Genomic DNA, 114,084 nt, shown 5'->3' with positions numbered 1-114,084 from the left:
GTGTTATGACTCGAGAATGGTGGGATTGAGTTGGGTGTAGAAGGGTGGAAGGTAGGGGCATAACAAGGGGGCGGACGGAAGGAGAATGAGAGAGGAGTGAGAAGCATTTTCAGAATACGATCAGTGGGGGACTGGAGAGCGGTAGAGAGGTGGGTGAGGGAGAGGTGTGAAGCGAGGTGATAGATATAAAAGAAAGTTGAGAAGAGAGCAGAATGTGAGGGGCCAATAGAGAAAGAAGAGGGGTGGGAGAAGTAGAGAGAGGATGGTGCTCGAGAAAAGAGAGTGAGGTCTGGAGAACGAGTGAAGGGCGGAGAACAGGGTAGAGGGTGGTGATCGGGTGGAGAGGAGTGGGGCAGGAGACTGAAGATGAAGCTGAGGCATGGGGAGAGAGGAACGTACAGGTTAGGAGCCGGGCGTGACAGGGAATGTGGAGAAGGACTCGAGGATAGAGCGGACCTGGAAGAGGTGGTGACGGAACGTAGGTTGTTCTCCTCAAAGAGCGGATAGAGGCAGTGGGCGAGGACGTCGGCGGTGAGATTGGACTCGAGGGCGGTGGTGAGTGAAGAGCAGCTAGGAGGACGTCAGGGTAGATAATCGTGATGGTGGTGTACGTAGAGTGGCAGGGAAGACGTCAGGCTAGGCGATCGCGAGGCGGTGTTGTTCGCCCACCTGAGAGTGGTAAGCCGGATATGAACTGGACAGATCAACACCAGACGGAAGACGCAGAGGACGACGACCAGATCCTGAGCGAGGAATTCGACGACTGGGTTCGAGAAGGAGCAGCGCTAGGTGAGGAAGACGAATCGGAGGCAGACCAAGCTGATACCACAGTGGACGAAGCCGAGAGTTCAGCCGAGGATAGTGAGGTGAGCAGTGAGGGTGACCAGGCCAGGGTTGCATCGACGAGTTCAGGTACTGTCTCGAGGCAGGGGTCAGACAAGCCACTGATGATGGACCAGTGTCCGCGGTGTGACGGTCGCGAGCTCGCTCGAAAAAGCTCGTGTACGAGGAGTTCCACTACAGCGAGGAGGGCGAGCTCGAGGGGCACCAGAACAGAGCTCGAGCCGAGTTCGAGTACACGTGTCTGGAGTGTCAGGAACGGTTCCGCGAATTGCCGAGGGGTGCGCGATCGTACTACTCGGAAGTGGCGGTGCTGGGGCAGGATCTGCGACGAGCGATCCAAGTACAGCTGCGAGCATGGGGCAGTTCAATGAGATCCTGGATCCGGAAACCGTACAGAAGGTAGGGAGTCGGTGCGGTTTGAGTGAGTGGGAGGACGGGAGTGGTGAGATGAGGTGAGTATGGCGAGCGGGACGACGGGCGGACCGCACCGCACAGTACCGCCCTCCCACGATCACCCGCCCACCTCCAGGTTCCGGGCTGCTCGCTCTCTCTCTTCGAGCTCGCTGTGCTGCCGGGCTTTCCCCCAGTGCAGGGTGCCATAGGTTCTTCTCAAAGTTAATTTCTCTCGACACACCAGTGAATCAGCTGGTATGTAGGTGGGCAGACTGTGCGAACTTCGCTGTACTTTTCGTTGCCGGTCGCCAACAGAGCGTAATGGGTATTCAAAGCTACTTTGAATCCGATCTCCGGTTCTACTATGCGGTTGGTGGGTTCGTGATACTGGTTTTCATAAGCGGGATCGCTGTCTCGGCAATATTGGAACTCGCCGTCATTGATCAGCGGCTCATTCCGCTCATTATCGGATTCTTCTTGTTCATGTTCGTCTACTTTATCTCGGTAAGCGTTCAGGCTCTCGAACCGGATTCGTGACGCGGTCATTTTTGAATATACTGTTCGCTCCTTCACCTGTACATAACACGGAGTCTTCTTGAAGTGATTCGAACTGAAGCATCAGCTCATTATGCAAGAGTGCGCACTGAACGGTACCTCTCCTCAACAACTGTCTGTCGCCCTCCGTAAAGGAAGTAATTTTCGCACCCCGATACTTTCGCATTAAGGGGCGTCATGGGGGAAGGTGCCGGTCATACACGTTCCGTCGGTGACCAATCGCCTCGACGATGAGAACGTTATCGTCGCGATCCCATGTGATGATCGCTCGGTAGTCGCCGGCGCGAAGTTTGTAATATGGGTAGCCGGAAAGACGCTCGAGTCGGTGTTCGGTCCAGTCAGTCGCCTCATCGACTTTATTCATCACACGATCGGCGACTTGCGGGTCAAGGTTCTCAAGGTGGCCGATCGCTTGCTCAGTGTACTTGACGTCAGTCATTCAAGCCGAGGCGCTCGCGAACGTCGTCGGCTGATTGCGTTTCGCCCTGCTCTCGCTGCTCGCGGCTCTTTTCAAGTTCTTCAAGCGTCTCATCAGAGAGCCTCGTCGGTGGATCGATCCAGTCGCGGAGTGCGTCGCGGATCGCTTCCGACCGTGAGGTATACCCGCGACGCTCGTACTCCTCGTCGATCTCCTCGAGGAGCCGGTTTGGAACCCGGACGTCGATTTTGCTGGTGCCGTTGCCGTTCCCTTCACCGGCATCGTTAGTGTCAGTACTCATTACTCTGTGAGACGTGCGTCTCACAAATAAATGTTTGCTCTATACCTAACGCGTTTGGTCTGGTGATCTTGCTTTTTGAGGGCAGACCGAGTATTGTGCAGTTGAAACAGCCAGTACCTCTGGGTGACGATCGAGACAGCAGTCCGAGTGTTGGACAACTGAGATCGGCCTGGCGGGGATGCGACGTGGACGATCGATGAGTTCAATATTGGTGGTGAACGGGACACTCGAGAAGAGAGGGAGAAAGGAGTACACTTCTACCGAAAGCCCTCGGCCGCTCGGCATCCCGCGCCTCGCTGCGCGCCTCACTCCCTCGCTGTGCTCGGTCGTTGCGGTGCTTACGTCGGCGGGGGACGGCCGAGACGTCCTCGCCCTTTCGAAGCCCGCCAGGCTGTGCTAAAGGTGGGGATGCTGTAGCTGTCCCTCAACTGGTGTGAACGAGACGGCACGCCCCGCTCGCCTTCCCTCCCTCTGCATCGCTCGCGACCGACCATTCCAGGCTGCTCGCTCCCGGTGGTCGCTGTGCTGCCGGGCTCTGGTTTCGACGCCAGCGGGTAACCGCGAGGGGTTGCGCGGCGTCGCTGCTCACCCCCCACGGTTACTCCGCTGGACGCTCGCGCCGGTCGTCTCGGCGCGCGGTGCTGGCTGGTGGGGGTGAGTGTCCCGCTCTACTCGCGCCTCAGGGGACCTGAAGGCGCGAGCGAGAGCGGTTGCAGGAGATGAACATAGTTGGGACTCAGAGGTGTTGGAGTGAAGACGCGTTGGAAAGCGCCTTCGGGTTACAAGCAATGAGTTCTACGAACTTCCAAGATGAAAAAACTTTGGATGGATCGAGTGTCAACCAAGAGGCGGCTGCGGAGAAGACGGACGCAGGCGTGGCGGTGGAAGACGAGTTCGCGGAAGACATCGTGGATGAGACGCTGGAGTTCCAAGCGTCGGTCGATCAGGAGATCAACACGAAAGTCGAGACGAACCACCCAGAAACGGTGGTTGGACGCGAGGAGAACGAGTTCGGACACCTGCCACTGGCACAGGAAGAGCGGATTCGGGCTCGAGAGGAGGAACTCGAGTTGATCAGCGCAAGGGCGACGTTCGGAACGCAGGAGGGGCGAGAGAAGCGGACGAGAGAGGTCGTAGTTGAGCAGCGCCGAGAGCGGCGGGTCGAACGGGTGGACCCCCGTTCGGAGCTGGAGCAAGAGCAGTTGGCGGCGGTCAACAAACAATCGGTGCGAATCACGGAGACGGTGCGTGGGGGTCCAAGCCGGGCGGCAGTGAGCCGTGGACTGGCGGAGAAGATGACGGACGGGACGTCGATAATCGATGCAACACTCGAGGAGATGGACGAAGTGAAAGCGGAGTCGGGAACGATCGTCGACATCGCAGACGTGCCGGAGGTGGAGGCAGGCGAAGTGGACGTGGAAGGCGAGATCATCAAACTGTGGGAGCCCTCGCAGCCGTCGATCAGCCAGGTTGGACTGATCGCGGATGAGACCGAGAAGATGAAGTTCACGATCTGGGAGAACTCCTACCAGACAATAGTGAGCGAGGGAGAGACGGTGCGGATCAGGAACGCGGCGAAGAACTGGCACAACGAGCGATGCAGCCTGGCCGTGACCGGCTGGAGCCGCCTCGAGTTCCCCGAACGCGGGCAGTGGTGGACCCAGGAGTAGGCGAGACAGCTCTCTTTTTTGTGTGTTCGACCACACGCTCGCTTCGCTCGCGTCCTCCCCAGCCTCCTCCCTGCGGGGCGCACTCGCGTGCGCCTCCTCGGTCGTCCCTCGCACGTTCTGCGCGCTGAAACGCGCATTCATCGCGCGCCACCGCTGGCACGGCTCAGAGAGCAATACGGAGCTGTCCAGTCGAGCCGCACTCACAGCAGTAGAGAAGGCAGAGACGAGACCGCTCGAGTAGCTGCTCAGTTCGACGCGATTGTGGCGTTGTTCGTCCCTCGCGAGGGGGAGAGGGACCAGAGATGACTGGACAGACAGCGCGCAGGAGTCGATTGTTGAGTTTGCTCTGTCGAATAGGGGTACGGCGTCGGGGAAGACGTGCTACAGCCACGAACGAGAAGTCGAAGGACAATATCTTAGAAATCACTCTTCATTCTTACCCCTAAGCCAGATAGGTACGCTATCCGCAGTTGCTAACAGGGTGTCATAGAAAAGTTCCCATACCCCCTTTGTGACTACCTGATAAACGGTAAGTACAGGCGAAGACGTTCCCGCGACGAGCATCTGCGAACGAAGTGAGCAGTTCACCGCCGAAGCGGGCAAAGCCCGCGGAGGCGGCCTTTTTAGCGTAGATTTTTGCGCCGAGCGGTTCCGAACGGAGTGAGGAATCCCGAGGCGGAAAAAGGTACGTAGGCGAGTGTAGTGAACGGATAGTTCGAACCAGATTGGGTGAGAATAACGTCATGCGGATCGTTCTATGGCACCCTTCTACCTTCACAGTGCGAAGACATACAATTCTCCGTGGAAAGAAGTCAAATGCAGCATCGTTGAATACTCTCGTAATATGGATGACCTCACCGGCTTCCAACGAGACCTCCTGTACGTGATCGCAGGTGCCAACCGACCGTCTGGCCAAGATGTCAAAGAGGAGATAGAGGAGTACTATGAGAGTGAAATTAATCACGGCCGGCTGTACCCAAACCTCGACACGCTTGTCAACAAGGAGTTGGTCGAGAAGGGCGAACTCGATCGACGGACGAACTATTACGCGATCAGCGACGCAGGGGAGCAAGCGATGCAGGATAGACAAGAATGGGAAGATCAGTACGTCGAGTTGTAGTCCAACCCATATTCGTTCCTTCGAGAACGTTGGAAATTTCGACCGTTTTGCCAATGAGAAGGCTTATACTGGCAAAATTGAGTCTACCACTGTATGCCAAGTGGGAGAACGATGACAAATATTGTTACAGTAATCGGTCGTGGAGTGCCATCCAACTACGAAATTAGCGTCGATGGTGATATCGAACCAGTTGAGGCTGACCCGCTCGAGAAACCCACAGTGGTCTCGGAACATGCTGTCGAGGGGACGATCGAAACTGGAGTCCAACGGTTCCGGTTTTCTGGAGAACTGGCGAACGTGCATGTTCTCGATTGGAACGGAACCGCTGCATCCGAATCACCGAGCACACCGGAAGTCCACATCGATTACGGCGTCCCCAGCCGGAAGAACAACAGCTAAACTGGCAGCGCGATCTCGGTTCACTAAATCCTAAATCCTAAATCCTAAATCCTACGAGTTGTCTGAGAAAGCGCTTGCTGCTCGAGCGGTGGGCCCATCTGCACGGTCTAGTTGTTCCCGGTAGGTCCTATTGCTGTGAGCGCAACTGCTAGTCGCAGCCACGATCCAACTCGGTAGTGATTGAGTAATCGCTGGGGGTCCGGCGGCCAGAACAGTACGCTGCCTAGGGGTCGTCGGGATCACTGTATCGCTCTGGCGGGAGGATTGTCTCGAGAAATGCGTCGGCGGCGTCGAGGAGCGTCTGATTCTCTTCGATGACAGTTGGAACAACGGAATCGCGGCGTTCGGAAGTAGTCTGGAACGATAACGCCAGACGATATCCGTTCTTTCTGCTACTTATGTATCAGACAATCAAAGTACCAAACTTTGACCCTTAATGCCAACACCGCCGATGTCGTTTCTGATCTTCAGTAATTCTATGACCTTTCAATTACGTAGCTACGGTTAACGCGAATGAGTCAGCTTACTATCACCGACCGAGCCTACCAAAACTCCAATCTCTTCTCAAGCCACTACCTTGATGAACGCATAAGACACCGTCCCGAATGGGATTGCGACAGCGAAGCAGAAGAGGCTATGAGTGAGCTTCAATCACTCTATCAGTTAGAGGGAGATCTCGTTGAAGGCTACAAAGAAGACGCACTGATCGACAACTGGATCGACGAAGTACTCGACATCCTCGGCTACGGCACCCAAGTCGAAACCACGCTACCAGAAGGCCACGGCTATGTTGACATCCTTCTCTTCGAAAACGAGGAGAAAAGACGAGACGCAGCGCTGGTCAATATAGATACCGACGACACGACAGACCTCTTCAACCAAGGCATTGGAATCGTCGAGGCGAAACAATGGGATGCAGACTTCAATGTCCGTTTCAGCGAACAACGCCCTTACAGAGACGCATCCCACCAAGTCAAACACTACCTCGAGAACGTTGGGGACATCGAATGGGGTATTCTTACTAACGGTAGGAAATGGAGGCTATACGGCACTAAAGACTACGAGACCAAAACCTACTACGAAGTCGACTTACCCGAATTGCTCAGCCAAGGTGATCTGGAGCAGTTCAAATATTTCTACCTGTTTTTCCGGCCAGAAGCACTCCGTGGGGCATCAGGCTCCACTTTCTTGGAAAAGGTTTGGTCTGAGAGCGAGACAGCATCTCAGCAGCTGGGCGAAGACCTTCAAGACAACGTCTTCACCGCATTACGAGTCCTCGGACACGGCTTCATCGAGTCGAACAACCTGGACATCGACCCAGATAATACCGATGGCCTAAACGAACTGAAAGAGCAGTCACTAGTGCTGCTGTACCGCTTGATGTTCGTCCTGTACGCTGAATCTCGGAACCTGATCCATCCTGAAGGGCAGGACGCAATCAAAGAATATGAGAACAACTTCAGTCTGGACCAGCTCCGATTAGAAATCCATGATACAATCGGGGAAGTGGACCAAGGGTTCGAAAACGAGTACAGCGAGCACTCCACAACGATGTGGCGGCGACTCGAGGATCTCTTCAGACTGATCGATAAAGGTGAGGAGTCACTGGGGATACCTCCATACAACGGCGGATTGTTCGACCGAGAGAACCATACGTTCCTTGCTGAGAACTCGGTCAGCAACCGGCACTTGGCTGAGGTCATCTACAGGTTGTCGACCACCGAAAACAGTGAGGGCCGGTATGTTTTAGCGGATTACGCAGACCTAGATACTCGGCATCTCGGAAGTGTGTATGAAGGCCTGTTGGAGCACCAGTTCCGGATCGCTCCTGAAGATTACGCGGCAGTCGAGGAGGATGGTGGCCAAGTCTGGAAGCCTGCGACCGAGGTCACTGTAGCTGACGCAGTTGAAACCGTTCCTGAGGACAGCCTGTACGTTGTCAATGATGAAGGCGAGCGTAAGGCCACAGGCGCATATTACACTCCAGACTATGTGGTGACTCACATCGTTGAGGAAACTGTTGATCCCTTAGTCAATGAGGTCCGAGAGGATTTGATCGAGCAAGGCTTCGAACCAGGAACACAGGAGTACTTAGGGCCGTTTCTCCGCCATGTAACCGATCTGAAGATCTTGGATCCTGCGATGGGGAGCGGGCACTTCCTCACCAGGGCGACCGGCTACCTCACAGAACAGGTGATGAACGAGGTCCGAGAGATTGAAACCGAGATGGGTGTTGCGTTCGACGAGCAACACATCCGCCGGGAGATCGCCAAAGAATGCATCTACGGCGTGGACCTGAACGGGATGGCTGTCGAACTCGCAAAACTCTCAATGTGGCTCGATACCCTAGCAGCTGACCGCCCACTCGCCTTCCTCGACCATCACCTGAAGACTGGCAACTCGTTAATCGGCTCTGATGTCACCGAAGTACTGTCAAACGGGTCGCCCAACAATGATGACGGTCAGATCACCCTCACACAAGCTTGGGCAATAGTCCGCCAGAAAACTCTTGAGCACGTCATGGAGAGGATGCAGGAACTCCTCGAAATCGACAACGAAACCCTGGAAGACGTCAAGTCTATGGAGGAGATCTACGATCAAATCCGGGACGATCCTCTCTACCAACGGCTGTTCAAGCTGACCAACGTACACACAGCCGAACGATTCGATCTAGATGTTCCTCAAGATGCCTATGAGCAAATGGCGGCAGCGATCGATGATGATGACAAATGGAGCGAGATCCAAGAGAAAGACTGGTTCAAGTCCGCACAAGCTCTAAATTCCGATACCGTCTTCTTCCATTGGGAACTCGAATATCCAGAAGTTTTCTTCGACGAAGAAGGTGAGAAACGCGATAACGCAGGATTCGATGCCGTAATCGGAAACCCGCCATATTCGCCAATCCAGCGGCTGCCCAAGCAATTCACCGGCTATTTCAAGTCAGTCTATGATACTGCGATCGGGAACTACGATTTGTACGTGCTATTTATCGAAAAAGGGGCCGATCTACTCAACAATGAAGGGAAATTTGGATATATTATTCCCAACAAAGTATTCCAAGTCGATTACGGGGAAGCACTCCGGAATAAACTAGCCACAAACAAACAGATCTCTGGTATCGCCGATTTCGGATCTAACCAAGTGTTCGCAGGAGCTGCAACCACATACACCACACTACTCTTTTTAGAAGGCCAAGAACAAGAGGAAGCGTTCCCCCATTGGAAACTTGAAGACGATAGCGATCCCGGCACTATTCGAGAACTCGAAGACTCAGATGAATGGGACAAAAACACCTTTGAAAATGAATCGCTCTCTGGTGAGAGCTGGAACTTCCACCGCAGAGAGATACAAACCATAATCAACAAGGCAGAAAGCAAGGCCCAGCCATTAGAAGAAATCGCTGCAGCGATCGGGCGCGGAACCAGCTCCGGTGACGACAGCGTCTTCGAATTGCAAAAGGAAGACCAACACAACAGTATCACAGTTTGTACCTCAGACGCCAAATCCGAGACGTTCAACATTGAAACGGAGGTGCTGAGAAAACCCATTCATTCTACTGACTTCGGAAAATACACGTTCACCGATCCTGAGGACAAATGCTTGATCTGGCCTTATGACTCAGACTACAATCTAATACCTGAAGACGAGTTCTCTACCAACTATCCGCAGGCATGGAGCTATTTGGAAGAGAACCGAGATCTGTTGGAGGATAGAGCAGATTACTCGTACTGGTACGACTACAGTGCACCGCGGAACCTGAGTATCCATGATGAAGCAGAACTGCTAATCCCGCTTCTCGCTGATTCGCCTTCCTTCTCGAAATATCCGGAACCACAATCCGACTACATTCTCATGGCTAGCGGCGGGTTCGCCATCTCCCTTGTGGAGGATACTGACTACTCTGAGCTTTATGTCCTTTCACTTATCAACTCGAACCTGCTGTTCATGTGCCTACAATCGATCAGCAATGTCTTCCGAGGGGGCTATATCACCTGCACTAAGCAATACTTCCAGCAGCTTCCCATTCGGGAAATCCAATTTAACACTCCTGAAGCTGAACGCAAATCTCTACTTGAAAATGCGATCTCCGCCTACGAGTCTGCGTTAGAAACGGGCGATACCAGTGAAGTACTGAGCTTAGTAGAACAGCACATCAACGAGAACAGTACTGACGTCATCCATGACCTGCTCGCATATTTCGCTCAAGAAATAACTGATCTCAATTCACAGTATCAAAACTGCAATCTCTCACTCCTCGACCATCTTGGATCTTACTCAGATGGCCAAACGCTGTCAGAAGTCGGGCTCTCTCAACCGCCAGCAGGCTCGTCAGACTCTATCTTAACTGATACAGCAGAGGACCGTGAAAAGCTCAAAGTTGGAACCGTAGAAGTAGTCCGTGAGTCACCAACCTCTATCGAGATACAGCTGACCGCACGCTACAAGCCGGAAGACGAAGAAGAAGGTGACTATGAGACAGACCAGTGGGGATACACCGAAACCGATCTCAAGCCGGCTCTACAAATCACCGATCTCTCTGAGACTGAGGCAGATTTGATTGAAGAATTTGTGCCGGTAGCCATAAGCGAAGCAGGCGGGTTCGCTAACTTCCGTGAGACAGCAACTAAGACCAATTCCTTAGTGGATCGTCTGCGGAAGCTTACGCTTCCCGAAATCAGTGATATCGAGAGTGGATTAGATAGTTATCTTCAGGTAAAGGATCACGCCGATGAATTGGAGCAAAAGATCGACAGAACAAATGACCTAATCAACGAGATAGTCTATGAACTGTACAAGTTGACTGACGAAGAGATTGAGATCGTAGAAGAAACTGCCAAGCAGAAAGAGTAAATTCGACATATAGATGTTGTCAACGTCGTAGAATCTGGTTCTCTCGACATCGAAATAGAGCTTTCTCAGCTCGTAGATGACTTGGATCCCTCGATCGCCGACTACGACCCTGACAAATACCCTGGAGTCTACCTCCGATTCAGCGACGATGCACCTCTCATCACCATTTACCGTACCGGGAAATACATCGTCACAGGTGCAAAATCCCGGGAGCAAGCACACCAGTACCGAGACCGGTTTCTCAACCTTCTCACTGAGATGGGCGTAGTCTCAGACCCTTCCGACACCCCATTCACTATCCAGAACTATGTCTTCGTAGCCGACCTCGAGAAAAGCCAGAACCTGGAAGCTCTCGCAATCGGCCTCGGCCTCGAACAAACCGAATACGAACCAGAACAATTCCCCGGGCTAGTCTACCGCCCCACAGACGCAAGCTGTGTACTGCTTATCTTCGCCTCAGGTAAGACGATCATTGCCGGGGCAACCAGCGAAGAAACAGCACAAAGTGCATTCACTGATCTGCAAGAAACACTCGAGCAATACCAGCTAAACTAAATCTCAGCTGCACCTCAGAGATACTGGTCTTCCCACTTCCGGCGCTCACTGATTCTCTGATCACTCTCTATAGAACCGAAACCATCTTGGCAACATGTGCGTGAGATTACCGAATATGGACGATAACCATCTTGATTTCTTATTAGTTTTAGGCGCAGGCGCTCTTGTCGGGCTTCTCTTTGCTTATATCGCTCGAGACATTGAAACCCCTGCCCGAGCACTCATACTGCTGGCCACAGTCCAAGGATCCTTCTTAGCGATCGTCATCTCAGTGTTCCTGCTCAGCCTCCAAGTAAATGCTAATGTATTCAGCCCGCTGACCCTGGAGCAGTTTGGAAGACCGAATATATTGACCGGCCTCATACTGTTATATGTCTCATCAATTCTATTGGACCTACTTCATCTAATAACACTCTCAGACCCATTATTCCAGCATGGACTCAACCTCAATACAACACTTGGTATCCCCGTGGGAGTCGCAACTGTATGCCTGCTCTCACTAATACCTATACAACAGGTGATGGCAGATCTCGTCGCCCCAGAAACCATTCTTCGACGAACCGCTGATAATGCCGACACAGAGAGCTTGATCCAAGACCAGTCTGAACTCAATCCCTCCACAATAGAGAATATCGAACCGCCAAAACGCACACCCTTGCTTACTATCGAACAAGTACTGATCTCTTCTTCCAACCGAGATGACGAATTCACAGTACGTCAATCCATCTACTACATGAGCAACATGATCTCAGACTTCCTCCTAAACTACCCCATCACAAACTCCGAAAACGAAGACACAGAAACAGACCTCGAGATCACAGATAATAGCGATATCAACCAGCAATGCGCCTACATCTTCGAACACTGGAGAACATGCATCGAGATCGGGACCAACGGAGAAAAAGGACGGATAGAACTGCTTAACGCTACACATCTAAAGCTCACCAACCTCCTGATCAAAGAAGGATACACAGAACCAGTGAATAATCGACTCGACGAACTCGCCTCCATCCACTTACAGGCATTCGAAATCAACTATATCGAGCCTGAACTGCTCGAATCATACAGCGACTTAGTCTCAACCGCTATAGATGCCGATGAGACAAATCTGATCGAGCCAATTCTCTCCTCGAGACTGCGTATCTGCGAGGACATAACGACAACAGACCCTGTCGATCAAGACTACATCGACTACCTCTCTGGAGAACGAAGAGACGTCGTCTCAGGCGGCCTATCACATACCATAAACAATCTCAAAACAATCACAGAGCGCGAAGAAATCAGCAAGGGTCTCCGCCGCCGAACCAGCAAAAACGCGATCAACAGAATTGACACAATATTGCTGAACTTGATAAATAAACTCCAAGTCTCTGAAACAGAGAACGCTGATGCACAAGGGATAGAGCACAACATTCTTACTGAACTCCAATCGAGCCTACTCTCTGTCTTATCCTCAATATACGAGACCGATGAACTCATTGCAAAGAATTTAGCGATCGCTGCTGTCGAACTCTCCGTTCATCGGGAGCAAAACCCCGACCGATTCCGACACCATCTCGAAGACGAAGTATCTGAAGACCATCTATCAAGCCTTCTTAGCACCATCAAGGGCACAGACTCGCCAGAATCATTACGCCAGATGTGCCCTGCCGACCGTGAAGTCGAACTTTTCATCCAAGAACTGGGAGAACAAACTAGCTAGGACACCATTCAGACCGCTGTTCTTTCAGCTACTTTGTAAAACGTTTTCTCATTCGCATGGTAATAGTCCTCCTCATCATCCAGGATCTTCAATGAAACCAGCTCATCCATTTTGTCACGGAGCACCCAATCATGCAGCCCCGACTGATAGCCGTAGAGATCGACAATATTCGACCGGATCGAATCGAGATCCAAATGAAGGTCCGGATCATTCCTTTCGATCGCATCGAAATAGTACCCGTTCGCAAATTTAGGCAAATGACGCAGGATATTCAAGCCCAATTGTTCACTCAACTGCTTGTATCCGCGTTCAACAACCTCTCCAAGTATTTTCTCGTTGAACTTCTTAGTGGAGATGTCATCAAGATCATATTTGTTGAGAGGATCCTCAGCATACAGCTTTTTCCCATCAAACCTGATGAACCCCAGAGTTTCTAAGGTCTGTACGTACTGCAGAGTCTTCCCATCATCTTTGTCCTGAGCATCCCTAACATCCTCAAAAGACGCCGGATGATACAGCCTTGTCCACCGAAGAATCTGTTTAATAGGATTAAGCTGATTCTCTACAGCCGGTGTCTGAGCAATCTTATCGTAAGTCGCCCGCGCCATAGCATCACCCAGATCCTCACGCAGCTTCCGCTTCTCCCTAGTAAGCCCTTCAGACACTTCTTCTCGAGATTTGATTTGGATCTTGTACCTCGAGTCCACCTGCTCGCCAGTCAGCTCTGCAATACCATCGATGTCAATGAATTTTATAACCGGTTCTTCCCCTGGTCTACAGTCGGTTACATCCTTGGGGAAGGAATTCCCGATTTTGATAGACAGATTCCCTTCCTCAGTTTCGTAGTAGTCGGATATGTATGTCCCTGAGCCATATATTTGCTTCAGCTTTCGTTCAATGAGATTTTCCAAGGGGTACTCCTCACTACGAGGAATGTGAACGACCTCTGGTTCCAGTCTTGATTGGCTCATGTGCTGAATTGAGATATCCGCTGTTGATCTGTTCCCTCTACCCATAGCGTACTCGTTACTTCGTACTTACCAAGCCAGACCTCCTCAAAATCATTTTTATCGATCTGGGTTGGCTCCATATTCCCTTGGCCCTTGTTCCGAAACCGGTATGGGTCGTAAAGCAGTACTTCGGTGTGGTTCACGTTCATCACAAGAACGTATAGCTCTTTGCCGCTATTTCGAGAATCGGTTTGCGCAGAATATCCTTGACAGTATTGAAAATAGGCGGGAGAAACTTGCACCGCCGGCAACGAGCGGTTGTCATCTTCTGCGACCGCCTTCAACTCATCTATCATGAGACTGTCTTCATAACAGGCCTTGAACGGGTAATCGCTTAGCTCAGCTGTTAACCGAGACGCAATATCAAGCGAATAGTTCCCTGTGTTACAGGTATCACAGATCTTTTTTGCCCGTCTCTCACTTAAGGTAAGATCATCAGGTACACCATCTCGATCAGCGAATTCATGAAGCATATTCTGAAGAACATTTGGAAGGTCTGCTGTCAGCTCATCTTGAGCTCCAAACTGGCCGATTTGAACTTCCGCAGTTCTTAGATCCTGTGAAGTGATTGTCATTGATGACTACCGAAAGGGGATGCGTGGACTGATTTCATTAGTTTCCTGCCACTCTCTGGTTATAAAGTTGCTCTTTTGATACTCTTTTTCACAACCGTTACCGCAGAGATTCTGTAAGCTGGCGTGATCGCTTCGGCGTCACGTATCAAGTGGCTGTCTACCCGAACGCAAATCCGGACTGGGGATCGATCGAAGCCGAAGTCTCAACACTCGAGATCGCAGAAACCGTCTGCAGTGGCCTCGAGGAGCAATACGATCTGTTGACGGAAGACGAGCGAGAGAACGGCGAGGTCGACCTCTCGTCGCGGGGACCAAAGCTGATCGTCTGAGCCAACAGCCTCGCAACGAACGTACAGCCGGTGGCGTTGTTCGCTCCTCACGAGGAGTAGAGGGATCAAAGACGATGCAAACTGCCAGCCAGATCACGAATCCACTCGCCGTTGAGTTCACTACCGAGTCCGATTCGACCGTCGAGCATTCCCGCTTTGACGTATTCGACGCGTCTGAGCACACTAACACGAGCTGTGACTACTGCGGAAAGTTCGGGCTTGTTCCGACCCAGAGCTGTGAAACTGCCCGTGATCTTGGCGTTCAACTCATCTGCTCCGACTGCGAGAGCGCGTGACTCGACACGATCGACCAGTCTACCGGTAGTTACACCTAGCCTATGTCAATATCACCATCAGCACATCCGATCGAGCGACTTGAACCGACCCAGCGGACGCTCCGACGCGCCCAGTACGAAGCCTTCGAGTTCGAACTTGTCGCACAGGGCGTCCTCGTTCGCAACGCCAGCCACGCAAATCCCGGGGACCATGAGTATCTGGTCACGATCGAGGACGGCTTGCCGCACAGCTGTCCGTGTCCAGCAGACGAACACTACCAAGGTGCATGCAAACATCGGGTTGCGGTCGCGATCCGAACGTCCGTTCTCGAGACTGCACGCAACGTACAGCGGATTCGCGAACTGAATACCTGCAAGTGTAGGTCAAAAAAGCTCTGTGGAAACCTCCTGTAGATGATAAGCTTGACTGTCTCAATAAGCAATTTACTGAGTGTTCCCAAGCTATAGGAGGGAGGAATTTACCCTGTTTTCACGAACTTCGCGTTACCATTCTGTTTGACAGTAATTCGATACCCGTGATAACTGAACTTGACTTCCATTTGGGCCTCTGGTGACGGTGGATTAGAAAAGAGTTCATTGAGCATTCCGTCTATACAGTCGTAAATCGTGGGTAGTTCGGTAGCATCTGCACCTTCAAAATCCATGATCTCCTCAACAACCTGCACTGATGGGTTATCGCCATCAGGGTCTAGATCCCGATGGACGACCTCCCTTTCAGTTCGATCTGACATTACGCTACTGTCTATTGTGAACGGCCGGTATAGCTGTTTATATAAGAAACTACAGGTGTTCCCTCGAAATAAGGAGGTTCGAATTGCTTTGCTGGTTGTTTGAAGGTCTAAACGGTCAGTAAGCACCTGTAGTGATCGGGCGTTTCACTGTGATAGGCGTCCGAGAAAAAATGACTTCCACAGAGCTAGCCAGAATGAATTTGTTGGCTCCGTAAGTTACCGCACGAACGTACCGCACGTGGTGTTGTTGCACCCTCGAGAGGAATGGAGGGTATCACAGATGTCACGAGTAGACGATACGGCAGCACAGCCAACGGAAACACCCGATAACGAGCAGTCAACCGACTACACGACGCCGCTTCCACGGCGGTTCCTCGCGACTGCCAGTGGGCCGGTCACTCGGATCACTGACCATAGTGACGAGACAACCGAGCGTGTTCGCGCCGACATCTCAATCGAGTACTCGATCGAAACGCTCGAGGAGTTCGCCACGTTCTGGGGCTTCCACGATTACCGCAGCTGGAAGCGAGCGGCTCTCGAGGCTCTCCTCGAGAGACAGGAACCCGACGCTGTGACGTACGCCGTCGACGAGGACGACCTCGAAGAGTGGGACGTCACGGTCGACGGACGTGTTGAGGCATTTGCGGGACTCGTCGAGACGATGGCCGACTACACAGGACGAGATCCTTCTTGTCGAGATGCAATCCCTCATCAGATTGCAGCTCGGATCAACGGTCTCACTGATGGTCGCCAGACGACTGACGACGTTCTCACGGAGTTTGCTGACGAGCTGCATCGGGCAGAGCTGTGGGGGCTTGGGGCGCACCTTGCGCTCCTGAACGTCAGACACGCCCACCACGAGCCGATTGAACAGCAGGCCGCAACGCTTGCTCGCACTCTCAGTGACGACGAGGTGAGCCGATGAGCGAACAGTCGATCAAACTTGGTGACGTCTGTTTGGATCTCGCACAGGGGCGGCCAGTCCACGTGATCGCAGATACTGGCCAGACCGTAGCCGAGTGGTCCGAGGCAAACAACTACAATCTACTCGATAATTACGGGAACTCACGATTCGACACAACCAACGACGATCGCGTGTTTGATGTCGTCTACTGTTCGAGCCTGAAGTCCAGGCCTTCGAAAACCTACGCATATCCCGAGTCACGGCTTGGTCGTATCGAGAGCGAGGTAGCCGATGCTGGCCGCCAGGTCGCTGATCGGGTGGTCGTCACCGTCCTTGAGAAACTGTTCGAACGAGCAGCCACGGACGACGATGGAGCCGTGGCCGTCCTCGAGAGCTATGCCACCGACGTCGGATATGCGGACGAGGCCGCTGAAGCGCGTGAACTGGCTGAGGTCGATCGGATCATCAGAGGTGAGGCGTGATGGTGGCCGATCTGCTGACGTACGTCGACGAGAGTGACGCACCCGAGGACACGCTCACCGAGTCGCAAGTGTGGGCGCTTCGCCAGGGCGTGCAGGCGGCGATCGATCGCGGTGACGGGAGTCTCTCACTTCCGTCGAGAGCACTCTCGGCTGACCGATGGCATCATTGGGGCATCGGCATCTCTGTCTGGGTCCACGACAGCGGTGTCCTCGTCCTCCAGAAGGACGGGAACACGATCGTGACCGATATCTCGATGCTCGAGCACGTTTCGCTGGTACTGGCTGGCGCCCACGCCAGGATCGGACGCGTGACGCGGATCGGTCCAGAGAGAGGTGACGGGTGATGGCGATCGTCGATACTGAAGATCGGTATGCTGGTGCGTTCGACACGGTGGAGTGTCCTGTCTGTGGCTCCGATGAATGGACACACCTTGTCTATCAGGGCGTTTTCTGTGTGACCTGCAACACTCGGTGTACGCTGCGTGAAGCGTCTGGCGACCAGGGCTTCATCGCCGAGTTCGACAGCCAGTACACGTGGTCCGTCGAAGAGGCTGAGCCGATTCCTGAGACTGATGAGTACGGCGCGCTCGCGTCGGGCAAGTGGCTTGGGACCGAGTCTCGTGGCTACGATCGCTACTGGTTTTCGGCGTATGCAGACCACGTTGACGGGCATGAGAACGAGTGGGAGCCAGCGTGGGATCGAGAGACAGTGACCGCAGAAGCTGACTAGCGCTCAATTAGACACGAAGACACCTAGCGACAGCACTGGACGTCCTCCTTGCCGTTCGGTGGTGTTGTTCTCCCCTCGAGAGGGGTGGAGGGTTTGACAGATGAGCCGATTCAGAGAGCTGAAACAGATTGTACAACGATCCGAATACTATGAAACCGATACGGGCCGAAAACTGCGCCTGCGTGCGGAAGCCGAGGTGATTGCTCGTACAGAGTGGTTGGTTCCTGACGGCGGGACCGTAACCGCCGAGGCTACTCGGAGTGAGTCCGAGAAACCGACGTACACGCAGCATGTCGAACCGCCGGAACAGGGCGGGAAGGAGTACGTCCGATGTACGTATTGCGAACGCGAACTGCTGGTCGAACTCGGTGGACAGGACAACCTGTCGCATGCGCCCGGCTGCCCAGAGCGTGAGTCGCGATGAGCGAGTCCACCGACAGCTGGTCTGACGAACGAGTGCAGGCCGAACTCGAAGCAGTACTGGCCGATCTGCAAACGCTCGAGGAGCACCTGGCCGAGCCGTTGACTCTCTCAGGTGCGATCACTGAGATCGAGACGACGATCACCATGTACAAGCAGACGGACATGGGGCCTGATGATGCCTGAGTGTTCGAACTGCGGCGCGCACGTCACAGAACAATACAAGCGGGTATTTGCGGACAACACCGGAACGCTCCACGCCTGTCCGAACTGCCGATCCCAGCGCGAGCGATATCATGGAGCAGGGGCCGGGCTAGCGGAGGAGGTGAGTCATGGTAACTGAGCAAGTCGAATACGAGTAGCCCTCAACGGTCACTGCTGCACCACCAAGGAGTTCACAGATACCCACTGTTGTACGTGCAGGGCATGTCTTAGCGAAAAACTGCTCGTAAGTGTCATTGACGTCTTCATACGCGTCCATATCTGCAAGATACAACGTTAATTGAAGAACATGAGATGGGTCTTTGCCATATCGGTTCAGTTCCGCTTTGAGTTTTGGAGACAGATTTCTAATTGCTGCGATGGTGGTTCGCTACGAGCGACTTCGCCATCCTGTTCTGGGAGCAAGCCCTCAATAAAGACAAGATCAGAACTCCCGGTTTTCTTCCCGAACGCACCAACGAACTCTGATCCGTCCCGTTGCTTCCGACTGGTTTCACTGACACGAACAGGACTGGACTCGACTCTCTGCTTGTTTTCCATAGCAGAGTTTAGATATCTCTCAACTAAAAGCGTTGGGGTATTTCTAATTATGCGGTCTGATATCCGTATTACAGGGTATTAGGCTCGTCACCATGGATTTCTACCGGAAGCATTAATTGAATCGTCACTCAATCAATTAGTGATGGCACAAGCGACGGAGCGACTCCAACGATATCTCGAAGACGAACTCGGAGAGTGTCGCAGCGAAGATGTCGAAGAACGGCTCAACGAACTCAGCACGCTCGAGGAAGCGATTGGAGCGGAACAAGTCAACGCCGAACTCGACGTTCTTTCTGCGCTGGCCAACGAGACGCGCTATACGCTCGTTCGCGTTCTTGTCGCCGCAGAAGCGGAACTCTGCGTCTGCGAACTGAACGCTGTCGTTGATGTGACCGAGAGTGGCCTCAGTCATGCGCTCTCAGCACTCGTCGAGGCGGGACTCGTCTCGAGCCGGAAAGACGGACGCTGGAAGAAGTACCGAGCGACCAACCGCGCTGTTGCCCTCGTAACAGTCCTCGAAGGGAGCGTGAGCGATGAGTAACGCGACCCACGAACACGGCCCGAACTGCGGCTGTAAGAGCTGTGGCGATCCACGGTCGATGGATTTCCTCGATAAGTATCTCACCGTCTGGATCTTCGGTGCGATGGCAATCGGTGTCGGCCTCGGCTATGCTGCTCCGTCAGTGACTGGGCCAATTCAGGACCTCCATCTCGTCGAGATTGGTCTCATCTTGATGATGTACCCCCCGTTAGCGAAGGCGGACTACTCACGGCTTCCAACTGTATTTAGTAACTGGCGGGTTCTCGGGTTGAGCCTCATTCAGAACTGGCTGATTGGCCCGACGCTAATGTTCGGGCTTGCAGTCGTCTTCTTCAGCGGACTCGTGCCCGGTCTACCGGCTCGTCCCGAGTACTTCCTTGGACTGATATTCATCGGAATGGCCCGGTGTATCGCGATGGTGCTGGTCTGGAACGAACTTGCGGAAGGATCGACTGAGTATGTAACCGGCTTAGTCGCGTTCAATAGTCTCTTCCAGATCATCACCTACGGAGTGTACGTCTGGTTCTTTGCCCTCTTCCTTCCACCGCTATTGGGCATGGAGACGCTTGTTGACGGGATTACGACCTTCGATATCACGCCGATGCAAGTGTTCGCAGCGATTGTAATTTTCCTTGGTATCCCCTTTGCGGGCGGGTTCCTTACTCGGTATGTCGGAACACGAACAAAGGGCGAGGACTGGTATGACGACGAATTTATCCCGAAAATAGACCCATTAACGCTGATCGCACTGCTGTTCACCATCATTGTAATGTTTGCCACGCAGGGCGAGAACATTGTCGCGGCCCCCGCAGACGTTCTGTTGATTGCCGTCCCACTGACGATTTACTTCGTCGTGATGTTCCTCGTGAGCTTCGGCATGGGTCGCGGTATTGGTGCAGACTACTCGACGACGACAGCAATCGGATTCACAGCGGCTTCGAATAATTTTGAGTTGGCGATTGCCGTCTCGGTCGCCGTCTTCGGTGTCGGATCTGGCGTTGCCTTTGCGACCGTCGTTGGCCCGCTCATCGAAGTACCCGTCTTACTCGCACTCGTCCATGTGGCACTGTACTTCCAGCGTGCATTCGATTGGGATGGCTTTGAGACGGGACAGATAGTCGATCCGACCGAAACAGCCGTCTCAGAAGACGACTAATCAACAACCATGAGTCAGAACATTACACGTATCGCGTTCGTCTGTGTGCAGAACGCTGGCCGCTCGCAGATGGCGTTTGCTTTCGCTGAGCGCGAGCGGAACGTCCGGAAGTTAGCCGATTCTATCGAGATCAGGACTGGTGGCACGCAGCCAGCCAATTCCGTTCACGAGGAAGTGGTCGAGGTTATGCAAGAGAAAGATATCGACCTCCGTAATCGAACACCTCGAGAGATTATACATTATGATCTCCAAGACTGTGAATACGTAATTACAATGGGGTGTTCCGCAGAAGGAGTCTGTCCAGCCACATGGAGCGGTGAAAACCGTGACTGGGGACTTGCTGATCCCCACGGAAAGGATCTTGAGACGGTACGGGAGATCCGCGATGAAATTGAGATTAGGGTTAATTCATTGTTCAACGAAATAACTGGTAAACAACAGACCAATAACTAAGTCAGCTGTACTTACCGCAGAGGGCGCCAAACCCATCATATTCTAAGTATTCCAACAGAGTCTCTCGATTGTACCACTTGGGTTCTCTGTAGCCCTCTGCGCTTTCGACGCGATCGATTGTGGTGTTGCTCACCCCCTCAGAGGGGTGGAAGGAGCGTGTACAAGCGATACACGCTCTCCAAGACTGATCATCATGCCACTCCTAGACGTATACGAACACACGTTCGACGAAGACGTCCCCCTCTCTCGAGAGCCGCCCGTCGGAGACGGGGACAGCGAGGAACAGATACTGCCCTACGACGGACTCAGCGCAGACAGCAACACCGAGGAGGATTGATCCTCACCGTGACGATCGAGATCCAGAACACGATGGCGTGGGTGGCGGCGAGCGTGGGGTCGAAGATGGTTGGGGTACACGGCGAGTGACTATGACTTTGAGCGATATATTTTGCCCAGAGGAAGAAATATGTGTGTTAATCCCGTTGGTAGGAGTATGACAGACGATGTCCGTCACGACGGCCCACCTCCGTTCGATAGACCGTTCGAAGGCGAGGACACGAAGCAGCGCGTGTACGGTGCGGTGTTACACGCTCGAGAGCCGATGACGGCCGCCGAGATCGCCGAGCGAGCAGACTGTTCTGGGGAGTCGGCACGGACACACCTGTCCTTCTACGCCGACCTCGGCATCGTCATTCGGCATGAGGGCCGGCCGGTCAGGTACGAGCGCAACGATGACTATTTCGAGTGGCGGCGGGTCAACAAGCTGGCGCGGGAGAACACTGTCGACGAGTTGCAGGCCCACGTGTCGGAATTGACCGACCGGATCGAGGAATACCGCGGGGAATATGGGGTCGACTCGCCCGCCGAGGTCGATGTCCTTGAGTTCGACGCGGAGCGGATTGATGACGTGTACGTGGAACTCAGTAATTGGGCCACCCTTATCGAGGAGCGTCGCCTACACGAACGCGCCAGAACAAAGGCCGCCGGCTCGACGGCCCCGTCGCACAGCTGAGATGGTGCCGACGGATGATGGTTCGAGTCCCGCACCGATAGACCGGTCGGTGTTGGAACGAATGCGTTCCCGATTCGTTGGGCGTCGCATGTTCGAATCGGCGGAGATCGTCAAGGAGGGGAAGTTGCACCTCCGCGTCGAGCTGTCAGGCGACTACTATCCGAACGAGGCGTCTGCTCGCTTTGAGATTCGCTGGTATCGCAACGACGACTTCAACTTCCACTACCAGGAGCAGCGGCGGGACAGCGACTGGAAGTGTCGATGGGATCGGCACCCAAACGCACACAACTCACGGGATCACTTCCATCCACCACCGGCCGCTAGCCGCATCGATGCGGAGAACGCTCAGTGGCCGGACGACCACCGCGACGTGAGCCGCCTCGTCCTTGATCACATCGAGGAACGCATCGAGATGCTGTGGGAGCAGCAGTAGGCGGAGGCATTGCCAAACGTGTTAAGGAGATCCGTTCGAGAAGTGCGACTGTTACTTTTGTCCGGAGGAGACGCTGAGATTCGACTGACCCGGTTTTCGGAGTGAACGGACACTTCGAAAGAGCGCTATTCGACCCTCAAAGAGGGATATAGGAACTGTTGAGATGGAGACGAGTGGACTAGCGACTCATGCTCTACGGTGGGAAACAAAACATACGGAAAGCGCGGGTGAGGGTGCCTCTGACAGGTAACAGCCGAACGGACGACAACCGCCCGGCCTCCCCACATATAAACCAACTAATACGTATAGATAATTCTTTTGATCTATAGACAAAATGTTGTTTCACTTTCACTCCACTACTCGGAGATTCACGAGGGAAGGGATAAGAGCGAAAATTGACGACACACGAAGAGTTCCACAACACCATGAACTACGATGCTGACGACCGCTGGGAGTTCGCTCCCGAAGACGAAGGAAGTATTGCCCCCGATGTGACTGACTCGAGAGCCGTCGACGACGGCAGCTACGAACGCATCAACAACTCCCTCAAAATCAATCACGTGGAGTATCCAGACGCTCCTGAATCAGCATCCTACGAGGACGGCTCCACCGCTGAGAATCAGTGCGAGTGTGGCACAGATATCGCACACAACCGGACGAAGTGCGACTTCTGTCTCACGAACAGCCTCGACTACGGTGATCTGACGGTCCAACCTGACACCAAGCGCGAGCTCACTGGGCTGATTCACGTCCTCGTCGACGCGAAAACTGATCACAATGCCATTAGCAAAGCCAAAGTCATCTTCAGAGGATTGACTAGCAATCCCTTCACTACCTCTATCGACGGTATCGACGAGTGCGAAGTGATTGCTGACCTCAAGGGCGAGCTCGTGACGCGATTCTCTCGTGAATGGGGTCAATTGCCTGGTGCCGCTGACCTCGACACGACTGAAGGACAGCGCCAGCTCGATCTCATCCGCCAGAACGCCGGCCACGACTACACTATAGCTGCTGAGGAGAGTACCGCCAACACCGAGGGAAACCGACCGACGCTCGAGCCAGTGCTGTTCGACGCTGAAGGCGAGCCAATCACTGACATCGAGGAGGTCGGACAGCTAATTGCCGGCGGCACGCTCGAGCGAACCAGTTCCAACTGGGATACTGACGAATATCCGCGACGTGAGGAGCCAACACGCACCTGGATCGTTCCCGCGATCGCCCTCGAACACGTCTCCCCACCGGATCGCTCCGAGAACCCTCCTCGTGAGGGGCGAACCCGTCGCAATCTAGAGTGTCAGTCTTGCGGTGAGGCGACGCACCACACGTTCGGTGGCTTCGATGAAGTGCCAGTTCCAGAGATTCCCGGCTCACCGATCTGGGAGTGTACTCAGTGTCAGTTACCCCGGCACGGCCCGAGTCCTGACAGTCCGAGAGCAAACACGCACTACCGCTAAATATAGCGTTGCGTCAATCGTAGACTGATGAGTTCGTTGTCTCGCACCCAGACGTCCAAGAACAAATAGTTCTCCTACCACATGCGAGATACACGGCACGTATCGGTTATCGACTATGATCGAATTATACCTCGAAAGTTGCAATCATCGGAGCATGGTCACTACAACCGAAGCCGTCTTGGTCGTAATAACAATCTTTTGGGTTCAGTTCAGCAGAAGCAATCATATGGTCGAACCGCTTCCCTTGGATATCCTCAGGTGTGACCGCTAACGGATCATCAGTTTGGGTGGCGTGGCTCACATCAAGAATGTCAAGTTTGCCATAACCATGCTGCTCCCGAAATACATCGATCATCCCCTTCTCTTCCAGCCCAGTGAGAATATTCAACTCCGCTTTCTGCCATCGACGAGCAATTTTCCCGTCTTCATGGTGTCGCCATGGGATAGTTGTTCCATCTGCCAATTCCCTATCTGGGGCGTTGAAATCGCCAGTAAGGAGGCATAGTGACTTGCTACCCTTGGCGATCCGATTATAGGTGTTTTCGAGAATCTTAATTTTCTCCTCGCCGTGCATACTCCCAGGGACAGCACGAACATTCCAGAGTTCAAGGGTAGTATCATTGAACTCTACCGTAGCATTGAGGATTTTCTCAGGCACGTTCGTATCCCAATCTTTCAGGTCTGCCCCTTCCCAGGGGCCGTACCGAATACTCGGTTGTAAGCGGGTGAGGTTGCTCCCGACAAAGTCGTCATGAACAGCAGTGAGATTTCCATTCACGTGGTTATAATCCTGGTGCGGAGGGATCTCGCTCTCACCTAGTTCTTCAGCCCAATCAAGCGTGTGCACAACCTCTGTATACCCAATGTCGTTCAATTTATCAATCCACACATCACGTCGATGACGGCTGACCTCGTTGAGCGCAATGATGTCTGGATAATCAACACTCTCCTCAAGGTATTGAAGTTGGTTTTCTATTCGTTCAATCGGGGTATAAGGGGGAAAAGCTCCCTGCACGTTCCACGAAAGGATGTCCATCCTATCATCGAAGGTGGAGTCGCTTACATATCAATATAGGGGCAAGATCCTTCCAATGTTCGGCGCTAACCAGTATACTGAATCCAACCTCTATATCTCGCACGCCGTTTCTATCAGATAATGACCCTCTCTCCAGTCTTGGAGAATACTGAATCCATCAATCGACGGTTAAAGCACTACTAGGAACGTGAACGGCGAGACCCTCTCGCTGCTTCAATGTGGTTGTCAGACCAGAGGCACCGTCTTGTGGCGTTGTTTCTCTCCTCGAAGGGTGAGAGAATTCTACGATGTCAGAACATAATCGCACTAACGAGCCGCTGACGCCCCAGCAGCGCCTCGAGTCATCGAATCCCCGGATCATTGATGCGGGAATCGCGACGATCACCGACATGGAGACACTTCAGGCGTGTGTCGCCTACGAAAACCAGCACCAACAACGCCTTCCGATCCTCAAACAGCTAGGCCACGAGCTGAAGAACTTCGTGAGGAGTCGTGACTGGTCCACCGATTACGACGCCTGCGAAGATCTGAGAGTGTTGTTTGTACCCTCGAGAGGGGTGGATGTTTTTCCAGATAACAGATCGACCCGAGATTACGATCCAACAACAGACAGGTTCACCGCTGACGGTGGACTCGAACCGACCGAAGAAAGTGTTGCGACCTCGCTCGAGGATTTCGGCGCTGACGTCAGCCATCGCAAGGTCGAAACACGACTCGATCGCCCCGTGCCAGCGAGTTCGGCATCGACGACCGCGTCGACGAACTCGAGGCAACACTCGGGGAGAAAGACGACCGTATCAACGAACTTGAGGCGACTAATGAAGCGCTTCGAGAGCAACTCAGTGACTATCAAGAGGTACTCGAGCGTCGTGATCAATATTCGAACCCGAGATAGATGAGACGGGTGCTGATGACGGTGACTCGATCTGGGGTCGTGCACGGCGGTTCGTCGGAAATGGCAACTGAGACCTATTCCAAAGTTATTCGCCGAGCTTTTCGACTGAGGTGACGGCTGAGATTCGGTCACCTGGTCTATTCTCTGGATTGGCGATAACTGGATCGACCGGCGGGATCGGTGTTTCCTATGAAGCAGTAGTCGGTAGACTGGCAGTAATCTTGGCGCTCCTGATCAGTAGTTGGTGGTTCCGGTTAGCGTCTCCCTCTGAAGGCCGTGAATCTCATCGGGTGGGACCCGGTTGTTCTCTGTATCGGCGGAGCGTTGGATTTCTTAGGGAAGGTATGGCTATGTCTATTCTTTAGATGAAAGTCCTCAAGATGCGAACTGATGCGTTCGTGCGCCATCCATTTTCAGTTTCACCGTGGTTGGATCGCCTATTTGTGAATACGGATACTCTCCTACTTGTAGAGGGAGTAACCACATCATCCCCTGTCGCAGTCACACGCTCCCTCTATATTACCTTCACAAATTCATGTCCACGACGAACCCACCGGATCTCGGTGCGTGTCCGTTCTGCCAGGCCGAGATCACGACGCTCAATGTGATCCTCGAGTATGAGACCGAGACGGGACCGGCCGTATACGCCGAGTGTCCTGAGTGCCGCGACGTCGTGAACCCACAGTAACCACCGCCCATGCTATGTGACAGAGTAGGCCGGTTGTTTGGCCTAGTGAACGAAAAGGACGTCGTGTACGAGTGTCGGCGCTGTGGCACCACTGTCGACAAAGATACCGATACCTGTCCTGAATGCCGGACAGAAACGATCGTACAACATCGGATATCCTGACCTATGGACAAGGAGTACAACCAGATCCTGGAACTCGTGGCGGAGAGTCCGGGGACCACCCTCAAGGAAATTACCGATCTGGCAACCGATCACGGTGTCATTGATACGGACATCCCGGATATCCTTTCAGAGGCGCTAAGAAACGATGATCTTCTCGAGTTTGATGACCGGTACTGGGTGATGCGGAAGGGAAAGTACGGGTTCCACCAATACGATCATCCGGAAACCTGATTGCAAGTGGATTCGGAACGAGTACCGGGATTGGAAGCCACGCCTCTGGGAGGTGCATCTGGTCTGCTACAAGCATCTCATCTCCAGCGTATAACGTGATGGACCAGCTATTTTGCAGGAAGGTACTGGTCGTATTGTGGTTCGAACAGTTGGCCGCGCTGCTTCAGGTCTTGAATCGCTAATTCGACCTCATGCCGGTACAGGTTGTAATCTTCCATGATGGACTCGATCAATGTTTCTCGTCGAACCGGATCGGCCTCATCCTCGTCACCGGTCCCGGCATGTTCATGGATGAAGTCGTAGACCGCTGTTTCTTCGTCGCTCAGATGGAGACGCGGGTTGTCTCCGTCGTACACTGTCTGGGTATCCGGGTCCTCCCGAACTTCCTCGAGTTGTTCGGTGGGGAGGTCCCAGTTATGGACAAACGGGTAGTCCCCGATCGATCCCAGGTCGTTGTACAGCCAGCTTACCAAGTCGCTATAGCAGAACCGGCACAGCACGTAGAAATCAGTCAGCCCGGGTTCCGAGGTGTCGCCGGAGAAGTATGTGTCAGTGTCGATCTTCGCGAAGTCATAGTTTTCGTCGACATCACGGCCACACCGCTGACAGGTGTGATCCGGCTTCTTGTGCGAGGGCAGGTCGCCGAACGGGATGAAGTACGCGGTGGCGTTCCCAATCTGTGTCGCGGCGATGCGGTCATCCTTGAGCAGTGTGTCAACGTGGTTGTTGATGGTGCGGACGGAGAGGCCGAGTTCGTCGGCGAGCTTTTGTGCGGACAGTGCAGGTTCGTCAGTATTCCGGAGCGTGGTCACGATCCGCTCCTTGGTGTCCCGTTCGGACATACCTGAGGCGACGGCTGCTGGCCTCATAATGTTTACGTACTGTGAGGTGAATTCAGAGTCTATGAATGTATATCGGAGGTTCGGTGGGTGGATCACTGGGTATGAACGTTCATAGTCTGAGAAGGTAGCTGGCAGGAGCAGCCGTGAGCGATGTTATGTCTCTGAAGTGGAACCAGTGTTCTCGGACAAAAATGAACCTAGTCGTCGCGCTATCAGTGGTCGCACCGGGTGCAGCGGAACAGCCGTGTCTCCGGTTCGTCCGCCGAACGGATCTTCGCCGTGTCCGTGGTGGGCTGCTGTCACCGTAGTCATCCAAACGTTCGGGTAGTGGATTGAGGAAGAGGGAGAAAAACGGTTTCACCGTCTTGACTGGTCAGAAGAGTTTCCAATCAAGAACTCGCGGTACTGTCGTACAGTTTCCTATCCTGCCTGTTTCAAAGCTGGGAAAGAATAGTGTTTACTCGGAGAAGAGGCCCTCCACGTACTGTTCCTCCCAGTCACGTCGGGCTTCGGTCTCCCGTGTTCCTCGCCGCGTGGTTGAGTACACGTTCGTCCGCCGATCCGCCTCCCCCTTCTCGACCAATCCTTTGTCGACGAGGGTGTCGAGGTTCGGGTAGAGCCGGCCGTGATGGATATCCTTCTCGTAGTACTCCTCGAGTTCATCCTTGATCGCTAGGCCGTGTGGTTCGTCCAGTCCCGAAGTAACGTACAACAGGTCGCGCTGGAAGCCGGTGAGATCGTACATATCAGCCCCCATGGCTATCAACGGCTTAAAAATAGTGGTACCATGGGCTATGAACCCTTCAACCCCTCCACTATATGGTCACCTACTTTTCCCTCATCTTTCCTCAACTCATGTGTATCTATGTGAGCCAACGTAAGAGTTATTGGACAGGGGGAAGTTGGATAGCACAGAGGTCGCAATGACGCAACCATCGGACACTCCAGACGATATCGATCCTGAACAGCTCAAGGAATACGTGAAGAGCCTCCCAGAAGACGAACGGGAGGAACTCCTAAAAGAAGTCCAGACAGAGGACGTCTACCCCGTCCTCAACTGGGCACCGAACCCTGCCGCCGTGAAAGCCACGCTCAACTTCATCTCGGACAATGGCACGGTCACCTATGAGGAACTGCGTCAGCACCTCGTGAATCTGGACTACGCCGATACCGATGAGGGGAAGTACAACTTCGGGATCGTCTCGGTAGAGGAGGACGACCCCGTCTTCAACACGACCGGTGGCCAGGAGGCTGATACCGAGATTTCGCTGACACCGATCGGAGAGGAGATCGCCAGCGTGTTCGACGACCACAAGGAGATTCGTCCCGTTGAACGGGCATTATTGTGTGGCCTCCAGCCCTACGGTAGTGGCTTCGCGTATCTTTCGCTGCTGGATGAGCACCGTGAGGACGGCATCCTCCGTCAGAATCTGGAAGATGCGATGATCGACCGGTTCGGTGGATCTGGGAAGTACTTTACTGGGTACTTCACGTCGTGGTATGCGAAACTCGGGTTGCTCGAGAAAGAGCAGGTAGGTCGGAAAAAGAAGTTCCATCCGGCCTTCCCCGAGGCCTGGTGAGAACCTTCTCACCGGATATCCCCTTAATCAATCCTAATTCTTGCTTTCGTGTCTAATTCAGGTACTTGGCGATCTTTAGTTCGGCATCTTTAATGACCTCCTCCAGACTCCGGAACAGGGCGTGCTGCTTCTCCTTCCGCTTCTGGATCACAGGATTGCACGTCGACAGAATCCGTTTCCCGAATATGTACACGAGTCACGACTCATCGTGTGTATATCTCGAGTCAACCTGTTGTTTGAGCCGCTGTTTGTCTCTGAATAGCCGACACGTTACGCCGATTTTGGACCGAAATGGGCCGTTCAATGAGCCGAAAAACAAGGAATTCGGGGGTCGTGTGTACGAGTATGCAGGATCGACGGCGACTATGCATATCGACGAGACGCGATCGAACGTCCAGCTCACTTCTACGACTGCAATAAGACAAAAGCGGCGGTGAGTGTCTGTGACGACGTTTTAAAGTTTGTTCAGGCGTCTCGCCAATTCCTTGAGCGCGACGACCTCACACTCAAGCAGCACCAGGAAATCGCCGAGATGCTGTCGACGCGACCGGTAACCTTCGAGGTCAGTACCGCGATTATCGCCGAGACGGAGTGAGAGTTTCAGCAGGACCGTTGTAGGGTTGAAGCTTCCTAAATATGTGGCACTGATATCACGGACCCTTCTACTGGACTCTAGAATCAACTAGTGGTGTTTATCGCCCCAGTAGCGGTGAAGGGGCTGATCAGTTGTCCTCTTCGGAGTTATCGATGGCAACGAGAGACATCTACACGACGACGTTTGACGACGGCGTTCAGACGGCTACAACTACCTGTCCAGACTGTGGCGGCAGCGTTCGAACGACTGACCGCGAGACGATCTGTGAGGACTGTGGACGTATCCTCAAGGACACCAAACTAGACCGAGGACCAGACTGGGGTCGACATGACGAGCAGGGATCCAAGAGACGGACCGGTGCCCCGCTGACACCGACACGCCACGATCGAGGCCTCTCCACTGAGATCGGGTACAAGCAAGACGGACATGGAAACGCCCTCTCGAACACGAAGCGCCGACAATTGAACCGGCTCCGTCGCGAACAGTCCCGTGCCCAGTGGCAGTCGAAAGCTGAACGGAACCTCGCCTATGGACTCGGGGAAATCCGGCGGGTTGTTGCGAGTCTCGGCCTTCCACAGAGTATCCGGGATCAGGCGTGTTCGCTGTTCCGAACTGCACAGTCCGAACAGCTCTGTCGCGGACGATCGCTCGAGGCGGTGGCTGCAGCCAGTGTCTACGCAACAACCCGGTGTAACGGACTCGGGCGATCACGAGCAGAAATCGCAGCCTGTGCACGCTGTAATCAGCAGAGACTCACCAACGCCTACACCGTGATGAACGTCGAACTCGAATTACCAACACAGCCGATTGCAGCAACAGATCGGATTCCGAGGCTTGCGACAGAACTCGAGGTTCCGGACCACGTGCGTCGACGAGCGCTCGAACTCGCACAGAAGGCACGCGAACGCGGAATGACGATCGGCCGCCGGCCGAGTGGCGTCGCAGCAGGTTGTCTCTATCTCGCTGCCCAGCGAGTCGGATTCTGTCTCTCGCAACAACGGATCGCCGATATCGCAGGAACATCACCGAACACGCTCCGCAATCGGCGAGACGAGTTACTCGAGATTGAAGCCGAAACCTGATCGTCGCAACCCGGATGAGACACTTGTAACGGAGCCGCTCGAGCGTTCCCTCGAGTGTGTTTTTCTTCCCCCAAAGGGGTGAGGGGCGTTCCAGAACGGAGCGTCCGTCGTCGAGAACGATGACTACGAGCGACTGTTCGCAGGTGTCCTTCGATGATTCGGACACCAGACGTGACGAGATGCATAACACGATGGAAACTTGGGTCGAAGACCTCGTTGACGAGGTTGATGACGCGGTCTCGAGTGAGCAGTTCCAGGAGTGGCTCGACGTGCAGAGTCACTTCCATGACTACTCCTACCGAAACACACTGCTAATCACTCGCCAGTGTCCGAACGCGACTCGCGTCGCTGGCTATCGAACGTGGCAAAACGAGTTCGATCGGCACGTGACGGAAGGCGAGAGCGCGATCTGGATCTGGGCACCGATCATCGCAAAGCAGTGCCCCGAGTGTGAGAACTCACCGTCATACCACGATCGAAGCGACTGCGAATACGACGAGACGTCACCAGAAGAGTGGTCGAAAGGACTTGTCGGCTTTCGGCCAGCGCCAGTCTTTGATATTTCCCAGACTGAGGGAGAGCCACTGCCCGAACTCGAGACGGAGGCGACCGGGGAGGCCGACGAACTGGTGCCAGCGCTCCTCGAGGGAGCTTCGATGCTTGAAGTGGAATCCAAGGTCGTTTCTCCAGCGGAATGGACTCATGGAGATGCCAGAGGCGTGTGTCAGTACCGCTCTCCTTCAGAGCGACCACTAATCGAGGTCCGCGATCGTGAGAACAGCGCCGACCTTGCCGTAACGACTGTCCACGAGTACGCCCACGCACTCTTGCACGGTGACGTCGACGACGAGACCGAACGCTCGAAACGCGAACTCGAGGCCGAAGCAGTCGCCTACATCGTCGGACGGTATTTCGGGCTGGACACGAGCGGGTCGGCGTTCTACCTTGCTGCATGGGAGGGCGAAGAGTCGGAGGCTATCCTCGATCGACTTGAGCGTATCAGTTCGACCGCTGCGGAGATTATTGATGTCGTCGACGAGGTGATCACAGATGAGTAATCGGCACCTCCTCTTCGAAATCGTCGACGCGCTCGAAACGGAGGGACTCGATCGTGACGAGTACCAACTGCAACGGGTGATCGACATCGAAGCACTCGAGCAACTCGTGGACTCGGTGAACAATGACCTCGAAGTAAGATTCTCGGTTGGTGAGTTTCGTGTCCTCGTTACGCAGTCCGATGTACGGATCCTCACAAATCCGTAGATTGGCTCTGGTGGAATCCCTAACCTATGGTAGTTTCTACACTACCAATCGCTCAGTAGAGGTCAAGGACTTACTGCAGAAGCTATTCCTATCAGTCCACTCTCATAATTGCTAACCGAAACTGCTCGAACGACCGAATTAGCTCAACAAACTCGCCAGGATCAACCGGTTTTTCGAGGACTGCATCTTCGTCCGTATCATGATCGAGATCCCGGGATTCAATCAAGCTCTCATCCATCCCGGTTAAGACAATCACTGGTACGTCATCCAGTTCTGGGTGGTGTTTGATCTCGTGTAGAACGTCCTCTCCGTCCACTTTCGGTAGGTTCAGATCAAGCAGTATAATGTCCGGCTGAGGAGCGTCTTCGTACTCGCCACGTTGATCGATAAAGTCCAGTGCTGCTCGGCCATCAGTGACGGTGGTGAGCGTATTTCCGATGTTGCCGTCTGAGAAGGCCTCTTCGATGAGACGGATATCGCCAGGGTTGTCTTCTACCAGCAGTATCACCGCCCCTGATGAGCCACTCCCCATAGTATGATGATCCGAGTGAATCGGTATAAGAATTCGGTGAGGTGCCTATTAAGCGGAATTTCAAGCTCCGGTATCAGCTATTGCTGAAGACTCTTGATCAGTAAGCACGTTTGGTGTACAGTAGATTTACATGAATGGTTCTTTAAAGAAGAGGATTTCAACAGAGCCGATAGCCTCTCACTTGGTGTGCACTCTCCTCCAGAGTTTTAACCGTGTGAGGGCCGTATTTTTGTCTACATTGAAACTCGCACAGACACTCCAAGATAGACCTGTGGATTCGAATTTGGTGAGAGGCGTATGACAGACATGAGGTATGATTCGTGCAGTACGCGGTTAGAATTCTACAGAGGGGTGAGATACTGTCCGGCTTGCCAAAGCAAAGCGTAGGTGAAACAGAAGATTGACTCACAACGGGGACTATAGAGAGAACTGGCACCTACGGTGTGACTTCTATTCTCGGAAACAGTTCCCAATGATTCTTTTCACACATCGTTGAGGTGAATAGGGGCCGTGAATGTTTCGTGTCGTTCCTAACTCAACAATCCACTTCCTCTACAGTTTTGGAAGATGAACTATTTTGGGAGATGGTCAAGCTGATTCTGCATCATATCTACTCTATAGTCATTCAGTCATATGTATGAAAATCAACTTCTTGCTCGAGAAGTTCGTCGGGAATCCCAGGAACTTCATCGGAACGGACTGGACCCTGTTCCTCGATGACGTCGAGATCGCGGGGGAATTCACGTAACGCGAAATGCAATGAAATACCAGCCTTTGCTCCTTCGCCCAATGCAATCGGGAGTTGATTGTGCCCAGGTGTCAGGTCTCCCACTGCATAGACGCGATCGACTGTTGTCTGCCCGTGATCATCGACGACGACCGTCCCATCATCGTTGACATCACAGCCGAGATTACGGGCCAGACCGTTGTTGTACTCGGCACCGTACATGGCGAAGCCACCCTTGTACTCGCGAATCATGCCGTCTTCGAACTCGAAGGCTGCTAACCAGCCATCTTTGTCGTTTTGAACGCCAGTGATGTCCTCGTGAATGATATCGATCGGATGGTTCGAGAGCATCGTTGCCGTCTCGTCGCTCCATTCAGGGCTATCATTGCGAGTGAGTAGATCAACATCGTCGGTGAAGTTCAGCATGATCGCAGCTACGTGTGCAGCGCTCTCCCCGTATCCCATGACGTAGACGGGTTCATCGACGAACATGTAAGCATCACAGTGCAAGCAGTAGTGGAGCCCGCGACCGGTCCGCGGTAGTGGCGGTTCCGGGCGGATATCGTTGAATCCCGTCGCGAGAACAACGTACTCTGCGCGATAGTCAGCATTATTCCCGCAGAGACGGATCGAACCATCCTCAGTACTGTCGCAGGAGACGAGTAGATCATTGTGGATATCGCACCCGTACTCCCGAAGTTGGTCTCTACCAACCGAGAGAAATTCGTTCCCGGATGTCTCCTCCGTGATACCCAGTAAATTGTGGACCTCTTGCATCATCGCTGCGCGTCCACCGCCTCGATCGACGACGGCCGTTCGATGACCGAGTCGCGTTGTATACAGCGCTGCGGTCATTCCAGCCGGACCGCCTCCGACGACGAGAACTTCGTAATCGTGAACAGTTGAATCAGTAGCCATCGTCTCTTCGTCCGATATCGACACATAAAATGGTGGTTCGAAATCGGCGTGATATTGTGGATACAGTGACAAAGCCAGCGAGTGAGCTCTAGTTCTTGAATTCTATAGACTTACTGAGCAGCCGTTCCTAATCTAATAATTCATAGAATGCATGTTTCCAGCTACAGAGGAATCTCAAATGCGGCCTCTTCCGTTCGCTCGAGCGTCTCGAGGTGCGCTTCGGCATCGAGTGCTGCCATGCTGCCGGTTCCGGCAGCGGTGACCGCCTGTTGATAGTGCGGATCAGCGACGTCACCGGCGGCGAAGACGCCCTCGACCGCCGTCTCGGTCGTCGCGCGGCCGGCGTCGTCCGTACGGGTGCGGAGATAGCCGCTCTTGTCGCGGTCGACGGCGGTCCCCTCGAGGAATTCGGTGTTCGGTGTGTGGCCGATGGCGTAGAACACGCCGCCGACATCGACGGTCTCTCGGTCGACGTCGACGCCGGTTGCGGCCTTCTCCGCGGGATAGCCGTCGGGATGCGAGACGAGCGTCGCGCTGGTGACGCCCTCCTCCTGCGAGCCGTGTATCGCCTCGAGTTCCGTGTTCCAGCGGAACTCGATGGTCTCGTTGTCGCGGGCGCGGTCGGCCATGATCTCGGAGGCGCGCAGTTCCTCGCGACGGTGAACGATCGTCACATTATCGGCGAACTTCGCGAGGAAGAGCGCTTCTTCCATCGCCGAATCACCGCCGCCGATCACGAGGACGTCGTCACCGCGGTGGAACGCGCCGTCGCAGGTCGCACACGTGGAGAGCCCATAGCCCATCAGTTCGTCTTCGTTCTCGGCGCCGACCCAGCGAGCGCTCGCGCCGCTCGCGACGATCAGCGCACGCGTTTGCAACGTGTCGCCGTTCGAGAGTTCGAGTTCGAACGGCCGCTCTGCGAGCATCGCGTTTTCGACAGTGCCGTGGGTGAACTCAGCGCCGAAGCGCTCGGCCTGGTCCTTCCCGTTTTGGATCAGTTCCATCCCGCCGACGCCCTCAGGGAAGCCGAGGTAGTTCTCGACGTCGGTCGTCAGCGTCAGTTGGCCGCCCGGTTCGGGTCCTTCGAGCACCAACGGCTCGAGGTCGGCCCGCGCGGCGTAGACGGCCGCGGAGAGGCCGGCGACGCCGGAACCGACGATCACTACGTTGCGAACATCCGTGGTCGTGTCTGTTTCCTCGTTCATTCGGTGTATCTCCCGATCAGGCTACGGAGTCGGTCTTCCGGCAGCGCGCCGGACTGCTGTTCGACCTGCTCGCCGTCAGCGAAGAGGGCTAGCGTTGGCACACCCCGAACGCCGAACGAGCCCGCGAGTTGCTGGTGTTCGTCGACATCGACCTTGGCGATCACGGCCTCGGTCGTGTCCGCGAGCTGCTCGAGGACGGGATTGAGCATCTGACAGGGGCCACACCAGTCGGCGTAGAAGTCCACGAGAACGACGTCGTGCGCCGTCGTGACGTCCTCGAGGTGGCTTCTCCCGTCGATGTAGATCGGTTCGTCGAGCGATTCTCCGGAGGCACCGCGTGCATCAGTTGCCATCACCACTACGTATGGACTGATAGCATTTAAAGGTTTTGTGAGAATTGCACAATATAGGGGCCATAGTAAAGGCTGTCTTCATTCTCCACACTACGACGAACGAACCGATCCGTGGACCGCGCTAAGTAGAGGTTCGGTGAGGATGATTGAGGAGACGTGACAACGCTTTCGTCGGTCGAACCGTCCCGATCGGTTTTGCACAGTAACCTAACAACCGCTCATTCGACAGAGTCGGCCGACCGATCTGAAATACCCGCGTCAAAGCGGGTGAAATACCCAACTCGCGTTCCGACGCGCGCGTCGAACGTCAGTCCCCGCTGTTCGACACGGCGTCGCAGCCCTTCGAATCCGACGAAGTGCGGGTCGGGGAGAGACTCACCGATGACGAGTCGACCGTCGGGTTTCAAAACCCGCTCGAGTTCGTCGAGGGCTCGCTCTTGGTCAGGAATTTCCCCGAGGACTAAGACCAGATACGCAGCGTCGAACGTGTCGTCCGGATACGGAAGCGATCGTGCGTCGCCGCGGATCGGTTCGACGTTCGGGTTCCCTTCCTGTCGCATTCGCGTTCGGACGTGTTCGACCATCTCCGATTGGACGTCCACGGCGTGCAGTGTCCCCGACGGTTCGATTGCCCGTGCGACCATCCCGGTATAGTAGCCGGTTCCCGGTCCGACCTCGAGAAGACGTTCACTGGGCTGGGGCTTGAGTACGTCGCGCAGCCGGGAGCGAGTAATGACCGGACGCGGGAAGTTGATCGCGTGGCGCTGGGCGTACGGGCACGGTGACGGGTTCGATCGCCACCGGAGGGCGTATCCGAGTCCGGCGAGCACCGTGAGTCCGAGTAGAGCGGCGATCGCTCGTACGGTACGACGCGAAACCATAGTAAACCCTTCATCGTGGACTGACTACAGTCTTCCCCGACCCGAGCACGCGCCGTGGGCTTGCCGTTGCTACCCCAACTACAATCATTCTCGAAGTCGATCGTACAGTATGTCCTACACGATTCGCACGCAAGTCGACGGCGACTTCGACGACATCGTCGAGAAAACGATCGACGCCCTTGAGGACGAGGGGTTCGGCGTGCTCTGCGATATCGACGTCCGGGAAACGCTGAAAAAGAAACTCGACGAGGACTTCCGACAGTATAGAATTCTGGGTGCGTGCAATCCGCAGTTGGCCCACCAGGGACTCGAGCACGATCTCGAACTCGGGACATTGCTCCCGTGCAACGTCGTCGTCTACGACGATGACGACGGCGTCGTCGTTAGCGCGGTCGACCCGCAGCGTCTGATCGGTGTCGCTGACGACGACGAACTCGACCCGATCGGTGACGATGCTTACGAACGCTTCGAACGTGTTCTCGAGTCGTTATAGTTCGGGTCCGGTGCAGCCATTCATGATCGCTCCTGTCGTCCCAAGCGAAGGGCGAATTTCGCAAAGAGAACAGGGCAGGAGGTGACTGGAAGGATTCCAATGTAGAAGACGTGCCACGGAACCGATGATCGACCGTACAGAACCGATTCGAGTCTGACTGCGCGAACTAGGCCGCGCAGTTATTTGGCCCTAACTCGAGTTCCGTCGCCTCGGACTCGTCCTCGGGTGGCTCCGAACCCGTGTTGATCTCGATCACGCGCTCGTAGTTCGGCGGCTTGTCGGGCGCGTTGTCGACCAATCGGTCCACGAACTCGTCCTCGTCCAGTCCCAGCAGGTCGAGGTCGTCGCGGAGGTCACCCAGTCGAGCGACGATCAGTTCGCCGGGCGAGCCGACCTCGTATCGGTTGTCCTCCGTGACCGACACGTGGCCCGGAAGGATCCGCGTCTCCTCCGGTAACTCGAGGATGGTGTCGTGAATCGATTCGTATAGCAGTTCGGCGCCGCGTGCCGCATCCTCGTCACCGAATTGAAGCTCTGTCCGGCCGACGGACTCGACGAACAGCGTGTCGCCGGTCAGCAACGCCTCGCCGTCGACCAGGTAGTTGACCATCTCGGACGTGTGCCCCGGCGTGTGCAGCGCTTCGATCTCGATCTCGCCGAGTTCGATCGTCTCGCCGTCGGCGAGGGGTTCGTAGTCGTACTCGACGCCCCGCTCGCTCGCGTGTTCGCCGAGGTGGTACGGTACGTCGAGTTCGTCCGCGAGCTTCGGTCCACCCGAGATGTGGTCGGCGTGAACGTGGGTATCGAGGACGCGCTCGATCGTGAGCCCGGCCTCCTCGGCGACGATTTTGAACTGGTCCGTCTGACGGGTCGCATCGACGACGACCGCCGACTCGGCGTCCCTCGAGCCGACGATATAGCCGAGACAGCCCTTCGCCCGTCGCTGTAGCTGCAGGACGACGAGGTCGTCGTTTTCGGTCTCGACGGGAACGACCTCGTAGACTTTGCTCCAATCCTCCATACCGCCCTTCACGACGGACACGTCGTCGTAGCCGTGTTGCTCGAGTTCGAAGCTGAACGGCGTCGACGTAAGCCCCTTTCCACAGATCGCGACTACTGTCTCTCCGTCTTTGGCCTCCTCAACGCGCTCGAGTTCTTCGTCCCCGATCTCGTTGTCTGGACCGAACGGGATGTTCTCGGCGCCGTGAATACGCCAGCCCTCGTAACTATCTTCAGGGCGCGTATCGACGAGCGTGAACGACTCGTTTGAGTCAATCATATCCGCGAGCCGTTCAGGGGAAATTTGGTTCACCATTGGAATCACCTTACAATACTATCTGGTGCGAGGCCGCCGATAGTTCTCATCCCTGCATAGGCATCCTCGGCTACCGGTACGGATTTCGCCCGCTCTCGGGGAAGCGGGTCCCGGTTGGGATTAACCGCGTCTCGCAGTACTCATCTCCGCCCGCGTAATCAACCCCCGGTTGGACGTACGGGTACGGTCCGTCAGCGGGCGTATTCTGGACCCATCCGCCGTTGTCGGGCGTCTGGACGAGCGTCGTCTCCTCGTAATCGATCGGCGAGTAGTCCTCGAGGTAGTCGACGACGACGTCGACCGGAACGACGCCGTCTTCAATGTCGATGTCTTGGAACGGGAAGCCGCAGTTTCCGAGATCACGTTCGGGATCACCGGGACGGGTAAACGTCGCGATCGAGTAGCGCGCTTCGGGATCGACCGGTTCCCCGTCGACGACGAGATCGACGAGTCTGCGTTCGCGTTTCGCGGTCGGATCGATGATCACCTCCACGTTCGAAGAGTAGTTCCGGACACGACCGTCCTCTTGCTCGTAAACGTACGGTGTGAAGTTGTCAGTAAGGAACGCTTCCATGTGGTTCAGCAGCTGCTGACCGTACGCTTCGCCACGGGCCACCGGTGCGGTCATCGGAAACGCTTGATATAGGTGCTCGAGCGTTATCTCGCCGGCGGGAACTGCCGGACCGTAACGGAAGCCGTGGGTGACCGCTAATTCGGTGCCGAAGTACGTTCGTAGTGCGTCGGCGAACAGCGCGTTCCAGTCGCTCTCGAGGAACGATTGTCGATCGAGCGACGCCTCCGTCCTCCCGACGACTGTGTCCAGCGGCCGCTCGAGGGTTCCGTCTCCTCGCTCGTAGGAAGTTTCGTCGTCGAAGAACGGCGATCGAATATCCGCAACCGTCCGTTCGGCCACCGGTGCCGGGTCGGATGTGTAGTCGTGGTCTTCGGCGAGACAATAGAGGATGTGGCGAAATGCGACGCCGTCGTCATCGATGTGGAGGTCCACGCGTCCAAGTCCGTCGCCCGTTCCTGATTCGACGACGAGCGTCTCCGTCTTCTCGATCAGGATCGGATCGTGAGTGTACTCGTGAGTATGCGCACTGAACAGAACATCGATACTCTCGATGTCCTTCGCCGCTTGGACGGCCCACGGCAGTCCGATCTCGGTGACCGCGAGGACGACATCGGCACCCTCGTTGCGCACGGAGTCTGCGGCTTCCTCGAGCAACGCTGGGTGTTTTCCGAACCGATACTTTCCCTCATGGAACGCCGGCGCCATACGGTCGACGTAGACGTTCGTCATCCCGACGATTCCGATGTCGACGCCGTTCGCGCGTTCAATCGTGTAGGGTTCGAACAGCAACCCGTCCGCATCTGGCCCGTAGAGGTTGTTCGCCAACACCTGCGCCTCGAGTTCGTCCATCAGGTCCCGCAGGTTCCCGTCCTCGGCGGCCTCGTTCCCGAAGTCCCAGTTCCCCGGAACGTACACGTCCGGATCGACGTGCTCGGTTATCGGTTCTAGCATCGCCCTGCCCTTCGTGTACGTCGTCACCGCGGTGCCATGGAACGTGTCGCCGCTCATCAGCGTAAGCGTCTCATCGGTAGCCGAGCGGATCTCTTTGAGTTTGCCGGCTAACAGCGGGATCCCGCCGCCGCGCCGGAGGATCCGGTCGTTGCCACCGAAGTCGAAATCGGGGCTCGATTCGGGATTATCGTAGTAGACGTGATATTCGGGAACGAGCTGGCCGTGCAGGTCGCTGACGTGGAGACAGACTACGTCCGGTACTTGTCCCTGATCGCGGTCAGCCGCGTCCGATCCGTCGAGCCGTTTCCACTCCTTCATGTATTCCGTGTCGAGATCCATGCGATGCTCTTTCACCTCCTACGAGAGCATGTACTCAAGCCGTTACCCTGCATTGTGCTCCCGCGATTCCCACTCTTGCTCCAGTCCGTCGAGCAGTCGATCGATGTCGTTTGCAGTATTGACTGCGTGGACGGACGCTCGAACGGCGGTCGGAGATGGCAGTGCTCGAACGACGATCCCGTCGGCAGCCAGCCGTTCGACCGTCGTCGCCGGATCGTCAACATCGATGGTCACGAGCCCCGACTCCGGCACTGAGGGGCTGAGAAGACGGTCAACGGGGACACCGTCTACTAGTCGACCGGCGAGACGGCGGACGCGGTCTTCGATCTGGTCGATCCCGACTTCATCGATCACGTTGATTGCTTCCCGGAGCGCGACGTGGGGTGCCGGGTTCGCTGACCCAACTTCGAACCGACGTGCGCCGGCTGCGTACTTGTAGGGATCGTCGGATGGCGTCTCGACGCTTCGATAGCCGACCGTTCGCGGCTCGAAACCCTCAGCGACGTCACGGTCGACGTAGAGGAAGCCGCCGCCCCACAGCCCGAGCAGCCACTTATGGCCGGCAGCAGCGACCGCATCAGCACCCCACTCCGCGACGTTCATTGGTAGTTGTCCGGGGACCTGTACGGCGTCGACGAGCGCAAGCGCACCAGCGTCGTGGGCGATATCAACCAGTTTCCCTACCGGAAGCTGCGTCCCGTGGGTCCACGTGACCGCGCTGAAGCAGGCGACTCTGGCATCCGTGACGGCCTCGGCGAAACGCTCGAGATCGATGCGGCCGTCCTCGGTCTCGACGATTCGAACCTCGACGCCTTCCCGCTCGAGGCGTTGCCACGGGAGGATTCCGGCGGGATGCTCGAGGTCCGTCCGCACGACGACGTCGCCGGGCTGCCAGTCGATCGCGTTGGCGACGGCGTTGATCCCAGCCGTCGTACTCTCGGTGAGCGCGATCTCGTCCGGGTTGGCGCCGACAAACGACCCGACCCGCTCTCGAGTCCGGTCAAACGCTCGGAACGCCGTCTCGTAGGGGTGGTCGCCAACCGGTGACTCGTACTCGTGCTCGCGGACGAACTCGTCGGCGGCATCGACGACATATTTCGGACTTGGACCGTGAGCGCCGAAGTTGAGATAGGTTCCCTCCTGTAAGGCAGGGATATCCGCCCTGAACTCGGTCGGCGTCATCGTCGGACTCGATTGCATACGGTATCTTACGAACGCAGTAGATAATATTCTTGGGTTCACTATGAAATACTGGGAGTAGTCACCGTGAACGAGCAATTCACCGACGAGTAACGGGGGTTGCAAGAAACCGGTCCCCAGCCCCATCTCGAACACTTCGTTCATCCGGAGAACCGTTCCTGGCGATTCGGCAACAACTATCGTGACCACTGAACGTTATTGCACACCTGATCGGAGGCGACAGTATTATATTATATTGGGACTATAGTACAATACATGTCTGAACCAGGAGGCGACGACACTGGGGAACAATTGGGAATCGTACTCGAAACCAGCGACCCCGAACGCGCGTGGAACGCCTTTCGTCTTGGAATCACCGCACTAGAGAACGGAAACGACGTGTCAGTGTTCCTGCTCGGCGACGGTGTCGAAGCCGAGGAGATCACGGACGATCAGTTCGACGTACGGAATCGAATGGAGGAGTTTGACGAGGCCGGCGGGGAGTTGCTGGCCTGTGGTACCTGTCTGGACATCCGAAACAGCGATGGGAGCGAGGTCTGCCCAATCTCGACGATGAACGATCTCCTTGAGGTCGTGACGACTGCCGATCGAGTGCTGACGATCGGATAGTGATCGGTTCCGGATACCCTGCACAGCGGAGCGCTCGAGCGTCGGAGTGCTATCCGGATGGATCCATCCTGTCGACTGCAGACGCCCATACTTCGGGCAGGCGCGCGTACACCATCGCGTTCCCGATGAGCGCGTCGACGGTCGTGTACTCGTCGACCGCGTGGACGGTATCCGTCGCGAGCGCGAACTCTACCGTCGGAACGCCGGCGTTTCGAAGTGTCTTCGCGTCGCCGCCGCCGGTCGCGACGAGGAGGTCGTCGTAGGGCTGTTCGTCCGTCTCGTCGCAGGTCTCGACCGTCACCGTCTGCGCGTCGAGATCGATACCGACGACCTCTGCGCTCGTTCGCAGGTCGACATCCCGTCCCTCCCGGAACTCCTCGGGCGTCACGGTAACGAGGTCGTCCAGGTCGTCCACCGCGCCCTTCACGTAGTAGGGCATCCCGCAGGCGGCGTAGGAGACCCACTCCCCTTTCTCGAAGACGATCACCTCCCGCTCGGGATCCTCGCGTTTCGCCTTGCTCGCGGCGCTCATTCCCGCGGCGTCACCGCCGATAACGACGAATGTCTCAGTCATACGTGAGGAATAGGACGGTAGCGCCTAAGGTATTTCTGTATATACCCAATACTATACAAACTAATACAGATATTGCTTCGATAGCATCTCTCGTCACGAGTCTCTGTTCGACGAGTTCGGTACGGTCTCCAATGTCACGATCAGTGTGGAAGCGTCCACCGCTTGCGTCGATGGATTACTCGAGGTCAGCGTTTCGCTCCACACTCGGGGACCGCTGCGCTTCCCGGTCCGCGTCACGGGCCGAACACGAACAGTTCGAGCGCACTCGGATCAGTAGCGCGATGACGCCGAGCACTGCGAAGATCACCGCTCCCTGTACGACTCCAGCGATCATTCCGACTGACGTCCCGCCGGCGATGGCGGCGGTCCCCGGTCCGATACAACAGAGGCTCGCGAGCCCTGCCAGCCCGAGCAGCGATTGACTGGAAACGTCCGAACTCATACGTGAATTTGAGGACAGAAGGGAATATGTGTTCGGTCGATTTTCCGAGTCAGCGATTGCGGTCTCAAACTGACCGCCCGCCCGATATCCCTCTGCTACGTGCCCACTCGCTTGTCGAACGATGCAGGAGGCTCCTACACGCGATTCGTCCGCCCGGTTTTCGCTGGAGCAGCGCACGATGGTGTACTCCTACGAATCGGTGGTTGTCCCGAGCGATCGATGGTGGAATCCAGAACTGATTTTTGTGGTAGTCCCAATACTATACATGAATGACGCTGCCAATCGACCCTAGTCAAATCGATCCGGACGACATCGGTGCGAAACAGACGACCCTCGAGATGGACCACGAAGACGCCGTCGAACACGTCCGCGAGGTGTTCACCGACGCGGGGTTCGGCATTCCCGTCGAATTCTCGCCGTCGGAACTGCTCAACGAGAAGGTCGATGCCGACCGCGACCCCTACTACGTCCTCGGCGCGTGTAATCCGTCGGTCGCCGACCGGGCACTCGAGGCCAGCGACGGCGAACTCGGCGCGCTCTTCCCGTGTAACGTTGTCGTCTGGGAGGAAGAATCCGGTCGACAGCGCGTCTACCACGTCTCGATCATGCGGATCGCGCGGCTCGTCGGAATAGCACCGGACGACGACGAGATGGAAGATATCGTCGCGGAGACTGGCGAACTGGTCGATACCGCGTTCGAAAACCTGTAACCATGGGATACCACACGTTCGACGCCGAGCGAGCGGACAAGTTAGAGGTTGCCGGACGGCGCTATCGGTTCGTCTCGGCCGAGGAACTGCTGTGGGCGCTCTCGCTCTCGCCAGACGACACCGTCGCCGACCTCGGTAGCGGAACCGGTTTCTTCACCGACGACGTCGCGCCGAACGCGAGGACGGTCTACGCGGTGGATGTCCAAGAGGAGATGCACGAGTACTACCGGGAGAAGGGCGTCCCGGAGAACGTCAATCTCGTGACCAGCGACGTGAGCGACCTGCCGTTCGACGACGGCGGCGTCGACGCCGCGTTCTCAACGATGACCTACCACGAGTTCGCAAGCGACGCGGCGCTGGCCGAGATTCGCCGGGTCCTCGCTGCCGACGGCCGACTCGTTGTTGTCGACTGGGCGGCCACCGGAACCGGCGAGAACGGTCCGCCGGTCGACGAGCGCTACAGCGCCGACGAGGCAGCGACCGCCCTCCGCGACCACAGGTTCGACGTCGAGCACGAGGCCGTCCGACCGGAGACCTTCCTACTGATCGCGACGCTCGAGTGAGATCGGAAGCGGCGTTCTGACCGGAATAAGGGCGGTTATTCTTACGCGTCCCCGATCCGCTCGATCGCCTCGTCGAAGCGCTCGATTGGCTGTGCGCCGACGAGCGTCCCGACGGATTCGGAGTCCGGATCGAAGACGGAGAATGTCGGCGTCCCCCCAACGCCAAACGAGCGTGCTTGCTCGCTATCCGCGTTGATCTCGTCTTCGAGCGCCGATCGTCGATCGTCGAGACACGACTCGAGCGAGTCGGCGTCGACGCCGTCGACCGAGCGCGTGTACTCGAGGAGATTCTCGGCTGTGGCCCAGCCGGAGTTCTTCTCTCCCTGTTCCTCGAAGATCGCCGCATGCCAGTCCCAGTACGTCGATGGGTCGGCGTCGCGAACCTGGTCCCATACGCACTTGCCGCCGATCGCGGCCGTCATCGAGTCAGCACCGAAGTACGGCAGCGAGATGAATATGATTCGGACCGTACCCTGTTCGACGTACTTTCGAACGAGGTCGGGGAGCGTCTCCCGTTCGAACTGTTCGCAGAACGGACACTGGAAGTCCGTCCAGTAGTAGATATCGAGCGGTGCATCGGACGCACCCATAATCGGCTTCCCCTGCAATTCGACGCCGAGGTTCGATGTCTCGTCGCTCGAGTGAAACGACGGGGAGAGGTCGTGAGCGGTGCCGTCAGATCGCGTGAGATAGTAAGCGCCACCGACGCCGAGCGTTCCAACGAGACCTGTAACGAGAGCGCGACGAGACGGCTGATCGAGCGACATCGATTGTTCGCGCTCACATTTACGCGACCGGTCCTAAACGGATCCGCTGATTTGCTGACCCAGCAAATCGGAGTCGGTGATTTCAGTCATCTCTGCATCGGTGTGGATAGATGTTCACGCGCGATTCGATCAGCAGGTACCTGACGAACCTCGCTGCAGCGGTCTCGTACCCGTTCGAGACGTGGCGAGGGACGATCGGACTGGTACTCGTGACGGTCGCCACCTACGTCCTCCTGATCCTGAGTACGATGCCGGAGTTCTCGCTCCAGATGCTCGGCGACGGACTCCACTGGTTCGAATACGTCCTCGTCTCGCTCACGGAGACGATTTACCGAACCGACGGCTGGTTGGGGCTCGCGGTCATCGTCCTCTACGCCCTGCTCTCGGGCGTCGCGGTCGTCAACGCCGTTGCGCAACTGCAGATCGTCGGTCTCTCGAGTCTCACCGACCTCTCCGGCGTCGTCCCGGGGCTCCTCGCATCGGGGTGTGCGAGCTGCGGTGCCGGCCTCCTCGGCTTTCTTGGGTTCGCCGGGGGACTGGCAGTACTCCCGTACGACGGCGCGTTGCTTCGCATCGGCGGGCTCGCCCTCTTGGTGTTCTTCCTCGGACGAGCGGGCCATCCGGAACACTGTGTGATCACGACGGAGGCGACGAAATGACGGCACACGACTTCGCCCGATCGATTCGATCGGATCGGCGAGCGATGCTGTGGGGAACGGCCACCGGAATTGGCGTGGTCGTGCTATTCGGGCTCGTCACCGGTCTCATCCCGAACCCCCTGTACGTTCGGATGGTCCCCCGGACGCCCACCGACTACCTGTTTCTGATGCTGACCGCGCTGCTGGCGGCCGTCTACACCGCACAGCGACTGGCGACCAAGGTGTCCGATCCCGACCTCGAGGGCGACGACGAGAGCGAGGCCGACGGCGCGAGCAGCGAGGATCGCTGGGCGCTCGGCGGTCTCGTCGGCGGATTCCTGGCGGTCGGTTGTCCGATCTGTAACGTTGCCCTGCTCGCCCTGTTCAGTTCGTCCGCGCTCATGACGTACTTCGATCCGTTACGACCGGCCCTCGGCGCGCTCTCCGTGGCGATTCTGGCGGGACTTATCTACGTTCGCCACAGGCGGTCGTGTCCGACCTGCACACCGTGATGCGTTCGACCATGAATCACCACCGCATTGTTGAATTATTGAAATAATGATATACACGCCCTCCCGAAACTGGCGCCCGCTCCTCGAGACGCTCGATATCGATCCCAAATGGACGGACGTTCCCATCATCGTCTTCACAGAGTTAGACGGGGAATGTATCGCACAGTCATACGCGCTCCGCGCAAACGCATATATTCGGAAGCCGGATGACCGAGACGGGTTCGTCGACGTCGTCCACACGCTCGAGGCGTTCTGGTTCGACGTCGTCTGGTTACCGCCAGGAGACGAAGCGGATGACGACCGACAGTAGTCACGAGTGCTACCCGAAAGTCAGGGATAAGACGGTGACGGTGATTTGCTGAGTCGGGGAATCGTGGCCTATTTGGTACTGAACGACGGGGTCTATCGTGTGCAACACGGAGGCTCTTCGGACTCGGCGGAAATCTTTCAGATCCTCGCGGACGAGTATGCACGGAAGATACTCCTCGCCGCGGATCACGGGCCGAAGACCGCGAAAACGCTCAGTGAGGAATGCGACGCCTCGCTCACGACGATCTATCGGCGAGTATCGACGCTGCAGGACCACGACCTTATCGAGGAACGGAACACCGTCGATTCGGACGGCTCCCATCGAAGCAAGTTCCAAACGTCGCTCGAGGAGCTCCACGTCGATATCACCGACGGGCAGCTCTCGCTGACGCTGGAGACCCGCGACGAACTCGCTGACAACTTCACGTCCCTCTGGAGCGATCTCCGGGGTGACGACTGATGGAAGCGTCGTTCGTGATCGCCAAACTGTTCACGTTCGTGTTGAGTCTCGGCGTCGCGTATCTGGCGTATCACGGCTATCGGCGCAGCGGTCAGACGCCAATGCTGTACGTCTCCGGCGGGTTCGTCTTCATCGGCGCCGGCGCGATCTGCGAGGGACTCATCTACCACGTGTTCGGGACGACGATCGCGTCCGCCGCCCTCGTGCAGGCGGCCATCGTCTCGAGCGGGATGGTGCTCGTTCTCATTTCGTTGACGAAGTGATATCTCGAACTCCCGAGCGGCATTCGCGCTCCTCGTTCACCCTCGCCGCTGCCCTTTTTTCTGACTCGGGGAATCGCCGCGCAGGATTTCCGATTCCCACCGAAACGTCGAGGTATGAACCGGCGTCTCTGGCTCCGATCGATCGCCGCCTCGAGTGTCGCTACCACTGCAGGCTGTCTGGATTCCTTCTCGAGTGGCGAGGGACAGGCAGACGACAGCGACGGTAGTGAACGGAAGCGTGCCGACGGAGCGGTTCTCGGCCCACCGGATCAAGATCTGAGCGAGTCGTCGCATCCGAGCTACGGCGACGACGTTCCGTCGGTCGAACTCCCCAACCCGCTGACCGGTGAAACCGTCTCGACGGACCAGTTCGAGAGCGACCGGGCCGTTTTGATGACCTTCTTTTATACGTCGTGTCCCGATGGGATGTGTCCGGCATTGATACTCCGACTCCGCCGTGCACAGGAAGCCGCTGCTGCCAACGGGTACGGTGACGATGTCCAACTGCTCGCGATGACGTTCGACCCGGAACGGGACACGGAAGACGCGCTTCGAACGTTCGCCGGTCAGCAGGGAGTCGATCTCGAGGCCAGGAACTGGGACTTCCTCAGACCGGAGCGGTACGAAACGGCGAAGAAAATCTTGACCGATCAGATCGGGTTGCCGCTCAAGAAGATCGACGCCGAGAAGTACGATTCGCTCGAGTATCAGTTTCCCCACTATAATTTGATCCTGCTCGCGAACGAACGGGGGATCGTCGAGCGAGCGTATCCCCGGGGGGCAACGGTCGAGATCTCACGGGTAGTCGACGATCTCGAAACGGTGGTGTCAGCGTAAGATGCGCAGGCGAGATATCCTCGCCGGAGTCAGCAGTCTGGGTACGATCGGTGGCGCAGGAGCGCTGGCGATACGCGGTCCACCGTCGTTCGGAGATGGAACAGACGAAACCCAGAGCGAGAATTCGGATGGAACAGGATCTCCGGACACCGAACCGCTCACGATCGAGACGATCGATGCCCCGGGAAGCGAAGCCGGCGAGGTCCGTGTTCCGGCGTCCGACCGACCCACGTTCATCGATTTCTTCGGCACGTGGTGTCCGCCGTGTATCGAGCAGATGCCTGCACTTGCGGCGGCGAACGATCGCATCGGTGACGACGTGCTATTCATCTCGATCACGAGCGAAGCGATCGGGCGATCAGTGACGAAAGCAGAACTAGTCGACTGGTGGGAGAAACACGACGGGAACTGGTCTCTCGGCCTCGATCCGACTGCGGAACTGACTGCACGGTATCTCGCGAGCGGCTATCCCTCTGCGGTTGCGATCGATACGTCCGGTCGCGTCCAGTGGTCGGACACCAGAGTCAAAACGGCGGACGAACTCGTGGCGGGGATCGAACAGGCGCTCAAGACGAGGACGGACGCGTGATCGACGCACCGTTCCTGTCGACGGTCGTCTTCGCACTCACTGCCGGCGTCGCGACCTTCTTTAGCCCCTGTGCGTATCCGCTGTTGCCCGGGTACGTCGGGTTATACGTCAGCCGGACGGACGGCGACGCATCACTCGGTGGGGCGACGACCCGCGGTATCGCCGCAGGCGTTGGCGTTCTGGGAACGCTCGCAGCCCTCATCGGGGTGACGTTCGTAATCGGTCAGCAGACGCTATCGAACCTCACGATCTTCGAGTCGCTCGTCGGCGGACTACTGGTGATCTTCGGCGCGCTCGTTCTCGCCGGTCGCGCCCCCTCGCTGTCGATTCCGCTTCCGAAGCGGCGCTCGAGTATCTTCGGATTCGGACTCTTCGGTTCGGGGTACGCGCTCGCTGGGGCCGGTTGCGTCGCGCCCGTCTTCCTCGCGGTCGTCGCCCGCTCGCTATCGCTGCCGACCGAGGCGGCGGCGCTCGTCCTGATGACCTACATCGGTAGCGTCGTCGCCCTGATGATCGCGGTGACGGTCGCGACCGGAATGGGGCTGGTTGCGAGTGCAGGTCGGTTCGCGGCCTACTCGGGACCCCTCAAGTGGCTCGCCGGAGGCCTGATGATCGTGGCTGGAGCCGGACAGCTTTATCTGGCGCTCGTTGTCTATTAGCACGATTTCATCATTTAGAACAACTCGTGTAACTCACGGTCAGTACAGTCTGCTAAGATGGCGATCCCGTTGAATGGAGACTGCGTATTTTTACAGTTCTCTGTAGGACACCATCTTATGGTAGCGACCAATCAAATCCTGTCCGTTTTCATCATCTTTGCCCTCGCACTACTGGTGGTTCGGATCGGAGCGATTGCGCTTCGAATGACTGGTCTCTCACCGGACGTGGCCACATTTCAGTCAGCATCGGCATTTTCGGGAGCGGGGTACACGACCGAAGAAGCAGAGTTTACGGTCTCAGAGCCGAGCAGACGAACTATTGTCATCTGGCTCATCCGAATCGGAAGTATCGGGGTTGTGAGTGCGCTTGCGTCGGTCCTTCTATCGTTCATCAACGCTGAGGGCGAGGACTTTCTTACCCTCATCTACGTTATCAGTGGGATTGTCGGGATTATTCTTCTCGCTCATAGCCAGCTATTAAATCGAGCAGTAACGCCAGTTATCGAATGGACACTTGACCAGACGACGGATCTTGCTATCCAAGATTACACGAAGGTACTTGGTCTTCAGAGTGAATATCGCATTGCTGAAGTTGAGGTCAACGATGATGAATGGTTGGCAAATGATACGGCCAGAGGATTGAATCTCTCTGACGAAGGCGTGATCCTGCTTGGGGTTGAGCGAAATGGTGACTATATCGGTGCCCCCGGTCCTGATACAGAGATCCAACCGGGAGATACCGTTGTCCTCTATGGGAAAGAAGATCGATTACAGGAACTTGCAGACCGAGATGGAGGGGATGTTAAAGCACACAAGGAGGCACGTGACGAACATGAGAACATCCTTGCTGAACAAGAACAAATCATCGATCAGTAAGCACACGTAGTTACCGTTCTGTACAGATGGTTACGAAAATGATCTCAAAGTACGAGGTTAAATTCACGTTCGCAATAACTCAGAACTTTCTGTGTTGGTAGTAAGCGCAAATACGATGAGCAATCATCCAGACACCACGCGTGATCAGACCCAGAATACGGTGACTCAACGCGCGCTAATCGCGGCAGGAGTATTCGGATTTGGATTCAGCGGGTTAATTGACGTACTCGTTTTGCACCATATCCTCCAGTGGCATCACTTGGTTTCTGGAATCTATCCAATGTACACGCTGGACGGCCTTGAGACAAACATCCTTGCAGATGGGCTGTTCTCACTTGCGATGTTAATTATTATGGGAGTCGGGGCCGGCCTTGTGTGGCAGTCTGAGCGACGAACTGTTGTTCCGTTGGCCGTCCAACCGCTGGCTGGTGCTGCTCTCATCGGTCTCGGCGTGTTTGATGTCTATGACGCCTTCATTGACCACGCTCTGTTAGGCCTTCATCAGCCAGTCGGTCCTGGCGGGAAATCCTTGTCTTGGGGTGGTCAGTATAACCCTCATTGGATAGTGGTCAGCCTCCTCTTCATCACTGCGGGGTACTACGTCTATAGAACGGGGATACAGAATCGTAGTGGCGAGCGGGAAGAAGCCACATAATTTGTCTGCAATTTCATACTCATGTTTGTTCTACGTATCCTCTCAATGCTTGGGCTTCTGTTATACGGAAGTCCGTTACATGGTCCTCCGCAAGCGCCACCGCCGCCAGTCCCCCATTGGGTCGTACTGCTCGTTGTTGTTCCTATCCTTTGGCTTGTCATCGGTGGTACAGTACTAATGATCGATTGGCTGTTACGACAGTTCTGAAAAGTAGGGACGTGAACAGGACTCATTGAAATGTTACTGTTCCGGTCACGTCGAAGCACAGCAATATGTTCGTATACGTAATTGCTGTTCGTAGAGGGCAAGGACATACCGGTGTGAGTAGCTATTTCTCAAATTAGGGATTTAAGTTATGTTCACTACTTAACCGCTTCTCCTCCTACTTGTAATTCGCAACTGGTGCAATATTGTTGTTCATTATTTTGGACACCTACGTGTATGGGAATTGAGCCTATTAATAGGAAACTACTACCAGTAGCCGCGATGAACGCTTGTTGCCCCGAATGCGACAGTGGACTGGGTGAACTGGTCGAAAAGTACGCTGTGGAAGAGGTTGCAAAAGCGAGTTTCCAGTGCCGAAGCTGCGAACACGAATGGTCGGTTATATTGTAGCTCCTTCTCAAACCCATTTTGTTTTTATTCCTCGTGCATGATTTCGGCGACCGCATCAATATCGAGGTTTTGGAGAGGCATGTCTCTGCCAATTGTGTATTCTGATATTTGCCCACAGTCGTAGCACTCAAGGACGAAATCTGTCTTATGAGCCATCATCCGTGCGTTTTCCTGTCTTTCACAGCTAGGGCATGAAAGCCAATCCCGAAACGTGTATCCCATATCTCTCTCAAACGTGTCTATCTATCATGGTTTTAGGGGGTGCATTCGATATACACACGTACTTACCGGATCAAGTGCTCCAGTTTCAGGTGCCGTATTGCACACTAAACCCGTATTCCAACGACTGTTAGAAGAACAGCGCCGGCACGGAGTTCCGGAAGATGTTGAGCGAGATAACGAACAGGAGTCCGACGACGAACCAGTTGAACGCGCGCTCGTCGAACTCGAGGCGTCGGAGATACGTCCCCACCAGCAGGCCGACGATCGTGACGACGGCGATCACCGACCCGAGCCAGAGCCGGTAGGTCGTCAGGAGATCGGTGAACAGCGCCATCTGTATGATACGAACCGTAAATATCGTTCCGAGAACCATTGCCAACCCGCCGATGTATCGCTCGGCATCCCGCTCGAAGGTATGGAAGTACGCCGGGAGCAGCGGCCCGAGATTCGCGAGAGCGAGCAGGAAGCCTTGGGAAAACCCAGCCATACCGAGGGCGACTGGGTGGTGTGCTTCCTCGACCGTGACGAAGTTCTGTACGACCTGAAAGACAACGTAACTGAGGAGGACGAGTCCGATAACGAAGGGGACGAGCGGTCCGGCGCTGTACGTTGCCAACGCTGCGACGCCGATAATAGTCCCAATAACGGCGAGCAATAGGAGCGACCACTCCTCGCGAACGAACGACCGCCCCGTTCCGGTTTCCGCGATCTGGAACATATTGAGCATCCACGGGGGAATCGCCAAGACGACGACGGCGACGGTCGGATCGATCACCGTCGCGAATATCGGTGTCATGATGAGCGAGTAGCCAAAGCCGGTCATTCCCTTGACGATGCCAGCGACAATCGCGACCATGCTCAGTACGGCGAGCAATCCGACTGAAAGTTCGGACTGAACGCCCCGTCCGGCGTTCTCGAAACCCGGGAAGAAGACGATCGAGGCGACGAGAACGGTCAGCGTCGCGCCGACCATCGTCACCTCGCGGTACTGAAACTCGAAGAGATTGGTGAAGAACTGTTCGACATCGACTGTATTTTCGGGAGCACTCATACTAGTTCGAAGGCGCATCTCGACCCTCGAGATCACCGTTTCGATGACATCGGTCGGCCATCCGTATTCCACTGTGCTATTCGGCGAGATTTATCGAAGCTCAAGTTACCGGTAATCTGGCAAATCGTCAGATTAGTCCTTCTCGAACTTGTCTCCAGGGATAACTCAAGAAATAGCTCTGTCGTCTATAGGGGCAATATTAGCCATCAATTTTCCGATCGTCGGTACGCAGTCATCACCATCTTCATCTGTGGATCGATCGACCGATTGCACAATAGTATTGTGCCCATTATGCAAAACACTGATACCCATTCGGACCCTAGCAGTCGTGATGAGCAAACCCACACCCTCAGAGCTGACCGGTGACGGCCGCGCGACCCACAAACCCGTCCAGTTACACGATATGGCGGACTACGACGACTTACTCACGGCACACGACCTCGTCTTGCTCGAGTTCGTCACGTCCGGCTGTGGAATCTGCGCGTCGATGGAGCCGGTGCTCACTGGAGTCGCGCGCAGCGCACCTGGCGTCGTGGCGACGGTGAACGCCGGTCTCGTTCCGGATCTCGCCACCGAGTTCGGCGTCCAGAGCGTCCCGACGCTCGTCGTCCTGCGCGACGGCGACGAAGTCGCCCGCCTCGACGACGGGTTCCAGAGCACTGAAACGCTCGTGGACGTCCTGGAGACACACGCGGCGCGCTAACGTCGCCGACGACTGTCCCAAGGACGGTCTCGCTGCTACTGCTGTATCGGGTCCAGCGCGTCTTCCGAACGGAGTGATAGGGCCGACCGCCGATCAGTTTTCGTCACGTCCTTTTCGACCACGAGGTCCTCGAGGACGAGCACGTCAAGTCCCATTCCGTAAAAGTCCTTGATCGCCTGTGTCGGCGTCTGGACGATCGGTTCGGCGTGATCGTTGAACGAGGTGTTGAGGACGACCGGCACGCCGGTGATGTCGGCGAACTCGGAGATGAGCCGGTGATAGCTCGGGTGATGGTCCTCGCGAACGGTCTGAGGGCGCGTCGAGTCGTCGGCCGGATGCAAAACGGCCTCAAGTTCGTCGGTTCTCTCAGGACGGATGTCGTAGGCATCGATCATGAACGGCGCCGAACCGCCGTCGATGAGGTACTCCTCGACGGCCGACTCGAGCAGCGAGGGAGCGAACGGGCGCCACTCCTCGCAATGTTTGACAAACCGATTCACTCGATCACGGGACTCGGCGGTGCGCGGATCGGCGAGGATGCTCCTGGCACCGAGTGCCCGCGGCCCCATCTCCATCCGGCCTTGGAACCAGCCAACGAGGTCGCCGTCGGCAAGCCGTTCGGCGACGTACCGCTCGAGGTCGTCCGGTTCCCCGTACTCAGTTTGTTCGTCTTGAGGGTCGAACGAATCTCCTCGGTTTCGTATTGGGGACCGAGGTAGACATCGGTCTGGCGGTCGACGGCCGACGGTGGCTGTCCCGTCCATCCCGCACCGAGCGCGAGCCCCGCATCGTTGGCGACCGGCTGGACGAAGACGTCGTCGACGTATGGTGACTCACGAACGCGCTTGTTCAGCTTGCAGTTCAGCGCGACACCACCGGCGAGTGCGACGTTCGCCGTGCCCAACTGATCGACGGCTGTCTCCGCGATGTCGACGACTGTCTCCTCGAGCAGATTCTGAGCAGTGTACGCGAGGTCTTTCTCCCACTGGTCGAACTCGCCGGGCGTTTCGTTTCGAGGACGGCCAAACGCGTCCTCGAGGGTTTCGATGCCGTGGCCGGTTCCCCAGCGCTTCGTCAGTTCGGTGACGTCGTAATCGGCGCCTGTGTCGATCAGCCCGCGTAGGACGCCTTCGATCTCTGGATTGTCCTCGCCATAGGGTGCCAGCCCCATCACTTTCCCCTCGCCGTTGAACATCCGGTAGCCGAGGAACTCCGTGACGACCGCGAAGAAGAGCCCGAGACTGTTCGGGTGTTCGTAAGTGTACGCGCGTGTCAGGCCGTCCTCGTCGCCGCGCCAGACGACCGTCGAGTCGTACTCACCTTTCGCGTCGACCGTGAGGACAATCCCCTCGTCGAACCCGACGGATGGAACGCGCTCGCAGCGTGGCAGCGGTGATGCGGAATCGTCTCGATCGGCGGCACCGGCGAACCGATCGACTCGAGGCGGTTCTCGATCTGTCGGGTCGGAACGAACCGGCTCCGAACCTGCGTGACGAGCGTCTGTTCGAGTGCGGAGAATTTTCGTCCGATTCCGGGCGCTCGGATCGCGTCGGAAACGTAGTGTGAAGCGATCTCGCCCCGGAGCTGCGGCTCGTACGGGAGGAGGATCCGATTCAGGTCCGGAAGGGACAGGTTTCGATGGTCGAGACACGCCCGGATCGCGTGTTTGGGAAACGTATCCGTCGCGTGTTTGTCCCGCGTGTATCGCTCTTCCTCGACGCCGAAGACGGGCGTCCCATCATCGAAGAGAACGGCGCTCGGGTCGTGCTGGCCGTAAAGCCCGGTCGCCGGTTTGAACGCGAGTTGGTAGTCAGTCATGGCTCGTGAAAGTTGCGTACTGTAATCCAACCCTGGAGACGGCAAAACGACGCTGACGATTTGCTAACCTAGCAAATCGTCGACGACGTAGTCGTATTCGTCGTCACTCTGGTACTGGTCCACTCTCTCATGGATCTCGACGCGGTCGGGCACTCTGCTCGAGACCCCGCCCAGCACGATGCCCGCGAGGCTCTCGACGATGTCTCTTCTTCCGATTCCTACTGCATCGGAATCGACCGGTCCTGCATATACGGACCATTCATAGGCAGAGCTATGGGAAATCACACTGGACCGTCCAGACCGAGTGTCTCGCGCCGCGAGCTCTGCATCGCAGCCGGGGCCGCGGGTATCTCGGCTCTCGCAGGCTGTTCGACGGGGAATACGAATTCATCCCGAGCGGGGAACGCGACGACGATAACGGACCACTCGTCGCCGGACCTCGAGAAGTGGGTCGACGAGGTCCCCCGGCCGAGCGTCGCGGAACCGTCCGGAACGAAGGATGGACGCCCTCGCTACGAGATAGCAATGGGCGAGGTCGAACAGAAGCTACACCGCGATCTCCCGGCGACGACCGTCTGGGGCTACGACGGGCAGTTCCCAGGCCCAACGATCGAAGCCGAGCAGGGCGAACCGATCTACGTCCGCTGGACGAACGACCTTCCGGACGAGCATCTCCTGCCCGAAGACACGACGATTCATAGCGACCTCATTCCGTACGATACGCCGGGCGTACGGACCGTAACGCATCTTCACGGCGGAAACGTCGAGTCCGAGAGCGACGGTCATGCACAGGCGTGGTTCACTCGAGACTTTCAGGAGACGGGCCCCGAGTTCGAGAAGAAAGACTACTACTATGTAAACGACCAGCCGCCGGCGACGCTGTGGTATCACGACCACTCGCTCGGCATTACGCGATTAAACGTCTACGCCGGGCTCGCGGGGTTCTATCTCTTGCGGAGTGACCACGAACGGAGCCTCGGTCTGCCCGAGGGCGAGTACGAGATCCCGCTCGTCCTGCAGGATCGGAGTTTCGAGAGGGATGGATCGTTGTTCTATCCAACGGCCATCTCGGACGAGAAAGGCGGCAGCGACGAGTCACACCCCGATCCGAGTATCGTTCCGCAGTTCTATGGCGACACGTCGGTCGTCAACGGGAAGGCCTGGCCTCGGCTCTCCGTCGAACCCAGATCGTATCGGTTCCGGCTCCTCAATGGGTCGAATAGCCGATATTATTCCCTCCAATTCCGCCGGTACGACGAATCGCCGGGCGAGACTGATGGAGACGGACCGTCGTTCGTCCAGGTCGGGAACGACGGCGGCCTCCTCTCGACGCCGGTCGAGATCGGCGATCGCCTCGAGCTCGGCGCTGGCCAGCGCGCCGACGTCGTCGTCGACTTCTCCGAATCCGCCGGCGAGACGCTGCTGCTCCACAACGACGCGCCCGCTCAGTATCGCGGCAAGACGGGTTTGGGGGACGACGACATCGTTCCGCTCCCCGAGATCATGCTCGTGGACGTGAACGAGGCCGGAGATTCACAGGATGCTACTGAGCTCCCCGACGAACTCACTCGTGTTCCGGACATTTCCATCGATTCGGTCGACAACGAGCGATACCTCACGCTCAACGGCGGCGCGACCGACGACTACAGCCGACAGCTCTACTTGCTCGGAACTGCTGAAGAGCCGGACGGTCTCAAAATCGACGCCCCCGTGACCGAGGAACCTGCGCTCGGTGACACCGAGATTTGGAGTTTCGCTAACCGAAGTGGGATGTCCCATCCGATGCATCTCCACCTCGTGCACTTCCAGATGGTAGGACGACAGTCGATCGGAGACTACGATCCAGACGAGGACGAGCTCGACCTCGAGGCGCTCGAAGCACCCAAGCCGTACGAACGAGGGTGGAATGACGTGATCACCGTCGATCCCGGTGAAATAGTCCACGTAATCGTCCACTTCGGGGGGCACGACGGACTATTCAACGATCAGACGGGCACGTACATGTGGCACTGTCACATGCTCGAACACGAGGACCATGACATGATGCGGCCGTTCACCGTCTTACCGAACGATGGTAGGGGCGCCGATAGCGACGACGTCGACGATTCTACTACCCAGCGCTGAAGCGGTGGGCTCGTCGGGGGACTCCCGTCAGCGAAACGACCTAAAAGCGGTTCGAGGAGAGTGAAAGTACGGACGAGAGCGAAGAGAGTAGCGGCCGGAAGACGATTAGCTCTGTGCGGGCATCTCGATGTCGGCCTCTGCGTGTTCGTACTTGTCCTCGAACTCTTGGATGAGCTGCCCCATCTTCGCGTACCAGTCATTGAGCTTTCGCTGCATGTCGTTCGCGATCTGGGTCGGATCCGTCGGGTAGTAGACGTGGTAGTAGCCGCCCTGCTCGTAGTTGATCTGCTCCTTCTGGATGAATCCGCTCTGGAGCAGGCGCTGGATCGATCGGTACGCGGTCGAGCGCTCGCGGTCGACCCGCTCGGCGACCTCGTCGATCGTCAGCGCTTCCTCGCTCTCGACCATCACGCGGAAACAGTCCTTATCGAGTTGCTTGAGTCCGTGAATGCACTCCAAGAGCCCTTCGCACTCCATGTCCTGCTGCAGTTGTTCCGCCATCGAATTAGCCATTGTACTACTAGCCGATAGGGACCGCGTCGGTATAAGGGTTGTGTGAATATTGTGCAATCTCGATGAGCCGATACCAAACGGGATGAGTGGCGTCTACAGCGTCAGTCTGCGGACGTCGCGGACGCGTTCGACTGGGCACGCATCGTCGTGATCGTGCTGTAGATCACGGCCCCGCTGACCATGAACGCCGAGAGCAGGATCAGCACGAAGCTGGCCGTATTCAGCACGTCCATCCCGAGGTAGTCGCCCGCCTGACGGAACGCGACGGCGATCGAACCACCGACCAGCATCAGCCCGAAGTAGATCTTGATGTCATCTTCGTCGACGATGCCGGTCGCGGCCGAGCCGATCCGGGCGCCGAGCGCGCTCCCCGCAAGTAGCGGTGCGACGATCGAAAGGTCGACGCCACCGTTGAGTCCGTAGGTGAACGCGCCGAAGCCGCCCGAGAAGACGATCTCGAAGAGGTCGGTCCCGACCGCGACGGGAACCGGGACGCCGATCAGGTAGACCATCGCGGGCATCTTGATGAAACCGCCACCGACACCCAGGAAACCCGACAGCAGACCCGTGGCGAACGCGACGACCAGAATCAACCAGAGCGAGACCTGGATCCCGCCGGCAACTGTCATCATCGGCGGGATACGGTAAGACTGAATCCGCTTCGCGAGGGGTGGAATCGCGTCCGGATCGATCTCCCCGTCGGACTCGTGGTGGCTGCCACTCGAATCGTCTCCGCCGTCGTTTACGAGCGCATTTCGGGTGACGAACAGCCCGACCGCACCCAACAGGACGACGTACGTGATGCCGATGGCACCGCTGGCGAGTCCCAATTCCTCGAGATAGTACACTATCCGACTCCCCACCTCGATACCGCTCGTCGTCCCGACGATCATCAGTCCGCCAAGTTTGTAGTCGACCTGGCCGAGGTCGCGGTGTTTCAGCGTCGCAATCATGGCCGTCCCGAAGACGAAGGCCATGCCGCTCCCGACGGCGACTCTGGCGGGATACCCCATCACGAGTAACGCCGGTGTGACGAGGAACGAACCGCCCATGCCAAAGAAGCCGAATAGGACGCCGACCATGAAGCCGAAGCTTACGAACAGTGCGAGCGTCATCAGGGCGATTCCGAATAGCTCCATCTATGCGCGTGTGATTTTCTCGACGATCGGCGCTGCGACTCGCTCGAGCGCGCCGTACCCGACGTAGAGAACGAACGCCTCGAGGAGGACGGCGCCAACGAGGACGCCTGACTGTACTGCTGACGAATACGCTGCGAGGTCGATCATCGATACCGACCTCCGTCGCCCGATTGTGTGCGGAGCATAGGTTTCTACTCGGTATCGTCTATCCGGAGGACGGATATAACATTTTTGGGAATTCCGCACAATATTACTGCAGTCTATCTCACGGCTATCCAACGAGAATATTCCAGTAAGTTATACGGAGCCGAGGAACGAACCGACGGAGACTCCTTCCGCTGGCGCGCGGTCGGAACGCGGTGTCAGCGGATTCGTGACGAGACGGAGTCGGCGTCGCGATACCTACGGATCGGTTACGACTGATAATTCGGAGTAGGTATTGGTTTGCACAAACAATATTATGCGTCCGAAGCCTACGACCGGTATGATAGCGATCTGTGCGACCGATCTCTCGGCCGCCAGCGAGGCGACGATCGAGAGCGAGACCTGTCTCGAGTGTCTCGGCCGAATCGGTGTCGAGGAGATCCACCTCGTGACCGTGATCCCGTCGAACGTCCACGCGGGGATGCCCGGTATCGACTTCGCAGCGCGACGCGAGCAAGCGCTCGATCGCTATCGCAGCGTTATCGAAGACGCGGACTTCGACGTCGAGGCACACGTCGTTCGCGGGACGCCTCATCGACGCATCAACGGGATCGCAGAGGCGGTCGGCGCTAGCCTTACAGTCATCGGCTCGCGCGGAAAGAGTCCGCTTGAGAACCGCGTTATCGGATCGACTGCACGCAATCTCGCGCGGACGACGATCGTCCCACTGCTGGTCAACCGGATCGAACGCGGGGCGGACGAGCCAGCCGTCGTTCGCGAACACCTGTTTCGGCGGATGCTGTTCGCGACGGACTTCTCGGAGAACGCCGAGCGGGCGTTCGAGGCGTTCTCGTACCTCCGTCACGCGACGCAGGAGGCGACGCTAGTCCACGTTGAAACGCCGAAGGATCCGGCGCTTCCAGAGGGCGCCGACCCCGAAGCGCGACTGGCGGAGTTGGCGACCAAACTCGAGGACTGGGAGATCGAGACGCGAACGGCGGTCCATCAAGGTGATCCGGCGGACGAGATTCTCGCTGCGGAAGTCGAATACGAACCGACGACGATTCTCGTCGGCTCGCGCGGTCACAGCAGGCTCCGCAGACTCTTGCTCGGGAGCGTCTCCGAAGATATCGTCGCACGGGCGGACGGCAACGTTATGCTCGTACCGCCGGATCGAACGGCGTAACACGAGGGCGAACCGTCGGCTCACTCGAGCGTGAACCGGTTCACCGATCGTGAGAGATGGAGTCGACGCGTTCGTCGGCAAACCAGTGTGCGATCGCGCTCTCCGCGCGATGCAGGACATCGCTACAGGTCGACTTGGTCACACCGAGCGCCGACGCGATGTCCGTCAGCGTCGCCTCGCGGGGAACGTCGTAGTACCCCGCCTCGAGAGCGGTGCGGAAGACCTCGAGCTGCCGATCCGTCAACAGATTCTCTGCGTCGCTCGCGGCGACGGCGTGTACGTACTCGATGTGGTATTCGATGCCACGCTCATCGAACGCGTCGCCGAGCATCGATAACCGGTCCGCACTCGTCGTCAGTTCCCAAGTCACCACGCCGTCTTCGACCGCAAACGGCGTCTCCATTGGAACGCCGGCCTGCTGCATGGGAACGAGCAGTGACGGATTCGATGTCTCGACCTGCAGGAGTGCGGTCTCGTCGTGCTTCCAGAGCAACTCGAGGTCCCGGATATCGCTCCGCTCGTCGATCGCGGCGAGTATCGGGACCGGATTCGACGCCGCCAGTTCGATGACACCGATCGCGACGTCCGATCCCGGCAACACTGAACTGACTCGAAACGTAGTGTCGGGATAGGCCGTCGAAATCTCGTGGATCCAGAGGGATTCGGGGAGTTGGACGGTGAGTTTCGCCCGTGGCATCAGTATTGATGATTGGCAGTCGAACACCGTAGCATACGCTTCGAACATGTTCGAAGCACCCAGCAATATTCGCGACAACGGATACACAGCGGCCGATCAAACGAACGTGTATGGCTAATACGGATCCGTGCGACCCACGTCCAAGCGACTCCGAATACCGATCCACCCGGCGGATGGCTGATGGACCGACGCTCACTCTGACGCCGTTTCACGTTGCTGGCATCGCATTCCTGTTTGTCGGTTTCGCGCTCGCTCTCTATCAGGGCCTTCAAGCATTCGAACTCGTTCCGCAGGTATCGTGGATCACGTGGACGCACATCCACTTCGTTACGATCGGCGCGTTCACGCAGTTGCTCTTCGGCACGCTGCCACAGCTGACGGCGCGGAAACTCGAGCAACCGGGACCGTCAGCAACGGCTATCAAAGCCGTTTTTCTCGGATTGAACGGCGCCGTACTACTCGCCTGGTACGGTCGTGCCTTTGGCGAGCCACTGTGGTTCGACATCGGCCTCGGGACGATCTGGCTGCTTACGGGCTGGCTGTTCGCCGTCGTTCTCCTGATGGTACGCAGAAGCGACGGCGGGCGAGCGCGCGACCCGACCATTGGCTTTTACCTCCTCTCACCGTTCGTCTACCAGATCGGGCTCACGTTCGCGTTCGGACTGTACAGCCACGGCTGGGACGTCCCCGGCGGCTGGTACGGACTCCGGGAGGCACACGTCCACGCCAACGCGTGGGGGTTTCTGGGCCTCGCGGCGATCGGCACGCTGTACGATCTCTTTCCGCGGCTCGTGGACGCGGAGCTATACAGCGACCGCCTGAAACGATACTCGTTCCCGCTGTTTGCACTCGGTATCGTCCCGCTCGTCGTCGGACCGGTGCTCGGCATGGGGAAGACGGTGACCGCGATCGGACTAGTACTGTACGCCGCCGGCTACGTTCTCTATATTTACACGCTCGCTCAAACCTACCGGGCCGGCACGCCGAGCGGGACAGCGCTCTCGGTGCTCGTCGCCCAGCTGTGGATCCTCGGCCCGGCGAGCTTCGCCCCGTTCATCCTGTTCGGCATCCCGCTGGGAATCCCCGAACCGTGGATCGAGACCGGTGCGCTACACTTCTTCTTCCTCGGGTGGGCGCTTCCGGTCGCGCTCGCGGGCTCGCTGCTCGTCGCCCGCTCGCTCGAGTGGGATCCCGAAACTGTCTGTGGTGACGACCGCGAGGACCGCGTCGATGGACTCGTTCCCACCGATCGTCTGCCGATGGTCGTTGGACGAGGTTCCGTTCTTGCATGGAATCTCGCAGTACTCGCTGTCGGGATCGGCTTCTTCTATCAGGACCAGCCGTGGTCGGCGCTACTGCACGGCTCAGGATTCGCCGTCCTCCTCGGTTTCTGGGGCTACTATCTATTCAAAATCATCGAGCAACGGTGGGCAGTACGGTCACGCGCGTCGCCGGCCTGAGTGCGATTCCGAACTCGGTCGATCCAAGTGCTGTGTGCACAACCATCGTCCGGTTTCTCTCGTGACGGACAGCGTGCAACGCTATTCCCCGTGAACGATTTCGCCTCGTCTCTTCACTAGCCGGGCACACTTTCTATATCCCGGCCCGACTACGCTACGATAGGTCTCCTCTCGAGTCGGACACGAAGGACGCGTGAATCTATTCACATCAACACGGGTCAGAAATGAACGTCGTTTATCTCGCGCTCGGTGTCGGCCTTCTCGCTACCACTGTCATCGATATCGTCTGGACGACGCTCTGGGTCGAAGGGGGGGCCGGCCCGCTCACGTCTCGACTGATGGTGTGGACGTGGCGCACGCTACGACGAATAGGCGGTCAGAATCCCAGACTGCTCAGCCTGTCCGGACCGTTACTCTTTGTGCTGACTCTCACGATATGGATCGTGCTGCTCTGGGGTGGTTGGACGCTCGTCTTCGCCAGTGCCGAGAACGTCCTCATTGATACGCTCAACCGAGAGTCCGTCTCGTGGTCCGACCGATTCTATTTCACCGGCTATACGATATTCACGTTAGGTATCGGAGATTTCGTTCCCAGAACAGGACGCTGGCAGGTCGTCACGATACTCGCGACTGGGAACGGATTGCTCTTCGTCACCCTGATCGTCACCTACGCGCTTTCTGTCCTCGAGGCGGTCACCCAGAAACGCGCGTTCGCCAGCACTGTGAGCGCGTTCGGGACCCACAGTGAGGAGCTCGTTCGAACGAGTTGGACCGGCGAAGAGTTTCGAGGACTTGAGGTCCCGCTGAATACCGTCGCGACGCAGCTCGCGACCCTCACCGAGAATCACAAGGCCTACCCGATCCTTCACTACTTTCACAGCGCCCGGCCGGATCGATCGCCGATCGTCGAAATCGTAGTCCTCGATGAGGCGTTGACGCTGCTCCGATTCGGCGTTCCGAAACGACAGCGGCCGAACGAGATTACCGTCCGAAACGCCCGCATAAGTGTTGAACACTACCTCGAGACGCTCCGCGAGAGGTTCGTCGAACCCGCAGACGACCTACCTCCTGCGCCCGATCTTCGCACCCTCCGCGAGGCAGGTATTCCTACCGTGTCGGACGACGAGTTCGAGACTGCCCTCGATGAACTCGAAGCGCGACGGCGACTGCTGTACGGACTCGTCGACTCCGACGCTCGAGAGTGGCCGTCCCGGAGGACTGACAGAGCCTCTTGACGCGGACGGACGGATCGTTCCCGGTACTCGGTATTCACCATATCGTTCAATACTCTGGCGATCGAAGGACAACGTATGGCAACCGACGACTCACTGATTCGAACGCTGTTGATCGTTATCGCCGCGATCCTGCTCCTGCCGGTACTCATGATGGCGCTCGCGATGCCCATGATGGGCGTCTGGGGCGGCGGCCACATGTGGAACGGCGGAATGTGGGACGGAACTGGCGCCACGTGGATGTGGCTCCTCATGTCGGTTATTCCGTTGTTGGTGCTTCTCGGTCTCGGATATCTCCTGTACAGCGCGGTTCGGCACTCAGGCGGACAACGGGCGGATCCTGCACTCGAGGAACTGAGAACCGCCTACGCCCGCGGCGACCTCACAGACGAGGAGTTCGAGGAGCGCCGTGAACGCTTGCGACAGGAGAAGTAGTACGCGGGTGGATGCATTCCGAGCGGGACGCCGCCACTTCTGTCCGGCAGTGCCCTCTCTCGATGGATCGAAGCACGTTCGCCCAGTCGGTCCCGGACGTGCTTTTCGCTGATCTCGCAACGGGGTACACGGCCGCAGACGGCGGATTCGAGGACCGTCCTTTCGAGTTCGTCGGAATGGTACCGACTGGAGCGATGAGCGCGACCGCGACTAACATGGCACGGTTCGTCCGGGTACACCTTCACGGCGGAGCCGTCGATACTGATCGGATCCTCGAGTCGGAAACGGTCGCGGAGATGCACCGTCGGCAGTTCACCAACGACAAACGGAATGGGAGGAGGTGCGAGACGCGGCGAAGCGGTCTTGGGTCACCGCAGCAGCCACGAGAGCGGTCGATACGGTACTGCACTACCCGATCAAACGGGCGGTGTCAACGCCGTGGTATGGTTCATTACTGGACTCGAGGACGCTCTGTTCCCGGTCTGCTCAGCCCGAACGATGTGAGGGTCGGCCGGCGATCCGCGACGAGACTAGTGCGAGTCCAAACCGGCCATATGATATTGTAGTTAGCTCACAAAACCGTTATTGCTGTGGAAACCGTACCGTCGATCGATGAGCGACTCCGCAAACGACGAACGCCAACGGATCCGCGACCAGAAGAAGCGAGAGCTGCAGGAACGTCTCGAGAACGGTGGGAGCCTCGACGCGGCCGACGGGGGGAGCACCGCACCCGACGAGCCAATCGCGATCACAGGCCAGGGTCACCTCGATGAGGTCGTCGCGGAGCACGACGTCGTCCTCGTGGACTGTTACGCCGACTGGTGTGGCCCCTGTCAGATGATGGAGCCGACGATCGAGGCCCTCGCGGCGGAGACCGACGCCGCGGTCGCGAAGGTCGACGTCGACGCTCACCAGCAGATCGCCCAGCAACTGGGCGCTCGCGGCGTCCCGACGCTCGTCCTCTACGCCGACGGCCAGCCGGTCGAGCGGATGGTCGGCGTCCAGGACCGCGGAACGCTGGAGGGGCTAATCGAGCAACATGCGTAGTGACGCACCTGCCGAGGCCACGGCAGTCGATAGTGATTATCTGAACAGCGCCCTGGTCCGACCTAAATACGGGGACTGGCGACACGACCACGACACACTGACCTTCAACCATGACCACCGATTGGCGGCGAGCGATCGAGACGCAACGGGAAGAGAAAGACCGGTACTTCGGCGGCGACCCGCACTCGCCGATTCCGTCGGACGAGCGCGAGTCGTTCGACGGCCTCGAGTATTACCCGATCGACGAGGCATACCGGTTCGAACTGCCGCTGCACGAGTACAACGACCCTGAACCGGTCACCGTCGGGACGAGTACCGACGGCGAGCGGAAGTACCTTCGGTGGGGCGAGTTCCGATTCACCGTCGACGGCGAAGACATCACACTGCAGGCCTACAAGGCGGATCCGGACGACGATCGGCTTTGGGTCCCGTTCCGAGACGTGACCAGCGGCGACGAGACCTACGGCGCCGGTCGGTACCTCGACCTCGAAGGCGACGGCCATCGAACGGACGACGGTAACTGGATCCTCGACTTTAACGAGGCGTACAATCCGACGTGCGCGTACTCGGATCGGTACGAGTGCCCGCTCCCGCCGACGGAAAACTGGCTCGAGATCTCGATCGAGGCCGGCGAACAGGCGTACCACTGACGATGGTTCCGGACTAATTCGGCGCCCTCAACGGAATTTAGCCGTTTTCGAACGACGTAGACGCTAGCGAACCACCGTGACCGTCGTCGATCGTGAGAATACCACCAGTTATATTGTCTGCTGAAACTATTACTCACAAGAGTACCCAATGACGACCACCGAAGACCGAATCCGAACGACGCACATCGGGAGCCTCCCACGCCCGCCGGCGCTTCTCGACCTCCTCGAGGCGCGTCAGAACGACGAACCGGTCGACGAGGACGACTGGAACGAAACTGTCGCGGAGGCCACGCGGGCCGTCGTCGAGCGACAGGCCGAGGTCGGGCTCGACGTCATCAATAACGGCGAACAGTCGCGGGTCTCGTTCAACTGGTACGTTGCGGACCGTCTGAGCGGGATTGACGGGAAGCGCGAACAGGAGCTCTGGGCGGATCTTCAGGAGTTCCCCGAGTACGCCGAGGAGACGTTCAAGACGGACGTCATCGATCTCTCGATGCAGCCCGTCATCGACGGTCCCATCGAGTACACCGGCCACGGGGAAGCCGAGGACGAACTCGAGGAGTTCCGAGACGCGCTCGCGGCCGTCGACGCCGACTTCGAGGGGACGTTCGTGACCTCGGCGTCGCCGAGCATCGTCGCAACCACGCACGTCAACGAGTACTACGATACCTACGAGGAGTTCCTCTTCGCCGTCGCGGACGCGATGCAAGCGGAGTACGAACTGATCGCCGAGACCGGAATGACCCTCCAGATCGACGCACCCGAACTCCTCACCATTGGCCAGACGGCGGCCTACGCGGACGAACCGCTCGAGGAGATCAGAGCAGCCACGCGTCTCCACGTCGAGGCGCTCAACGAAGCCCTCGAGAACATCCCCGCTGAGCAGGTCCGCCTCCACACCTGCTGGGGGAGCTACGAGGGCCCCCACCACCTCGACGCGGACCTCGTTGACCTCCTGCCGGAGATCTACGAGGCCGATATCACTGGACTGAGCGTCGAACAGGCCAACCCCCGCCACCAGCACGAGTACCGCGCGTTCGCCGAACAGCCGCTTCCCGACGGCTGGACGCTGATGCCCGGCGTCGTCGACGTCAAGACGAACATCATCGACCACCCGGAGACGATCGCGGACCGCCTCGAGCGCGTCGCGGACGCGGTCGACGAGTCGACGCCGATCGTCGCCGCGCCCGACTGCGGCTTCGGCACGCAGGCCGGCCTCGGCATGGTCGACCCCGAGATCGCGTGGGCAAAACTCGAGGCGCTCGTCGAGGGCGCCGAGATCGCGACCGAGCGCATCTACTGACCGACCACCGGCGATGACCGTCGCAGCGCGGGACTCGCGAGACCGTTACGGACAGTCGCGCTCGCCGAACGAGCAAGCGAACGATCCCTGGTCGGCGACCCGCGTCTCGCCTGACTGGAGTGCGACAAGCATCGCTCGTCCACCGTAGCCGTGGATCTCGTCGTAACCGTGGACAATGACACACGAGACGTCGTCAGGCACTTTAACGCACTCGGAACGAGTGAACGGCTGTTCGGAGTGGGGGGTGTCAGGTCGCGCCAACCGAGGAGCGTCCCGTTGAGGCGCTCGACCTGCCACCAGTTCGTGTAGCCGTCCTCGCCGTCGGTCACGTCTCCGCCGTCGTTCTTGTCGGTCCTGTTGACGTCGCTCGAGTCAATGTCCCAACCGAGGTCGCTACAGCCGGCCAGCGCGGCGATCGCGAGCGTTCCCGCCGTACGCTCGAGTAGTCGCCGTCGGGACAGATCGGGTCCGGTCATCTGCCACAACTATATCGTCTCGTCGGGATCGTGTTCCTCCACCATGCGCGCTGCTTCGTCGGCATACCGGTCGCGAACGTCTGGATCCTCGACGGTCGCGAGGTCATCGGGAGAGACGTCCTTCGCGGCAGTGACCGTGTCCAGGTCGACCGCCTGTACTGCGAGTTCCTTTCGGAAGGTTCGAGTTCCGTCAGGAGTCGCATAGGTGAGGATGATGAGGTCTCGATTGTCGTAATCGCGCTCGACCAGCCACACGCGAACGTCGGCCGACTCCGATGGCATGAGAACCCGAACGGGAAGCGTAAGGGTAGTCGTTGGGGTTGAGAGTTTAGTGGCTTGAGAACCTCATCGGTATCCACGCCTTCGGCTCGAGAATGTCACCACCGACGCTCGTCTACGACGACGATTGCGGGGTCTGTACTCGTGCAGCGCGGTTCGTGGACCGCCGCGCGGCGATTGACATCGTCGGCTTTTCGGAACTCACAGACGGCCTGCAAGCGCGCTTGCCGCTCGACTACGAGGCGTGTGCGCATCTGGTTACCGACGAGACGACCTACTCCTGTGGGGCAGCGATGGAACGCGCCTACGAACGGACCGGCCTTCTGCCATCGCAGTTTTTTCCGCTGTTTCGTCGTATTCCTGGATATGCACCCGTCCGCGAGTTCGTCTATCGCGTCGTCGCGTCGAACCGGCCGTCGATCGGCCGATTGCTACCGTAGCTTCTCGAAAGCGTATAGGCAACCCGCTATTCCGACCGAGATTCGATCGAAAACGGACGGTGATCGAAGAAGGGCCGAACGCGTCCTGCAGCTTCAGAGGTCCAGAAGAAGCATCGACCCGTAGCCGAGACCGAACGCGAGTATGAACGATCCGACCCAGGCGGCAACGGTGAGTCCCAGCTTTCGCGGACTGACGCCGGCTCCGCCGGCGACCGCGGCCCCGCTGCCGACGATCGCACTCACGATGATCTCGTTGAACGAGACCGGGACTCCCAGCAGAACCGCGCTCTGTGCGATGAGAAACGAAGGGACGAGCGTCGCGATCGAGCGACGCGGCCCCAGCGACGCGTACTCCTGGGAGATCGACTTGATCATTCGCGGGGCGCCCGTCCACGAGCCGACGAGGATTCCGACGCCGCCGCCGAGCAGGACTGCGATCGGCGACACCGTCGGCAACTCCTCGAGCAGCGGGAACAGCGGTCCGACGGCGAGTCCCACTTGACTCGCGCCCGCCGAGAACGCCACGAGCGCACCCAGCGAGAGCAGGAACCGGCGCAGACCGCCGGCCTCGTCGCGACCGACGTCCCAGCGGACGACGGCCGCAGCGACAGCTCCGAAACCTAGCGAGACTACGACCGTGGCGGCGGTACCGTCGAACGGAATCGCGGTGGCGCCGCCGGCGGCGAGCGTCCCGCCGACCGACGCGAGGAACGCGAACTCGAGGTTCGCGACCACGAGGCCAACGACGCCAGCGAGAATCGGAACGCTCGTCGCCTCGGGAACGTCCGGTCGCGGAAGAACACTCGCGATACCGTAGGCGATTCCCCCGCCCACGAACGGTGTAAGGACCCAGACCGCGCCGATTTCGGCGTACTTCCCCCAGGCCGGATTGCCGCCGAGCGCGAGGCCGACGCCGATGACCGATCCGGTCACGGTAAACGCGGTCGCGATCGGATATCCGGTGTAGATGCCGATCGCCATCAGTCCGGCGCCAATCAGCAGGACGACGATGACGCCGCTGACCGGGAGGCTGATCCCGTCGACGAGGCCGCTGCCGACGGCTTCGGAGACGTTTCCGCCCTGCGTCACCGCGCCAGCGAAGCCGAGAATGCCGACGAGAAACGCCGCGCGCATCGTCGGAATCGCGTTCGCGCCGACGGCCGGGGCGAACGGGGTCGCGCCGCTCGAGCCGGCGCCGATGACCCACGCCATGAAGAGGCTCGCGACCGCGGCCGCTGCGAACAGGAGTATCGTTGTGGGTTCCATTAGTGTACGAAAATCCTCCGTTTCAGTTCTCGAGGTGCGAAATTCGAACGGTGTTAGTCAGCACTCGCTGGACCGGAGTCGGCCGCGGCGCGCTTGCTGCGCCAGACCCCCTGCAAGTAGGCGCCGGCGAACATGCCGACGAGCGCCCACAGGATGGCGACGTTTCCGATCCCGAGGCTGGCGTAGGCCGCGCCGGGGCAGATCCCCGAGAGCCCCCAGCCGACACCGAAGATCCCGCCGCCGATCAGGACGTTTCGATCGAACGATTTCAGCCGTCGACGGTACACGTCGCCCGTCAGCGGTGCGCTGTCGCGAATCCGGGGCATGATCGCGAAGGCGATCCCGGAGACGATCGCGGCGCCAAACATGACGAACGGCAGGCCGAGGTCGTCGAACTGGAGGAAGTCCAGCACGACTTCCGGCCGGGCCATGTGGCTGTACGCCAGTCCGAAGCCGAAGATCAGACCGCCGACGAGGATCAGCGGCATGAACAGCGGATGGCGATTTCTGCTCATGTTACGGACTCACCCCCATTGCCTGGACGATCTGGGCGGTCACGATCGCGACCGTCAGGAACGTGATCACGCCGACGATCGACGTTTTCGAGGCCGAGCCGACGCCGCAGACGCCGTGGCCCGACGTGCAACCCTTCCCGACGCGCGTCCCGATCCCGACGAGGACGCCACCGAGCAGCAACCGCCAGGGCTGGACGTCGGTTGTCCACGTCCCGCCCTGCCAGAAGACGGCGTAGACCGCCGCTCCCAGAATGATTCCGAGCGTGAAGACGACGCGCCAGTCCCGGGAGCCGCGGTACTGCTTGAACCGTGACTGATCCGAAACGTACGACAGCGTCGACTCGAGGAACGTACTCGCGCCCGCGGCGATCCCCGTCCCGAGATAGATGACGACCGCGCCGAGGCCGACGAGCAGTCCACCGATAGCGTACCGGGAGATGCCGTTGGGAAACGGCTCGGCGGGCACTACCTGACCCGGGGCGGCAAGTTCGGCGAACAGTGCGATCTCGATCACGGTGATCAGTCACCCGCCAGCGACTCTTGGCTGGCCGCGCAGTTGTTCGGGCCGAGCTCGAGTTCGAACGCTTCCTTGTCGTTGGCCTCCTGCTGTCCGAGGTTCGTGAGGATGATATCCTCGTAGTTGGCCGGACGGGGCGGCATATCCGAGAGGATCAGCTCGACGAACTCGTCTTCGTCCATCGTTAGAGCGTCCATCTCTTCTTCGAGTTGGCCGATCGGTGCCGTATAGGTGCCATCGTCGGCGGGATCGGCGGAGTCACTGAAGTGAGCCCCGCCGACGAGCGTGTCGTTAGGCAGGGTCAGCACGCGCTCCTGCAGCGACTCGTAGAGCTGGCGTGCGGCGTCTTCTGCGCCCTCGTCGCCCTCCTCTAAGTCAGGGCGGGCAACACTCTCGACGAACAGGCCGTCGCCAGTCGCAAGCAGCGAGTCGTCGATCAGGTACGAGGTCATCCCGGAGGTATGTCCGGGCGTGTAGACGGTTTCGATCGTGGCAGCACCGACTTCGAACTCGTCGCCGTCTGCTGCGAGAGTCATCTCGTCGGCGTAGGTGATACCGCGGTCGACCGCCGCCTTGGGGATGACGCCCTCGACGCCCTCATCGGCGAGGTCGCGGATGCCTGAGATGTGATCCGCGTGGATGTGCGTATCGATTGCGTACTTCAGGTCGGCGTCCAGTTCGTCCGCATCTTGGAGATATCGGTCGGTGAATGCACGCAGTGGGTCAATCAAGGCCGCCTCGTCGCCGTCAACGATGAGGTAGCCGAGACAGCCGCTCGAGGGACGCTGGTACTGGTAGAGCGTCCCCGCGCCGTCGTAGCGCTCGACCTCGACGCGCTCGTAGATGCGCGCCCAGCCGTTCATCCCGTCCTCAAGGTGGTCGACGTCGTAGCCGCGCTCTCTCAACTGTGCGGCGACGTACTCGCTCGAGCCACCCTTCGCACAGAGAACCGTGATTTCGCGGTCATCGGGAATCTGTGCAAGGACATCGTCGTCAATTTCGTCGTCCAGGAACTCGAAGTACGGGATGTTGATCGATTCAACGGTCTCTCCGTCGATCTTCCACTCGTTGTACTCCGATTCCATGCGGGTATCGAGGAGCGTGACGTCCTCGCCCGCGTCGATTTGCCCCTTCAATTCGTCTGGACTGACCGATTCGATCTCGACGTCCGGCATTGGAAGATCCATATCGTCCATGTTGTACAGTTCCCAGTATCGGCTACTGGCACTTAAGGGTTTGTGTAGTATTTCCTATTATCTACAATACAAGCTAGCCCAATACAGCCTCTAGATTTCTATATGCGCGTATGCAAGGTACTAACTAGTTATTTTGCCCTCCTCAGGATTGGGGGTGTTCGTGTATTGTGCAATAACCGGAGGCCTTATATGGGAGCATCCAATATTGTATGATAGCTCCAATACGGGGCCAGAACGAAACTATGAGTTCGGAATACCAGACCACGGAGACGCTAGACGTGAAAGGACAGTCGTGCCCGATGCCCATCGTGAAGACCAAGCAATCGATCGACGATCTCGAGGCCGGCGACGTCCTCGAGGTCGTCGCGACTGACTCGGGCAGCATGAGCGACATTCAGGGGTGGGCCGACGGCACCGACGGCGTCGAACTCCTCGAGCAGGTCGAGGAGGACGATTTGTACACTCACTACGTGAAGAAAACGGAATAATGAGCACGGATAACCCAACGACGGCAGTCGACGACGCCGATTCGGACGTCGACGCCGCCGAGTTACAGGCGCTGCGCGAGCGCGTCGAGGAATTGGAAGAATCGATGGCAGCGGTGGACACTGGCGACGATCAGAAGAAGATGACCATCGTCGCGACACAGGGGAGCTTCGACATGGCGTATCCACCGTTAATCCTCGCGAGCACTGCGGCCGCCTTCGGCTGGGAGGTTGTCGTCTTCCACACGTTTTGGGGGCTCGATATCCTCCACGAGGAGAAGTCGAAGGACCTCAAGTTGAGCGCCGTCGGCAACCCGAATATGCCGGTCCCGAACGCCGTCGCTGCTCTGCCAGGCATGGACAAGATGGCCACGAAGATGATGCAGAAGAAGATTGACGACAACGGGACTGCCACCATCGAGGAACTGATCGACCTCTCGCTCGAGAGCGGCGTCGATCTGCAGGCGTGTCAGATGACGATCGAACTGATGGACTATGATGAGGACGACTTCTACGACGGCGTCACCACTGGCGTCGGTGCGGCCACCGCGCTGCAACACATGGCTGAATCCGACATTCAGCTCCTCGTCTAATCCATGACTGCCACCGAGTCAACGCGCTCAAAGCCGAGCCTACGCGTCCTTGAAGCGATTGCCGACGCGGAAGATGTCTCCCCGATTACCCTCGAGCCACCGCTCAACGACGTTGTGGATCCTGCTGCGCTGGACCGATTGTTTGAACCGACCGCTGCTGACGACTCGGTCCGAAGCGGACACGTTTCGTTCCGGTACCGAGGGTATGACGTAACAATCTCTTCGGATGGGACCATCAAACTGTCGTAAGAAGAGTTTGGGATTCGCTTCCACGACCCTCGGCTATTGTCATTTTCATGCACTACTACTACCTTCGGTTGAATCACGCGACGCAGAGGGTCTGGAATCGATTAGTTACTGAGCGACTCGTACTCCTACTTGCTGTCAGTTTCTCTTCTGTCTAAGGGGAAACAAAGCCACGCATCAAAATCATCCTTCGAGGTTGTGTAGTTCCGAATGTTATTACTGGGTACAGGTATGTGCGGGTCGTTCACAACGTTCTCATCGTTCTCATTCGGACTGAGTCTCGACTCGGTCGTCACAGTGGCTGGCAACAGTCGACGACTAGCAGGCAGCAATCCGGGAGTTGAACGGCGCGATGGAGAGCGGTCACCTATACCGGGTGAGGTCCAAGGTGAGAACGAATGAGTAACGATACAATCGAACTCGAACTACTCGGCAACGCCACGGTGGTCCAAACCGACGGCGAGCCTCCGATGGCCGCCCCTCAGACCGTGACATTCTCGGCTCCATCGAAGAGCGATCATGTAGCCGTACTTCGGGCCGACCCCGATGTGTCGTTCATCCACGTGTTCCCGCAAGACGACGACCCCAAGGAGATTGACAGTGGCCTCGTTACCACGACCACTGTCGACGGCAAGTCTCGCAGCGAGTGCTGGGTATCCGCGTCGGCGCTCGAAAATGCCGACCGGCTTTCGATCGATACCCAAAGCGGCCAGGATCTCGAGGCCGTGTCGATCGACGTAGAATACCGTGGGTGGAAAGCACGACTCCAGAAACGTGTTCGCGAGTGGAAACAGAACCGGCGGGCGAATAAGGCGCTTGCTCGCCGGTAGTTCGTAGTCTCTCCTACACCGTATCCCGCTGCGAAAGTGCATCCTCAATCACAAGCCCGTGACTCGCGGCGATCTCGCCGGCCATCACCACGCTCGAGCCGCCCGTTCGGGTTGGACGTTCATTCGATCTGCGTGGTATTCGACGAGCGCCTCGATTAGGAGCAAGTCTTCTTGTGAGGTTCGCATGTGGAGGTTGGGCTCGGCTTTGGACTTAAATCCATTCGGTAGGATTAAAGCCTCCTCGAAAAATCGATTTCTTGCCCGCAAAGACCGGTACCGAACGTAGGCAGTGAGGTCGGGCACGCAACGGGCAGAGGTATCTATGTCAGGCCCCGCTGGAATCGCCGTGGCGATCGTCCTCGTCGGAATAGCACAGCTAATCGTTAGCCTCGCTAGTCTCTGGTATCGGATACGAAAGCGCTAGAAGCAGCACTAACGCCCGTATCGAACGTAGGCGCTCGAAACTGAAGCAAGGAGCGTATTTATTCTTCCGGCTATCGCGCCTCGAGCCGTGGGATATGATCGGACTCAGCGTGGCCGGCTATCCCGACTAGACGCACTGTCAGGGGTGTGGCGCGGTCGCTCCTAGCGAGACGTTCCTACACGTCGGCCTTGAGCGCCGAGGCGTGACGCGAACAGTCGGCGAGAAAATCTTTCACCCTGATAAAATATGCGAGTAGGTACTGGTGTACTAAAGCCGACGAAGTCAGTTTTCCGGCATGGTCACGCGAAGTTCACCGTCAACCTCATAGAAATAACCTCGTTCGAGCAACCGAGTAAGTGCATGGGTCGCGTCCTCGGGTTCGAGGGCCAATTCATCGGTACTACAGAGGACCTCGAGCGCTTGCTCTCGAGAGATCAACTGGACGTTTTCATGCTCAGCCGAGTTGTAACTGTGAGTACAAAGGATATCGTACGCATCCACTATCCACTCTGGAAGCGGTGGCCGTGGATCAGAGAGATCGTTCATCGCGACTTCGTGCTTCCAATCTTTGCTATCGTCCTGCTTAAGAATATCCCTCAGTAGGGGACAGGATCGATTCCGTGAGATACTGAACGATCACGGGATGCTACTTCGAACAAACGGGAACTGAGATCCCCATATAGATGATCTCTCCACCACCGAGTACCTGAAAGCTGTTTTTTCGCGCCTGACGGGTGAGGCGCAACAATGTGTGTCTCAAGAGTTCCTATGAGTACAGATCAACCGATCCATCGCGAGCAGCATCACGACTATAGAGAGAGACCAGTGACCGAGAGCAGAGGTATTTCGGCTACATCGCTCGACTGAACGGACATGAACTGATCGCGATTGATGAGTGGCTACCAGGTAAGGAACCAACACCATACGAGATTAACCTTACTGACGGCTTCGAATACCGGACACGAGAATGGCGCTGTCGAAACTGTGGTCAGGAGCGAAATCGCCGTAATGCGTTCAACGATCAGTGCGAGACACCAACACCACCGACTCCACTCGAGGCCGGTGGCTTCTCAATCGACGAGCCGCGAACCCGCCGCGCGCTGAGCAAGAATATGGACGTCCGCTTCGCCTCGGTGGGTTCCCTCTACGAGGTTATTAGTGAGAGCGAAAACATCTACAACGTCGACATCGAGGGAGAGATGTGTAGCTGTCCGGATTTCGAGTAACGTCAGCCAGACGACGGCTGTAAGCATCTTCGGCATGTCGACCTCGAGATCCGCACGGGGCTGATTCCTACCCCGGACAGCACATTCGATCACTAACTGTGAGTGACCGAGACGTCTCTTGAGACAGTTTATCGCCCCCAGAAGGGGTGCGGGGCTCGAACGGAGTCCACCGCAGCAATCCATGAATAGAACTGATGGAGTAACAGCGTCACCAGCCAGTGGGACGACTCGTTTTCTGAATCGAGGTATCGCCAGATGACCGACTCTAGCGAGTGTCAACTGCCAACCTGTACGAGACTTGCCCGCGATCAACCAGGGTACGCTGGCCGATTCTGTTCGGACAGCTGTGAGGTCCGATACGATCACCTACAGGCGGACGCTCGAGACGCGGCTCAGGAGGCTGCACTCTGATGCTCGAGCAGATCGACCACCGAGGCAAGCGTTTCACGATCGATGACGACGACGTCGTCGATGACGTGGGAATCGACCGCTGTCGTCGGGTAGACGCTCTCGAACGGCAGGCCCAGCAAGAGCTCCGCGAACTCGAGCGTGCGAAAGTGGTCGCTGGGCCAACCGGTGCGAATCCCGACGTCGAAGTAATTGATCTTTGACGCTAAACGGGCCCGATCCACAGGATGTCCTGAGTTCGATCGAGCTCTCGGTGTCGACGATCCGGTTCCCGACTCGGCGTACGGTGATCAAGGGTATCACCCAGAACGTGGCGCCGTGGATGGTGGGCAGATTCCTGTCGACGAACTACACGAGATACTCCTCGAGGTTGAACAGACGCTGAGAAAGATAGAACATCGGTCGCGGAGATGTCAACAGCTCCACGAGCTACAAACAGTTCTCAAGAGTCTCCGTTGGGAGGAGGTGTAAAGGAAAATTCAGCTACTATTCAGATAGACCAGCGGTCAAGAGAAGGTTAAAATTAACTTTAACATTAAGCCAATGGGATGAGCGCCAAAAACCGGATTTTAGAAAGGGTGATAACGCTGGCCTAATTAGATACGTTAGACTGTTTAATAATCGCTGGAAGGCCCGCTAGACAAACGAATTAGCAAAAGTAGTATCATCACAAAGTCGAAAATAGAGAATAATGGCCGAAGACACAATCGACAACTCGCTTCTATCTAACCTCCATCGCCACAATCCATGGTGGAGAAACGGAGTGAGCGCACTTGATGAATTAGACATCCCAGCGCAAAAGAAAAGTGATTTTTATCGGTTCGCATCACCCTACAAATCCGAGCCGGAACCCGACAAATACGACGTGTATGCGTTAGTTGGGCAAAGAGGAGTCGGAAAAACCGTACTCATTAATCAGTTTATCCGTCAGCGAATCAAAGCAGACGAGATACCTCCTCAAAACGTACTCTACATTCCGTTCGACGAAAACCCGCTATATCAGCTCCAGTCAAATGATCAGCTGCGACGTGCGGTCAATTATTACGAGGGACGCATCCTGAGCCAAGTGTTTGAGAACGAAGCACCACAGTACATCATCTTAGACGACGTACATCGGATTGAACATCCGAATAAGTCTCTGGAAGGATGGGGTAAGGAAGTTAAGTCACTACTCGAGGGAGCGGAAGACCGACATGTGATTCTCACTGCAAGTGCAGAACTCCAAATCGAACGGGAACTCAAACGAGTTGGATTCGATGCAGATCGATATTCGGTCTGGCCGATTTTTCCTGAAAAATTCCGTGACCATATTCAGAGTGTTTTCCCAGAACTCGAAGAAGATGAGAGACGACTAAGCCCCTCACCAATTCGTCAAGGTGAGACAGGTTTACCAAACGCCTGTCGCACGAACGACCCAACGCAATTTTTCGAGACATTACGCGAACTCTATGACTCTGTAGAGATCGATGCGAGTCGCATTCGTTCACAGGTGGTGCACTACCTCGCACTCGGTGGGGTCCTCAGCTACGAAGCAGAAGGGATCGATTCTGCATCTAACCTCTCAGAAGATGCGTACAAACACCGTCGCGAAGACGTACGGCTCTCTCTCTACCAAGAGATACCGGGCCTAGATGCAGTAAAGAATATTGCAGACTTGGAGCGGCTGTGTGCACTCGTTGCAGCAGATCTGGAAACACCGTTCAGATACAACCGTCTTTCTGAACTCTTCGACGTCGATCGGCGAACACTTCGAGAGAGCTACTTCGAAGCTCTCAGTAAGCTGTTCCTCCTCACACCATCGCCAGAATACGATAACAGTCGACCACGTTCCATTCGACTCTACCTACGTGATACAGCACTCGTCAATGCCTATACAGGCCACACGCCCAGTGAGGTCCTCAATGACTATCAGCTCGAATCGAAGCTGGCGCATGTGGCAGCCTTCGACCACTCGATGCGTCTCAGTTTCAATATGAACTTTTCCGCAGGGTATGAATTCAATGACTATGATCCACCAGCTGAACCGACAGTCGAGTACTGGCCCGGAACGGAAGGCGAGGTCGATTTCGTGTTCGAATGTGCTGGTGTTCCTGTTCCGATCGGACTCGGCTACAGGGCAGGTTCGATGGAGCCAACAACGAATGCAGTCGCGGAGTTCATCGAGACCTACGAAGCTCCGCTTGGGGTTGTTGTTGCGGGAGACACAGCGACCTTGCCAGAACCAGTCGAAGTTCTTGAAGAGACTCCGATCGTACGTATTCCATACTGGTTCTACCTCATGCTCACATAGCGACACAAAGATTGGATAGTGAAAAGAATACGTGCAGACTATCTGAATCCCAGACGCTGCAAGAACCCGCGTTTGGGTTTGATACCAGTCCACTCAAAGAACCGCTCAGGTTGACTAAACTCGATCCGTGCTCGTTGCTTTTCTGCCCGAATCGTCGCGGGCACGAGCTTCTGGTACTTCCAGACGTCTTGTGACTCGAGTTCAGCGGAGAAGTCGGCCCGGATGACCCCGTTCCGCGTTTCAAGGGTGAACAGGCCGCTCTCGTGTGCGTGTCGCCACACTCGCCGGCCATGGTCATAGATGTCCTCGGCAGGGCCTTCAGACGGGAAGTAGTTTGGTTCGTCACGCTCGGCAAATTCGTAGAGCTGTTTGAAGACATCTCGAGCGACAGCTAACTTGTCCGACCGGTCCGGAAGCGAAAGGTCTTGCTCGAACATGAAGTGCGAGAACCAGGAGAAGAGTCGGTTCGGTTCGTTTGCAATTCGGGCGGCTTTCTCGCGCTGGTCACCAGTGACATCGAACATGACGTCGAAGTCGAGGACCTTCATTCGGGTGCGGAACTCCGATTTGGGCTTCGTGTGGTTACTGGTGAAAATGAATGTGGGGAACGAAACTGAGCCATCCCATCCCCCTTCCCAGTAGGTCTTGACGATGTCTCGCTCGACATTGCCCTTATCGACGTCGTCGACGACGAACGGGAAGACGGTATTCGACCCTCGACACCGGTTGATTGCGTCCTTCGTGAACTGTGTTCCTTCCACAGGTTCTGCCACATACCCATTCGAGATGAGTCGAATCGCAAACCGGATGAACATCCCCTTTCCGGAGTCGTTTCCACCGTGAATGTAGAGGAATGGGAGATCCTTGTCGAGCTCAGCGCCGGGAGTACCAGCGTAGTGGCTAGCGAAGTAATCCGCGAACGGGGCCCAAAAAAAGTAGATCAGTGCCTCATAGAAATGGGCCATCGTGGCCTCGGAGTACTTCGTGTCCCCAAAGCGCTGAATCGTCTCGATGTAAGATTCAATATGCGCTAGTGCGTCGTCGACCTCCGAGGCGTGGTCGGGCGAAGCAGTGAGTTCTAGGGTGGTGTTGTCCACCTGCATTCTAACCGACTGCTCTTTCTCATTGAGCCACATTATCGGAAAGTCGTCATTGAACGACCGCATATAGCGAGCGAAGCCAGCTGGTGATCCACGAAGTTCGGTCGGTTTCACGGCAACGTTGTGACGTGTAAGCGTAGATTTGGCGCTTTTGACCGGGTCTTCGAGACCCTGTGGCGAGAGTCGAATCTGTTGGCTCGGTCCAACATCGGTGGGGTCGACATCTCCGGAACCGTCCGTTGCGAGCGCAATAACTTCGTCTGCCTCATCCGGGTCGGAAGCCACGTTGACCCGTCGAATCCGCTCGTCGTTTTCGTCGAGAAGATCGACGATACGGCGGTGAAGATCTCCAGTGGGGTTGTTCGACGGCATCGTTCCATCGACCCAGAGGTGCAGTTCCTCTGTTTGCTCCTCTGGTGTCTCGGCAGCATCGAGTCGCTCTGTGAGATCCTTCATGAACACCTCGCATTGCTTTCGATGTGCCTCATAGAACTTCTCGAACCAGGTGTCGATAAGTGAAGTCCCATCCGTTGTAAAGGCAACCAGCATGTTCGTCTGGTTTCCCTCCCACGCTTGTTTCGAGAGGTTGGGTGACCCGAGTATGAGTGTACGAGTACCATCGCGATTCTCGATCAGGTACAGCTTCGAGTGAAGCGTCACCTGCTTATCGAGAGTAAACAGCTGAAGCTGCTCATTCTGGAGCAGATGGTTTAGTTGCGCTGCCAAGTCGACGTCTCCCTGCAGATCTTTTCGATACTCACTCTGGCGGTAATCACCGATAACCACTTCGAGGAAGTCGATGTCGAGCTTTTCGTGATTGAATACTTCGTGAATTATCTGTGGCGACTGCGAGTAGGTGACAGTGCGAATCGCCCGTGCTTCACCGAAGTACTTCACGAACGACCGCCACGACCGGACCATCGCGAACTCCATCTCGATTTCGACCGTGTCGTCGCCGTCACTGCGTGGGACTGTGATAGGGGTGCTGAAGTTCATGGATTTGTGGGTTTGAACGGACTCAGTGGTGAGATCACCGCTCACCATCGGCCGAGGGGTGGCTACAGGTACGGAACCCCCTCGATCAGTTCACCGTGGAGTAGATAGCCTTCTCGAGCGTGCTCAGCGCAGCGGTCTGCATAGTAGGTCGTAATTGGAAGCCGAACACTCCGCGAGACACTTCCGACGTGGGCTTCACTCAGCCAGTACACCTGCTTCAGGAGCGTCAGCATCGGCGTGTCGCCCGCACGTCGAACGACGCGTAGCGTTTTCGGGGTACCGAGGTTATCCGAATCATCGAATTCGGGTTTCCCGGTGGTCGCGATGAACCCGTGGGTATCATCTTGGGAGATGAACAGCCTGCCCTTTTCATCGATTTTGAACGAGTTATCCTCGTACTGGGCGATGCGTGGAGCACCGCTCTTCCGGATGTCGAGGATGTCGATTGAGACGCCCGAGTCTGCAAATGGAGCCTGAATCTCATCTGCATCCTCGAATAGCCGACCGTCGCGATGGATGACGATATGCTCGGGTGACCGCCCTTCGCGTCGAACGAATTCCTGGAAGACGTCTTTGATGACGTCGATGATGGATTGTTCGTCGAACGTCTCTCCCGATTGCAGTGTCTGGGTCTTCGAGGCGAAGACCGTACCGTCAGCGTAGACCACGTTTGCACTGGCCCCGAGATGTTGCCCCGTCTCCGGATCGCGAGTGACGTCGAGGCCGATGAAACAGTCCGCTTCGCCGGGCATCTCGTCGACGCGCCATGGAACACCACCAGCACCTGCAATGAGCCCCATTGCAGTGTTGTTCATCACCCATCTCGTGCCGAGGTTTTCGGTCACGATCATCTGAGACGGAATCTTTTGCTTTCCGAGCCCTTTCTTGAATTCAGGGTACGGATCGGTGATATCCCCAGCAGTGATTCGGTCGTCGTCCCGTGGTGGGACGACAGCAAGGACAGCGTCTACCGACTCCAGTTCGTTGATGACAGCAAGGTAGCTGAGTTCACCACCGAGTTCGTAGGGAACATGACGCGCTGCCGTTGGCTCACACTGGCATTGTGAAAGCTTGTTCTCGAAGTTCGAGATGAACTGCTTACTCTCCTGTTCGCTCTCCGTGGGGTAGACGTACGCGATATCGAAGCTCGTGGGTTGCTGGTAAACCCCTGAGCGAATCCCACTCGACGGAGTGGTAGCCGTTCGTCCGTCCTTGAATCGGAGATTCTTCTCGCGATCGACGGCTGTCGACATATAGGAGAGACTCGGACCGAGAGGCTCTGGAGCAACCGTCGCATCGATGTCGGGAAGGCTGCCGAGATGATCGACGAACTCGATAGCGTGGCGGAACCGCTTGTCTGGGAGCATCTTTGCCTCGCGGTCCCACCGTCGATGGAAGGCTGGGTCCAGTTCCTTGACCACTTCCTTGCGCGGCGCGACTCGGAGCAGATCTGGCACGTGGATTCGAGCAGGTTCGTCTTCTTGATACTGGATATCGACGAGCCGTGGATTTTTCTCGCGGAGCGCCTCAAGGACACCTTCGGGAACGCGATCCTTCTGAGCATACCAGTCTGCAAGTGAGAGGCCGCCGAGTTCGTCGAGAGCATCGGTGAAGTGGTGATCGGTGAATCCCACTACTCGTCCGGTCCCACTGATGTTGTACCGCTCGGGGTCGTGCTCGACGATAGTTCCGACCAACTCGGCAGTCTTGTCCTCGTAGACGTCAGCAGTGACCTGACTCCGTGTGTGGTAGCGCACTTCGATGCCTACGAATGCATCACCCGATGGCATGACATCAACCCGTGCGGCGAATTCGTAACACGCCTCGAAGAGCCCATCTCCGGCAGTGATCGACGGTGTTCGCGCACGAATCCGGTTGATCTGGTACGGGTCGTACGTCGAGTCGTCGATTGCAGCTTTGACGAGTGACTTGAGGAGCCGCTCGATCCGATGACGGTCTCGAGCATCAGTCGCATTCAACTCTCGCTCTGTGGGCTCGCTCAGTGAAAAGGGATCCGCGAGTTTATCTGGGAGTTTTCGGGTCGATACTATTCGCATTGAACCAGCATACGCTACACCCGCGCCAGTGATCCGTCGGAGTCGACCAGCGCACCGGTAGGTGACTGTATCAGGGGCATCCTCGAAGGCCTCAGCCGCTTCAATCGAGTACTCGTAGACCGAGAGGGTATCGAAGGATCGACTGATCGGGAAGAGCGAAAGGTATGCCTGGTCAGGCGACATGTTTCCGAGGATGGTATCAACACGGCCTACATCGTCGGTACTGGTCTCGTCTTCCTCTGATGCCTCCAGGGGTGTTGCACGCATTTTCGACGAGCCATTCAGACTCTGTTTCCCGTTGAAGACATTTCCGCGTGCGTTCTCGAGTCGGTACCATTGGCCGATCGTCCAGTCATAATCCGAGAGCGCGTTATTCTTCCAGATCGCCAACGAGAACCGGTTCCCGTCACGGTCAGCGACAAGAAAACGGGTCGCCATCTTCGGACTGGGCTTGTCGAGTTCCTTGAGGATCTGAACCTCGATTGTTATCGGCTGCTTGTGAGCGATGTCGTCCTGAGTCTTCATCCTCAAACAGAGGTACGCATCACATAACTTAATTCTAGGGGAAAGCTGAAACGCGATGTTGCTTTTGATTCTAGAAACCCAATTGGGGGTCGATTTTTGAATTGGCACATCAGAAGAAGTACTACAGCCATTTAATGATAATATTAATCTTAAGAGTGTCAGAACCGGTATCGAGCCACTATTCGGGTCACAGAATTGTAAGGGGAGAATTGAATTCGCTATACGGGCTCTTCAGGAGGGTTAAATAGACGGTCGAGTTCGAAAAGGGGCTCAATGTCCCCTGTAGCATAATGCGAAATCAATCGTTCGAGGTCATCTATCGAGCAGGGGCCAGTATCACCGTTATCAAGTCCATCGACATACAGCTCTCCCAGAACCTGCCCGATGTGCTTGCCCTGTACATGTGCGGAGTCAATCGCATCGTATCCCTGCAGAGACGTCTCCAGATTATAATCGGAGTAGTAGGTAGATGTCGTCTCAACGCCCTCCCAGTCACAGAGCGTCTCGAACTTCGGGAAGTCCTTCCATTCCGGAAGTCGATTACCGTGGCGTTCAGTCGCTGGATGTCTCAGATCCTCGTGACCAACGAGCAGCGGTTCAACGTCGACACCCACGAGTGCACCCCAGTTGCGAAGGTGGATGGCGTCAAACCCATCTCCGTTATAGGTGAGCGTACGACTTGCATCCCGAGCACGACACCAGGAGACGGCGTCTTCTAACAGAGAGGCGGTAGAGTCATCGTCCCATCCCCCACGACGAAAGAGCACCGTCGTCTCAATTGGGCCCTCAGGTTCAGATTGATAGCCAAGCGCAATTGCAACCAGTTCGAAGTAAGCGGTGTCATCGAAATCATCCCAGCCAGGATCGTTAAAGGGGCTAGCAGTTTCGACGTCAATCGCGAGCGTTCCGTGACTCATATCCGCTGACTGCTCAATACGTGGATATAAATCACTGGTAGACTCATCCATGGTTCGGGGAAAATCCGGCAAATACGCAGTTGTTTCTACCAGATGTTTTGATTCTGGGTTACTCCTTGTGTACAGCCACCTGTCCGACCTCGCCGAGAAGGTCGGTAAGCGCGTTCTCGAATTCCCTAGTTTGATCCGGGAATGGAGTCCGAGTGTGCGCCAGCTCATGAAGCAGCACCCCCAGGAAAGTGCTTGCGTCAGTCAGGACATCTCGATGGACGATAATACGTTGGTCACGACCCTGATGGAGTCCCTGCGTTGAATCGTCGTCAGTCGCTCTGAACTGTTGTGCAATGCGGAACTCATAGTCAGCAGGGTGGCTTACAATTTCAAAGAGGTCGTGACGGAGGTCCCAGATTTGTCGTTCAGGTTCCCTGAGGTCGGTCTCCGTAACCCACGTGAACTCGAAGCTGTCCTCATACTCGTTCTGATACACGGAGACGTCGCGAATCGTGTTCCCATCGATATCATCTGTCGAGTTCAATTCGTCACGGATCCGGTCAGGAACCGTCACGACATCGTATCCGTCGTCTCGGGCATGGTCAAGCAGGTCTCTGTTGCGTCGTTGTTCGTCGACGGTCGAGACCACGACCTTCCGGCGGGCGTTGAGGATCTGGACTGCGTGAAGCTGAATTGGCTTCCAACCGAGTTCGTCGTGGGTACTCCCCTCAGTAAACCGCTGGAGATCGTCGACAAGACGTTCGGCGACAGTTTCAGACTCGCATGCCCGAAGGATTCGTTTCACTCGGGCAGTATAGGCCGTTCGCCCAACGTTCGAACGCTCCCGATTGAGCGCATCTCGGATTTGCTTCGTCGTGTTGGTGATGTCGTACGAGAAGAGGAAGTTCTCCTCTTCAGCGACTTTTAATCCGGTGACGTAGACCGCGGCGGATTCGCCGTCGGCGACCCGATAGACGTTCCCAAAGCGAGTCGCTTCCAGTTGTTCGACATCGCTGTACCGGATGAAGTTCCCTTTCGCTTCCTCGATCGCGTCTTTGCTTATTCCGTCGAGAATGACGTCGGTCCCCTCGAGAGACTGCTTTGGCGGTTGCACGTCGACGTGAAGGGTAGAGATGTCTTCGAATCCATGCTTTGGTGCTTCCTCGGTTCGGAACGTGTTGTGCTTCGAGTGAATAACCACGTTGATACCGTGCCGATGGAAGGTCGCGAGCGCATCCTTCAGCCCAACGCCGAACTTCCCAATGACCGTATCTGGGCGTTCGAGTTTCTCCTCGTTTTCTGCCTGCGTGAAGTGATCATATCGGAGTCCTCGGCCGAAATCTCGAATGTGCCACCGACCCTTATCATCCAGGTAGATATCAGGCTCTTGCGTGTCGGTGAGTGCGTGTTCGTCGAGGGCGTTAGCAATGAGTTCTCGAGCCCCGTCAGCAGGCCCCCAAGCCTCAAGAACGTCCTCCATATTTAGGTCGAACTTTCCAGTTTTCGTATTCATGTCTTCCAGAATTGACTTCTATACGATAAATGTGCCGTCTATCGAGAGCCTGTTGGTTACTTTCTCGTCAGGGATCAAAGCCCAAGAACCGCTGTAAAATGAGTGCTAGCCTAATTAAGTCCACGTCGCAGAATGGGCACCTAGTAGTTACAGAGGACAGCTACGTCTCTGGAAGAGGGTCAGGGTTGTTCTGTTTCTCTATGTCTGTCCCAAGGCTCCAGGTATCTTCCCCACTAGGGCCGATACGGGGATACGAACTATATTCACCCGGTAGTTCGCGATGGTTGGCGGTTTGCAGTATGTCGATTGTGGCGAGAAGGTCAAGCCATTGCGGTTTGGTGAGTTCCACATCAACCCCTTCGGCATTACCTTCTCCGAGACGCATTTTTGCGAACACATTGTCTTCGTTCGAGGAAGTAATCTGCAGTATTAATGGTTCTTCTTCGCCAGAGCTGCCGGATATCCGGTGAGGCTCGTTCTCGGCATGATCGAACGGGTATGTCTCCAGATCGAGGACTTTTCCCTGACCAGGGACCTCACCACCAGAAATTGTCTCAAGCGATACCAGCACAGCCTCCAGTTGTTTGACCTCGTCGCCAGCTAACCAGATGTAACCTCCCTCCCACGACCCGCGTCCAAAATGAAGCTTGAGAGCAAAGTCTCCATCCGCTTCGAAATCGGTGATAGTGAGGCGAACATAGCCTTGTTTCATCTCTGATGGGTTTTCGAACGGGTCCTCGCTATCATGGTAGGGATCAGCAGACCGTCCTTTGAGGAGATACGATCGAGCTTTTTTCCCTTGTTCAAACTCAGACTCTGGCGACCGGAGTGAGTTTGAAAAGGTTGCAGAGATCCAGCCATTTGTATCCGCTAATTCTGAATTGTCGGTCAGGAGATCCTGTGCATACTCGGCTGCATCTGAGTTCTTCAAGCGTTCTGCTTCTTCTTCAGTAACAAAGGGAGAGATGACATCCTGTCCTCGTTCAAGTGTGATGTCCCCGTAGCCGATTTTTCTGGGCCTGTATCTATCCATGTATCCATCGTGCTGAGGGATCATATTCGTCGCTCGCCGAGCGAGGCTGACCGTCCCGTCCTCATCGACGGCCAGGATCCCTACTTCATCCAGTTCCTCATGCAGAGATAGAACGTTTAGACTCTCCTCTTCGAGGGATTGAGGAACTGCAAGATAGAGCCGAGATAGGGTCTTTGTCTGGAGAAATTCAGAGAGCTGCCGAATCATTCGGTCCCCGCCAAAGGATGATTCACCCTTTGCTTCAACGCCAATGACCTCGTTGAGATCCGGGGCCTCGACAGCATCTGTCGGGTCTGGACTTTCTGGGAATGCGAGGAGATCTATCGGGCGGAACGCCTGATCCGACTCCCGTACATTAGGGAGATACGCCTCGGGAAGACCCCCATACTCTCGCCAGATACAATGACGGACCCACGGTTCTTCACGTCGCGCGAACACGGGGTCGGTCTCGCGAGAGAGGAACTCAGCATCGCGCAAGATATGAGGTTCGTAGGCTTGGTCTGGGTCGATATTTTTCTCAATATCGTAGAGGACGCCTCCCCTGAGATTGAGCGGGACATGGATAATTCCCATCTCCGTGGGGCAGCGAGCGCGTTGAAGCTCGGTCATAGCCTGTGTCAACGGAATCGGGGATTTTGAGTCCGCCACTGGCCCATCAAGTTTAGAGGAGATGTACTTCCGAATAGTAGCGGCCGCCGAAGTGCGACGATTCAGAAATTCCTCCGGGAGCGCCTGTTCAATCGCATGATCGACGGTTTCCCGTTTATACTCCCCAGCAGTGATACCAGCACACAGCTTCTGACTGGTCTGGTTTAAAATGCCGATGTCTGGTTTGTTCGACCCATTGAGAACATTCTGGAGACCATCAACGGCATGGGATGCGAAGAAAATCCGATCTAGAGCACCGCTCTCCATGTATCGATGGCTCTGATCATAGAGAGTAGATCCAAAACCGACTCCAGATTTGCTTTTCAACTCAATCCCCCATACCTCGTTGTCCGGCGTCTTGGCAATCAGATCGATGCGTCCCGTTCCAAGATTCACCTCTCCTTCAACATCCATCCCTTTCTGAGTCTCTAACCAGTACCAGAGCCGTTCCTTCAGCAGAGCTTCGATAAATGCGGCCATTGAATTGTCACTATAAAATGGTAAGTCATCTATAAAAGATTATCTCTTTGAATCTCATGGTAGGATTCAGATGAGAGACGATAAGGTGCGTATCGAGATATGTGAAGCCCAAGACCACATCTATGACAAGACTAGGGCATGGGCAACATTTGATCCTGAATCCTATCAATCCTTTTTCCCGGATAGGTGTCGAGATTTTTACGGCGTTCCATCAGACAATGGACAGTACATTGCATGCTGGGCAGAGAACGAACGGGAATATTCCAGGGGTTACGAACCAGCCGGAATCTGTCTTGTCAGCACCCACAAGGTCGTTCAAGTAATCGAAGTTTCTGGCATCTCGGAAGCGGTTCCTGGGAATGATGGAACGATAGCAGCGCTAGGCGATCGAGGCAATACGTTCTATTTGTTCGATTCTAACGGCACGCAGCTTTTGAAAGAGTCCTTTGAGAGTAACACTGCAGCGTTAGCGATCTCACCCGATGGTCAGTACGCTGCTGTGGCTACCGCGTTCCCAGACAACGCAGTTCACATCTACGAAACTCGAAACGGTCGATATCTTGGACGTACCGAAAACGTGTCTACCAGCGTTCTCGGCCATCTTCAGTTCACATCCCGTGGTGACAGGAGAATCGTTGAGACATACAATATCGGTCCAGATTCGACATTAGATGTTGACCCAAAGCGGAAGGAAGTATTGGATGAGATTCCCGTAGAGGCACAGTTAGATGTAATGCAGTTGGAAGGAATTGTAATCGTTCCTGACTCGTCTATTGGGGAGTGGCACTTCATCCCCAACGAAATACTGGAAGAAGTAGATGGGGCACTCCGGATTCCAGGCGTGGAACTTGTGATGAGTTGCGGCGAAAAAGTTGAACCGCTTACTGCAGATTTGATTATCGACAACCCCCAGAACGCGGTGAAAGGGAGGTATGAGTTCTGTGAAAAGTGCAAATCTTCATCGGCCGCGTATCCTGATACGAAGGTAGAGCGGACACGTTGACGCAAGGGAGTGAAGTCAGCCGACAGAAGTGAAGACGCGCTTTCTCCTACCCTACAATCACCCGATCGAGGAACACCCTACTCGCCTCGTGGAACCTAACAACTCCGTCTCGCCCCGGACAGTGGATGGGTAACAAGCAGAGACACCTAGAGCGCCATCCAACTGGTGACAGATACGGTCTCGGCACAACCGTCAGCCGATAAACTCGCACCACGAACGCGGCGAGCATGCGACGAAAAGATGGATGTCTCGCTAGCGAAGAAGGGCGGCGTGTACGAGGTTCATACCGAATCAAGGAATTTCTACGATGTCGCCGCTGAGACGAGTACCTGTCTCGACTGGCAGCGGTACGACCCGAAGAGGGCTGTAAGGATATGCGTCGCGTCGATATCGAAATTGAGGCAGGGCACGTCCCAAGACCAGACGAACATCGTCCTCTCACGGAATCGAAACAGCAGCCAAATTCGCTACTGTAGGCTGTCAGTAGCGGTTGAACTTAACCAGAATCATAATATTAAGATTAAGTGATAAACTGGGGCCTCGGAAAGCTAGCTAACGGAATCCTCGTCCACGGTGAATTCTGCAGTGATTAGTACCGACTCGAGGTGTTCGATTTCATCAGCACACTCCAACTCGCCGATCCATCGATCGGGGAGTGCATCTGCTCCGAAGCGAGCTCCCGCGATAGCTCCCGTAACTGCACCGACGGTGTCGGTGTCTTCTCCCATATTTACAGCAGAGACGATGGCTTCCTCCGCCGTGTCCGCAGTAAGTCCGTGATACAGCGACGTTTGCAACGTATCGATTACGTAGCCGCTTGCACGGAGCGTATCGGGATTAGTATCGTCCGGAATCGATCGTAATGCTGTGAGGAGTTCCTCGGGAGCATCGGCTTCGACATGAACGAGAGCGTCTTTGAGATGCGTTGGTCGCTGGGCTACTAATTCTGCCAAAATGAGATTGAGCACGATGCAACCATACGTGCAGCGCGAATCCGCGTGATCGCTGAAGACGTCGCACTCACACGTGCGAGGTCGCTCCACTCATCTCGAAAGGCGGCTGAATATGGTGCACAGCGCATGATACTCCCAATTCCGGCATTGCTCCCTTCAGCGCGGGATTCCCACACCTGCTGGCCAGCATCACGCCAGGATACACCGTGTTTGATTTTTTGGAGGGCATCGCTGGTCATCAGGCCAATATCGAACGGACCACCGTCATACCAGGCGACAAAGCGCTTAGCGATATCGTCCGGCCTGAACGCGTGATGCTCGGAAAGGCTTCGGGCAATACAAAGCGCCATTTCGGTATCGTCAGTAATGGTCCCTGCAGGCTGATTGTGCGTCCCGTGGCCCAGCATCTCTGTAACCGTCCCATGCGTCTGCGAGATCTGGTGTGAGGAACGGAATTCACTTCTTGGCCTAATGCCGGCCGTTTGGCTTATTGTCCAATACCTGATGTATGTATTTACCGCGTGACTGTCCTGGGGTAGTAAACTCTTCCCAAACATGTCGTGGGCAATTTCCATACCACCACTCAGTTCCGTCCGTAAATCGAACGTAAATACGCTGTACATCTTCGTCGTACGCTTCAGCGACGATTCGTGAGGAGTGATGAACCGGGTCCCAGTCAAGCACGATAATATCTTATTGATAGATATCCCGCCAAGATGTCAAAACGTCTTCGACATCAGGAGCTTCGGGATTTGAACGCCATGGTTCTAGTGAGGGGTCCTCTGCTTCAGGCCAGGGGTTCGGTTTATCGAGGAAAGCCCGTACCGGCAATTCTACGGCTTCACCGCTAATGATTGCTTCATGCGTACGTAGCGATGGAAGAACGTCAGCGATGCCAGTGACAGTGTCGGGAAGCGCTGCCTTGATTGTTCCTTGATCTTCGGAGTTGGTGAGTCGAAGAGAAATAAGGGTTCCACACTGGGCCAATGCCGTCGCAGGAAGCTCTTTCGGGCGTTGAGTCACTGCCAGGAGTCCCACTCCGTACTTACGTCCTTCCCGTGCTATACGATTCGCTGCATCCCGCGTGAGACCATCCGCACTGTCGCTGAGGTATCGGTGGGCCTCCTCTAGAACTACCAGAACGGGAGATGGGCGCCCAATCCCCCTCCCATCGGCATCACTTCGCAATGCCAGTTCAAAAAGTAGGTCTAAAACAACTCCAATGGCAATGTCGGCGGTCTGATTTGGGACACCACTAAAGTCGAGTACCGATATCGGTTTTTCGCCTCCAAGCCATCCTTTTGTGACTTCAACAAGTGGGTCCTCACCCGTCGGGTCTCCGAGTGGCCGCTGGAAGAACCGGAGTTGCGGGTCGAGTAATCCCAGTCGGAGATGTTCTGGGCTATTTCCGTAGTGGTTGTACTTCGGTCCTTTGTTTGGTGGCTGACCAGCTGGCCCGTATGGTTCGTACTGTGCTGGTTCAAGGTCGCCAGCGTCACCAGGGTCGGTCTGACATGCTGTTTCGGGGTCATCTGTTACTTGGCGAGTCTCTCGATTTTCCGCATCGATCTTGTGCCAAATTGAGCGTATGTCGAACGGAATCGGTGTCTCCGAACTCACGGCAGTTGGATCGATGTCCAACCACTCCGCTTCCTTAGCAAAATCACCACGTGCTTCGGTTATGAGTTCCTCAAAACGGTTTTGAAATGTCTTATTCGGTTGACCGCCCACGAATATTTCCAAAATTTCCTCTGCAGGGAGTGCCCAATACGGAACTCGCAATTGGGCGTCTCCATCTGCAAAAACGCTGAGAACTGATGCGATATCCTCTAACGCCGTCGCGTACTCTCCGTGTGGGTCTATGACGATAATGTTGCTAGCATTCCATCCTTCTTTTACGAAATTCTGCAGAAGAGAGGAAACGGCACTCGTCTTTCCCGAACCAGTGGACCCTACGATTGCTGCGTGTTGGACTACCAATTGCTCGGCGTTCAGGGTCACTGGGATGTCCTCGTCGACAGAGAGACAACCTGCTCGGAACCGTTCGCCGTCAGAGAGCGGAAAAATCGACTTTAAATCTGACGACGTCGTGAAGTGAACAGGATCGTTCAATCCAGGATACGACCCGACGCCACGTTGAAATTGTTCTGTTCCACGGTCGATCTGTCCAATCAATTCAACTCGTAGTCCGCGCTCGTCGTCAATTTGTGCGGCCGTCATTTCAGAATCAGTAACCGATTCTGTGATGCTGACTTTGTTGACTGTCGCTACAAGATCCACCAACCCTTGCGGAATTCTGACTAACGACCCGACCTGCCCAATCGAGTGGAGATTCCCACGGTAGATGGGAGATGTCCCCGCCATCTCTTGGTCGAGGCCAACAGTGATAGAAGCACCGTTGACATCACGGACCCGACCAATCTGGGTGGGACTATCGTTAAACATTGCTCTCCCCGAAACGACTAATCTCGTCTTCCTCTATGGACTCATCAAAACTACCCTCTTCGTCAGTTTCACTGAGCATTTCTGCCAGTTGCTCTTCCATCGTTTCCGATCTACGCTGCGTCTCGACAGACAAATTTCGAGCGAGATATTTCGAGAGATTTCGGAAGTCCCGCAGGGCCATCTTTCCATCTTTCCAGACCAAGTCTCCGTTTTCCGTTTCGTCTCTCGGAGTCTCCCACTCACCACGGTTGCCTCCGATAATAGCCTCGTGGGGGCCTATAGCCTGAATATTCGGTATCTTTTCGGCTCGCTCGGCAAGTTTCTCGGGTATCTCGGAATAGCAAAACGCGATAAACTCTGATCGTTTGCACCGAGTCGCGGCCTCAAAGATTATTTCGTTCAGGTGCTGGTCTCCGAATCCATATCCCGAAATGATGAGGATGGTCTCGTCTTCGTGTAGTGCCCGTCGGAACCGATCTTGGAGCGCCAAGAAGGGAACTCTCCTTGACTCTTCGTACTTCCTGTCGGACGGATATATTGCGGCCGCACTTTCCTCTGCTTCTTGGCCGACCCGGACGATGTCACCGTCTTTCCGGACCCAGTTAATCGAGCCATGCACTTTCCACAGTCGCACGAATGACGACGGTATTTCATCGCCATTGGCACCTTTCGTCCGTTCGACGAGCTCCGTCTGGAACCGTGCGTTCAGGTTGCCGACGAACCCGTCGAAGTACCGCGCACCGACTTTCTCAAATGCAGTCTCTAACAATAGGTCGTAATTTACTGTGAACACTTCTACAGGGCGATGGTAGTCTCCACGCGCTGCCCACGTGGCGAAATATAGCATCGGGTCGATGTCAGCCTGTTCAATATCCAATGCCTGCACAATTTCTCGACAAATTGCTTCGTCAAGAGCCGCCGCGTCTTCTGCCGTCAGATCATCGAGAGACTGCCCCTCGTTGACTAAGGCTGAAATAGACCTAATTCTACTTAATGCATCCTCTAGTTCGTTTTCAGCTAACTGATTCTCAAATGCCACTGCGTGTTTCGTACTCAACTCTGAGAGAACCTCCCTTTGAAGGGCCGATACGTCCGACAGTCCACACGCAGAGGCAGCACCAGCACCGAGGAAGGTACAGACGTGACGCTCCCGCGTCGCTAACTTCGAACTGAGTGAATTTGCATACTCTATCGGGTTATGTGTAGTCACGAGCAACTCCTCCTTTGCAGTTTAGAGCGAGTTCTGTCGGTTAGTGTTGCTTCGGAATTGCTGGACAATTCAATGTCTTTAATCTTGTTCATCTTCATTCCTGCTTTCGAACCCTATTATAATCCATAAGGGTGACATTGGATCCAATGGTATTGTAAATATCGGAATTAATTACTTACTCTCGCTTTGTCGAATACGGCTACATTTGGCTGGTGTCGCGACTCAAATGAGATTCTAACATAGAGACTCCATGAGAGGCATTTAATAGCTGATTGAAATATATTGCTGCTAAACGGTGATCTTTCATTTGAACAGTTACCAATTCCCCTGTATCGTTTGTAAATCACACTAAGCTGCCAACTTCTGAGAAGGATCCACAGTTTCGGAGTTTTTGGTTGTGTTGTGTGCCTTATTTTCACTGCTGATGAGACCGGCTAGGTTCTCTTCCGGTGATGTGAGAGGAAATCAGAATCGCTAGGCATCTCCCGTTTCATAACTATTCCCGGAGAACAGAAGGCACGCTTCAAAACCATCCTCCGAAGTTGTGGCCTTCAGGCCTAGGGCTTCGTATAGCCACATACAATTTATAAATTAGAATGTCGCCGTTACATCCCTCCTATCCTTCGATATAGGAAGAATTCGAGAATCCAAATCTACTGTGTATTATCCCAGTTGTACACAGTAGATTTACGTGGGTCGCCGCCGTCGGTCAAGCACGAACCATGGAACCGGACGAGGGAGACGCTACACCCGGGGGAACGCCGGTCGAGGCGGCCATCCAGCAGTACCTCGACAGTGTTGAGGCTGGCAACTCCCGGAAGAACTTCCAGTCGACCCTCGTGACGTGGCAGTCTTGGCTACACGAGGAGCGGGGAGTGACGAGCCTCGAAGAGCTGGACGTCCTCGACTGTCGACGGTACGCTCGCCACCTCAAGCGACGTGTCCGTACCGGGGACCTGAAAGCAAGCACCGTGACGACCTACTACGCGTACGTCCGTGCGTTCCTCTCCTTCTGTGTTGCCGACGAACTCCTGGACTCGAATCCAGCGAAGGCCAAGCGCGCGACTGACGAACTCCCAGAAGACCTCGGTGATGCCGATCGCCAGTTCTGGCGACAAGAAGAACGGCGTGCGATCCTGCGCTATGTCGACGAGCGAGTCCAGCGTGCCCTCGATGACGAGGCAGACATCGCTCGGGATCGTGCCTACCGTGACCGGGCAATCATCTATCTCTTGTCTCTCTCGGGTGTCCGTGGGGCAGAGGTATTCGCCGAGCCTTCCGACGAGAAACGCACCGGAATCACCTGGAGGGACGTCCAGCTCGACGCTGGTGCCGTCCGCGTCCTCGGGAAGTCACGCGAGTACGAGTATGCCCAGCTTCCTGAGAGGGCTGCGACGGCGCTCAAACGGTACAAGAACGTCCTCGATCCACCGACCGACGAGTGGCCGGTCTTTCCCAGTGCACACGCTCCCTCGAAATATCGCGCCGTACGCGAGCAGCTGTCGCAGCGGGATGTTCCAGACGACGAAATCGAGACCATCCTCGAGAGCGACAACATCGATACGATACTCCGAGAACACGATGTCGTCCCCCCAGCAATTTCGACGAACGGAGCACGCAACCTGATGAAGCGGCTCTGTAAGGATGCCGACATCGCTGTCGACGGTGACTATCTGAAACCCCACGGTGCTCGTCGAGGACTGGGCCACGAACTCTACGCTAACGGTCATGCTGAATTAGCGCAGTCAGCGCTCCGTCACGCCAGCATCGAGACGACCCACGAATCCTACTCCGATATCCAAGCTGCAGAGACTGCGCAGCAGGTCGATGATCTACTGAGCGAATGATTTAACCAACAGGAAGTTTCTGGAGTAGTTTGTTGGTTAAGAACCAGCACTACCGGAAGGCCAGTTAATCGTAATATTAAGATTAAATCTGCTCAGAAATCGACGTGTCGAGAGATTACGTTCCGACACTCACGGTGGGGAAGGAACTCAGAGGCACGTTCTGGCGTTCCATTCTCGTGTTGACTCGCATGCTCCTTGATAAGTGACTGAAGCATTGTGAGCGGAACAGCTCCATCTCGAGACTCTATGTCTCGTTTGATGCCAGCACAGATTTCTGTCGTTCGATGGTCATCGGGCCCCATCCACTGGTAGACGTACTCTTGGGAATCAGCTTGGGACGAATAGCTTTGTACCCGTCTCAGGTTCGACATCGCGGTACTTTCCGTTCCTATAATCGTGAATGCTCGATCTTCATCTAATTCCGTGCGTTCAATTACCTCGTCGGCGATTCCTCGCATACTGTAATTGCCCTCAGTTAGTTTTCTGCATAGAATCTCTGCGATTTGCTGGGCCTGAGACTTCGGTATTCCTTCATAATACTGGTGTATCGCCTCAGAACGAGCGTTAACGTCGTTCCAATCGTACTGTGGAATCGTCTCTGACGGTTCTTCCTCGGACATACGGGTGTTCCCAAACAGCCGGTCAATAAGTCCCATAGTAGGATTGATATTTGTTACTACAAAATAATTCACACGATTGGAGGGGTGTTACACTCGCTTTCTCATAGAGCCAATTCAGACATCAACCCTAATTCTTAATCTTAAGAATAAGATTATACCATATCAACCGAGGTTCAGCGCCAAGATGAATAGGAGAAGTTCGGTCGGAGAGAAAATGCTTTCCGAAAATTCGTTGGATATGGGTGCCAGTAGTCCGACCAATAGTCGATCGAATTGGCCTGTCCTATCTCGGTCACCCGTTATCGAGCGTTAGGTGTCTCGGACTCGGGCTCATCAAACTCGAGGGCGTCAGTGACGCCCTGAGGGAGATCTGGTCGCGGAGCGCCTTCGTGACGCATCACCCGCTCAGACTTTTTCGTCTCCTCATAGACTGCGCGTGCTATCGGGACGCCCCGGAGGAAGTTGTGTTCGTAGAGAATCTCGACACCGCGTTCAGTTGGTCCCCAGAATTTTGAGGGGAGATTCCGCGTCGACGCATTCGGTTCATGAACGTAGACGTCAAGGATATCCGCCTTTCGAAGCCGCTCAAGTTGATCGAGGATAGCAGCCTCGTTCTTCGGGATCATGTAGTCAAGTTCGGCCAGCGACACGAGGTGAGCTGGATGGCCGAGGATTAACTGGATGATGAGGTGCCGAGTCTCCTGCGAGAGCAGCTCACGTATTCGTCGCTGCTCTGCAAATGGATCCTCGAATCCCTCCGGAGCCGTATCGCTCATATCTCAACCTAGCCTTCTCGACTGCATAATGGTTTGGGTCAACTAGGTCAATAAAGTCGTTGTTTGACTGAGTCAATTAGAAACGCCTATGACCCAACCAATTGTGTCTAACGGTATGAGTAGTCCGTCCGTTCCGCCGAACGCAGGCAAAATTATGGCGGCCGTGCAGCGGGCGTTACGCGGCCTTGACGTCGGGTCCACCGAAGCGACCCAAATTCTGTCATGGGCAAACAGTGAGACGCCGGCAATCTACGACCGCGACCAGACTGCCTATCTCGTCCTTGGAAGCTATCGTGATTCGTATCTCCGACGCGTACGGGCGGTCAGCGATCGATTGAACCGCCGCTATGGAACGTACGCATTTCTCATCGGCGACCTCACCGACATCGACATCCCACGTCTCCCCGAATTTCGCGTGAAATTCCATATCACAGCAACACTTAGTGACTACGTCGCTGCCGTCTTCGAACAGGATGCAGGTGGCGAAGTCAACGAACTCGGCAAACTTGGTGAAACCGAGTACTTCGAGAAGGCGTACGCCTTCCCCCGCGCGTACCACTGGGAAATGGAGGGAAATTTCGCAACTGAACGCGACGTTCTCGCTGCTGGGGCACAGATTATGGCTGCTACGGACGTCGACGAGGAGACGAAAGCTGCAGAACTCGAGGCGCTCGTCGACCGGGCAGAACACGCTGGTATCGACATCACGGTCGACGACGTGATTAGCAAGCTCGAGGATCAGCAGATCGACGTTCCCTCGTACAGCTGGGTTCACTTGAACGACTTTCGCCTCTTCGAACTCCACGGGCGGTGTTATCCCTGGACAACTGTGGATGAACTACTCGGAGCAACGGACGAGCTTCCAGGATCTCCCAGACCGAGCTGGGAACAACAGTAGAAGAATAACCTTATCCTTAAGATTAAGTTCCATCTATGGACGCACTTCCTCCAATATCTCGAATGCATTCGAGAGGAAGCCTCGCCAGCCATTCTTCTCAATGTACTCGAAATCCGGGGAAAGGATAGCGAGCTTTGTGAGTTCCTCTTCCCATCCAGCCTGAGGGTGAGTGTAGACGATCCAAGGGGCAAAGCTCGGTTTGGGGAAAATCTCGTACTCACCACCACGCCCACCCCTAATTTTCAGGGTTGTTTCGCCAACGCTCGTTCCAAAGCCAGTGATAGCGTATGAAGTCGAGTCGTAGTTTCAGTCCACCGTCTCCCAGATTACTCGATAGTCGTCTAACAGTGCTTGATCGACGCTTTCCAGCGAAGCAATTGCTTCAGTAAGAGCCTCGAATACGGACTTCTCTCCATGTCGGGTCGACCAATTGAGGACGAACCACTCTGAGCAGACATCCAGAGATATTACGTTCCAGATACAATAAACAAATCGCTATCAAATACTCCAAGCTATAGGAGACGCATTAATCCTAAGTTTAATTCTAATATTAAGATTGGTTCGGTTGGACATCGGCAACAACAGCAATCGACAGGCAGGAGAGTAGAAGAGTTTGCGAGAGTTTAGCGAATTTGGCTGCAGGACAGGCTGCGATGGGGACACCATTTGCAGTGATCACCTGCAGTATAGTTATCAAAGGTCGAGTCTTCAGCCTCTTGTAACCGTGTGAGGAGGTCTTCCCGACACTGATCTAACTCATCTCTCGAAAACGAACGAGTACTCATGTCGGGGCCAACTGAACCGACATAGACATAGCCGGCTTCATCGATTCGTTCGTCGAAGAGCTGTTGACATGCGAGCAGGTAGATCGGTAACTGGAGGTTGTCATCGAGTGAGCGCTTCACCGTGGTCGCCTTGTAATCGAGGACGACGAGATTACCAGCCGAGTTGCGACAGACAACGTCAATTTTCCCCGTAATCGTATGACCATCAATGTCGAGCGTGAACGACCGTTCTGCATCGAGGATCTCCCACGAACTCGCCTCAGTGCTGAAGTACCGATCGACGCAATCCTTGGCCTGATCAACGATATCAGCCGAGTAACTCTCCTGGCGGCCGAGTTCCTCACAGACATTGTTCCACTCCTCGGGTGACATTAGGCTCCGTTTCGCAGCTATCTCAGCAGTATCGTGGAAGAGGATACCCATGTCCCGAATCGACACGGTGTCGGAACCGGTGGCACCTCGCTGGGGGTCCTCGAACGCACGAACAAGATAATCGAGATAGTGTCGCCGGGAACACTGGCTGTACTTCTCGAGCGAAGTATAGCTGTGCCGGTGACTCAACGCGGGGCCACCATCCGTCGACAGTGCTTCAACGGCAAATCCAGCCGTTGCAGGTGAGACAGAGTCGAGGTCCCCGTTCAGCAAACCACGAGCAAGTTCAAGGACGCGATCCCGCGCCGCTGACTGGGATAAGGGTTCGCCGTTCACAGAGATAGTCGGATCCAGGCCGCCATCGGTCGGAGCAACCTCATCCGTCCAATCTGTAGCCTCCGGTGGAAGTCCAGTGGTGACCTCTTGCCAGATAGGGAAGGACGCACCGGTGGCTCGCCAAGGGATTTGCTCGGGGAGCCAGGAGTCGATGAACGATAGCGAGAGATCACCGTCATCAACTCCGCCGTCGTCGGCGTGCCGACCAACGAGTACGAGTTGCTCTTCCGCACGCGTCATGGCGACGTGGAAAATGCGGCGCGCTTCATACTCGTCGCGCTTTTCGAAGTCCTGGTCGAGAGGGGTAGCAGCCGTCTCTTCGAGCGTGTGACCGAGTGTATCGTACGAGCGCGTGCCTGGTTCCCACTGGTCAGCAGAAAGGTTCGGAAGAAAGACGACCGGGAATTCTAGTCCCTTGCTCTTGTGTACGGTCATGATATTGACCGCGTCATTCACCGCTTCAGCTTGGTCTTGCACGCCAGCGATACTATCGTCGAGTGACTCCATGAGGGAGAGCAGATCGAGGAACGACTCGTCTAATGCTGGCTGGAGCGCTCCCTCTCCGAAGGAGTCGATAAGTGACTCCAGTGTTCGTAGGTCTCGTCGTTCTTGTGGCGACAGGTACCAGTCGATATTTGTTTGTTCTTTCAACTCGCGGAACAGACGAGCTACAGAGTAGATCTCTCGCTTGGCACGCAGCGCCTGGAAATCTTCGCGGGCTCGTTGAACACGTTCCGGTTCACGAAACTGGTCGAGCGGAAGCGACTGCAATGCCTCCGATAACGAATCAGAGGCAGTGTTGAGTGATATGAGATCAGCGTCGTGAAGGCGATAGCGCATCGTCAACACACGATTCAGACTGACCTCGTCCGCTGGATTTGCGAGTGCTTTGAGATACGCGAGGACGGTCTCAACACCAACCGAATCAGCTGCGAGTCCACCAGCGAGTTGATACGGGATGCCGCGCTCTTCAAGCGCCCGTACAATCGGCTTTGCATGACGATTTTTCCGTACGAGAAGTGCGATGTCGCCTGCGTCGTACGTTTCATCGACGTCATCGAGTGACCCTGTAAGGAGGTGGCCGATTGCAGTCGCAATCTGTTCAGCTTGCTCTTCATCGTCCTCAGCTGCCGTTATCGTCGCAATGCCATCGCTCGCATCCGCAGCGTCACCGACCGCGGTGAGTTCCTTCTCGCTCCCCCGGGCCTCTAGCTGTGCGATGACGTTGTTCGCGACATCCAGAATCGGTTGCTTGGAGCGGAAGTTCTCCTCAAGTGTTTCTGAAACCAGTGTCTCGTATCTTTCCTCGAGTCGGCGCCCGATATTCTCAACTGCCGCCCCACGCCATTCGTAAACCGCCTGGTCATCATCACCGACCACGAACAGTTGGTCATCGTCGGCGAGCTGGTCGACGAGCTCGAATTGGACAGCATCCGTATCCTGGAATTCGTCACAGAACACGTAATCATACTGTCCCGCAATCTCGGCACGGATGTCTGGGTCCTCAAGGAGCTCGAGTGTCGCACCGATCAAGTCGGCAAAGTCGACCAACGATGCCTCGTGTAGGCGTTGCTCGTACGCCGTATAGCCGGCTACCAGATCGGCTGCTTCTTGGCATTCCTCGACGAACGACCGAAGTTTCCCGGTGAGCGTGACGGAGATCGAATCGGGGATACCGCTCGGTGGACTGGAATACGTCCCGAACAGATAGGCCGGTAAACGGAACGCGGGCTTGTGCTCACCATCGATGATCGACGCCTCCTCCGTTTCTAATAGCTCAGCGAGTGAAGTACAGGTTTCCTCCATGCCGCGCAGATATGTCGCGACCGACCGTTCAACCCCAGCCTGACCGAGCGCGGATCGTTCGTTTGCTATCGATTGCTGAAGGTCAGCGATTCCGTCACGCATCTCCTCGAGGCGGTCTGCAGACGGAGCCCGCCAGCTGACCCGCACCGTCTCGTTCGCCCGGTCGACAATTCGGTCGACGAGTGCCTCTAGTTCTAGGAGGCGGTCAGCGTCACCAAGGAATGTCTCGATGGTACTCGGGGAGATCCCTTTGCTCTTCATCGTGGAGATGAATTTGAGCAGGCTGCCTGCCGCCCCATCGGCATGCGAATCGGGGCCATAGACTTCAGGACTGGTGAATCGATAGGTGATTTCATCAAGCGCTTCGTGAATGAGGGCGGTTCGATCAGCGTTATTCACGACATCGAATTGCGGATCGATTTCAGCGTGATACGCATACTCTCGAAGGATATCGTGGCAGATGGAGTGATAGGTATACGCGTTTACGTCGTATCCCGGTGCGCCAAGCTTCTCGTTCAGCTTCTCTCGCATCGAGTCTGCAGCCTTGTTCGTGAACGTCAATGCGAGGATTCGATCCGGTGAGACATCGTGTTCGTCGATCAGGTGCTCGACCTTTCGAACCATCGTGAACGTCTTACCGGTCCCGGCTCCGGCCAACACTCGCATCGGATACTCACCAGACTCGATGATGCGCTGTTGGGGAATCCGCGGTGACGGCTCTTCGACGGGTTCGTCTTCGGAGGGTGGTGACATCAGAACTGCACCTCCTCTGCGAGTGCATCGGTACACATAGATCGATAATCACATCGGTCACAGGCGTTCTCGCGGATGGCGTCCCACTGAATGGGTTCGAAGTTGTTCTCACGTATCCCGTCGTGTGCCCGCTGAATCAGCCCCCAGATCGTTTCTTCTTCGCTATAGTAGGTTTCCTCGACATCGCGACCATAGCCCGAGACACGGGGTCGGACGCCGGCAGTACTCTTTTCGAGATCCGTGTTTGCGAGTAGCCCATAGTACGTGAAGACGACCTCCATCCCCGGCTCGTAGACGGATGTATTCTGAATCCCCTCGATGTAGGTCGCCACCTGAATTGCGCTCTTAACGATACGAGGGTGATAGTCCTCGCCGGCAAGGTGCTCGCGGAGCTTCTCCTTTGCGCGGTCGCTCGTCGAGAGCTCATACCTGACGGATGGCTTGTAGTCGATAATCTGGAGGCCGTCGTCCGTACGGACGACATTATCAGCGTATCCGTGGAGGAAAATACCATCTCGTTCACATTCGAGTTCGACTTCCGTGAGAATGGATCCACGAACGTGATCAAGTCCTGGACCGGTCGAGAAGTAGGCCTCAATCGCTGCACGGGCGAGTTGTTTATCATACTCGTAGTGAGCAGCAGTGGCGTACTCAGTGCGACTCATGCGAGAGTCCCACTCGTCGGCGAAGGCATCGAGCGCGAGAGTACGAATCTCTTCATCCGACTCTCCAGTTACGGTCTCACAGACATACTCAATGGTGCCGTGCAGCGCCAGCCCACGGTCTAAATATCGGCGCGTTTGATTGGGATTTTCGACAGAGAGGTTGTGCTTGTATTCGTACTGACGCGAACACCGAGTGTACGTTCCCAGTCGGGAAGGAGACAACGGTCGCGATGAGTCGGAATCAGTCACGGCGAACCCTCCCTTCAGCGAAGTCGACATGTGCTTCGAATGCGGCTTCAAGTCCGGGGTCATCTGTCTCATCCAACAGCTGCTGGATCGCGCCGAACTGCGTCTCAATCGCGTTCAGGTCGACGTCGCCGCCAGTGACGGGTGCGGTCCGTACGTCCTGAAGAGCACGATCTACGCTGGAGAGTACTCTCGTTGCAGCACGACCCTGGCTATGGACGTCCTCGTGGGTGATTGAGTCGAATTCAAACTGGTCCCGGAGCTGTTGCAAGAAGCGGGACGGCTGTTTGTACTTTCCTGGATCTGCTGCGTTCTCTGTATAGGTACAGAAATACAGTTGATCCGTCGCCGCATTGGCGCCAACCGCGAGGAGCCGTCGGCTCAGTTCAGTGTAGTACGCCGAGAATGGGTGGTTGATGTCGTCATCTGCAGTCGGGAAGGTTTCACGGACTTCGTCTCGAGTCGGACTCGTAACAGCAGGGTATTCGGGGAGTGATTTGAGTTGTGCAATCGGAAAGAGCGATGAAAAGCGTGGGACTGCAGGGTACTCTTCCTCAACGACGTTCAGGACGAACACCGCCTTCCAGGAAGCGTTTTTGACCACACGAGCAGAGTCGACAAGGACCCCGCCCTCCTTCACGTCGACCTCGCTGTAGAAGTCAGGAGCAGAGTATCGGAATGCTCGCTCCAGTGCCTGACAGAACGCGTCCCACGAGGAGTCCAGTAGCGGACAATCCTCAACGAACCTCGCGAGGTCGAGAATACGCCCGATGTGCTGGAACTGGATACGAGCCTCCAGACGTGATTCGTTCGCAGCTACCCGTTGCTTGAGATCCGTGTCAAGAACCCAGGTCGTCAATGCGTTCGAAACTGGTTCAGTCGCCAGCTCGTCATCGTCGAGAATCGTTGTGAAGTCCGGAACTCTCGCTTCAAGCAGAGTTCGGGATTGGTCATCTCCACCCGACTCAAGAGATCGAGCAACATGATACAGCTCCCGAGCGGCAGGGTCATCAGAAAGCGCACTCGTGGTGATGGACGCCGTCGGAATGCCTGCTTGCTGTAAGATACGAACGGTCTCTTGGATAGGTGAACTCGAATCTTTGAGGACGACCGCGAATTCATCGTACGACCACCCCTCTGTCGTTCGACGGCGTTCGATTTCTTCTGCGACGGTCTGCACCTGATCGGCGAACGTTTCCTCGGTTATCTCGAATAGACCGTCCGTAGCTGCCAGTTGTGGCGCTTCGCCTGTCGTGAGATACGCTGCTACCTGAGCAGGTCCTGATATGGGGCGCGATGAATCGTGATCGATGGTTTCCATGCGAAGATGGTCGGTGATGTCTCCGGGTTCGTTCCGGACCCGCTGAATACTCCCATGTCGTTCTCCGACACACACCAAATCAGTGTCCGTCGACGCGGCTGCCAAGAATCGGCGTTCCAGGGCAGAAAACTCCTCAACCTCTACTGTCAGAATCACATCGAACTGATCGAGAATCGGCGGACGTGCGGTCTCCGCCTCCAGGTACTCTAAAGCTCGTGGGATAATGCTCGCACGTTCAGCATATCCGTTCGTCGCAAGAACCTCCTGCAGGTGAGCCGTGAAGTCAAATAATTCAGTGAGCGAAGAATCGTTCGGGTCCACGTTCTGATTTTGCCACGCTGCTGCGAGCGTGAAGCGTCCGACGTCGTCTTCGAAGGCATCGAAGGCCGACGCTTGTTGCAGAAACGAATCGGCCCATTCGTACTCGGAGAGCACCGACGCAAGAACAGCAGCACGCTCATGCTGCGAGACGAGCGTCGGGTTCTGTGGGCTTGCTTCGAGGATTGTTCGAGCAAATCGCGTGAGCGACATCACTTCTGGTCGTTCAACGGTATCGACGTGAGTTGCCAGAATATCGGTAAACGTCTCGATGCCGGTCGGGAACCGCTTCAACACGAGGATATCGCCGACATCGTGTTCACTCAGACACTCGACGAAGATAGGCGCGACTCGCTCCTCGATCGGGGGGCCGGTTGGAGAGAACAGATGAAGCTCACCAGGAAGCTCCGACATTGTGTGACCAATTGCAGACATAGTACTGTCGTCTGCACCCCCATTTGATAAATCTTCAGTACGTGACTATGCGATGACGGAGATATAACGCGAAAAACCATGTTCAGCCGATTACTGCGTACACTCGGAAGCAAAGTGGATGATAGCCCAAAGGAGGATTCAGCAACGGCTTCCCCGGACGATTCGTTCAATCACTACACAGACACAGTCGATACAATCAAACAGCTAAAGCGAGAGCAGCGCCACGACGAAGCCGAATCGTTGCTCCTCTGGTGTATTGAGCAAACTGAACAGGAGGATGCTGGTAATCCAGCGCCGTGGTACTACAAACATCTCGCAATCGTCTATCGTAAGGAGAACCGATACGAGGATGAGGTTCAGGTCATCAAGCGCTACCTCAATAACGCTTCCTCACCCCGGGAAGATCTTCAGAAGCGATTGCATCGTGCAAAGGAACTCGCAGAGAACAAAGAATCTGGATAACTACGACCAGGTCGGCTCCAGCAGTTCGCAGGGGTCGTCCGGCTTCGAGTAGGGACCATTGAACTGCCCATCGTCAAGACTCCAGTACTGGACGCTATCTATGTGCGTATCAACTCGTTCAAGAAGTTCCGGGTGGCATGTCAGCAAGAACACTTGGTTCGTATCCGCGAGTTCAGAGATCGTCTGTAGCGTTCGAACGTGATGGCTGGGGTCGAAGTTTGTCAGCGAATCATCGAGTAACACAGGGAGTGACGACTCATGGCGACGAATTCGTGCAAGGCGAATCGCGAGGAAGAGCTGCTCAGCGGTGGCTCGTGATAGTTCCGCAGTTTGTTGTGTCTGTCCATCAGCGAGCACCGATTGGAAGTCGAGATTGTCGAATTCCTTGGTGGAGTCAACTTTGGTGTAGGCGTTGTCGGTAATCCGCGCGAAAATCTCGCTGGCTTCGTCGAGGAGTGGCCCAGTCGTTCGGTCAATGAATCGTTCGTGGAGTTCGTTCAGCAGGTACTCCGCGATGCGGTGCATCGCATACTCTTCGGCAAGCGGTTCGAGCCGACGTCGTCCCGCCTCGATCGTCGCATGTGCCTCGCGGACATCATCATCGGATGCTAGCTCTTCGAGTTCCTTCGTAAGCTCAACTCGCTCTTCAACGCATCCCGATCGCTCTGTTTCAAGATTCTCGATTGTTTCGTCGATCGTATCGAGTCGTTCTTCGATTGCCTCTCTATCAGTGTACGCCTCAATGATACGCTCGAACGCAGCGATCGCCCAGTCGTCATCGTCATGCTCCGAGTCGCGGTACGGTTCAAACGCCGGTTCGATAGCTGAGGCCGTCAGTCGCCGCTGGAGTCGGACGCGAATTCCGTCACGCTGTTCCCGCGCTTCCACGAGCTCAGTGACGTTCTTACCGCGTTCGAGGAACTGGTCGACAGTACGAACGAGGGTTGCTGAATCAGCATTAGTAAGATCTGGTGCATCGTTCCACTCGGCAAGGAGATCACGGAGGTCATCTTTGCGACTGGTGACAGTCTGCTGGGCTGTAGTGACCGTTTGTGCAAGGTCGAGATCCTCTTCAATACTTTCGATAGTCGTGAATAATTTCTCTGCGTCTTCGAGCGGGTCACTATCGTCAGTATCGAGAACACCGAGTTCGGATACGGTCTCGGCGGCTGCTGCGAGGTCTGAACGGAGAGTTTCCTCTTTCGTGTCGAGAGCTTCAACGTCGCCTTCCAACGTTGTGAGATCGTTCCGGAGCGATGAGAGGTCTTCATAGAACTCTCGCACGGCAGCCGGACTCGTATCGTCTGAGAGTCCAAGCTTCTCTCGAAGCGAGTCCAATTGCTCGGTCGCGGTCGAATACTCCGTTTCGAGATCCGTTTTCCGGGAACGCAGTCCTTCAATATCGGCAGTCAGGCTGCGTTTGTCTGCCCGAAGGGTCTCGACAGATACGCCATCGACTTCAAGGGACTCGAATTTAAGCCGTGATGCAGCATACGCGCCGACGATCAGTATTATCACGAGTGTGATGACGACACCAAGAACCGCACCACCAACAACTCTTAGCGCACTTCCCACGATCAGCGCGAGTACCGTCCCACCTGCAGCGACAGGAAGCTGGTCACGAAGTGTAAGAGATGCCTCAGATGACGAGTCGGTTGCAGTGTCGATTTCGTGTTCCAGCTGCTCGTGACGAGCCGTCTTTTCGGTCAGGTTTCGCTCGACCTCGTTCAATTCGGATCGGACATCCTCACAGGTCCGCGTAATCGACCGAACCTCGTCTCGAGAGAACAGGTCGGTTTCAACATCACGGACCCGGTCAAGCAAGGAGTCGTCATCCCACCCGGGTTGCAAATCCGCTGCCCGGGAGCGAAGTTTTCGACGCTCTTTCGCAAGCTCTGACCGTTGCTCCTGAAGTGAATTTACCCGCTCACGCCAGCCAGCGATTTCCCTATTATATGTCTGTATCGTAGACGTAGCATCCAGTAATTGGTCGCGATATGCTTCGGGATCCTCTACAGTAACCTGTTGAGCGAACTCCTCTTCTGCAGTCGTCAGTTCCTCCTGCACTTCCTCAAGTTGACTTTGTAGTTGCCGACCACGGTCAAGTTGCTCTGTCGGGAACGCATCGACCTGGTCAAGGTCGGCACCATCAAGTTCAAGATTCAGCTCCTGGAGTGTCTCGAACTCCCCGTATTCCGTGAGAACCGTGTTAAGACGAGTTTGTTCCGTTGTTAGATCAGCAATCTCCTCATCGAGTTCCGCTACGCGGGAATTGACATCGTCTCGAGCAGCCTCTTTCCGATCGTGCTCGTCGACCTGAGCGACGGCGGCATCTCGCGCATCGACCCCCGACTGAATCTCGCTAATCGGCTCTTTAAGCTCATAGACCGAGCGTCCGTGTTTACCTCCGATCGATTTCGCCCGATCACTGAATGCGGCTTGAATCTGGGGAATTTTGAGAACGTCGCCATATGCCGCACCGAGTAAGATTGCAGACAGGCTAACGTCGTCGTCGAGACTCGTTGGCATACGCCGGAGTTCGTCGAGGCTAATGGTGAAGAGCTGCTGGTACTGTGCGGGCCCTAGATTGCCGAATACATCAGAGAGTGCTCGATCGGGGGCACCATTGATAGGCACTAGTGCGGGATCACCATAGCCAGTGAGTGCTAGCTCGTATTCAGCGCCATCAACGACGACATCGGCCGTGAGGTCATACTGGTCCGTTGCTGGCGGGAGACCATTGCCGCGAGGAATCCCATAGCCAAGATGGCGAACCGCTTCCATAAACGTCGTTTTCCCAGCCCGTTGTGGACCAGCGATGACGGTCAATCCGCTATCGACATTTTGGAGTCGAGCTCGCCTGAAGCATCCAAAATCATCCAGATCGAGGTTCTTAATTTGCATTGTCCCTCCGCGTCGCAAGTTCGTCGATTGACCGAGTGACGGCACGGTCAATCAAATCGTCTAGCCGTTTCTCGTCCAAACCAATCCGATCCTCGGAAATGTCTTCGTGTTCTTCGTCCGCACGCCACTCCCAGACATCACCTGTTTTCGCTCGCAGTTCAGCTCGTGTCGCGTCGTCTTCTCGAATCTCGTTGGAAAGCTCAACCAGTTCGCTGATAATCTCGTCCGATTCTACCAACGTCTCGAGGTCTGGAAGTGGTGGTGCAGAGTAATCACGGACGGACTCGGTCCACACAAAGGGTGAGGCACTACTGCTGCGGTCCCGCAATCGGTTGGCGAGCACATCCGTTGCTTCCTCGTCGAGCGCTTCAAACAGCTCTCCACGGCCACTCAGCGTCCATCGGCACACAAACCCCTCTGGCATCCAGTCTGTCTCAGCCACCGGCATCGAAAGGGTGTCAGTGAGAGAGTCTTGGTCCGCTGCCCGGAGATCCAGCATACGCTCCTCGAGGTACCCTTCTGCATCTGCGAGGTTACGAAGGGGAGTATCATCGTCTGTACTCGCGGTACTGAGATCGACCACGATTTCTTGCCAGACAATCGGGCTCGTCGGAACAAACTCGATGTCAGGATCGCTGCCTGCATCCACGTCGACGAGCAAACAACCACCGATGGCAGTTTCGCCAATATTTCGTCCTTGTGGTATACCAGCGTACGCTGCTGGCGCTCCGTCGACCAGCTGTGGCGTATGGATGTGCCCGAGCGCCCAGTAGTCGATCTCCTTCTGTGCTAAGTCGCTCGGCCCACAGGGGGCGTACCGCCGACCATCCGGATTTAGGCCCGTATGGAGCAGGCCGATATTCGGGATTGCTGTATCTGGCGGTGTGTAGTGGTAATACAGGGAGTTGCTTTCCCACTGGCTTCCATACGATTGCCCCATGATGCGGGCCTCCGGTTCATCGTCATTCGGGTACAGAACCGTTTCAACGTCGTCTGCACCGAACACATGGACATTATTGGGTAAGGGGAGTTTCTCTGCCCCTGCTCCCAATGGATCATGATTCCCATGGATGACATAACATGGTATTTCAGCGTCTTCGAGCCGCTCGAACTGATCGACGAGAAATTCATTCGCGTAGACGGAGCGCGCTTGTTGATCGTAGAGGTCGCCAGCGACGACGACGAAGTCGACGTCCTTGTCGAGTGCGACTTGGATAACTCGACAGAGAGCTTCGTGTGTCGCTCGCTGCAGGCGCTCAGCCAATGATTCAGATGCCGCTTCCACAGCGCGGAGAGGACTTCCGAGATGGAAATCTGCAGTGTGGAGGAACGTGACTCCCATTCAGTGGACTGTTATATGAATCGTATATCAAGTTTCCTGTTTAATACAAATGCTATGAATAGCTCTCCAATTTAACCAACAGGACTAATGTCTTCTGCCCCCAATTGTTGGTTAAGTCGTCACATGTCGTACTCAGAACCAACGATCCCACCCGAGGTTCCCGGAGAGTTAGCGGCCTTACTCGATGAGTGTAATGCGGAAACACTCCGGTCTATTGCCAAGTATGCAGATGCACTCGCAGAGTATCAAGAGCGAGAAGAGCGGATCAACGAGACTGAAGATGAAGAGACTGCTCAAGAACACCCTGAGGATATGCCCGAAGATGTCCCCACCAAAGCGACACTGACAGAGAAGGAAATCAACGGGAATCGATATTACTACTGGCAGTGGAGAGAAGGTGATAAAATCAAATCCCAATACAAGGGCCCGGTGAATCCGAGCGAGTGAGGGTTAACCAACATTTGGTTGATTGCCAGCGTGATTGTTGGTTAATTCTGTGGACTTGTTGTTGCAGGTACCGATATCAAGATCGTGCTGTACGGTAGATATCTTCCCCGTATTCGGGAGAATCAGATCTCAATAGATACTCAATTCAGAGCGTGGCCGAAGTAGCCGAGGTTAATCTTAATATTAATGTTCAAATTAGATTTAAGTCGATTGAGTATGTGCATCCACTATGAGCGACCAATTCACCGAAGCCCTCGATCAAACAGAGGAGGCACAGGAAACCTATGCGAATCAACTCGGGATCAAACCAGAGAAGATTCCGTTTACGGCTGAAACACTTCCTGACGCGGGTATTGCGGTACGCACGAATCAAGATCTGCTCAATGAAGTTGCGAGCCACATCCTGAATCGAGCAGGCCACATCTCGATCATCGATGAACGGGGAGCTGGGAAATCTCACTTCCGTGATCTCGTGTACGATGCTCTTTCAGAGGGCCCTCGGAGCGAGGAGTTCCGAGTCGCTCGAATACGCGAAGTCGAGTCCATCACAACCCGTCGTTTCTATACGCGTCTTCTTGACGAACTTAGTGAGTACGATGACCTTGAGATTCCAGAGTCGTACCCTCATGCCACAGACGAAGTTCGTCAGCTTGTCGAAGAGGTTGCCGAACAACTCGAATCTCTCAATATCGCGTGTATCATCCAAGTTGACCAACTCGAGGATGCCGCTCGGAATACACGAACTTTCGAGCAGCTACTAGCCGCGTTGCAGAGCGTCGGTGACCTCGGAGAAAGTGAACCTGTATTCATTCTCTTCCTATTCGGAACTGAACGTGCTGGTGATCGAATCGACGAACTGCGTGAGACGCTCAGTTCGCGACTCGTCGCAAAGGATCGAACGTTGGAACGGTTCGGATTCGCAGAAACCGAGGAACTCATCGCCAGGTGGCTTGCCTGGGCCCGTGAAGAAGAGTACGATTCTGGATATCCGTCAGACCCCTACACGGCGAATGCTATCGAGACTATCGTCGAGGTCAGTGATGGGACCCCGCGTGATACTCGACAGAAGTGCTATCATGCCTTCCGAGCTGGCGCACAGCAGTTCGCTGCCGAACGAGACGTCGAAATCACGAACGAGACGTTAGACACATATCTTTAATATTAAGCTTAAGAATAAGGGTGTATGAGCAACGACAATCCATTCGGCGAAGCGATGGATGAGGCATCAGAGGAAAAAGACCGAGAGGACCAGCAACCTGCATCAGACTTCGATACCGAACCCTACTACGACGCGCTCAACACTGGCGTAAAGGACCACACGATAGGCGTCTCCGTAAGCGAAGAGATGCATCAGTTCTGGCGTGAACTCCAGGATACGGACGACGTCGACGTCGACCCTGCCCAGTCCATTCGGAATCATCTCGAAAATCTCGCGCATCGACATCCCGACGTGTTCGAACGAGCAATGCGGAAGCTCGAAATAGATCGTGAGATGTGACCATCAAGTTAACCAACATAGAATTGACAGCTAACCCGGTGTTGGTTAACTAACTCACGTAATCGACTATAGCTCTTAGATTGGAGGATACGGCTACACTATACCAGTTTCTTCGCAGTCGCGATATCAATCAGATCCTCAACGACATCGTCAATTCGGCCATCCTCACCGAGGATGTCAAGGGTAGCTTCGAGATCTGTTTTCAGTTCGAATCGATAGTGAGACCCACCCTGAATTCCTGTATTCCGGGTTTCTGCTAGAAGGAATCCCTGCATCCCGAGACTTTGGAGATGATCACGGACGCGACGCTCAACGAGTTGATTCCCATTTAGTCGGTCGACGATTGATTTGTACTTCTGGAATACTTGGCGTGTCCGGGCCGGCGTCTCTTCGTCGATCTCGAGGGCAACTACGGAAAGAAGTGCGAACTGATCCTGTGTCGTCAAGCTACGCATCCCTTCTTCAATTCGTTTCCGTTCGAGGATATCGCGAGCTTCGCGTACGTGTTGTTCAAGTACGCCCTCGTCATCGTGATTGAGCGCTAGTTCGCCCGCTTTATACAAGAGACGAATAGCCTGCCGAGCGCTGCCTTCGTCCTGGGCAGCAAACGCTGAACACAATGGAATGACCTCGCCATCGAGAACACCATCAACGAATGCGCGTTCTGCACGTCGTTCCAGAATTGTCGTCAACTGATTAGCGTTGTATGGAGCGAACTCGATTTCCGAATCGTAGAGGGAATCTTTGACCTTGGGCGAAAGATTATCACGGAATTGGAGATTGTTGCTGATCCCGATTACACTCACCCATTGGTCCTCGATATGGCCGTTTTTCCGGGCTCTCGGGAGTTCATACAGGAGTTCGTCGTTACTTCCGATTGCATCGATCTCGTCAATGACGATGATGACGGTGTCTTTGAGATTACTGATTTCTTGATAGAGGAGATCGAACATCGATTGCTGGTCGATACCACTCGGCTTCTTCGTCCCACCACGGATCTCCTTGATGAGATGCGCACAGAGTTGATAGCTTGTTGTTTGATTGTTCGCGCTCGTCTTGATGACACTTAGATTGAGTTCATTACTACTGTCAGCGTATTCTTGAAGCAATTCGATTTCGTGGTCGATGGCAACGGTTTTTCCTTGGCCGGTTTTCCCGTAGAGAAATAGATTGTGGGCGTTGACTCCCCTTGTTGCGGGGGCGAGAGCGTTCCTGATCTCCTCGAGCTCAGGTTCCCGCTCGGGGAGCTGTTCAGGTTGCCAATCTTCTTTTAAGACGCTTTCATCGGCGAAGATCTCAACCGACGTGCCGTAGGGATTGTCGTCAAGTGTCCCATAGGGATTCTCTGAGTTCGCTTCATCACCGGCCATGTTATGCGGCACCAATAATGCGGAAGTATATAAAACCCCCTTGTCCGGAGCGTCCAGTGTGTCTGCATAGCCAGATTAGTTTATACCCCCGCCCCCCACCGTGTCCGCATAACCACGGACCAAGAAACCACTCTCACACAAAGTCCCGGTGAAAGAACTAGGATAGGCAAAGAACTAAATGGTACGAAAGCTAGTCGGTCCGTAGTAGTCAATTTCCAGTAGATGAATGAGTCTTATCTAGCAAGAATCAACGCAAGTCGGAACGTCTGACGTTCTTGCGTCCAAATTATGCGGACGTGGTGGGGTGTGACGGGACGTCGTCTCAAACATCTCCGAACAATTTATGCGGACATGGTGGGGGGCGGGGGTTCTCTTCTTTCGATATCTCCAGTTCTTTTTCAGAAGATTATGCGGACAAAGGGGGGTGTCCCTCTCTATCATTATGGCGGCACTAGTCTTCCAACTTTTTGCGTACTGTTGTACAACCAGTACGCAAACGAGGAATCATGACTCCCAATAAGACACCTCGAGCAACGCGTCGTGATTGAACGACTGGCCGTGACGAAAGCCCAAATCGAGGGGTTAGACCTCCAGCAAAAGCCAATCGAAGAAAGCGAGGCAAGAGGGACCGGCGGCGTGGCGTACAACCGCTGTATCACCGAGTAGGAACAGGAACACGGGTTGGCGCGACCGAATTGAATGCTCTCAGCAACATCTCGACGAGTTCCGTCGTATCGTTTGGTCAGCCCTTGAGCGCTACACCGACCTAGATCTCGAGCACAAAAACGACCGTCGCGGCGTCGAGTGGGAAGACAACGTCGAGTCCCGCACCAAATCGAGGGCCTTGAGGACTGGCTCCGGGATTTCAACGGGGCGTATGCGGAGGTCGCCGACGTCTTCGAGGACCTCCGCTAGAAGATGGACAGGGATTCGGCGATCGGGGCGTGGGAATCGATGGTCCAAGAGTTGCTTGCGAAGGTCGATATCTCCGTCGCGACGGTCCCGAAGAGCGAGGCCGCGTTGCCTGACGGTCCGATCTATGACTCAAGTCGGTCCTACGCG

The 114,084-nt window shown here is 56.0% G+C and carries 113 protein-coding genes and 6 pseudogenes; 68 read left to right on the top strand and 51 right to left on the bottom strand.

Features of this window, described 5'->3' with window-relative positions; genetic code table 11:
* Positions 1-1,557 precede the first annotated feature (1,557 nt).
* Complete coding sequence (locus tag C481_RS20095) at positions 1,558-1,773, top strand: hypothetical protein (RefSeq protein WP_049904801.1); 216 nt, start codon at positions 1,558-1,560, stop codon at positions 1,771-1,773.
* A gap of 193 nt (positions 1,774-1,966) precedes the next feature.
* Here the strand turns inward: C481_RS20095 and C481_RS20090 are convergent, their stop codons facing one another.
* Complete coding sequence (locus C481_RS20090; protein ID WP_006111185.1) at positions 1,967-2,230, bottom strand: type II toxin-antitoxin system RelE family toxin; 264 nt, start codon at positions 2,228-2,230, stop codon at positions 1,967-1,969.
* Positions 2,223-2,510: a ribbon-helix-helix domain-containing protein gene (locus tag C481_RS20085; RefSeq protein ID WP_006111184.1), complete on the bottom strand. Its 288-nt coding sequence runs from the start codon at positions 2,508-2,510 to the stop codon at positions 2,223-2,225. The genes C481_RS20090 and C481_RS20085 overlap by 8 nt, the downstream gene beginning before the upstream one ends.
* A 788-nt stretch (positions 2,511-3,298) precedes the next feature.
* On the opposite strand from C481_RS20085, the gene C481_RS20075 reads away from it, so the two are divergent.
* The 6 genes from C481_RS20075 to C481_RS20050 all read left to right on the top strand — a co-directional run bounded on the left by C481_RS20075 (position 3,299) and on the right by C481_RS20050 (position 12,807).
* Positions 3,299-4,180, top strand: a complete 882-nt coding sequence (locus C481_RS20075; protein WP_049904811.1) for a DNA-binding protein — start codon at positions 3,299-3,301, stop codon at positions 4,178-4,180.
* 844 nt (positions 4,181-5,024) lie between these two features.
* Positions 5,025-5,300, top strand: a complete 276-nt coding sequence (locus C481_RS20070) for a PadR family transcriptional regulator (RefSeq protein ID WP_006111181.1) — start codon at positions 5,025-5,027, stop codon at positions 5,298-5,300.
* A gap of 93 nt (positions 5,301-5,393) precedes the next feature.
* Entirely contained in the window at positions 5,394-5,699 is a 306-nt protein-coding gene (locus C481_RS20065) for a hypothetical protein (protein WP_049904800.1), read from the top strand.
* A gap of 513 nt (positions 5,700-6,212) precedes the next feature.
* A complete protein-coding gene (locus C481_RS20060; protein WP_006111179.1) occupies positions 6,213-10,550 on the top strand; it encodes an Eco57I restriction-modification methylase domain-containing protein in 4,338 nt (1,445 codons plus the stop codon).
* Positions 10,551-11,105, top strand: a complete 555-nt coding sequence (locus C481_RS20055) for a TATA-box-binding protein (protein ID WP_338043634.1) — start codon at positions 10,551-10,553, stop codon at positions 11,103-11,105.
* A 115-nt stretch (positions 11,106-11,220) separates the two neighbouring features.
* Complete coding sequence (locus tag C481_RS20050; RefSeq protein WP_006111176.1) at positions 11,221-12,807, top strand: hypothetical protein; 1,587 nt, start codon at positions 11,221-11,223, stop codon at positions 12,805-12,807.
* A gap of 8 nt (positions 12,808-12,815) precedes the next feature.
* On the opposite strand, the gene C481_RS20045 is transcribed toward C481_RS20050, so the two are convergent.
* Positions 12,816-13,823, bottom strand: coding sequence for a hypothetical protein (locus C481_RS20045; protein ID WP_152422221.1), 1,008 nt, complete (start codon positions 13,821-13,823; stop codon positions 12,816-12,818).
* Entirely contained in the window at positions 13,775-14,392 is a 618-nt protein-coding gene (locus C481_RS20040; protein ID WP_006111172.1) for a hypothetical protein, read from the bottom strand. Before C481_RS20040 ends, C481_RS20045 begins: the two co-directional genes overlap by 49 nt.
* 149 nt (positions 14,393-14,541) lie before the next feature.
* Here C481_RS20040 and C481_RS20035 point away from each other — a divergent pair, with 149 nt between their 5' ends.
* Together C481_RS20035 and C481_RS20025 are read left to right on the top strand one after the other, a co-directional pair.
* Positions 14,542-14,721, top strand: coding sequence for a hypothetical protein (locus tag C481_RS20035; protein ID WP_006111170.1), 180 nt, complete (start codon positions 14,542-14,544; stop codon positions 14,719-14,721).
* Between the two features lie 338 nt (positions 14,722-15,059).
* Positions 15,060-15,410: an SWIM zinc finger family protein gene (locus C481_RS20025; protein WP_006111168.1), complete on the top strand. Its 351-nt coding sequence runs from the start codon at positions 15,060-15,062 to the stop codon at positions 15,408-15,410.
* Between the two features lie 65 nt (positions 15,411-15,475).
* Here the strand turns inward: C481_RS20025 and C481_RS20020 are convergent, their stop codons facing one another.
* The gene (locus tag C481_RS20020; RefSeq protein WP_006111167.1) at positions 15,476-15,748 is read right to left on the bottom strand and encodes a HalOD1 output domain-containing protein; all 273 of its coding nucleotides are present in this window, start codon (positions 15,746-15,748) and stop codon (positions 15,476-15,478) included.
* A gap of 280 nt (positions 15,749-16,028) precedes the next feature.
* On the opposite strand from C481_RS20020, the gene C481_RS20015 reads away from it, so the two are divergent.
* The 6 genes from C481_RS20015 (at position 16,029) to C481_RS23350 (ending at position 18,627) form a co-directional block, all read left to right on the top strand.
* Complete coding sequence (locus tag C481_RS20015) at positions 16,029-16,673, top strand: hypothetical protein (protein ID WP_006111165.1); 645 nt, start codon at positions 16,029-16,031, stop codon at positions 16,671-16,673.
* Positions 16,670-17,134: a hypothetical protein gene (locus tag C481_RS20010; RefSeq protein ID WP_006111164.1), complete on the top strand. Its 465-nt coding sequence runs from the start codon at positions 16,670-16,672 to the stop codon at positions 17,132-17,134. The genes C481_RS20015 and C481_RS20010 overlap by 4 nt, the downstream gene beginning before the upstream one ends.
* Positions 17,134-17,478, top strand: a complete 345-nt coding sequence (locus tag C481_RS20005) for a hypothetical protein (protein ID WP_006111163.1) — start codon at positions 17,134-17,136, stop codon at positions 17,476-17,478. The genes C481_RS20010 and C481_RS20005 overlap by 1 nt, the downstream gene beginning before the upstream one ends.
* Complete coding sequence (locus C481_RS20000) at positions 17,478-17,864, top strand: DUF7567 family protein (protein WP_006111162.1); 387 nt, start codon at positions 17,478-17,480, stop codon at positions 17,862-17,864. The genes C481_RS20005 and C481_RS20000 overlap by 1 nt, the downstream gene beginning before the upstream one ends.
* A gap of 420 nt (positions 17,865-18,284) precedes the next feature.
* The gene (locus C481_RS19990) at positions 18,285-18,470 is read left to right on the top strand and encodes a hypothetical protein (protein ID WP_006111160.1); all 186 of its coding nucleotides are present in this window, start codon (positions 18,285-18,287) and stop codon (positions 18,468-18,470) included.
* Positions 18,460-18,627: a DUF7563 family protein gene (locus C481_RS23350; RefSeq protein ID WP_449406464.1), complete on the top strand. Its 168-nt coding sequence runs from the start codon at positions 18,460-18,462 to the stop codon at positions 18,625-18,627. Before C481_RS19990 ends, C481_RS23350 begins: the two co-directional genes overlap by 11 nt.
* Here the strand turns inward: C481_RS23350 and C481_RS22820 are convergent.
* Entirely contained in the window at positions 18,598-18,780 is a 183-nt protein-coding gene (locus C481_RS22820) for a RidA family protein (protein WP_241434721.1), read from the bottom strand. The genes C481_RS23350 and C481_RS22820 overlap by 30 nt on opposite strands.
* A 408-nt stretch (positions 18,781-19,188) precedes the next feature.
* Between C481_RS22820 and C481_RS19985 the strand changes: the two genes are divergently transcribed.
* The 7 genes from C481_RS19985 to C481_RS19960 all read left to right on the top strand — a co-directional run bounded on the left by C481_RS19985 (position 19,189) and on the right by C481_RS19960 (position 24,095).
* Positions 19,189-19,587 (top strand): ArsR/SmtB family transcription factor, encoded by a 399-nt coding sequence (locus C481_RS19985; protein ID WP_006111158.1) that lies wholly within the window; start codon positions 19,189-19,191, stop codon positions 19,585-19,587.
* Positions 19,580-20,743: an ACR3 family arsenite efflux transporter gene (arsB, locus tag C481_RS19980; protein ID WP_049904796.1), complete on the top strand. Its 1,164-nt coding sequence runs from the start codon at positions 19,580-19,582 to the stop codon at positions 20,741-20,743. Before C481_RS19985 ends, arsB begins: the two co-directional genes overlap by 8 nt.
* A 9-nt stretch (positions 20,744-20,752) precedes the next feature.
* A complete protein-coding gene (locus tag C481_RS19975) occupies positions 20,753-21,196 on the top strand; it encodes an arsenate reductase/protein-tyrosine-phosphatase family protein (protein WP_006111156.1) in 444 nt (147 codons plus the stop codon).
* A 193-nt stretch (positions 21,197-21,389) separates the two neighbouring features.
* Complete coding sequence (locus C481_RS22365; RefSeq protein WP_006111155.1) at positions 21,390-21,533, top strand: hypothetical protein; 144 nt, start codon at positions 21,390-21,392, stop codon at positions 21,531-21,533.
* A 156-nt stretch (positions 21,534-21,689) separates the two neighbouring features.
* Positions 21,690-22,208 (top strand): DUF7342 family protein, encoded by a 519-nt coding sequence (locus C481_RS19970; protein WP_006111154.1) that lies wholly within the window; start codon positions 21,690-21,692, stop codon positions 22,206-22,208.
* A gap of 88 nt (positions 22,209-22,296) precedes the next feature.
* Entirely contained in the window at positions 22,297-22,641 is a 345-nt protein-coding gene (locus C481_RS19965; protein WP_006111153.1) for a hypothetical protein, read from the top strand.
* 425 nt (positions 22,642-23,066) lie between these two features.
* Entirely contained in the window at positions 23,067-24,095 is a 1,029-nt protein-coding gene (locus tag C481_RS19960) for a hypothetical protein (protein ID WP_049904794.1), read from the top strand.
* Between the two features lie 124 nt (positions 24,096-24,219).
* On the opposite strand, the gene C481_RS19955 is transcribed toward C481_RS19960, so the two are convergent.
* Entirely contained in the window at positions 24,220-25,131 is a 912-nt protein-coding gene (locus tag C481_RS19955; protein ID WP_006111151.1) for an endonuclease/exonuclease/phosphatase family protein, read from the bottom strand.
* 287 nt (positions 25,132-25,418) lie between these two features.
* On the opposite strand from C481_RS19955, the pseudogene C481_RS23235 reads away from it, so the two are divergent.
* The 3 genes and pseudogenes from C481_RS23235 (at position 25,419) to C481_RS19945 (ending at position 27,107) form a co-directional block, all read left to right on the top strand.
* A pseudogene (locus C481_RS23235) lies at positions 25,419-25,627 on the top strand (hypothetical protein).
* Between the two features lie 934 nt (positions 25,628-26,561).
* On the top strand, positions 26,562-26,714 hold the full coding sequence (locus tag C481_RS23345; protein WP_006111149.1) for a DUF7837 family putative zinc-binding protein: 153 nt from the start codon (positions 26,562-26,564) through the stop codon (positions 26,712-26,714).
* 165 nt (positions 26,715-26,879) lie between these two features.
* Complete coding sequence (locus C481_RS19945; protein ID WP_006111148.1) at positions 26,880-27,107, top strand: hypothetical protein; 228 nt, start codon at positions 26,880-26,882, stop codon at positions 27,105-27,107.
* Between the two features lie 107 nt (positions 27,108-27,214).
* On the opposite strand, the gene C481_RS19940 is transcribed toward C481_RS19945, so the two are convergent.
* From C481_RS19940 to C481_RS19935, 3 genes and pseudogenes are all read right to left on the bottom strand, one after another.
* Positions 27,215-28,045: a helix-turn-helix domain-containing protein gene (locus C481_RS19940; protein ID WP_152422220.1), complete on the bottom strand. Its 831-nt coding sequence runs from the start codon at positions 28,043-28,045 to the stop codon at positions 27,215-27,217.
* Between the two features lie 116 nt (positions 28,046-28,161).
* Positions 28,162-28,224: pseudogene (locus C481_RS23230) on the bottom strand (transcription factor S); the annotation flags it as partial.
* 182 nt (positions 28,225-28,406) lie between these two features.
* The gene (locus C481_RS19935) at positions 28,407-28,694 is read right to left on the bottom strand and encodes a PadR family transcriptional regulator (RefSeq protein WP_006111146.1); all 288 of its coding nucleotides are present in this window, start codon (positions 28,692-28,694) and stop codon (positions 28,407-28,409) included.
* Between the two features lie 178 nt (positions 28,695-28,872).
* On the opposite strand from C481_RS19935, the gene C481_RS19930 reads away from it, so the two are divergent.
* The 5 genes from C481_RS19930 (at position 28,873) to C481_RS19910 (ending at position 32,469) form a co-directional block, all read left to right on the top strand.
* The gene (locus C481_RS19930; protein ID WP_006111145.1) at positions 28,873-29,529 is read left to right on the top strand and encodes a hypothetical protein; all 657 of its coding nucleotides are present in this window, start codon (positions 28,873-28,875) and stop codon (positions 29,527-29,529) included.
* 322 nt (positions 29,530-29,851) lie between these two features.
* Positions 29,852-30,124: a DUF7692 domain-containing protein gene (locus tag C481_RS19925; protein ID WP_049904793.1), complete on the top strand. Its 273-nt coding sequence runs from the start codon at positions 29,852-29,854 to the stop codon at positions 30,122-30,124.
* 152 nt (positions 30,125-30,276) lie between these two features.
* A complete protein-coding gene (locus tag C481_RS19920) occupies positions 30,277-31,206 on the top strand; it encodes a transcription initiation factor IIB (protein WP_006111143.1) in 930 nt (309 codons plus the stop codon).
* A gap of 119 nt (positions 31,207-31,325) precedes the next feature.
* The gene (locus C481_RS19915) at positions 31,326-32,264 is read left to right on the top strand and encodes an ArdC-like ssDNA-binding domain-containing protein (protein ID WP_006111142.1); all 939 of its coding nucleotides are present in this window, start codon (positions 31,326-31,328) and stop codon (positions 32,262-32,264) included.
* A complete protein-coding gene (locus C481_RS19910; RefSeq protein ID WP_006111141.1) occupies positions 32,257-32,469 on the top strand; it encodes a HalOD1 output domain-containing protein in 213 nt (70 codons plus the stop codon). The genes C481_RS19915 and C481_RS19910 overlap by 8 nt, the downstream gene beginning before the upstream one ends.
* Before the next feature lie 91 nt (positions 32,470-32,560).
* Here the strand turns inward: C481_RS19910 and C481_RS19905 are convergent, their stop codons facing one another.
* The 5 genes from C481_RS19905 to C481_RS19885 all read right to left on the bottom strand — a co-directional run bounded on the left by C481_RS19905 (position 32,561) and on the right by C481_RS19885 (position 37,085).
* Positions 32,561-33,001, bottom strand: a complete 441-nt coding sequence (locus tag C481_RS19905; protein ID WP_006111140.1) for a response regulator — start codon at positions 32,999-33,001, stop codon at positions 32,561-32,563.
* A 625-nt stretch (positions 33,002-33,626) separates the two neighbouring features.
* Positions 33,627-34,646, bottom strand: coding sequence for an NAD(P)/FAD-dependent oxidoreductase (locus tag C481_RS19900; protein ID WP_193787848.1), 1,020 nt, complete (start codon positions 34,644-34,646; stop codon positions 33,627-33,629).
* Positions 34,647-34,807: 161 nt separating this feature from the next.
* Positions 34,808-35,851 (bottom strand): NAD(P)/FAD-dependent oxidoreductase, encoded by a 1,044-nt coding sequence (locus tag C481_RS19895; protein WP_006111138.1) that lies wholly within the window; start codon positions 35,849-35,851, stop codon positions 34,808-34,810.
* A complete protein-coding gene (gene trxA / locus C481_RS19890; RefSeq protein WP_006111137.1) occupies positions 35,848-36,204 on the bottom strand; it encodes a thioredoxin in 357 nt (118 codons plus the stop codon). Before trxA (C481_RS19890) ends, C481_RS19895 begins: the two co-directional genes overlap by 4 nt.
* Positions 36,205-36,422: 218 nt before the next feature.
* Positions 36,423-37,085 carry a class I SAM-dependent methyltransferase gene (locus tag C481_RS19885; RefSeq protein WP_006111136.1) on the bottom strand — a complete coding sequence of 221 codons (663 nt, stop codon included), beginning with the start codon at positions 37,083-37,085 and terminating at the stop codon, positions 36,423-36,425.
* Between the two features lie 109 nt (positions 37,086-37,194).
* Between C481_RS19885 and C481_RS19880 the strand changes: the two genes are divergently transcribed.
* Positions 37,195-37,578 (top strand): DUF302 domain-containing protein, encoded by a 384-nt coding sequence (locus tag C481_RS19880; RefSeq protein ID WP_006111135.1) that lies wholly within the window; start codon positions 37,195-37,197, stop codon positions 37,576-37,578.
* 166 nt (positions 37,579-37,744) lie between these two features.
* Here the strand turns inward: C481_RS19880 and C481_RS19875 are convergent, their stop codons facing one another.
* The 3 genes from C481_RS19875 to C481_RS19865 form a co-directional block, all read right to left on the bottom strand.
* Entirely contained in the window at positions 37,745-38,893 is a 1,149-nt protein-coding gene (locus C481_RS19875; protein WP_006111134.1) for an MBL fold metallo-hydrolase, read from the bottom strand.
* Positions 38,894-38,963: 70 nt separating this feature from the next.
* The gene (locus C481_RS19870; RefSeq protein WP_006111133.1) at positions 38,964-40,757 is read right to left on the bottom strand and encodes a bifunctional metallophosphatase/5'-nucleotidase; all 1,794 of its coding nucleotides are present in this window, start codon (positions 40,755-40,757) and stop codon (positions 38,964-38,966) included.
* Positions 40,758-40,799: 42 nt separating this feature from the next.
* Positions 40,800-41,957, bottom strand: coding sequence for an aminotransferase class V-fold PLP-dependent enzyme (locus tag C481_RS19865; protein ID WP_006111132.1), 1,158 nt, complete (start codon positions 41,955-41,957; stop codon positions 40,800-40,802).
* A 255-nt stretch (positions 41,958-42,212) separates the two neighbouring features.
* Between C481_RS19865 and C481_RS19860 the strand changes: the two genes are divergently transcribed.
* Positions 42,213-42,566, top strand: a complete 354-nt coding sequence (locus C481_RS19860) for a DsrE family protein (protein WP_193364782.1) — start codon at positions 42,213-42,215, stop codon at positions 42,564-42,566.
* Between the two features lie 136 nt (positions 42,567-42,702).
* Here C481_RS19860 and C481_RS22815 read toward each other — a convergent pair.
* Both C481_RS22815 and C481_RS19850 read right to left on the bottom strand, forming a co-directional pair.
* A pseudogene (locus C481_RS22815) lies at positions 42,703-43,140 on the bottom strand (FAD-dependent oxidoreductase); the annotation flags it as partial.
* 175 nt (positions 43,141-43,315) lie between these two features.
* Complete coding sequence (locus C481_RS19850; protein ID WP_006111129.1) at positions 43,316-43,582, bottom strand: hypothetical protein; 267 nt, start codon at positions 43,580-43,582, stop codon at positions 43,316-43,318.
* 269 nt (positions 43,583-43,851) lie between these two features.
* Here C481_RS19850 and C481_RS19845 point away from each other — a divergent pair, with 269 nt between their 5' ends.
* Both C481_RS19845 and C481_RS19840 read left to right on the top strand, forming a co-directional pair.
* On the top strand, positions 43,852-44,292 hold the full coding sequence (locus C481_RS19845; protein WP_006111128.1) for a DUF302 domain-containing protein: 441 nt from the start codon (positions 43,852-43,854) through the stop codon (positions 44,290-44,292).
* A 2-nt stretch (positions 44,293-44,294) separates the two neighbouring features.
* Positions 44,295-44,855 carry a class I SAM-dependent methyltransferase gene (locus C481_RS19840; RefSeq protein ID WP_006111127.1) on the top strand — a complete coding sequence of 187 codons (561 nt, stop codon included), beginning with the start codon at positions 44,295-44,297 and terminating at the stop codon, positions 44,853-44,855.
* 41 nt (positions 44,856-44,896) lie between these two features.
* Here the strand turns inward: C481_RS19840 and C481_RS19835 are convergent, their stop codons facing one another.
* A complete protein-coding gene (locus tag C481_RS19835) occupies positions 44,897-45,622 on the bottom strand; it encodes a DsbA family protein (protein WP_006111126.1) in 726 nt (241 codons plus the stop codon).
* A gap of 110 nt (positions 45,623-45,732) precedes the next feature.
* Between C481_RS19835 and C481_RS19830 the strand changes: the two genes are divergently transcribed.
* From C481_RS19830 to C481_RS19785, 10 genes are all read left to right on the top strand, one after another.
* A complete protein-coding gene (locus C481_RS19830; protein ID WP_006111125.1) occupies positions 45,733-46,281 on the top strand; it encodes a hypothetical protein in 549 nt (182 codons plus the stop codon).
* Positions 46,278-46,772 (top strand): hypothetical protein, encoded by a 495-nt coding sequence (locus tag C481_RS19825; RefSeq protein ID WP_006111124.1) that lies wholly within the window; start codon positions 46,278-46,280, stop codon positions 46,770-46,772. The genes C481_RS19830 and C481_RS19825 overlap by 4 nt, the downstream gene beginning before the upstream one ends.
* Positions 46,773-46,818: 46 nt before the next feature.
* Positions 46,819-47,082 (top strand): response regulator, encoded by a 264-nt coding sequence (locus C481_RS19820; RefSeq protein WP_006111123.1) that lies wholly within the window; start codon positions 46,819-46,821, stop codon positions 47,080-47,082.
* A gap of 99 nt (positions 47,083-47,181) precedes the next feature.
* Complete coding sequence (locus C481_RS19815; RefSeq protein WP_006111122.1) at positions 47,182-47,541, top strand: ArsR/SmtB family transcription factor; 360 nt, start codon at positions 47,182-47,184, stop codon at positions 47,539-47,541.
* Complete coding sequence (locus tag C481_RS19810) at positions 47,541-47,804, top strand: DUF7521 family protein (protein ID WP_006111121.1); 264 nt, start codon at positions 47,541-47,543, stop codon at positions 47,802-47,804. The genes C481_RS19815 and C481_RS19810 overlap by 1 nt, the downstream gene beginning before the upstream one ends.
* A 114-nt stretch (positions 47,805-47,918) precedes the next feature.
* On the top strand, positions 47,919-48,641 hold the full coding sequence (locus C481_RS19805; RefSeq protein ID WP_006111120.1) for an SCO family protein: 723 nt from the start codon (positions 47,919-47,921) through the stop codon (positions 48,639-48,641).
* A 1-nt stretch (position 48,642) separates the two neighbouring features.
* Entirely contained in the window at positions 48,643-49,230 is a 588-nt protein-coding gene (locus C481_RS19800; protein ID WP_006111119.1) for a TlpA family protein disulfide reductase, read from the top strand.
* Positions 49,227-49,889 (top strand): cytochrome c biogenesis CcdA family protein, encoded by a 663-nt coding sequence (locus C481_RS19795; RefSeq protein WP_006111118.1) that lies wholly within the window; start codon positions 49,227-49,229, stop codon positions 49,887-49,889. Before C481_RS19800 ends, C481_RS19795 begins: the two co-directional genes overlap by 4 nt.
* Positions 49,890-50,006: 117 nt before the next feature.
* On the top strand, positions 50,007-50,765 hold the full coding sequence (locus C481_RS19790; RefSeq protein ID WP_049904808.1) for a TrkA C-terminal domain-containing protein: 759 nt from the start codon (positions 50,007-50,009) through the stop codon (positions 50,763-50,765).
* A 115-nt stretch (positions 50,766-50,880) separates the two neighbouring features.
* Positions 50,881-51,420 carry a DUF2243 domain-containing protein gene (locus C481_RS19785; protein ID WP_006111116.1) on the top strand — a complete coding sequence of 180 codons (540 nt, stop codon included), beginning with the start codon at positions 50,881-50,883 and terminating at the stop codon, positions 51,418-51,420.
* 964 nt (positions 51,421-52,384) lie between these two features.
* On the opposite strand, the gene C481_RS19780 is transcribed toward C481_RS19785, so the two are convergent.
* Complete coding sequence (locus C481_RS19780) at positions 52,385-53,308, bottom strand: sulfite exporter TauE/SafE family protein (protein ID WP_049904806.1); 924 nt, start codon at positions 53,306-53,308, stop codon at positions 52,385-52,387.
* Positions 53,309-53,639: 331 nt separating this feature from the next.
* On the opposite strand from C481_RS19780, the gene C481_RS19775 reads away from it, so the two are divergent.
* A complete protein-coding gene (locus tag C481_RS19775) occupies positions 53,640-54,011 on the top strand; it encodes a thioredoxin family protein (RefSeq protein WP_006111113.1) in 372 nt (123 codons plus the stop codon).
* Positions 54,012-54,046: 35 nt separating this feature from the next.
* On the opposite strand, the pseudogene C481_RS19770 reads toward C481_RS19775, so the two are convergent.
* Positions 54,047-55,829, bottom strand: a pseudogene (locus tag C481_RS19770) (carbamoyltransferase family protein).
* A 63-nt stretch (positions 55,830-55,892) separates the two neighbouring features.
* Positions 55,893-56,114, bottom strand: a complete 222-nt coding sequence (locus C481_RS21820; protein ID WP_152422219.1) for a hypothetical protein — start codon at positions 56,112-56,114, stop codon at positions 55,893-55,895.
* Between C481_RS21820 and C481_RS19765 the strand changes: the two genes are divergently transcribed.
* Positions 56,103-57,953 carry a multicopper oxidase family protein gene (locus tag C481_RS19765; protein WP_006111112.1) on the top strand — a complete coding sequence of 617 codons (1,851 nt, stop codon included), beginning with the start codon at positions 56,103-56,105 and terminating at the stop codon, positions 57,951-57,953. The genes C481_RS21820 and C481_RS19765 overlap by 12 nt on opposite strands.
* Before the next feature lie 105 nt (positions 57,954-58,058).
* On the opposite strand, the gene C481_RS19760 is transcribed toward C481_RS19765, so the two are convergent.
* From C481_RS19760 to C481_RS22355, 3 genes are all read right to left on the bottom strand, one after another.
* Positions 58,059-58,466, bottom strand: a complete 408-nt coding sequence (locus C481_RS19760; protein WP_049904792.1) for a helix-turn-helix domain-containing protein — start codon at positions 58,464-58,466, stop codon at positions 58,059-58,061.
* Between the two features lie 101 nt (positions 58,467-58,567).
* Positions 58,568-59,605, bottom strand: coding sequence for a sulfite exporter TauE/SafE family protein (locus tag C481_RS19755; protein ID WP_006111110.1), 1,038 nt, complete (start codon positions 59,603-59,605; stop codon positions 58,568-58,570).
* Positions 59,606-59,752: a DUF7512 family protein gene (locus C481_RS22355; RefSeq protein ID WP_006111109.1), complete on the bottom strand. Its 147-nt coding sequence runs from the start codon at positions 59,750-59,752 to the stop codon at positions 59,606-59,608. It lies immediately after the preceding gene.
* 337 nt (positions 59,753-60,089) lie between these two features.
* Here C481_RS22355 and C481_RS19750 point away from each other — a divergent pair, with 337 nt between their 5' ends.
* The gene (locus C481_RS19750; protein WP_006111108.1) at positions 60,090-60,935 is read left to right on the top strand and encodes a universal stress protein; all 846 of its coding nucleotides are present in this window, start codon (positions 60,090-60,092) and stop codon (positions 60,933-60,935) included.
* A 40-nt stretch (positions 60,936-60,975) separates the two neighbouring features.
* Here C481_RS19750 and C481_RS19745 read toward each other — a convergent pair whose 3' ends face one another.
* A complete protein-coding gene (locus tag C481_RS19745) occupies positions 60,976-61,632 on the bottom strand; it encodes a helix-turn-helix domain-containing protein (RefSeq protein ID WP_049904791.1) in 657 nt (218 codons plus the stop codon).
* A gap of 110 nt (positions 61,633-61,742) precedes the next feature.
* On the opposite strand from C481_RS19745, the gene C481_RS19740 reads away from it, so the two are divergent.
* The 6 genes from C481_RS19740 to C481_RS19715 all read left to right on the top strand — a co-directional run bounded on the left by C481_RS19740 (position 61,743) and on the right by C481_RS19715 (position 67,759).
* On the top strand, positions 61,743-63,092 hold the full coding sequence (locus C481_RS19740) for a heme-copper oxidase family protein (RefSeq protein ID WP_241434720.1): 1,350 nt from the start codon (positions 61,743-61,745) through the stop codon (positions 63,090-63,092).
* Positions 63,093-63,316: 224 nt separating this feature from the next.
* The gene (locus C481_RS19735) at positions 63,317-64,327 is read left to right on the top strand and encodes a potassium channel family protein (RefSeq protein ID WP_006111105.1); all 1,011 of its coding nucleotides are present in this window, start codon (positions 63,317-63,319) and stop codon (positions 64,325-64,327) included.
* A gap of 75 nt (positions 64,328-64,402) precedes the next feature.
* Positions 64,403-64,759: an SHOCT domain-containing protein gene (locus tag C481_RS19730; RefSeq protein WP_006111104.1), complete on the top strand. Its 357-nt coding sequence runs from the start codon at positions 64,403-64,405 to the stop codon at positions 64,757-64,759.
* Positions 64,760-65,371: 612 nt separating this feature from the next.
* Positions 65,372-65,806: a thioredoxin gene (trxA, locus tag C481_RS19725; RefSeq protein ID WP_006111103.1), complete on the top strand. Its 435-nt coding sequence runs from the start codon at positions 65,372-65,374 to the stop codon at positions 65,804-65,806.
* A gap of 110 nt (positions 65,807-65,916) precedes the next feature.
* Entirely contained in the window at positions 65,917-66,456 is a 540-nt protein-coding gene (locus C481_RS19720; RefSeq protein ID WP_006111102.1) for a DUF1684 domain-containing protein, read from the top strand.
* A gap of 148 nt (positions 66,457-66,604) precedes the next feature.
* Positions 66,605-67,759, top strand: a complete 1,155-nt coding sequence (locus tag C481_RS19715) for a cobalamin-independent methionine synthase II family protein (protein WP_006111101.1) — start codon at positions 66,605-66,607, stop codon at positions 67,757-67,759.
* 45 nt (positions 67,760-67,804) lie between these two features.
* On the opposite strand, the gene C481_RS22460 is transcribed toward C481_RS19715, so the two are convergent.
* Both C481_RS22460 and C481_RS19710 read right to left on the bottom strand, forming a co-directional pair.
* Positions 67,805-67,960: a hypothetical protein gene (locus tag C481_RS22460; RefSeq protein WP_006111100.1), complete on the bottom strand. Its 156-nt coding sequence runs from the start codon at positions 67,958-67,960 to the stop codon at positions 67,805-67,807.
* Between the two features lie 284 nt (positions 67,961-68,244).
* Entirely contained in the window at positions 68,245-68,517 is a 273-nt protein-coding gene (locus tag C481_RS19710) for a hypothetical protein (RefSeq protein ID WP_006111099.1), read from the bottom strand.
* Positions 68,518-68,609: 92 nt separating this feature from the next.
* On the opposite strand from C481_RS19710, the gene C481_RS19705 reads away from it, so the two are divergent.
* Positions 68,610-68,954 (top strand): thiol-disulfide oxidoreductase DCC family protein, encoded by a 345-nt coding sequence (locus tag C481_RS19705; protein ID WP_006111098.1) that lies wholly within the window; start codon positions 68,610-68,612, stop codon positions 68,952-68,954.
* A 93-nt stretch (positions 68,955-69,047) separates the two neighbouring features.
* On the opposite strand, the gene C481_RS19700 is transcribed toward C481_RS19705, so the two are convergent.
* The 4 genes from C481_RS19700 to C481_RS19685 are packed head-to-tail and all read right to left on the bottom strand — an operon-like array spanning position 69,048 to position 72,448.
* Entirely contained in the window at positions 69,048-70,220 is a 1,173-nt protein-coding gene (locus tag C481_RS19700) for an inorganic phosphate transporter (protein ID WP_006111097.1), read from the bottom strand.
* 53 nt (positions 70,221-70,273) lie between these two features.
* Positions 70,274-70,735 carry a DUF6691 family protein gene (locus C481_RS19695; protein WP_049904790.1) on the bottom strand — a complete coding sequence of 154 codons (462 nt, stop codon included), beginning with the start codon at positions 70,733-70,735 and terminating at the stop codon, positions 70,274-70,276.
* A 1-nt stretch (position 70,736) separates the two neighbouring features.
* Complete coding sequence (locus C481_RS19690; RefSeq protein ID WP_006111095.1) at positions 70,737-71,249, bottom strand: YeeE/YedE family protein; 513 nt, start codon at positions 71,247-71,249, stop codon at positions 70,737-70,739.
* Between the two features lie 5 nt (positions 71,250-71,254).
* On the bottom strand, positions 71,255-72,448 hold the full coding sequence (locus C481_RS19685) for an MBL fold metallo-hydrolase (protein WP_006111094.1): 1,194 nt from the start codon (positions 72,446-72,448) through the stop codon (positions 71,255-71,257).
* A gap of 242 nt (positions 72,449-72,690) precedes the next feature.
* Between C481_RS19685 and C481_RS19680 the strand changes: the two genes are divergently transcribed.
* The 4 genes from C481_RS19680 (at position 72,691) to C481_RS19670 (ending at position 74,602) form a co-directional block, all read left to right on the top strand.
* Positions 72,691-72,936: a sulfurtransferase TusA family protein gene (locus C481_RS19680; RefSeq protein WP_006111093.1), complete on the top strand. Its 246-nt coding sequence runs from the start codon at positions 72,691-72,693 to the stop codon at positions 72,934-72,936.
* Complete coding sequence (locus tag C481_RS19675) at positions 72,936-73,526, top strand: DsrE/DsrF/DrsH-like family protein (RefSeq protein WP_006111092.1); 591 nt, start codon at positions 72,936-72,938, stop codon at positions 73,524-73,526. The genes C481_RS19680 and C481_RS19675 overlap by 1 nt, the downstream gene beginning before the upstream one ends.
* A 3-nt stretch (positions 73,527-73,529) precedes the next feature.
* Positions 73,530-73,775, top strand: coding sequence for a HalOD1 output domain-containing protein (locus tag C481_RS21375; protein WP_006111091.1), 246 nt, complete (start codon positions 73,530-73,532; stop codon positions 73,773-73,775).
* 395 nt (positions 73,776-74,170) lie between these two features.
* Positions 74,171-74,602 carry a hypothetical protein gene (locus C481_RS19670; protein WP_006111090.1) on the top strand — a complete coding sequence of 144 codons (432 nt, stop codon included), beginning with the start codon at positions 74,171-74,173 and terminating at the stop codon, positions 74,600-74,602.
* A gap of 706 nt (positions 74,603-75,308) precedes the next feature.
* Here C481_RS19670 and C481_RS22810 read toward each other — a convergent pair.
* Positions 75,309-75,572, bottom strand: a complete 264-nt coding sequence (locus C481_RS22810) for a hypothetical protein (RefSeq protein ID WP_083860940.1) — start codon at positions 75,570-75,572, stop codon at positions 75,309-75,311.
* A gap of 222 nt (positions 75,573-75,794) precedes the next feature.
* On the opposite strand from C481_RS22810, the pseudogene C481_RS19660 reads away from it, so the two are divergent.
* The 3 genes and pseudogenes from C481_RS19660 (at position 75,795) to C481_RS19650 (ending at position 78,950) form a co-directional block, all read left to right on the top strand.
* A pseudogene (locus C481_RS19660) lies at positions 75,795-76,348 on the top strand (hypothetical protein).
* 314 nt (positions 76,349-76,662) lie between these two features.
* Positions 76,663-76,863: a hypothetical protein gene (locus C481_RS22805; protein ID WP_083860939.1), complete on the top strand. Its 201-nt coding sequence runs from the start codon at positions 76,663-76,665 to the stop codon at positions 76,861-76,863.
* Between the two features lie 488 nt (positions 76,864-77,351).
* Positions 77,352-78,950 (top strand): ATP-binding protein, encoded by a 1,599-nt coding sequence (locus C481_RS19650; protein WP_006111087.1) that lies wholly within the window; start codon positions 77,352-77,354, stop codon positions 78,948-78,950.
* A gap of 38 nt (positions 78,951-78,988) precedes the next feature.
* Here the strand turns inward: C481_RS19650 and C481_RS19645 are convergent, their stop codons facing one another.
* The 5 genes from C481_RS19645 to C481_RS19625 all read right to left on the bottom strand — a co-directional run bounded on the left by C481_RS19645 (position 78,989) and on the right by C481_RS19625 (position 88,210).
* A complete protein-coding gene (locus tag C481_RS19645; protein ID WP_152422217.1) occupies positions 78,989-81,046 on the bottom strand; it encodes a phospholipase D family protein in 2,058 nt (685 codons plus the stop codon).
* 62 nt (positions 81,047-81,108) lie between these two features.
* Positions 81,109-83,025 (bottom strand): Piwi domain-containing protein, encoded by a 1,917-nt coding sequence (locus C481_RS19640; RefSeq protein ID WP_241434719.1) that lies wholly within the window; start codon positions 83,023-83,025, stop codon positions 81,109-81,111.
* An 821-nt stretch (positions 83,026-83,846) separates the two neighbouring features.
* Positions 83,847-84,545: a hypothetical protein gene (locus C481_RS19635; RefSeq protein ID WP_006111084.1), complete on the bottom strand. Its 699-nt coding sequence runs from the start codon at positions 84,543-84,545 to the stop codon at positions 83,847-83,849.
* A 109-nt stretch (positions 84,546-84,654) separates the two neighbouring features.
* Entirely contained in the window at positions 84,655-86,049 is a 1,395-nt protein-coding gene (locus C481_RS19630) for an ATP-binding protein (RefSeq protein WP_006111083.1), read from the bottom strand.
* Positions 86,050-86,209: 160 nt separating this feature from the next.
* Positions 86,210-88,210, bottom strand: coding sequence for a hypothetical protein (locus tag C481_RS19625; RefSeq protein WP_006111082.1), 2,001 nt, complete (start codon positions 88,208-88,210; stop codon positions 86,210-86,212).
* 70 nt (positions 88,211-88,280) lie between these two features.
* Here C481_RS19625 and C481_RS19620 point away from each other — a divergent pair, with 70 nt between their 5' ends.
* On the top strand, positions 88,281-89,213 hold the full coding sequence (locus tag C481_RS19620) for a WD40 repeat domain-containing protein (protein WP_006111081.1): 933 nt from the start codon (positions 88,281-88,283) through the stop codon (positions 89,211-89,213).
* Between the two features lie 548 nt (positions 89,214-89,761).
* Here the strand turns inward: C481_RS19620 and C481_RS19610 are convergent.
* From C481_RS19610 to C481_RS19600, 4 genes and pseudogenes are all read right to left on the bottom strand, one after another.
* Positions 89,762-90,573: pseudogene (locus C481_RS19610) on the bottom strand (ADP-ribosylglycohydrolase family protein).
* Between the two features lie 61 nt (positions 90,574-90,634).
* The gene (locus C481_RS23225) at positions 90,635-90,850 is read right to left on the bottom strand and encodes a KTSC domain-containing protein (protein ID WP_083860938.1); all 216 of its coding nucleotides are present in this window, start codon (positions 90,848-90,850) and stop codon (positions 90,635-90,637) included.
* Positions 90,851-90,859: 9 nt separating this feature from the next.
* Positions 90,860-92,611, bottom strand: a complete 1,752-nt coding sequence (locus tag C481_RS21355) for an ATP-binding protein (protein WP_206537184.1) — start codon at positions 92,609-92,611, stop codon at positions 90,860-90,862.
* A complete protein-coding gene (locus C481_RS19600) occupies positions 92,604-93,821 on the bottom strand; it encodes an SIR2 family protein (protein ID WP_152422216.1) in 1,218 nt (405 codons plus the stop codon). The genes C481_RS21355 and C481_RS19600 overlap by 8 nt, the downstream gene beginning before the upstream one ends.
* A 722-nt stretch (positions 93,822-94,543) precedes the next feature.
* On the opposite strand from C481_RS19600, the gene C481_RS19595 reads away from it, so the two are divergent.
* On the top strand, positions 94,544-95,668 hold the full coding sequence (locus C481_RS19595; RefSeq protein ID WP_006111077.1) for a tyrosine-type recombinase/integrase: 1,125 nt from the start codon (positions 94,544-94,546) through the stop codon (positions 95,666-95,668).
* Positions 95,669-96,587: 919 nt separating this feature from the next.
* Here the strand turns inward: C481_RS19595 and C481_RS19585 are convergent.
* Entirely contained in the window at positions 96,588-97,064 is a 477-nt protein-coding gene (locus C481_RS19585; RefSeq protein WP_006111075.1) for a hypothetical protein, read from the bottom strand.
* 115 nt (positions 97,065-97,179) lie between these two features.
* On the opposite strand from C481_RS19585, the gene C481_RS19580 reads away from it, so the two are divergent.
* Positions 97,180-97,962, top strand: coding sequence for a hypothetical protein (locus C481_RS19580; protein WP_241434718.1), 783 nt, complete (start codon positions 97,180-97,182; stop codon positions 97,960-97,962).
* Positions 97,963-98,585: 623 nt separating this feature from the next.
* Here the strand turns inward: C481_RS19580 and C481_RS19575 are convergent.
* The 3 genes from C481_RS19575 to C481_RS19565 are packed head-to-tail and all read right to left on the bottom strand — an operon-like array spanning position 98,586 to position 104,999.
* Positions 98,586-102,014, bottom strand: coding sequence for an ATP-dependent helicase (locus C481_RS19575; RefSeq protein ID WP_006111073.1), 3,429 nt, complete (start codon positions 102,012-102,014; stop codon positions 98,586-98,588).
* Positions 102,014-102,958, bottom strand: a complete 945-nt coding sequence (locus tag C481_RS19570; RefSeq protein ID WP_083860937.1) for a PD-(D/E)XK nuclease family protein — start codon at positions 102,956-102,958, stop codon at positions 102,014-102,016. The genes C481_RS19575 and C481_RS19570 overlap by 1 nt, the downstream gene beginning before the upstream one ends.
* A complete protein-coding gene (locus C481_RS19565) occupies positions 102,921-104,999 on the bottom strand; it encodes a PD-(D/E)XK nuclease family protein (RefSeq protein WP_006111071.1) in 2,079 nt (692 codons plus the stop codon). The genes C481_RS19570 and C481_RS19565 overlap by 38 nt, the downstream gene beginning before the upstream one ends.
* Positions 105,000-105,113: 114 nt before the next feature.
* Here C481_RS19565 and C481_RS19560 point away from each other — a divergent pair, with 114 nt between their 5' ends.
* Positions 105,114-105,461 (top strand): hypothetical protein, encoded by a 348-nt coding sequence (locus C481_RS19560; protein WP_152422215.1) that lies wholly within the window; start codon positions 105,114-105,116, stop codon positions 105,459-105,461.
* Here the strand turns inward: C481_RS19560 and C481_RS19555 are convergent, their stop codons facing one another.
* Together C481_RS19555 and C481_RS19550 are read right to left on the bottom strand one after the other, a co-directional pair.
* Positions 105,462-108,365 (bottom strand): AAA family ATPase, encoded by a 2,904-nt coding sequence (locus C481_RS19555; protein ID WP_083860936.1) that lies wholly within the window; start codon positions 108,363-108,365, stop codon positions 105,462-105,464.
* Positions 108,355-109,707 carry a metallophosphoesterase family protein gene (locus C481_RS19550; protein ID WP_049904785.1) on the bottom strand — a complete coding sequence of 451 codons (1,353 nt, stop codon included), beginning with the start codon at positions 109,705-109,707 and terminating at the stop codon, positions 108,355-108,357. Before C481_RS19550 ends, C481_RS19555 begins: the two co-directional genes overlap by 11 nt.
* Positions 109,708-109,830: 123 nt before the next feature.
* Between C481_RS19550 and C481_RS19545 the strand changes: the two genes are divergently transcribed.
* The 3 genes from C481_RS19545 to C481_RS19535 all read left to right on the top strand — a co-directional run bounded on the left by C481_RS19545 (position 109,831) and on the right by C481_RS19535 (position 111,652).
* Positions 109,831-110,154, top strand: coding sequence for a hypothetical protein (locus C481_RS19545; RefSeq protein WP_006111066.1), 324 nt, complete (start codon positions 109,831-109,833; stop codon positions 110,152-110,154).
* 229 nt (positions 110,155-110,383) lie between these two features.
* Positions 110,384-111,313 carry a ribonuclease H family protein gene (locus C481_RS19540; protein ID WP_006111065.1) on the top strand — a complete coding sequence of 310 codons (930 nt, stop codon included), beginning with the start codon at positions 110,384-110,386 and terminating at the stop codon, positions 111,311-111,313.
* Positions 111,314-111,337: 24 nt separating this feature from the next.
* Positions 111,338-111,652: a hypothetical protein gene (locus tag C481_RS19535; protein ID WP_006111064.1), complete on the top strand. Its 315-nt coding sequence runs from the start codon at positions 111,338-111,340 to the stop codon at positions 111,650-111,652.
* Between the two features lie 98 nt (positions 111,653-111,750).
* Here C481_RS19535 and C481_RS19530 read toward each other — a convergent pair whose 3' ends face one another.
* Complete coding sequence (locus tag C481_RS19530; RefSeq protein ID WP_006111063.1) at positions 111,751-113,022, bottom strand: Cdc6/Cdc18 family protein; 1,272 nt, start codon at positions 113,020-113,022, stop codon at positions 111,751-111,753.
* Positions 113,023-114,084: the final 1,062 nt, after the last annotated feature.

The organism is Natrialba asiatica DSM 12278 (genome assembly GCF_000337555.1).
Taxonomy (GTDB): domain Archaea; phylum Halobacteriota; class Halobacteria; order Halobacteriales; family Natrialbaceae; genus Natrialba; species Natrialba asiatica.
This window is presented reverse-complemented; position numbering and strand designations above follow the sequence as displayed.

Coding starts and splice junctions, on each gene's coding strand:
- C481_RS20095 (WP_049904801.1), top strand. CDS start 1,558: ATGGGTATTCAAAGCTACTTTGAATCCGATCTCCGGTTCTACTATGCG.
- C481_RS20090 (WP_006111185.1), bottom strand. CDS start 2,230: ATGACTGACGTCAAGTACACTGAGCAAGCGATCGGCCACCTTGAGAAC.
- C481_RS20085 (WP_006111184.1), bottom strand. CDS start 2,510: ATGAGTACTGACACTAACGATGCCGGTGAAGGGAACGGCAACGGCACC.
- C481_RS20075 (WP_049904811.1), top strand. CDS start 3,299: ATGAGTTCTACGAACTTCCAAGATGAAAAAACTTTGGATGGATCGAGT.
- C481_RS20070 (WP_006111181.1), top strand. CDS start 5,025: ATGGATGACCTCACCGGCTTCCAACGAGACCTCCTGTACGTGATCGCA.
- C481_RS20065 (WP_049904800.1), top strand. CDS start 5,394: ATGCCAAGTGGGAGAACGATGACAAATATTGTTACAGTAATCGGTCGT.
- C481_RS20060 (WP_006111179.1), top strand. CDS start 6,213: ATGAGTCAGCTTACTATCACCGACCGAGCCTACCAAAACTCCAATCTC.
- C481_RS20050 (WP_006111176.1), top strand. CDS start 11,221: ATGGACGATAACCATCTTGATTTCTTATTAGTTTTAGGCGCAGGCGCT.
- C481_RS20045 (WP_152422221.1), bottom strand. CDS start 13,823: ATGGGTAGAGGGAACAGATCAACAGCGGATATCTCAATTCAGCACATG.
- C481_RS20040 (WP_006111172.1), bottom strand. CDS start 14,392: ATGACAATCACTTCACAGGATCTAAGAACTGCGGAAGTTCAAATCGGC.
- C481_RS20025 (WP_006111168.1), top strand. CDS start 15,060: ATGTCAATATCACCATCAGCACATCCGATCGAGCGACTTGAACCGACC.
- C481_RS20020 (WP_006111167.1), bottom strand. CDS start 15,748: ATGTCAGATCGAACTGAAAGGGAGGTCGTCCATCGGGATCTAGACCCT.
- C481_RS20015 (WP_006111165.1), top strand. CDS start 16,029: ATGTCACGAGTAGACGATACGGCAGCACAGCCAACGGAAACACCCGAT.
- C481_RS20010 (WP_006111164.1), top strand. CDS start 16,670: ATGAGCGAACAGTCGATCAAACTTGGTGACGTCTGTTTGGATCTCGCA.
- C481_RS20005 (WP_006111163.1), top strand. CDS start 17,134: ATGGTGGCCGATCTGCTGACGTACGTCGACGAGAGTGACGCACCCGAG.
- C481_RS20000 (WP_006111162.1), top strand. CDS start 17,478: ATGGCGATCGTCGATACTGAAGATCGGTATGCTGGTGCGTTCGACACG.
- C481_RS19990 (WP_006111160.1), top strand. CDS start 18,285: ATGAGCGAGTCCACCGACAGCTGGTCTGACGAACGAGTGCAGGCCGAA.
- C481_RS23350 (WP_449406464.1), top strand. CDS start 18,460: ATGATGCCTGAGTGTTCGAACTGCGGCGCGCACGTCACAGAACAATAC.
- C481_RS19985 (WP_006111158.1), top strand. CDS start 19,189: ATGGCACAAGCGACGGAGCGACTCCAACGATATCTCGAAGACGAACTC.
- arsB (WP_049904796.1), top strand. CDS start 19,580: ATGAGTAACGCGACCCACGAACACGGCCCGAACTGCGGCTGTAAGAGC.
- C481_RS19975 (WP_006111156.1), top strand. CDS start 20,753: ATGAGTCAGAACATTACACGTATCGCGTTCGTCTGTGTGCAGAACGCT.
- C481_RS22365 (WP_006111155.1), top strand. CDS start 21,390: ATGCCACTCCTAGACGTATACGAACACACGTTCGACGAAGACGTCCCC.
- C481_RS19970 (WP_006111154.1), top strand. CDS start 21,690: ATGACAGACGATGTCCGTCACGACGGCCCACCTCCGTTCGATAGACCG.
- C481_RS19965 (WP_006111153.1), top strand. CDS start 22,297: ATGTTCGAATCGGCGGAGATCGTCAAGGAGGGGAAGTTGCACCTCCGC.
- C481_RS19960 (WP_049904794.1), top strand. CDS start 23,067: ATGAACTACGATGCTGACGACCGCTGGGAGTTCGCTCCCGAAGACGAA.
- C481_RS19955 (WP_006111151.1), bottom strand. CDS start 25,131: ATGGACATCCTTTCGTGGAACGTGCAGGGAGCTTTTCCCCCTTATACC.
- C481_RS23345 (WP_006111149.1), top strand. CDS start 26,562: ATGTCCACGACGAACCCACCGGATCTCGGTGCGTGTCCGTTCTGCCAG.
- C481_RS19945 (WP_006111148.1), top strand. CDS start 26,880: ATGGACAAGGAGTACAACCAGATCCTGGAACTCGTGGCGGAGAGTCCG.
- C481_RS19935 (WP_006111146.1), bottom strand. CDS start 28,694: ATGTACGATCTCACCGGCTTCCAGCGCGACCTGTTGTACGTTACTTCG.
- C481_RS19930 (WP_006111145.1), top strand. CDS start 28,873: ATGACGCAACCATCGGACACTCCAGACGATATCGATCCTGAACAGCTC.
- C481_RS19920 (WP_006111143.1), top strand. CDS start 30,277: ATGGCAACGAGAGACATCTACACGACGACGTTTGACGACGGCGTTCAG.
- C481_RS19915 (WP_006111142.1), top strand. CDS start 31,326: ATGACTACGAGCGACTGTTCGCAGGTGTCCTTCGATGATTCGGACACC.
- C481_RS19910 (WP_006111141.1), top strand. CDS start 32,257: ATGAGTAATCGGCACCTCCTCTTCGAAATCGTCGACGCGCTCGAAACG.
- C481_RS19905 (WP_006111140.1), bottom strand. CDS start 33,001: ATGGGGAGTGGCTCATCAGGGGCGGTGATACTGCTGGTAGAAGACAAC.
- C481_RS19900 (WP_193787848.1), bottom strand. CDS start 34,646: ATGGCTACTGATTCAACTGTTCACGATTACGAAGTTCTCGTCGTCGGA.
- C481_RS19895 (WP_006111138.1), bottom strand. CDS start 35,851: ATGAACGAGGAAACAGACACGACCACGGATGTTCGCAACGTAGTGATC.
- trxA (WP_006111137.1), bottom strand. CDS start 36,204: ATGGCAACTGATGCACGCGGTGCCTCCGGAGAATCGCTCGACGAACCG.
- C481_RS19885 (WP_006111136.1), bottom strand. CDS start 37,085: ATGGTTTCGCGTCGTACCGTACGAGCGATCGCCGCTCTACTCGGACTC.
- C481_RS19880 (WP_006111135.1), top strand. CDS start 37,195: ATGTCCTACACGATTCGCACGCAAGTCGACGGCGACTTCGACGACATC.
- C481_RS19875 (WP_006111134.1), bottom strand. CDS start 38,893: ATGGTGAACCAAATTTCCCCTGAACGGCTCGCGGATATGATTGACTCA.
- C481_RS19870 (WP_006111133.1), bottom strand. CDS start 40,757: ATGGATCTCGACACGGAATACATGAAGGAGTGGAAACGGCTCGACGGA.
- C481_RS19865 (WP_006111132.1), bottom strand. CDS start 41,957: ATGCAATCGAGTCCGACGATGACGCCGACCGAGTTCAGGGCGGATATC.
- C481_RS19860 (WP_193364782.1), top strand. CDS start 42,213: ATGTCTGAACCAGGAGGCGACGACACTGGGGAACAATTGGGAATCGTA.
- C481_RS19850 (WP_006111129.1), bottom strand. CDS start 43,582: ATGAGTTCGGACGTTTCCAGTCAATCGCTGCTCGGGCTGGCAGGGCTC.
- C481_RS19845 (WP_006111128.1), top strand. CDS start 43,852: ATGACGCTGCCAATCGACCCTAGTCAAATCGATCCGGACGACATCGGT.
- C481_RS19840 (WP_006111127.1), top strand. CDS start 44,295: ATGGGATACCACACGTTCGACGCCGAGCGAGCGGACAAGTTAGAGGTT.
- C481_RS19835 (WP_006111126.1), bottom strand. CDS start 45,622: ATGTCGCTCGATCAGCCGTCTCGTCGCGCTCTCGTTACAGGTCTCGTT.
- C481_RS19830 (WP_006111125.1), top strand. CDS start 45,733: ATGTTCACGCGCGATTCGATCAGCAGGTACCTGACGAACCTCGCTGCA.
- C481_RS19825 (WP_006111124.1), top strand. CDS start 46,278: ATGACGGCACACGACTTCGCCCGATCGATTCGATCGGATCGGCGAGCG.
- C481_RS19820 (WP_006111123.1), top strand. CDS start 46,819: ATGATATACACGCCCTCCCGAAACTGGCGCCCGCTCCTCGAGACGCTC.
- C481_RS19810 (WP_006111121.1), top strand. CDS start 47,541: ATGGAAGCGTCGTTCGTGATCGCCAAACTGTTCACGTTCGTGTTGAGT.
- C481_RS19805 (WP_006111120.1), top strand. CDS start 47,919: ATGAACCGGCGTCTCTGGCTCCGATCGATCGCCGCCTCGAGTGTCGCT.
- C481_RS19800 (WP_006111119.1), top strand. CDS start 48,643: ATGCGCAGGCGAGATATCCTCGCCGGAGTCAGCAGTCTGGGTACGATC.
- C481_RS19790 (WP_049904808.1), top strand. CDS start 50,007: ATGGTAGCGACCAATCAAATCCTGTCCGTTTTCATCATCTTTGCCCTC.
- C481_RS19785 (WP_006111116.1), top strand. CDS start 50,881: ATGAGCAATCATCCAGACACCACGCGTGATCAGACCCAGAATACGGTG.
- C481_RS19780 (WP_049904806.1), bottom strand. CDS start 53,308: ATGAGTGCTCCCGAAAATACAGTCGATGTCGAACAGTTCTTCACCAAT.
- C481_RS19775 (WP_006111113.1), top strand. CDS start 53,640: ATGAGCAAACCCACACCCTCAGAGCTGACCGGTGACGGCCGCGCGACC.
- C481_RS19765 (WP_006111112.1), top strand. CDS start 56,103: ATGGGAAATCACACTGGACCGTCCAGACCGAGTGTCTCGCGCCGCGAG.
- C481_RS19760 (WP_049904792.1), bottom strand. CDS start 58,466: ATGGCTAATTCGATGGCGGAACAACTGCAGCAGGACATGGAGTGCGAA.
- C481_RS19755 (WP_006111110.1), bottom strand. CDS start 59,605: ATGGAGCTATTCGGAATCGCCCTGATGACGCTCGCACTGTTCGTAAGC.
- C481_RS22355 (WP_006111109.1), bottom strand. CDS start 59,752: ATGATCGACCTCGCAGCGTATTCGTCAGCAGTACAGTCAGGCGTCCTC.
- C481_RS19750 (WP_006111108.1), top strand. CDS start 60,090: ATGATAGCGATCTGTGCGACCGATCTCTCGGCCGCCAGCGAGGCGACG.
- C481_RS19745 (WP_049904791.1), bottom strand. CDS start 61,632: ATGCCACGGGCGAAACTCACCGTCCAACTCCCCGAATCCCTCTGGATC.
- C481_RS19740 (WP_241434720.1), top strand. CDS start 61,743: ATGGCTAATACGGATCCGTGCGACCCACGTCCAAGCGACTCCGAATAC.
- C481_RS19735 (WP_006111105.1), top strand. CDS start 63,317: ATGAACGTCGTTTATCTCGCGCTCGGTGTCGGCCTTCTCGCTACCACT.
- C481_RS19730 (WP_006111104.1), top strand. CDS start 64,403: ATGGCAACCGACGACTCACTGATTCGAACGCTGTTGATCGTTATCGCC.
- trxA (WP_006111103.1), top strand. CDS start 65,372: ATGAGCGACTCCGCAAACGACGAACGCCAACGGATCCGCGACCAGAAG.
- C481_RS19720 (WP_006111102.1), top strand. CDS start 65,917: ATGACCACCGATTGGCGGCGAGCGATCGAGACGCAACGGGAAGAGAAA.
- C481_RS19715 (WP_006111101.1), top strand. CDS start 66,605: ATGACGACCACCGAAGACCGAATCCGAACGACGCACATCGGGAGCCTC.
- C481_RS19710 (WP_006111099.1), bottom strand. CDS start 68,517: ATGCCATCGGAGTCGGCCGACGTTCGCGTGTGGCTGGTCGAGCGCGAT.
- C481_RS19705 (WP_006111098.1), top strand. CDS start 68,610: ATGTCACCACCGACGCTCGTCTACGACGACGATTGCGGGGTCTGTACT.
- C481_RS19700 (WP_006111097.1), bottom strand. CDS start 70,220: ATGGAACCCACAACGATACTCCTGTTCGCAGCGGCCGCGGTCGCGAGC.
- C481_RS19695 (WP_049904790.1), bottom strand. CDS start 70,735: ATGAGCAGAAATCGCCATCCGCTGTTCATGCCGCTGATCCTCGTCGGC.
- C481_RS19685 (WP_006111094.1), bottom strand. CDS start 72,448: ATGGACGATATGGATCTTCCAATGCCGGACGTCGAGATCGAATCGGTC.
- C481_RS19680 (WP_006111093.1), top strand. CDS start 72,691: ATGAGTTCGGAATACCAGACCACGGAGACGCTAGACGTGAAAGGACAG.
- C481_RS19675 (WP_006111092.1), top strand. CDS start 72,936: ATGAGCACGGATAACCCAACGACGGCAGTCGACGACGCCGATTCGGAC.
- C481_RS21375 (WP_006111091.1), top strand. CDS start 73,530: ATGACTGCCACCGAGTCAACGCGCTCAAAGCCGAGCCTACGCGTCCTT.
- C481_RS19670 (WP_006111090.1), top strand. CDS start 74,171: ATGAGTAACGATACAATCGAACTCGAACTACTCGGCAACGCCACGGTG.
- C481_RS22810 (WP_083860940.1), bottom strand. CDS start 75,572: ATGAACGATCTCTCTGATCCACGGCCACCGCTTCCAGAGTGGATAGTG.
- C481_RS22805 (WP_083860939.1), top strand. CDS start 76,663: ATGCTCGAGCAGATCGACCACCGAGGCAAGCGTTTCACGATCGATGAC.
- C481_RS19650 (WP_006111087.1), top strand. CDS start 77,352: ATGGCCGAAGACACAATCGACAACTCGCTTCTATCTAACCTCCATCGC.
- C481_RS19645 (WP_152422217.1), bottom strand. CDS start 81,046: ATGAACTTCAGCACCCCTATCACAGTCCCACGCAGTGACGGCGACGAC.
- C481_RS19635 (WP_006111084.1), bottom strand. CDS start 84,545: ATGAGTCACGGAACGCTCGCGATTGACGTCGAAACTGCTAGCCCCTTT.
- C481_RS19630 (WP_006111083.1), bottom strand. CDS start 86,049: ATGAATACGAAAACTGGAAAGTTCGACCTAAATATGGAGGACGTTCTT.
- C481_RS19625 (WP_006111082.1), bottom strand. CDS start 88,210: ATGGCCGCATTTATCGAAGCTCTGCTGAAGGAACGGCTCTGGTACTGG.
- C481_RS19620 (WP_006111081.1), top strand. CDS start 88,281: ATGAGAGACGATAAGGTGCGTATCGAGATATGTGAAGCCCAAGACCAC.
- C481_RS21355 (WP_206537184.1), bottom strand. CDS start 92,611: ATGTTTAACGATAGTCCCACCCAGATTGGTCGGGTCCGTGATGTCAAC.
- C481_RS19595 (WP_006111077.1), top strand. CDS start 94,544: ATGGAACCGGACGAGGGAGACGCTACACCCGGGGGAACGCCGGTCGAG.
- C481_RS19585 (WP_006111075.1), bottom strand. CDS start 97,064: ATGAGCGATACGGCTCCGGAGGGATTCGAGGATCCATTTGCAGAGCAG.
- C481_RS19580 (WP_241434718.1), top strand. CDS start 97,180: ATGAGTAGTCCGTCCGTTCCGCCGAACGCAGGCAAAATTATGGCGGCC.
- C481_RS19575 (WP_006111073.1), bottom strand. CDS start 102,014: ATGTCACCACCCTCCGAAGACGAACCCGTCGAAGAGCCGTCACCGCGG.
- C481_RS19570 (WP_083860937.1), bottom strand. CDS start 102,958: ATGTCGACTTCGCTGAAGGGAGGGTTCGCCGTGACTGATTCCGACTCA.
- C481_RS19565 (WP_006111071.1), bottom strand. CDS start 104,999: ATGTCTGCAATTGGTCACACAATGTCGGAGCTTCCTGGTGAGCTTCAT.
- C481_RS19555 (WP_083860936.1), bottom strand. CDS start 108,365: ATGCAAATTAAGAACCTCGATCTGGATGATTTTGGATGCTTCAGGCGA.
- C481_RS19550 (WP_049904785.1), bottom strand. CDS start 109,707: ATGGGAGTCACGTTCCTCCACACTGCAGATTTCCATCTCGGAAGTCCT.
- C481_RS19545 (WP_006111066.1), top strand. CDS start 109,831: ATGTCGTACTCAGAACCAACGATCCCACCCGAGGTTCCCGGAGAGTTA.
- C481_RS19540 (WP_006111065.1), top strand. CDS start 110,384: ATGAGCGACCAATTCACCGAAGCCCTCGATCAAACAGAGGAGGCACAG.
- C481_RS19535 (WP_006111064.1), top strand. CDS start 111,338: ATGAGCAACGACAATCCATTCGGCGAAGCGATGGATGAGGCATCAGAG.
- C481_RS19530 (WP_006111063.1), bottom strand. CDS start 113,022: ATGGCCGGTGATGAAGCGAACTCAGAGAATCCCTATGGGACACTTGAC.